This is a genomic window from Egicoccus halophilus (assembly GCF_004300825.1).
Taxonomy (GTDB): Bacteria; Actinomycetota; Nitriliruptoria; order Nitriliruptorales; family Nitriliruptoraceae; genus Egicoccus; species Egicoccus halophilus.
Genome location: NZ_CP036250.1, coordinates 2520414 through 2634701, shown reverse-complemented (window position 1 = coordinate 2634701; position 114288 = coordinate 2520414). Strand labels below are relative to the sequence as shown.

Annotated in this window: 105 protein-coding genes and 3 pseudogenes (2 of these 108 running past the window's edge); 63 read left to right on the top strand and 45 right to left on the bottom strand. The window is 72.8% G+C overall.

What is annotated here, in order from left to right:
* Window positions 1–99 carry the end of an NYN domain-containing protein gene (locus tag ELR47_RS11835; RefSeq protein WP_130650079.1) on the top strand. The gene continues 1065 nt to the left of window position 1, outside the view, so only the last 99 of its 1164 coding nucleotides appear in the window; its start codon lies off the left edge, out of view; it ends in the stop codon at window positions 97–99.
* Window positions 100–111: 12 nt separating this feature from the next.
* On the opposite strand, the gene ELR47_RS11830 is transcribed toward ELR47_RS11835, so the two are convergent.
* Entirely contained in the window at window positions 112–615 is a 504-nt protein-coding gene (locus tag ELR47_RS11830; protein WP_130650078.1) for a MarR family winged helix-turn-helix transcriptional regulator, read from the bottom strand.
* A gap of 117 nt (window positions 616–732) precedes the next feature.
* Between ELR47_RS11830 and ELR47_RS11825 the strand changes: the two genes are divergently transcribed.
* The 3 genes from ELR47_RS11825 to ELR47_RS11815 all read left to right on the top strand — a co-directional run bounded on the left by ELR47_RS11825 (window position 733) and on the right by ELR47_RS11815 (window position 3117).
* Window positions 733–1290 carry a YceI family protein gene (locus tag ELR47_RS11825; RefSeq protein WP_130650077.1) on the top strand — a complete coding sequence of 186 codons (558 nt, stop codon included), beginning with the start codon at window positions 733–735 and terminating at the stop codon, window positions 1288–1290.
* Between the two features lie 106 nt (window positions 1291–1396).
* A complete protein-coding gene (locus ELR47_RS11820) occupies window positions 1397–2503 on the top strand; it encodes an LLM class flavin-dependent oxidoreductase (protein ID WP_130650076.1) in 1107 nt (368 codons plus the stop codon).
* Window positions 2500–3117, top strand: coding sequence for an FMN reductase (locus tag ELR47_RS11815; protein ID WP_130650075.1), 618 nt, complete (start codon window positions 2500–2502; stop codon window positions 3115–3117). Before ELR47_RS11820 ends, ELR47_RS11815 begins: the two co-directional genes overlap by 4 nt.
* A 12-nt stretch (window positions 3118–3129) precedes the next feature.
* Here ELR47_RS11815 and ELR47_RS11810 read toward each other — a convergent pair whose 3' ends face one another.
* Window positions 3130–4065, bottom strand: coding sequence for a pirin family protein (locus ELR47_RS11810; protein ID WP_130650074.1), 936 nt, complete (start codon window positions 4063–4065; stop codon window positions 3130–3132).
* 335 nt (window positions 4066–4400) lie between these two features.
* Between ELR47_RS11810 and ELR47_RS11805 the strand changes: the two genes are divergently transcribed.
* Window positions 4401–5771, top strand: a complete 1371-nt coding sequence (locus ELR47_RS11805; RefSeq protein WP_229730671.1) for a methyl-accepting chemotaxis protein — start codon at window positions 4401–4403, stop codon at window positions 5769–5771.
* Window positions 5772–5809: 38 nt separating this feature from the next.
* Here ELR47_RS11805 and ELR47_RS11800 read toward each other — a convergent pair whose 3' ends face one another.
* The 4 genes from ELR47_RS11800 to ELR47_RS11785 form a co-directional block, all read right to left on the bottom strand.
* The gene (locus ELR47_RS11800; RefSeq protein ID WP_130650073.1) at window positions 5810–6649 is read right to left on the bottom strand and encodes a hypothetical protein; all 840 of its coding nucleotides are present in this window, start codon (window positions 6647–6649) and stop codon (window positions 5810–5812) included.
* A gap of 61 nt (window positions 6650–6710) precedes the next feature.
* On the bottom strand, window positions 6711–7418 hold the full coding sequence (locus ELR47_RS11795; RefSeq protein WP_130650072.1) for a glutamine amidotransferase-related protein: 708 nt from the start codon (window positions 7416–7418) through the stop codon (window positions 6711–6713).
* An 88-nt stretch (window positions 7419–7506) separates the two neighbouring features.
* Window positions 7507–8088, bottom strand: a complete 582-nt coding sequence (locus ELR47_RS11790) for a ClpP family protease (RefSeq protein ID WP_229730670.1) — start codon at window positions 8086–8088, stop codon at window positions 7507–7509.
* Between the two features lie 127 nt (window positions 8089–8215).
* Window positions 8216–9577: a cytochrome P450 gene (locus ELR47_RS11785; RefSeq protein ID WP_205745224.1), complete on the bottom strand. Its 1362-nt coding sequence runs from the start codon at window positions 9575–9577 to the stop codon at window positions 8216–8218.
* Window positions 9578–9930: 353 nt separating this feature from the next.
* On the opposite strand from ELR47_RS11785, the gene ELR47_RS11780 reads away from it, so the two are divergent.
* From ELR47_RS11780 to ELR47_RS11765, 4 genes are all read left to right on the top strand, one after another.
* A complete protein-coding gene (locus ELR47_RS11780) occupies window positions 9931–10668 on the top strand; it encodes an IclR family transcriptional regulator (protein ID WP_130650071.1) in 738 nt (245 codons plus the stop codon).
* 171 nt (window positions 10669–10839) lie between these two features.
* The gene (locus tag ELR47_RS11775) at window positions 10840–12069 is read left to right on the top strand and encodes a homogentisate 1,2-dioxygenase (protein ID WP_370469426.1); all 1230 of its coding nucleotides are present in this window, start codon (window positions 10840–10842) and stop codon (window positions 12067–12069) included.
* Between the two features lie 63 nt (window positions 12070–12132).
* Window positions 12133–12810: a ferritin-like fold-containing protein gene (locus ELR47_RS11770; RefSeq protein WP_165404030.1), complete on the top strand. Its 678-nt coding sequence runs from the start codon at window positions 12133–12135 to the stop codon at window positions 12808–12810.
* Entirely contained in the window at window positions 12807–13952 is a 1146-nt protein-coding gene (locus ELR47_RS11765; protein WP_130650068.1) for a MalY/PatB family protein, read from the top strand. The genes ELR47_RS11770 and ELR47_RS11765 overlap by 4 nt, the downstream gene beginning before the upstream one ends.
* A 22-nt stretch (window positions 13953–13974) precedes the next feature.
* Here ELR47_RS11765 and ELR47_RS11760 read toward each other — a convergent pair whose 3' ends face one another.
* Together ELR47_RS11760 and ELR47_RS11755 are read right to left on the bottom strand one after the other, a co-directional pair.
* Window positions 13975–15579, bottom strand: coding sequence for an L-aspartate oxidase (locus ELR47_RS11760; protein WP_205745223.1), 1605 nt, complete (start codon window positions 15577–15579; stop codon window positions 13975–13977).
* Complete coding sequence (locus tag ELR47_RS11755) at window positions 15576–16418, bottom strand: alpha/beta fold hydrolase (protein ID WP_165404029.1); 843 nt, start codon at window positions 16416–16418, stop codon at window positions 15576–15578. Before ELR47_RS11755 ends, ELR47_RS11760 begins: the two co-directional genes overlap by 4 nt.
* A gap of 159 nt (window positions 16419–16577) precedes the next feature.
* Here ELR47_RS11755 and npdG point away from each other — a divergent pair, with 159 nt between their 5' ends.
* The 4 genes from npdG to ELR47_RS11735 all read left to right on the top strand — a co-directional run bounded on the left by npdG (window position 16578) and on the right by ELR47_RS11735 (window position 19523).
* Window positions 16578–17249, top strand: coding sequence for an NADPH-dependent F420 reductase (gene npdG / locus ELR47_RS11750; RefSeq protein WP_130650066.1), 672 nt, complete (start codon window positions 16578–16580; stop codon window positions 17247–17249).
* Between the two features lie 218 nt (window positions 17250–17467).
* A complete protein-coding gene (locus tag ELR47_RS11745; protein ID WP_130650065.1) occupies window positions 17468–17866 on the top strand; it encodes a GntR family transcriptional regulator in 399 nt (132 codons plus the stop codon).
* On the top strand, window positions 17863–18756 hold the full coding sequence (locus ELR47_RS11740) for an ATP-binding cassette domain-containing protein (protein WP_130650064.1): 894 nt from the start codon (window positions 17863–17865) through the stop codon (window positions 18754–18756). The genes ELR47_RS11745 and ELR47_RS11740 overlap by 4 nt, the downstream gene beginning before the upstream one ends.
* Complete coding sequence (locus ELR47_RS11735) at window positions 18753–19523, top strand: hypothetical protein (protein WP_130650063.1); 771 nt, start codon at window positions 18753–18755, stop codon at window positions 19521–19523. Before ELR47_RS11740 ends, ELR47_RS11735 begins: the two co-directional genes overlap by 4 nt.
* Here the strand turns inward: ELR47_RS11735 and ELR47_RS11730 are convergent.
* From ELR47_RS11730 to ELR47_RS11720, 3 genes are read right to left on the bottom strand one after another with little or no spacing between them, the layout of a single operon-like run.
* Window positions 19422–20411 (bottom strand): aminotransferase class IV, encoded by a 990-nt coding sequence (locus ELR47_RS11730; RefSeq protein WP_130650062.1) that lies wholly within the window; start codon window positions 20409–20411, stop codon window positions 19422–19424. The two genes, ELR47_RS11735 and ELR47_RS11730, sit on opposite strands and share 102 nt — an antisense overlap.
* Window positions 20408–21808, bottom strand: coding sequence for an aminodeoxychorismate synthase component I (pabB, locus tag ELR47_RS11725; protein ID WP_130650061.1), 1401 nt, complete (start codon window positions 21806–21808; stop codon window positions 20408–20410). Before pabB ends, ELR47_RS11730 begins: the two co-directional genes overlap by 4 nt.
* Window positions 21809–21846: 38 nt before the next feature.
* Window positions 21847–22089 (bottom strand): hypothetical protein, encoded by a 243-nt coding sequence (locus ELR47_RS11720; protein WP_130650060.1) that lies wholly within the window; start codon window positions 22087–22089, stop codon window positions 21847–21849.
* A 144-nt stretch (window positions 22090–22233) separates the two neighbouring features.
* Between ELR47_RS11720 and ELR47_RS11715 the strand changes: the two genes are divergently transcribed.
* Window positions 22234–22779: a cob(I)yrinic acid a,c-diamide adenosyltransferase gene (locus ELR47_RS11715; protein WP_130650059.1), complete on the top strand. Its 546-nt coding sequence runs from the start codon at window positions 22234–22236 to the stop codon at window positions 22777–22779.
* Window positions 22776–23678, top strand: coding sequence for a helical backbone metal receptor (locus ELR47_RS11710; protein WP_188584431.1), 903 nt, complete (start codon window positions 22776–22778; stop codon window positions 23676–23678). Before ELR47_RS11715 ends, ELR47_RS11710 begins: the two co-directional genes overlap by 4 nt.
* On the opposite strand, the gene ELR47_RS11705 is transcribed toward ELR47_RS11710, so the two are convergent.
* Window positions 23612–26230 (bottom strand): PAS domain-containing hybrid sensor histidine kinase/response regulator, encoded by a 2619-nt coding sequence (locus tag ELR47_RS11705; protein WP_165404028.1) that lies wholly within the window; start codon window positions 26228–26230, stop codon window positions 23612–23614. The genes ELR47_RS11710 and ELR47_RS11705 overlap by 67 nt on opposite strands.
* 158 nt (window positions 26231–26388) lie before the next feature.
* Entirely contained in the window at window positions 26389–27210 is an 822-nt protein-coding gene (panB, locus tag ELR47_RS11700; RefSeq protein WP_240730357.1) for a 3-methyl-2-oxobutanoate hydroxymethyltransferase, read from the bottom strand.
* Window positions 27211–27430: 220 nt separating this feature from the next.
* On the opposite strand from panB, the gene ELR47_RS11695 reads away from it, so the two are divergent.
* On the top strand, window positions 27431–27988 hold the full coding sequence (locus ELR47_RS11695) for a hypothetical protein (RefSeq protein ID WP_130650056.1): 558 nt from the start codon (window positions 27431–27433) through the stop codon (window positions 27986–27988).
* Window positions 27989–28061: 73 nt separating this feature from the next.
* Here the strand turns inward: ELR47_RS11695 and ELR47_RS11690 are convergent, their stop codons facing one another.
* Window positions 28062–29822, bottom strand: a complete 1761-nt coding sequence (locus ELR47_RS11690) for an NAD+ synthase (RefSeq protein ID WP_130650055.1) — start codon at window positions 29820–29822, stop codon at window positions 28062–28064.
* Window positions 29823–30098: 276 nt separating this feature from the next.
* On the opposite strand from ELR47_RS11690, the gene ELR47_RS11680 reads away from it, so the two are divergent.
* From ELR47_RS11680 to ELR47_RS11665, 4 genes are all read left to right on the top strand, one after another.
* Window positions 30099–31499 (top strand): ammonium transporter, encoded by a 1401-nt coding sequence (locus ELR47_RS11680; RefSeq protein WP_205745222.1) that lies wholly within the window; start codon window positions 30099–30101, stop codon window positions 31497–31499.
* 278 nt (window positions 31500–31777) lie between these two features.
* The gene (locus tag ELR47_RS11675; protein WP_130650053.1) at window positions 31778–33124 is read left to right on the top strand and encodes a glutamine synthetase family protein; all 1347 of its coding nucleotides are present in this window, start codon (window positions 31778–31780) and stop codon (window positions 33122–33124) included.
* Between the two features lie 3 nt (window positions 33125–33127).
* Window positions 33128–36160 (top strand): bifunctional [glutamine synthetase] adenylyltransferase/[glutamine synthetase]-adenylyl-L-tyrosine phosphorylase, encoded by a 3033-nt coding sequence (locus ELR47_RS11670; protein ID WP_130650052.1) that lies wholly within the window; start codon window positions 33128–33130, stop codon window positions 36158–36160.
* Window positions 36161–36238: 78 nt separating this feature from the next.
* Entirely contained in the window at window positions 36239–37690 is a 1452-nt protein-coding gene (locus ELR47_RS11665; RefSeq protein ID WP_130650051.1) for a sodium/glutamate symporter, read from the top strand.
* Between the two features lie 6 nt (window positions 37691–37696).
* Here ELR47_RS11665 and ELR47_RS11660 read toward each other — a convergent pair whose 3' ends face one another.
* Entirely contained in the window at window positions 37697–37969 is a 273-nt protein-coding gene (locus tag ELR47_RS11660; protein ID WP_130650050.1) for a Smr/MutS family protein, read from the bottom strand.
* 103 nt (window positions 37970–38072) lie between these two features.
* Here ELR47_RS11660 and ELR47_RS11655 point away from each other — a divergent pair, with 103 nt between their 5' ends.
* The 7 genes and pseudogenes from ELR47_RS11655 (at window position 38073) to ELR47_RS11625 (ending at window position 44338) form a co-directional block, all read left to right on the top strand.
* Window positions 38073–39014 carry an oxidoreductase gene (locus tag ELR47_RS11655; RefSeq protein WP_130650049.1) on the top strand — a complete coding sequence of 314 codons (942 nt, stop codon included), beginning with the start codon at window positions 38073–38075 and terminating at the stop codon, window positions 39012–39014.
* 238 nt (window positions 39015–39252) lie between these two features.
* Window positions 39253–41197 (top strand): annotated as a pseudogene (locus tag ELR47_RS19365) (PhoX family protein).
* A gap of 150 nt (window positions 41198–41347) precedes the next feature.
* Window positions 41348–41653, top strand: a complete 306-nt coding sequence (locus tag ELR47_RS11645; protein ID WP_130650048.1) for a hypothetical protein — start codon at window positions 41348–41350, stop codon at window positions 41651–41653.
* Between the two features lie 67 nt (window positions 41654–41720).
* Window positions 41721–42668 (top strand): bile acid:sodium symporter family protein, encoded by a 948-nt coding sequence (locus tag ELR47_RS11640; RefSeq protein WP_205745220.1) that lies wholly within the window; start codon window positions 41721–41723, stop codon window positions 42666–42668.
* 83 nt (window positions 42669–42751) lie between these two features.
* Window positions 42752–42949, top strand: coding sequence for a hypothetical protein (locus ELR47_RS11635; protein ID WP_130650046.1), 198 nt, complete (start codon window positions 42752–42754; stop codon window positions 42947–42949).
* A 515-nt stretch (window positions 42950–43464) separates the two neighbouring features.
* Window positions 43465–43911 (top strand): annotated as a pseudogene (locus ELR47_RS19360) (cation:proton antiporter domain-containing protein); the annotation flags it as partial.
* Between the two features lie 34 nt (window positions 43912–43945).
* Entirely contained in the window at window positions 43946–44338 is a 393-nt protein-coding gene (locus ELR47_RS11625; protein WP_130650045.1) for a cation:proton antiporter domain-containing protein, read from the top strand.
* Here ELR47_RS11625 and ELR47_RS11620 read toward each other — a convergent pair.
* Window positions 44302–44853 (bottom strand): class I SAM-dependent methyltransferase, encoded by a 552-nt coding sequence (locus ELR47_RS11620; RefSeq protein WP_130650044.1) that lies wholly within the window; start codon window positions 44851–44853, stop codon window positions 44302–44304. The genes ELR47_RS11625 and ELR47_RS11620 overlap by 37 nt on opposite strands.
* Before the next feature lie 148 nt (window positions 44854–45001).
* Here ELR47_RS11620 and ELR47_RS11615 point away from each other — a divergent pair, with 148 nt between their 5' ends.
* From ELR47_RS11615 to ELR47_RS11595, 5 genes are read left to right on the top strand one after another with little or no spacing between them, the layout of a single operon-like run.
* The gene (locus tag ELR47_RS11615) at window positions 45002–45715 is read left to right on the top strand and encodes a DUF4129 domain-containing protein (protein WP_165404027.1); all 714 of its coding nucleotides are present in this window, start codon (window positions 45002–45004) and stop codon (window positions 45713–45715) included.
* A complete protein-coding gene (locus ELR47_RS11610) occupies window positions 45712–46299 on the top strand; it encodes a hypothetical protein (protein ID WP_130650042.1) in 588 nt (195 codons plus the stop codon). The genes ELR47_RS11615 and ELR47_RS11610 overlap by 4 nt, the downstream gene beginning before the upstream one ends.
* On the top strand, window positions 46296–47294 hold the full coding sequence (locus ELR47_RS11605; RefSeq protein ID WP_130650041.1) for an AAA family ATPase: 999 nt from the start codon (window positions 46296–46298) through the stop codon (window positions 47292–47294). Before ELR47_RS11610 ends, ELR47_RS11605 begins: the two co-directional genes overlap by 4 nt.
* Entirely contained in the window at window positions 47291–48727 is a 1437-nt protein-coding gene (locus ELR47_RS11600; RefSeq protein ID WP_130650040.1) for a DUF58 domain-containing protein, read from the top strand. The genes ELR47_RS11605 and ELR47_RS11600 overlap by 4 nt, the downstream gene beginning before the upstream one ends.
* Entirely contained in the window at window positions 48724–49308 is a 585-nt protein-coding gene (locus ELR47_RS11595; RefSeq protein WP_130650039.1) for a hypothetical protein, read from the top strand. The genes ELR47_RS11600 and ELR47_RS11595 overlap by 4 nt, the downstream gene beginning before the upstream one ends.
* A gap of 57 nt (window positions 49309–49365) precedes the next feature.
* Here ELR47_RS11595 and ELR47_RS11590 read toward each other — a convergent pair whose 3' ends face one another.
* Together ELR47_RS11590 and ELR47_RS11585 are read right to left on the bottom strand one after the other, a co-directional pair.
* Window positions 49366–50007: a DUF47 domain-containing protein gene (locus ELR47_RS11590; RefSeq protein WP_205745219.1), complete on the bottom strand. Its 642-nt coding sequence runs from the start codon at window positions 50005–50007 to the stop codon at window positions 49366–49368.
* A 26-nt stretch (window positions 50008–50033) separates the two neighbouring features.
* On the bottom strand, window positions 50034–50993 hold the full coding sequence (locus ELR47_RS11585; protein WP_130650038.1) for an inorganic phosphate transporter: 960 nt from the start codon (window positions 50991–50993) through the stop codon (window positions 50034–50036).
* A 321-nt stretch (window positions 50994–51314) separates the two neighbouring features.
* Between ELR47_RS11585 and ELR47_RS11580 the strand changes: the two genes are divergently transcribed.
* Both ELR47_RS11580 and ELR47_RS11575 read left to right on the top strand, forming a co-directional pair.
* The gene (locus ELR47_RS11580) at window positions 51315–52148 is read left to right on the top strand and encodes an alpha/beta fold hydrolase (protein ID WP_130650037.1); all 834 of its coding nucleotides are present in this window, start codon (window positions 51315–51317) and stop codon (window positions 52146–52148) included.
* The gene (locus tag ELR47_RS11575; protein ID WP_130650036.1) at window positions 52145–52549 is read left to right on the top strand and encodes a DUF2237 family protein; all 405 of its coding nucleotides are present in this window, start codon (window positions 52145–52147) and stop codon (window positions 52547–52549) included. Before ELR47_RS11580 ends, ELR47_RS11575 begins: the two co-directional genes overlap by 4 nt.
* 47 nt (window positions 52550–52596) lie before the next feature.
* Here the strand turns inward: ELR47_RS11575 and ELR47_RS11570 are convergent, their stop codons facing one another.
* A complete protein-coding gene (locus ELR47_RS11570; RefSeq protein WP_130650035.1) occupies window positions 52597–53808 on the bottom strand; it encodes a PucR family transcriptional regulator in 1212 nt (403 codons plus the stop codon).
* Between the two features lie 111 nt (window positions 53809–53919).
* Here ELR47_RS11570 and ELR47_RS11565 point away from each other — a divergent pair, with 111 nt between their 5' ends.
* Both ELR47_RS11565 and ELR47_RS11560 read left to right on the top strand, forming a co-directional pair.
* The gene (locus ELR47_RS11565) at window positions 53920–55014 is read left to right on the top strand and encodes a ferredoxin reductase (RefSeq protein WP_130650034.1); all 1095 of its coding nucleotides are present in this window, start codon (window positions 53920–53922) and stop codon (window positions 55012–55014) included.
* A 118-nt stretch (window positions 55015–55132) separates the two neighbouring features.
* A complete protein-coding gene (locus ELR47_RS11560) occupies window positions 55133–56287 on the top strand; it encodes a fatty acid desaturase family protein (protein WP_130650033.1) in 1155 nt (384 codons plus the stop codon).
* Between the two features lie 13 nt (window positions 56288–56300).
* Here ELR47_RS11560 and ELR47_RS11555 read toward each other — a convergent pair whose 3' ends face one another.
* On the bottom strand, window positions 56301–57413 hold the full coding sequence (locus ELR47_RS11555) for a DNA glycosylase AlkZ-like family protein (RefSeq protein WP_130650032.1): 1113 nt from the start codon (window positions 57411–57413) through the stop codon (window positions 56301–56303).
* Window positions 57414–57720: 307 nt separating this feature from the next.
* Here ELR47_RS11555 and ELR47_RS11550 point away from each other — a divergent pair, with 307 nt between their 5' ends.
* Complete coding sequence (locus ELR47_RS11550) at window positions 57721–60402, top strand: cation-translocating P-type ATPase (protein WP_130650031.1); 2682 nt, start codon at window positions 57721–57723, stop codon at window positions 60400–60402.
* 153 nt (window positions 60403–60555) lie between these two features.
* Here ELR47_RS11550 and ELR47_RS11545 read toward each other — a convergent pair whose 3' ends face one another.
* Complete coding sequence (locus tag ELR47_RS11545) at window positions 60556–60960, bottom strand: hypothetical protein (RefSeq protein ID WP_130650030.1); 405 nt, start codon at window positions 60958–60960, stop codon at window positions 60556–60558.
* Window positions 60961–61173: 213 nt separating this feature from the next.
* Here ELR47_RS11545 and ELR47_RS11540 point away from each other — a divergent pair, with 213 nt between their 5' ends.
* Window positions 61174–61827 carry a YdeI/OmpD-associated family protein gene (locus tag ELR47_RS11540; protein WP_205745218.1) on the top strand — a complete coding sequence of 218 codons (654 nt, stop codon included), beginning with the start codon at window positions 61174–61176 and terminating at the stop codon, window positions 61825–61827.
* A gap of 21 nt (window positions 61828–61848) precedes the next feature.
* Here the strand turns inward: ELR47_RS11540 and gdhA are convergent, their stop codons facing one another.
* Window positions 61849–63195 (bottom strand): NADP-specific glutamate dehydrogenase, encoded by a 1347-nt coding sequence (gene gdhA, locus ELR47_RS11535; RefSeq protein WP_130650028.1) that lies wholly within the window; start codon window positions 63193–63195, stop codon window positions 61849–61851.
* A gap of 99 nt (window positions 63196–63294) precedes the next feature.
* Window positions 63295–64314, bottom strand: a complete 1020-nt coding sequence (locus ELR47_RS19140; protein ID WP_130650027.1) for a patatin-like phospholipase family protein — start codon at window positions 64312–64314, stop codon at window positions 63295–63297.
* Between the two features lie 462 nt (window positions 64315–64776).
* On the opposite strand from ELR47_RS19140, the gene ELR47_RS11525 reads away from it, so the two are divergent.
* Together ELR47_RS11525 and ELR47_RS11520 are read left to right on the top strand one after the other, a co-directional pair.
* Window positions 64777–65328 carry a hypothetical protein gene (locus ELR47_RS11525; protein ID WP_130649213.1) on the top strand — a complete coding sequence of 184 codons (552 nt, stop codon included), beginning with the start codon at window positions 64777–64779 and terminating at the stop codon, window positions 65326–65328.
* Window positions 65329–65636: 308 nt separating this feature from the next.
* Window positions 65637–67727 carry a putative bifunctional diguanylate cyclase/phosphodiesterase gene (locus tag ELR47_RS11520; RefSeq protein WP_130650026.1) on the top strand — a complete coding sequence of 697 codons (2091 nt, stop codon included), beginning with the start codon at window positions 65637–65639 and terminating at the stop codon, window positions 67725–67727.
* Between the two features lie 37 nt (window positions 67728–67764).
* Here ELR47_RS11520 and ELR47_RS11515 read toward each other — a convergent pair whose 3' ends face one another.
* A complete protein-coding gene (locus tag ELR47_RS11515; RefSeq protein WP_130650025.1) occupies window positions 67765–69102 on the bottom strand; it encodes an alpha-amylase family protein in 1338 nt (445 codons plus the stop codon).
* Window positions 69103–69380: 278 nt separating this feature from the next.
* Here ELR47_RS11515 and ELR47_RS11510 point away from each other — a divergent pair, with 278 nt between their 5' ends.
* A complete protein-coding gene (locus tag ELR47_RS11510) occupies window positions 69381–71054 on the top strand; it encodes an FAD-dependent oxidoreductase (RefSeq protein WP_130650024.1) in 1674 nt (557 codons plus the stop codon).
* Window positions 71055–71220: 166 nt separating this feature from the next.
* On the opposite strand, the pseudogene ELR47_RS11505 reads toward ELR47_RS11510, so the two are convergent.
* From ELR47_RS11505 to hutU, 6 genes and pseudogenes are all read right to left on the bottom strand, one after another.
* Window positions 71221–71526: pseudogene (locus ELR47_RS11505) on the bottom strand (DUF1801 domain-containing protein); the annotation flags it as partial.
* Between the two features lie 232 nt (window positions 71527–71758).
* Entirely contained in the window at window positions 71759–72130 is a 372-nt protein-coding gene (locus ELR47_RS11500; RefSeq protein WP_205745216.1) for a GNAT family N-acetyltransferase, read from the bottom strand.
* A 94-nt stretch (window positions 72131–72224) separates the two neighbouring features.
* Window positions 72225–73391, bottom strand: a complete 1167-nt coding sequence (hutI, locus tag ELR47_RS11495; RefSeq protein WP_130650022.1) for an imidazolonepropionase — start codon at window positions 73389–73391, stop codon at window positions 72225–72227.
* 4 nt (window positions 73392–73395) lie between these two features.
* On the bottom strand, window positions 73396–74766 hold the full coding sequence (locus ELR47_RS11490; protein WP_188584417.1) for a formimidoylglutamate deiminase: 1371 nt from the start codon (window positions 74764–74766) through the stop codon (window positions 73396–73398).
* On the bottom strand, window positions 74763–75923 hold the full coding sequence (locus ELR47_RS11485; RefSeq protein ID WP_130651354.1) for an allantoate amidohydrolase: 1161 nt from the start codon (window positions 75921–75923) through the stop codon (window positions 74763–74765). The genes ELR47_RS11490 and ELR47_RS11485 overlap by 4 nt, the downstream gene beginning before the upstream one ends.
* A 26-nt stretch (window positions 75924–75949) precedes the next feature.
* Window positions 75950–77656, bottom strand: a complete 1707-nt coding sequence (gene hutU / locus ELR47_RS11480; protein ID WP_130650020.1) for a urocanate hydratase — start codon at window positions 77654–77656, stop codon at window positions 75950–75952.
* Window positions 77657–77856: 200 nt separating this feature from the next.
* Between hutU and ELR47_RS11475 the strand changes: the two genes are divergently transcribed.
* Genes ELR47_RS11475 through ELR47_RS11465 form a run of 3 tightly spaced genes read left to right on the top strand, consistent with a single transcriptional unit; the run spans window position 77857 to window position 81133 of the window.
* Window positions 77857–78588 (top strand): response regulator transcription factor, encoded by a 732-nt coding sequence (locus ELR47_RS11475; RefSeq protein WP_130650019.1) that lies wholly within the window; start codon window positions 77857–77859, stop codon window positions 78586–78588.
* Window positions 78585–79631, top strand: a complete 1047-nt coding sequence (locus ELR47_RS11470) for a HAMP domain-containing sensor histidine kinase (RefSeq protein ID WP_130650018.1) — start codon at window positions 78585–78587, stop codon at window positions 79629–79631. Before ELR47_RS11475 ends, ELR47_RS11470 begins: the two co-directional genes overlap by 4 nt.
* Window positions 79628–81133, top strand: a complete 1506-nt coding sequence (locus ELR47_RS11465) for a DUF4153 domain-containing protein (protein ID WP_130650017.1) — start codon at window positions 79628–79630, stop codon at window positions 81131–81133. Before ELR47_RS11470 ends, ELR47_RS11465 begins: the two co-directional genes overlap by 4 nt.
* Before the next feature lie 241 nt (window positions 81134–81374).
* Here the strand turns inward: ELR47_RS11465 and hutH are convergent, their stop codons facing one another.
* Entirely contained in the window at window positions 81375–82910 is a 1536-nt protein-coding gene (hutH, locus tag ELR47_RS11460) for a histidine ammonia-lyase (protein ID WP_130650016.1), read from the bottom strand.
* 143 nt (window positions 82911–83053) lie between these two features.
* Between hutH and ELR47_RS11455 the strand changes: the two genes are divergently transcribed.
* The gene (locus tag ELR47_RS11455) at window positions 83054–83392 is read left to right on the top strand and encodes an ArsR/SmtB family transcription factor (RefSeq protein WP_130650015.1); all 339 of its coding nucleotides are present in this window, start codon (window positions 83054–83056) and stop codon (window positions 83390–83392) included.
* Window positions 83389–84027: a cation diffusion facilitator family transporter gene (locus ELR47_RS11450; RefSeq protein ID WP_130650014.1), complete on the top strand. Its 639-nt coding sequence runs from the start codon at window positions 83389–83391 to the stop codon at window positions 84025–84027. Before ELR47_RS11455 ends, ELR47_RS11450 begins: the two co-directional genes overlap by 4 nt.
* 46 nt (window positions 84028–84073) lie before the next feature.
* Here the strand turns inward: ELR47_RS11450 and ELR47_RS11445 are convergent, their stop codons facing one another.
* From ELR47_RS11445 to aspA, 5 genes are all read right to left on the bottom strand, one after another.
* Complete coding sequence (locus ELR47_RS11445) at window positions 84074–84538, bottom strand: hypothetical protein (RefSeq protein ID WP_130650013.1); 465 nt, start codon at window positions 84536–84538, stop codon at window positions 84074–84076.
* Window positions 84539–84663: 125 nt separating this feature from the next.
* Window positions 84664–85260, bottom strand: coding sequence for a GAF domain-containing protein (locus ELR47_RS11440; protein ID WP_130650012.1), 597 nt, complete (start codon window positions 85258–85260; stop codon window positions 84664–84666).
* 80 nt (window positions 85261–85340) lie between these two features.
* Entirely contained in the window at window positions 85341–85862 is a 522-nt protein-coding gene (locus ELR47_RS11435; protein ID WP_205745214.1) for a low molecular weight protein-tyrosine-phosphatase, read from the bottom strand.
* Window positions 85863–86074: 212 nt separating this feature from the next.
* Window positions 86075–87502: an anaerobic C4-dicarboxylate transporter gene (locus tag ELR47_RS18930; RefSeq protein WP_130650010.1), complete on the bottom strand. Its 1428-nt coding sequence runs from the start codon at window positions 87500–87502 to the stop codon at window positions 86075–86077.
* 93 nt (window positions 87503–87595) lie between these two features.
* The gene (gene aspA / locus ELR47_RS11425) at window positions 87596–89050 is read right to left on the bottom strand and encodes an aspartate ammonia-lyase (RefSeq protein ID WP_130650009.1); all 1455 of its coding nucleotides are present in this window, start codon (window positions 89048–89050) and stop codon (window positions 87596–87598) included.
* A gap of 313 nt (window positions 89051–89363) precedes the next feature.
* Between aspA and ELR47_RS11420 the strand changes: the two genes are divergently transcribed.
* The 3 genes from ELR47_RS11420 (at window position 89364) to ELR47_RS11410 (ending at window position 91730) form a co-directional block, all read left to right on the top strand.
* The gene (locus tag ELR47_RS11420; protein ID WP_130650008.1) at window positions 89364–90146 is read left to right on the top strand and encodes an IclR family transcriptional regulator; all 783 of its coding nucleotides are present in this window, start codon (window positions 89364–89366) and stop codon (window positions 90144–90146) included.
* Between the two features lie 79 nt (window positions 90147–90225).
* Entirely contained in the window at window positions 90226–91155 is a 930-nt protein-coding gene (locus ELR47_RS11415) for an alpha/beta fold hydrolase (RefSeq protein WP_130650007.1), read from the top strand.
* On the top strand, window positions 91152–91730 hold the full coding sequence (locus ELR47_RS11410; RefSeq protein WP_130650006.1) for a DJ-1/PfpI family protein: 579 nt from the start codon (window positions 91152–91154) through the stop codon (window positions 91728–91730). The genes ELR47_RS11415 and ELR47_RS11410 overlap by 4 nt, the downstream gene beginning before the upstream one ends.
* A gap of 41 nt (window positions 91731–91771) precedes the next feature.
* Here ELR47_RS11410 and ELR47_RS11405 read toward each other — a convergent pair whose 3' ends face one another.
* Window positions 91772–93037, bottom strand: coding sequence for an ROK family transcriptional regulator (locus tag ELR47_RS11405; RefSeq protein ID WP_130650005.1), 1266 nt, complete (start codon window positions 93035–93037; stop codon window positions 91772–91774).
* Between the two features lie 87 nt (window positions 93038–93124).
* On the opposite strand from ELR47_RS11405, the gene xylA reads away from it, so the two are divergent.
* From xylA to ELR47_RS11365, 9 genes are all read left to right on the top strand, one after another.
* Window positions 93125–94312 (top strand): xylose isomerase, encoded by a 1188-nt coding sequence (xylA, locus tag ELR47_RS11400; protein ID WP_130650004.1) that lies wholly within the window; start codon window positions 93125–93127, stop codon window positions 94310–94312.
* A gap of 38 nt (window positions 94313–94350) precedes the next feature.
* Entirely contained in the window at window positions 94351–95808 is a 1458-nt protein-coding gene (xylB, locus tag ELR47_RS11395; RefSeq protein ID WP_130650003.1) for a xylulokinase, read from the top strand.
* A 309-nt stretch (window positions 95809–96117) separates the two neighbouring features.
* A complete protein-coding gene (gene chvE, locus ELR47_RS11390) occupies window positions 96118–97263 on the top strand; it encodes a multiple monosaccharide ABC transporter substrate-binding protein (RefSeq protein ID WP_130650002.1) in 1146 nt (381 codons plus the stop codon).
* A 166-nt stretch (window positions 97264–97429) separates the two neighbouring features.
* The gene (mmsA, locus tag ELR47_RS11385) at window positions 97430–98980 is read left to right on the top strand and encodes a multiple monosaccharide ABC transporter ATP-binding protein (protein ID WP_130650001.1); all 1551 of its coding nucleotides are present in this window, start codon (window positions 97430–97432) and stop codon (window positions 98978–98980) included.
* On the top strand, window positions 98977–100230 hold the full coding sequence (gene mmsB / locus ELR47_RS11380; RefSeq protein WP_130650000.1) for a multiple monosaccharide ABC transporter permease: 1254 nt from the start codon (window positions 98977–98979) through the stop codon (window positions 100228–100230). Before mmsA ends, mmsB begins: the two co-directional genes overlap by 4 nt.
* Before the next feature lie 131 nt (window positions 100231–100361).
* Entirely contained in the window at window positions 100362–101030 is a 669-nt protein-coding gene (locus tag ELR47_RS11375; protein ID WP_130649999.1) for an HAD family hydrolase, read from the top strand.
* Window positions 101027–101173 (top strand): hypothetical protein, encoded by a 147-nt coding sequence (locus ELR47_RS18390; protein ID WP_165404026.1) that lies wholly within the window; start codon window positions 101027–101029, stop codon window positions 101171–101173. Before ELR47_RS11375 ends, ELR47_RS18390 begins: the two co-directional genes overlap by 4 nt.
* The gene (locus ELR47_RS11370; protein ID WP_130649998.1) at window positions 101173–101691 is read left to right on the top strand and encodes a DoxX family protein; all 519 of its coding nucleotides are present in this window, start codon (window positions 101173–101175) and stop codon (window positions 101689–101691) included. The genes ELR47_RS18390 and ELR47_RS11370 overlap by 1 nt, the downstream gene beginning before the upstream one ends.
* Before the next feature lie 170 nt (window positions 101692–101861).
* Window positions 101862–102149 carry an isoamylase early set domain-containing protein gene (locus tag ELR47_RS11365; RefSeq protein WP_130649997.1) on the top strand — a complete coding sequence of 96 codons (288 nt, stop codon included), beginning with the start codon at window positions 101862–101864 and terminating at the stop codon, window positions 102147–102149.
* Between the two features lie 73 nt (window positions 102150–102222).
* On the opposite strand, the gene glnA is transcribed toward ELR47_RS11365, so the two are convergent.
* Entirely contained in the window at window positions 102223–103656 is a 1434-nt protein-coding gene (glnA, locus tag ELR47_RS11360) for a type I glutamate--ammonia ligase (RefSeq protein WP_130649996.1), read from the bottom strand.
* Between the two features lie 395 nt (window positions 103657–104051).
* Here glnA and ELR47_RS11355 point away from each other — a divergent pair, with 395 nt between their 5' ends.
* Entirely contained in the window at window positions 104052–105308 is a 1257-nt protein-coding gene (locus ELR47_RS11355) for a mechanosensitive ion channel family protein (RefSeq protein WP_165404025.1), read from the top strand.
* Window positions 105309–105368: 60 nt separating this feature from the next.
* On the opposite strand, the gene ELR47_RS11350 is transcribed toward ELR47_RS11355, so the two are convergent.
* Window positions 105369–105950, bottom strand: a complete 582-nt coding sequence (locus ELR47_RS11350; protein WP_205745213.1) for a putative PEP-binding protein — start codon at window positions 105948–105950, stop codon at window positions 105369–105371.
* Window positions 105951–106032: 82 nt separating this feature from the next.
* On the opposite strand from ELR47_RS11350, the gene ELR47_RS11345 reads away from it, so the two are divergent.
* Genes ELR47_RS11345 through ELR47_RS11330 form a run of 4 tightly spaced genes read left to right on the top strand, consistent with a single transcriptional unit; the run spans window position 106033 to window position 109521 of the window.
* A complete protein-coding gene (locus tag ELR47_RS11345) occupies window positions 106033–107013 on the top strand; it encodes an ABC transporter ATP-binding protein (protein WP_205745212.1) in 981 nt (326 codons plus the stop codon).
* Complete coding sequence (locus ELR47_RS11340) at window positions 107010–107804, top strand: ABC transporter permease (RefSeq protein ID WP_130649993.1); 795 nt, start codon at window positions 107010–107012, stop codon at window positions 107802–107804. Before ELR47_RS11345 ends, ELR47_RS11340 begins: the two co-directional genes overlap by 4 nt.
* Window positions 107801–108901 (top strand): sensor histidine kinase, encoded by a 1101-nt coding sequence (locus ELR47_RS11335; RefSeq protein WP_130649992.1) that lies wholly within the window; start codon window positions 107801–107803, stop codon window positions 108899–108901. The genes ELR47_RS11340 and ELR47_RS11335 overlap by 4 nt, the downstream gene beginning before the upstream one ends.
* Window positions 108898–109521: a response regulator transcription factor gene (locus ELR47_RS11330; RefSeq protein WP_240730355.1), complete on the top strand. Its 624-nt coding sequence runs from the start codon at window positions 108898–108900 to the stop codon at window positions 109519–109521. The genes ELR47_RS11335 and ELR47_RS11330 overlap by 4 nt, the downstream gene beginning before the upstream one ends.
* Window positions 109522–109570: 49 nt before the next feature.
* On the opposite strand, the gene ELR47_RS11325 is transcribed toward ELR47_RS11330, so the two are convergent.
* From ELR47_RS11325 to lpdA, 6 genes are all read right to left on the bottom strand, one after another.
* On the bottom strand, window positions 109571–110338 hold the full coding sequence (locus tag ELR47_RS11325) for an SDR family NAD(P)-dependent oxidoreductase (protein ID WP_205745211.1): 768 nt from the start codon (window positions 110336–110338) through the stop codon (window positions 109571–109573).
* Window positions 110338–110928, bottom strand: a complete 591-nt coding sequence (locus tag ELR47_RS18690) for a VanZ family protein (protein ID WP_205745210.1) — start codon at window positions 110926–110928, stop codon at window positions 110338–110340. Before ELR47_RS18690 ends, ELR47_RS11325 begins: the two co-directional genes overlap by 1 nt.
* A complete protein-coding gene (locus tag ELR47_RS11315) occupies window positions 110925–111962 on the bottom strand; it encodes a lipoyl synthase (protein WP_229730599.1) in 1038 nt (345 codons plus the stop codon). The genes ELR47_RS18690 and ELR47_RS11315 overlap by 4 nt, the downstream gene beginning before the upstream one ends.
* Entirely contained in the window at window positions 111959–112639 is a 681-nt protein-coding gene (lipB, locus tag ELR47_RS11310) for a lipoyl(octanoyl) transferase LipB (protein ID WP_130651349.1), read from the bottom strand. Before lipB ends, ELR47_RS11315 begins: the two co-directional genes overlap by 4 nt.
* A 77-nt stretch (window positions 112640–112716) precedes the next feature.
* Entirely contained in the window at window positions 112717–114234 is a 1518-nt protein-coding gene (gene sucB / locus ELR47_RS11305; RefSeq protein ID WP_308420350.1) for a 2-oxoglutarate dehydrogenase, E2 component, dihydrolipoamide succinyltransferase, read from the bottom strand.
* Window positions 114235–114265: 31 nt separating this feature from the next.
* A protein-coding gene (gene lpdA / locus ELR47_RS11300; RefSeq protein WP_370469421.1) for a dihydrolipoyl dehydrogenase crosses the window boundary here: on the bottom strand, window positions 114266–114288 show its end. The gene runs 1402 nt beyond the window's last position; the window shows 23 of its 1425 coding nt (coding positions 1403–1425); its start codon lies beyond the right edge, outside the window — the gene reads right to left on this strand; the stop codon is at window positions 114266–114268.

Here is a 114288-nt window from a genome sequence, read left to right as displayed (position 1 = left end):
TGCAAGGCGGCGGTCAACAAGGACGTCGTCGAGATGGACTGGGAAGAGCCCGACCAGGAGTACTACCTCTACGTCGAGGACGACGCGCCGGCGTCCTGACCGTCCTCGGGGCTACCGGGCCTCCGCTTCCGCGTCCATCTCGTCCGCCTCCAGACGCTGGAGGTTGGCGAGGACCGTGTCGGCGATGTCGGCGAGCGCCTCGAGCTGCTGCGGTGTGAGCGCGTCGACGAGGTGACGCCGGACGTCGTCGACGTGGGCCGGGGCCGCAGCCTCGATGGCGGCCAGGCCGGCCGGGGTCAGCACGACGTACGCGCCGCGGCCGTCGGTGTCGCAGTCGTGGCGGGCGACCAGGCCGCGTCTGGCCATGCGGGTGAGCTGGTGGGAGAGCCGGCTCTTCTCCCACTGCAGTGCCTGACCGAGCTGGAACGGGCGCAGGCGTGCGTCGGGTGCCTCGGAGAGGTGCACGAGGACGTCGTAGTCGGGTTCCGAGAGCCCGGAACGGCGCTGCAGCGCCTGGGCCAGGCGTGCCTGCAGCTGCACGCGCATGCGGGTGTAGCTGCGCCAGGCGTGGGCTTCGCGCTCGTCGAGCCAGCGGGGGGCGGGGGAGGTGTCCATGACGGCACGGTACCAGCCCCGACCCCAATGGTTGACGTGTCACCGATCGGTGCTACCGTGGTGGTTGTTGCATCAACTACCTGGCCTCGTCGGCCCCCGACCTCCACGGAGACGTCCATGTCCGCCACCACCGCCCTGTCCGAGCTGACCGGTACCTACACCATCGACCCGTCCCACAGCCAGGTCGGGTTCGTGGCCCGCCACGCGATGGTCACCAAGGTCCGTGGCGCCTTCAACGACTTCGTGGGTTCCTTCACGATCGACGCCGACACGCCGTCGAACTCGACCGCGGAGCTGACCATCCAGGCGGCCAGCATCGACACGCGCAACGAAGACCGCGACACCCACCTGCGGTCCAACGACTTCTTCGTGATGGAGCAGTTCCCGGAGCTGACGTTCGTCTCGACCGGGATCGAGCGGGTCGGCGACACCGACTACCGCGTCACCGGTGACCTGACGCTGCGCGGCGTGACCAAGCCGGTCACCATCGAGCTCGAGTACACCGGTTCGGCCGTCGACCCGTGGGGGAACACCCGCGTCGGCTTCGAGGGCTCCACGGTCGTCAACCGCAAGGACTGGGGCGTCAACTGGAACGCCGCGCTGGACGCCGGTGGCGTGCTGGTCGGCGAGAAGGTCACCCTGGAGTTCGAGATCTCGGCCACCAAGAACGCCTGAGCGCGCCCGACGCGCTCGCTCCTCCGTCGTACCGGTCGGGGCCGCTGATGGCAGCGGCCCCGACACCACCCCAGCAGCCGCGTCGGCGGCGCGAAGCGAGACCACGATGCAGTTCGGTGTCTTCTCCGTCAGCGACCTCACGCCCGACCCGACCACCGGCCGCACGCCGAGCGAGGCCGAGCGGATCCAGGCGATCGTCCAGATCGCGGCCAAGGCCGAGGAGGTCGGCCTCGACGTGTTCGCCCTCGGCGAGCACCACAACCCGCCGTTCTTCTCGTCCTCGCCGACCACGACGCTGGCCTACATCGCCGCACGCACCGAGCGGTTGCTGCTGTCCACCGCGACCACGTTGATCACGACCAACGACCCGGTCAAGATCGCCGAGGACTACGCGATGCTCCAGCACCTCGCGGGCGGGCGCATGGACCTGATGCTCGGCCGCGGCAACACCGGGCCGGTCTACCCGTGGTTCGGCTACGACGTCCGCGATGGGCTCGACCTCGCCGTGGAGCATTACGCACTGCTGCACCGGCTCTGGCGCGAGGAGGTCGTGGACTTCGAGGGCAGGCACCGAACGCCGCTGCAGGGGTTCACCTCCACGCCGCGGCCGCTGGACGGCGTCCCGCCATTCGTGTGGCACGGCTCGATCCGGACGCCGCAGATCGCCGAACAGGCCGCCTTCTACGGCGACGGGTTCTTCTCCAACAACATCTTCTGGCCACCGCGTCACACCCAGCAGATGGTCGAGCTCTACCGGCGCCGGTTCGAGCACTACGGCCACGGCACCGCCGAGCAGGCCATCGTGGGACTCGGTGGCCAGTTCTTCGCGCGACGCAACTCCCAGGACGCCGTGCGCGAGTTCCGGCCGTACTTCGACGTGGCGCCGGTCTACGGCCACGGCCCCTCGCTCGAGGACTTCACCGCCCAGACGCCGCTGACCGTCGGATCGCCGCAGCAGGTCGTCGAACGCTATGCCGGCATGCGTGAGCTGGTCGGGGACTACCAGCGGCAGCTGTTCCTCGTCGACCACGCCGGTCTCCCGCTGTCCACGGTGCTCGAGCAGCTCGAGATCCTCGGCGGGGAGATCGTGCCCGCCCTGCGCCGCGAGTTCGCGACCGGCCGCCCCGCACACGTGCCCGACGCACCCACCCACGCCGCCCGGAGGGCCGAAGCGGCCAACGACGTCCGGGTCATGGAAGGAATCGGACGATGACCTCACGCACGCTCGCGGTCGTCTCCGCCGGTCTCGGCCAACCGTCCTCGACCAGTCTGCTCGCCGGCCGGCTCGCCGGTGCGACCAGCCAGGCGCTGCTCGACCTCGGCATCGAGGTGGAGGTCACCACGGTCGAGCTGCGCACCCACGCGCACGACCTGACCGACCACCTGCTGACCGGCTTCGCCACCGAGACGCTCCAGGCCGCCAAGGACGCCGTCGTCGGCGCCGACGGGCTGGTCGCCGTCACGCCGATCTTCTCCGCGTCCTACAACGGGTTGTTCAAGACCTTCTTCGACGTGCTCGATCGGGGCGCGCTGCGCGAGACGCCGGTGCTGCTGGGCGCGACCGCCGGGACCGCTCGCCACTCCCTGGCGCTCGAGCACGCCGTCCGGCCGCTGTTCGCCCACCTCGGTGCCCTGACCAACCCCACGGCCGTGTTCGCCGCTGCCGAGGACTGGGGCAACGACGCCACGGTCGAGGGTGGCCTCGCCGCCCGCATCCAGCGGGCCGCCACCGAGCTCGCCGGGCTCGTCGCCTCCCGCGAGACCGCCGGGCGCGTCGACCCCTTCGGCGACGTCACGCCGTTCTCCCAGCTCCTCTCCGCCGGCTGACCCGGTCCCCGCCTAGGCGCGGTGCCACCACGGCGCTTCGGCGGGGATGCGCGGCAGCGGCGAGTCGAGGCGTCCGAAGCGGTCGTCCCGGCGTTGCCAGGACGTGTAGGCGGCGTCGATCTCCTCGCGGCTGCGGCCGACGAAGTTCCACCACATGACGATCGGCTCGGAGAACGGCTCCCCGCCCAGCAGCAGCGCCTGTGTGCGCTCGCGGACCTCGAGCCGCAGTTCGTCGCGCCCTTCACCGAGGTAGCCGAACGTGCCGGGGGCGAGTCGTTCGCCGTTGATCGCGACACCGCCCTCGAGCACGACCAGGGCGTACTCCCACGCCGGACGCAGTGGCACGGTCGTGTCCCCGTGCAGGGTCAGATCGACCCCGGCGAGCGGGGTGTCATGCCGCGCCGGGCTCGACAGGCCCGCGAAGTCGCCCACGAGCACGGTCGCGACCGCACCGTCGAGTTCGCTCTGCGGCAGCTCGGCATGGTGTTCGAAGGCGCTCGCTCCGTGACGGGTCGCCTCCGGGAGGGCGACCCACAACTGGATGCCCTCGAGCGTGCCGCGGTACTGGCCGGTGGCCTCCTCGGCGTGGGTCACGCCGCCGCCCGAGGTCATCAGGTTGAGTTGGCCGGGCTTGATCACCTGTTCGCTGCCGAGGCTGTCGCGATGCAGCACCTGCCCGTCGAGGAGCCAGGTGACCGTCTGCAGGCCGATGTGCGGGTGCGGGCCGACGTCGAGACCGGAGTTCTCGGTGACGTCGGCCGGGCCCAGGTGATCGGCGAAGCACCAGGCCCCGACGGTGCGTCGGCCCCGGCGAGGCAGTGCGCGACGGACCCGGAAGCGGCCGACCTGCGCCTCGCGGCTGTCGGACACCTCCACGCAGGCCGGTTCGGGGGAGCTGCCGTCGGCGACGTCCGTCGGTGCCTCGGCGTCGGTGACCGGTCCACTCATGGCTGGCTCTCCTGTCGGGCGCAGGCCCCGACCGGGCGCCGCGCGATGCGACGAAGGAGTTCGACCCTAACGGCCGGAACGGATCGCCGACGGCGTCCGGCCGAGCCGGTGTCCGGACGCGCGGGCGAGGTCACCGCGAGGTGCAGCGGGTCGGGCAACGGGATCCCAGGTGTGCTGGAACGTGCGCCTGGCGCGACAGTCGGGGGCGCGACGTAGGGCCGAACGTCCCCGCGCCGCCGCCGAGGGACCGCGGTTTCCGGAGGTGGACTATGGACCGACGCCCTCGTGTGCCGTACCAAGAGGCAACCATCCCACCTCACCCCGAGACCACACTGATGCCTCGTCACTTCTCGATGCAGACCAAGCTGTTCGGGCGCTCGACGGTCGTGGGGTCCACGGGCGCCGGCGCGGACGCGCTGCCGAAGCTGGAGGAGCTGGCCACCCGTGGTCGCGGATACCTCGAGCAGCTCGAGGCGGGCGTCGGCACGGCGGACCGGGACAAGGTCGTTGCCCTGCAGCACGCGTTCGACGCCTCGCACGTCGCGATGATCGACACGCTCGGCCACCTCGCCCAGGGCCGCTTCGAGCAGGCCCAGCAGAACACCACCGACGTGCAGTTCCGGGCGGTCACGGCCAGCGTGGAAGCGGTGGACGTCCTGCTCGCGCACTTCCGTGACACCACCGCGCAGGCGCGGACCACCGCGGAGAGCACGTACGGAGGTGCGCGCGCCATGGTCGGGCTGACCACACTGCTCGTCACCCTGCTGGCGGCCGGGCTGGCCTGGATGCTGGGCCGCTCGGTGAGTTCGTCGGTGCGGCGTGGATCGCAACGACTGAACGGGAACTCGGAGGAGCTCGCGGCCGTCTCGGCGCAGGTGTCGGCGGCCAGCGAGGAGACGGCGACGCAGGCCAACGTCGTGGCCGCGGCCGGCGAGCAGGTGTCACACAACGTGCAGACCGTCGCCACAGCGGTCGAGGAGCTGTCGGCCAGCGTGCGCGAGATCGCCACCTCCTCCGCCGAGGCATCACGGGTCGCGGCCGATGCCGTGCGCACCGCCGAGGTGACCAACGGTCAGATCGCTCAGCTCGGGGACTCCTCGGCGCAGATCGGCAGGGTCATCGAGGTGATCACCTCGATCGCGGAGCAGACCAACCTGCTCGCGCTCAACGCCACCATCGAGGCGGCGCGTGCGGGCGAGGCCGGCAAGGGCTTCGCGGTGGTCGCCGGCGAGGTCAAGGAGCTCGCCACCCAGACGGCGAAGGCGACCGAGGAGATCGGGTCGCGCATCGCCGCCATCCAGGCCGAGACGGGGCAGGCGGTGACCTCCATCGGGGAGATCGGTCAGGTCATCGCCCGGATCGCCGACATGCAGACCACGATCGCGAGCGCGGTCGAGGAGCAGACCGCGACCACCAACGAGATCTCCCGCAACGTCGCCGAGGCGGCGCGTGGCAGCGCCGAGATCGCGGAGAACATCGTCTCGGTGGCGCAGGCGGCGGGGGAGACCTCCCAGGGCTCGGCCCGCACGCAGCAGGCCGCGACCGAGCTGCGTGAGGTCGCCGGTGAGCTGCAGGCGTTGGTCGACGGCCGCGCCGGTGGCCCGGCCCTCCCGCGGACGCGCGGCCGTCGCGGTGGTGACGGTGCGCAGGCGTCGCGCTCCCTCGAGGTCGAGGTTCCCCGCTTCGCGTCTCGCGTCGGCGTCTGACCGAGCGGTCGACGTGACGTGGCCCCCCATCGGTGCACTCAGCCGGTGGTGGGCTGCTCGTCGGTCTCCACCGCGAAGACCGTGTCGAGTGGCTCGCCGCGACGCCACCAGGCGGCGGCGAGCAACAGCAGCCCGCCCTGTCCGGCCAGCGAGAGCCAGCCGGCCGGCGTGAAGAACCACGCCGCCTCCCGGGTGGCCGCCACGGCACTGCCGAGGTCACCGGCCAGCCAGGGCAGCACCACGGCGACGACCACGAGCGCGCCGACCCGCCGGGCGGTGGTGGCGGCGTACAGCAGGAGGGCGATCGGCACGACGGCCGTGAGCAGGTGCCGCCACCGGTCGAGCCCGTCGAGGGCCGTCATCGCCAGTGGTCGACTCCAGGCCGTCGCGTCGAAGAGCTCGAGCGGTACCTGGGTCGACACCACGGGCCAGAACAGGCCGGTCGCGGCCACGGCGACCAGGACCAGGACACCCGGGTGCGCCGGGCGCCGTGGCGGACGAGACGGCACTGTCCGCAGCCCCAGCACGGCGGCGAGGAAGAGCGAACCGACGGCACCGAGCAGCACCAGGGCGGCACCGAGGGTCCGCTGATCCGGCCCCGAGCCGGCCAGGGTGTGCACCACGTCGGCGGCCAGGGGCAGCGCCAGCAGCGACGTGCTCGCGACCAGCGCCGTTCCTGCCGTCCGGTGCCCTCGCCACAGCAGCGCCCCGCCGACCGCGACGACGCCGACGGTCGCTGCCGGGAGCAGGCTGAGCAGCGGCACGGCACCGAATCGGTACCCCAACGGCACGGCCACCGACCAGGCCAGCAGCAGTTCCACGGTCAGCAGCAGGCCGGACAGGAGGGCCGCCAGGCCGGCGACACGCGCTCGGGACACGACCCCCCCACGGACGAGAACGGCGTCGAGATCCACGGTACCGACGCGTGGCCGCAGGTCATCACGCGTACGCGGTGAAGAATCGGGCGATCCACCGAGCGACGATCGGATGGTCGGTGGTGGTGTCGAGCGAGGCGCGGGCGGCTTCGACCACGGGTGCGCCGATGCGCTCGACCCGCTCGCTCAGCAGTGCCTCGGCGTACGGGGGCGTGAACTCGGGATGGCCCTGGAATCCCAGCACGTTGTCGCGCTGGAAAGCGGCCACGGGCGCGTGTCTGCTCGTGGCCACCCGCGTGGCGCCCTCGGGCAGCCGGACGACCTGGTCCTGGTGGCTGACGAGCAGCCGGTAGGCCGACGACGCCGGCTGCATCCAGTCGGTCGGGTGCTCGACACTGGCCTCGTGGACCCCGACGCCCCACCCCTGTCCGGCGCGCTGCACCTCGCCGCCCAGGGCCGAGGCGAACAACTGGTGGCCGAAGCAGATGCCGACCATCGGCGCGTCCTGCGCATCGGCGCGGCGGACGAAGTCGGCCAGCTCGTCGATCCAGGTCACGCCCTGGTCGTGGACGCCGTGGCGGCTGCCGGTCACGAGCCACCCGTCGGCGCTCGCCGGGTCGGGCAGCGGGTCGCCGCCGACGACGTCGTGACGAACGAAGGACAACTCCGGGGCATGGCGGGCGAACAACCGCTCGAACATGTCGGCGTAGTCCCCGGCGATCGCCACCAGGTCGTCGGCGACGTGGTCACACGCGAGCAGACCGATGTGCATGGGATCTCCCTGGGCCGGACCGCGAGCTGCGGCAGATGCGCGACGCCCCGCCGGCACACGTGCGGCGGGGCGTCGGCACCGACGGGTGTCAGCTGCCGGTGGCGGGCTGGAGCACCTGGTCGATGAGGCCGTACTCGACGGCCTCGGCGCCGGTCATCCAGAAGTCGCGGTCGGTGTCCTGGCGGACCTGCTCGACCGGCTTGCCGGTGCGTCCGGCCATGATCTCGTTGATCCGCTCGCGCATCCAGACGATGTTCTTGGCCTGGATCTCGATGTCCTTGGCCGTACCACGAGCCCCCCCGAGCGGCTGGTGGATCATGATGCGGGAGTTCTCGGTGGCCGAGCGCGTACCGGTGCCGGTGCACAGCAGGAACGCCGCCGCCGACGCGGCCAGGCCGACGCAGCGGGTGTTCACCTTGCTCTGCAACAGGTTGATGGTGTCGTAGAGGGCGAACATGCCGGTGATGATGCCGCCGGGGGAGTTGATGTAGAGGGTGATGTCCTCGTTGTCGTCGGCGTCGAGCGCCAGCAACTGGGCGACGAGCTGGTCGCCGTTCTTGTCCTCCAGCGGGCCCTTGAGGAAGAGCATGCGCTGCTCGAAGAGCTTGTCGTAGACGCGCCGGGGGGCGCCGAGCAGCTGCTCGAGCTCGTTCGCTTCTTCTTCGGCCACGATGGAACTCCCGGTCGGGGAACATGCCGGTTGGCGGGCGGCAGATGGTAGCGACGGCCCTGCAGGGCTCCCGCGAGTTGAGTCGGCGGCCAGCAGGGCCCCTGCGGGCGGCCGGCGATCCCGGCGCTCAGGCGCGGCGGCGCATCGCGAAGGTGACCCGGAAGGGGTCGTAGATGGCCGGCATCGGTTCGGTGGCGTCGAGGTGGCGCCGCGCCGGCAGCCGGTACTCGTGGTGCTGGACGAGCCGCCCGAGCATCGCGCTGGTGAGCAGCAGCACCAGGTTGCGGCCCGGGCACACGACCGGTCCGGCGCTGAAGGGCACCAGCGGGAACGCGTCCGGGTCGTGGTCGCCGGTCCACAGGGAGGGCTCGAACCGGTCGGCGAACGCGAGGCGTTCGTCGTCGCGGTGCAAGTAGGGCGCGAAGAGCACCACGCCGTGGCCGGCCGGCAGCGTGCCGGTCGACCACTCGGTGTCCTCGGTCGTGTCGCGCAGGATGCCCGGTGTGGTGGGCCACAGGCGCAGCGACTCGAGGACGCAGGCACGGGCGAACTCGAGTTCGTGCGGTCGGCGCAGGTCGACGTCCGCGACCTCCGAGACGGCGCGCTCCATCTGCCGAGGATGGCCCTCGAGCAGCACCAGCGCCCGCCAGGTGGCGATCCCGGCCGGGTCGAACGCGAACAGCCACTGTGGGACCTGCATGTGGGGCACGGTGATCGGCGAGGCCGGGGTCTGCGCCATGAGGCCGGCGAGGCTGCCCGGCTCGGCCTTCGCGAGGTGGTGCAGCAGGCGGGCCTCGAAGCGTTCGAACTTCCGGCGCGACTTGGGCTTGAGGTACGACCAGTTCCCGTCGGCCCGCAACGCGCCGCTGAGGTCGGTGACCTCCTCGTCGTCGGCGGCGTGGTCGCCGAACACCACCCGGCGGACCATGCGGAACCAGTGCCGCATGAAGTCGTCCCAGGTCAGCCGGCCGGTCGCCTCGCTGACGGCGAGCAGGGTGTCGGCCTCGTCGACGACCTTGCCGAGCAGCTCGTCGGCCAGGCAGTGGACCGGCGCGGGGGTGTCGAGGACCTGCTCGTTGTAGGCCCGCCGGTCGTCGCGCGGCACGCCGGAGCTGGCGAGCACCCCGTAGGGCTGGAAGTGGCCCAGCGCGTGCCGCTTCTCGAGGCTGTCGGCCCGGAACGGCTCGGGGGACTCCGCCAGTACCCGCTTGGCGTCCTCCGGGTCGAGGATCAGCGCCACGGCACGTGGCAGCGCCAGCCGCAACGGACCGGGCCCGTAGATCCGGCGCAGGCGCTGCAGTTCCCGCACCGCGGTCCGGTCGAGCTGCAGCTTCTCGGCACCGGCCACGAGCGGGGGCCGGCGCACGATCAGACCTCGGGCCACCAGCGGCAGCAGGACGAGGTTGACGGCGCGCAGCGTGTCGGCGACCGACGCCCTGGGCACCAGCCCGGTGTCCGCGGTGGTCGAACTGGTCGCGGTGCTCGTCACGTCGGCTCCTGGAGCTGCGGTGGGCGGGCCCGCGGTGCACCGATCGCCCACGGGTCTGGTTGCCCACGAGTCTGGCGGTCGGGTCGGCGGACCGGGACGTCGGGCACCCTCCTCACGGACACGCGACGCACGGCGCCGCGCCGGCCGGGTGACGGGGTGGCCGGCCGCCGGCCGACGTCGCTCCCGCCCGTTCGGTCGCGGTTCCGCTTGACCGTGCGCGGGTCGCGCAGCACACTCGCGAACCGCGACAACGCACTCGGGTGTGCGGGACGCGTCCCGCACGCCGGCTCCGAGTCGACGTCGATCGCCACATCCCGCGCGGGGCGGGATGACGACCGAGAAGGATCCGACACGTGGCACCGGACGACGAGGACGACAAGCGCGGCCGCCGTTCCAGCGGGTCCCGGACGCTGGCCCGAGGACTGGCGTTGCTCAACGCCCTGGGCGAGCACAGCGACGGCGCGACCGTCTCCGGCCTGGCCGAATCCACCGGGCTCGACCGCGCGGTGCTCTACCGGCTGCTCGACACCCTGACCGGGGAGGGGTTCGTCACCCGCGACCCCGAGACGCGCAAGTACCGGCTCGGCCTGGCGATGCTGGAACTCGGGGTCCGCGCGGCGCAGGGCCTCGAGGTGCGCCGCCTGGCCGGGCCGCCGTTGCGGGCCCTGTCGGAGGACACCAACGAGACCGCCTGCCTCGCGGTCCGCGACCGCGACGACCTCGTGGTCGTGGAGGTCATCGAACCCGGCGACCGGTTCGTACAGGTGAACTACCGCATCGGTTTCCGGCACGAGCTGGGCGTGGCCGCCCACGGCAAGGCCCTGCTGGCCTTCCTGCCGGAGGGCGCCCGCAACCCGGAGCTGCAGCCGGTCCGTCAGCGCGGGGTCGCCTACACCCGTGACGAGCTCGAGCCCGGTGCCTCGGGCGTCGCCGCACCGGTGTTCGACCACACCGGCCGCGCCGTCGCCGCGGTCGGCATCGTGGCCCCGACCGCCCGGCTGCCCGAGCCGGAGGCGATCGCCCTGCGGGTGCTGCGCAGTGCCCGGGAGATCTCCGAGCGGCTGGGCTGGCGTCCCCGACGCGCCACCTGACCAGGTGGCGCGCGGCGCGTCGGTGCGCCGCACGCCACCGTGGAGGGCCGGGCCCTGCCCGGCCCTCCACTCGTGTCGCCACGGTCGCTACGCGCACGAACCGTGGTCCCGACGGGTCAGGACGACGAGCATGCGTGCTCGGGCGAGACCACGGGGGAAGGGCGCCGAGTGATCAGCTACCAGCGATTCGGGGACGTGCCGGCGAAACGGCACACGCAACTGTGGCGGGACGGCCGGCTGCTCACCGAGGAGGTCATCGGCCTCGACGGCTTCGACGGGCCCGCGTCGACGCTGTACCACCTGCACCAGCCGATGCAGCTGCGCCGGCTCGGTGGGTGGCGTCCCCTGCCACGCGAGGAGTGGGTGCCCGAGGCGCACATCCACCACCACTTCGCGGGGCAGACGCTGGCGCCGGGAGGCGACGCCCTGTCGGGCCGACGTCTGCTGGCCTTCAACGACGACGTGGAGGTGTGGCTGGCCCGCCCGGACCGGGTGATGTCCGGCTGGTACCGCAACGGCGAGGCCGACGAGCTGCTGTTCGTGCACGAGGGGTGCGGCACGATCGAGAGCGTGCTGGGGGACATCGACTACCGCGACGGGGACTACGTCGTGCTGCCGCGCGGCATCACCTACCGCGTCGTGCCTGACGGACCGACGCCGCAGCGCCACCTGGTGGTCGTCTCCAGCGGGCTGATCGAGGTCCCGTCCCGTTACCGCAACGGCTACGGACAACTGCTCGAGCACGCGCCGTTCTGCCAACGCGACCTGCGCGGGCCGTCGACGCTGCGCACGATCGACCAGGAGGGCGAGTTCGAGGTCACCCTGCGCATCCGCGGCGGTCTGCAGGACTACGTCGTCCCGCACCACCCGTGTGACGTCGTGGGCTGGGACGGCTACCTCGCCCCGTGGGCGCTCAACATCGCCGACCTCGAGCCGCTGACCAAGCAGATCCATCCGCCGCCGCCGGTGCACCAGACCTTCGAGGGGCGGGGGTTCACGGTCTGCACGTTCCTGCCGCGGCCGCTGGACTGGCACCCACAGGCGGTCCCGATCCCCTACAGCCACGCGAACCTCAACTCCGAGGAGCTCATCTACTACGTGGCGGGCTCGTTCGGCTCGCGACGGGGCATCGACGTCGCCTCGCTGACGCTGCACCCGTCGGGGTTGACGCACGGACCCCAGCCGGGCCTGGCCGAGGGCAGCCTGGGGACGACGCACACCGAGGAGGTGGCCGTGATGGTGGACACCTTCCATCCGCTGCGGCTGACGTCGTTCGCGCGTGAGCTCGACCAGCCCGACTACGCCTGGTCGTGGACGCCACCCATCGAGCTCGAGCCGGCGTCCGAGCCGGCGGTCCCCCGCGCCGCCGGGGCTTCGGCCGCCCCGACGCCGACCGGCTGACGGCGCGGGCGCGCGTGGGGTCTACGCTGTCGGGCCACGACGTCGGCGACGGGAAGGATCGGGGTGTCCGAGGAGCTCGAGCTCGCGACGGTCGAGGTGCTCGGGGCCCTGGCCTACGGGCAGTTGCGTTCGTTCCAGGTCACCGCGCGTGCCGTGGGACACGCCCCGGACGCCCGGACGGCGGACGAGTTGGCCGAGCTCGCCCTGCGTGAGCACGCGGGCTACGTCCTGCTGCGCGACACCCTGGCGCACCGCACGGACCTGCCGGCCGCGGTCATGGACCGGCAGAAACCCCACTTCGATGCCTACTTCGACCGGGTACCGCTCGACGACTGGTTCGGCGCCTGCGCCTTCTTCGCGCTCGGGCTGCCGATCGCGGCCGACTTCGGGCGGGAACTTGCCGCGTCGTTGGATCGGGAGACCGGCATGGTGGTCGTGGCCTCGCTGGCCGACCGCGGTCCCTTCCAGCAGTTCGCCACCGACCACCTGCGCGCCCAGCTCGGCGACGACGAGACCTGCGCGCGGGCCCGCCAGCTGGTCGCGAACCTGCTCGGCCGGGCCTTGCAGGGCTTCCAGGGCGTGATGTCCGACACCGACGCGCTCAAGGTCGTGCTCGCCAGCGGCGCGGCGGACGGCGAGACCGGCGAGACCCGCGCCAAGCGGCTCGCGATCGGCGTGATGCAGGGCCATCACCGGCGCATGATCGAGCTCGGCCTCGAGGATCTCGACGAGATCGAGTGACCGACGTGGGCGATCCGTTCGAGGCGCTGACACTGGCGCAGCTGCGCCAGCGGAGCAGCATCAAGTGGCGCGCGCACCCCGAGGACGTGCTGCCGCTGTGGGTCGCGGAGATGGACGTTGCGCTCGCGCCGGCGGTCGTCGACGTCCTCCGCCACGCCGTCGCGATCGGCGACACCGGCTACGCGTCCGGCGAGGGCTACGTCGAGGCACTGGCCGAGCGCGCCCGACCGTGGTGGAACTGGACGATCGCGCCCCAGCGCGCCCGGCTCGTGCCCGACGTCATGCGTGGTGCGACGGAGCTCGTGCGGCTGGTCACGCCGCCCGGCGGCACGGTCCTGGTGAACCCGCCGGTCTACCCGCCCTTCTTCGCCTTCGTCCGGCACACCGGCCGTCGGGTCGTCGAGGTCCCGCTGACCGAGGACGCCCGTCTCGACCTCGACGCGATCGACGCCGCGATGGCGCGCGCCCGGGCCGACGGGCCGACCGCCTACCTGCTGTGCAGTCCGCACAACCCGACCGGAACCGTCCACCGCGCCGACGAGTTGCGGCAGCTCGCCGCGTTGGCGCGTACCCGCGGGGTGCGCGTCCTCAGCGACGAGATCCACGCGCCGCTGGTGCTGTCGGGCCCACCGTTCGTGCCGTACCTGACCGTCGAGGGCAGCGAGGACGCCTTCGCGCTGCACTCGGCGTCCAAGGGCTGGAACCTGCCCGGCCTCAAGGCCGCGGTCGCCGTCGGGGGGCCGGCGACCACCGACGACCTCGACCGGCTGCCGGTCGAGGTGTCGCACGGCGCGAGTCACCTCGGGGTCCTCGCCCACACCGCCGCCCTGCGCGACGGCGTCGGCTGGCTCGACGAGGTCCGCCGGGAACTGCTGGCGCGCCGGGAGCTGCTGGGGGAGCTGGTGGAGGAGCACCTGCCGGCGGTGCGCTGGCGGCCGGGCGCGGCGACCTACCTCGCGTGGCTCGACTGCCGCGCACTCGGGCACGACGATCCGGCCGGGCACCTCCTGCGCCGGGGACGGGTCGCGCTGGTGGCCGGGGACGACTTCGGCGTCGGCGGAGCGGGCCACGTGCGACTGAACTTCGCGACGTCGAGGGCGGTGCTCACCGAGGCGGTGCGACGGATGGGCACGGTCGCCTGAGCGCGTCCGTCCGGTGCGGGGATCAGCCGTCGCCGGGTCGGCGGGTCGCGACGTGCTCGAGGTGGACGTCGGCCCACGCGTCGTCGCTGGCGGGATGGTCGTCGCGCCAGTGACCACCGCGGGACTCGGTGCGCAGCCGGGCCGCCCGTACCAGCAAGCGCGACACCCGCAGGGCGTGCCACAGCTCGACCTCGTCGGGCACGGCCGCCGGGAGATCGAGGTCGCCGACCATGGTGTCGAGCGCGGCGGCCACGGTGGCCAGGCCGGCCTCGGTGCGTACCGGGCCCGCTCCGGTGAGCATCGCGCTGCGCAGCCGGTCGCGCAGCCCGTCGGTGGCCACCGACGGCCGGGACGCCAGCGCCGGCGCCGGTCCGAGGTCACCCTGGCGGCTCGGCAGCTCGGCGACGAGGGCGTCGACGGCACGCGCGCCGAACACGAGTGCCTCGCTGAGTGAATTGCCGGCCATGCGGTTGGCGCCGTGGACGCCGGTCGAGGCCACCTCACCGGCCGCGTACAGCCCGTGCAGCGAGGTGCGGCCGTCGAGGTCGGTCCGCACACCACCGACCTGGTAGTGGGCGGCCGGCGTCACCGGCACGCGTTCGTTCACCAGGTCGAAGCCGTAGCGGCGGGCCCCCGCCAGGACGGTGGGGAACTCGGACGCGAACTGCTGCTCGGACAGATGGGTCGCGTCGAGCCAGGCGGTGCCGTCGTGCTGGTCGAGGATGGCCTTGGCGACCACGTGCCGGGGCGCCAGCTCGGCGTCCGGGTGTCGCTCGAGCAGGAACCGGTTGCCCTGGGCGTCGTGCAGGGTCGCACCGGCACCACGCAAGGCCTCGGTCAGCAGGAAGCGCCACGTGCCCGCGACGGCCAGACCCGTCGGGTGGAACTGCACGAACTCCAGGTCGCGCACCGCGGCGCCGGCCGCGAGGGCCAGCGCGACCCCGTCGGCGGTGGCGTGGGCGGGATTGGTGGTGGCGGCGAACAGCCCGCCGCACCCGCCGGTGGCCAGCAGGACCGCCCGCGCCTCGACCGCGACCACGCGTCCCTCGACCAGGACCCACAACCCGGTCACGCGACGGGCGTCGTCCTGCGCGAGCCCGACCGCGATGCCGGCCAACCGCGAGACCTTGGGCGCCGCCGCCGCCCGCAGCACCCGGACCAGCTCGGCGCCGGTGGCGTCCGCCCGGTGCACCGAGCGCGGCACCCGTTGGCCGCCCTCGCGGGCGAGGTCGAGATGGCCGGGGTCGTCGGAGTCGAGCTCGCCCGCCACCCGGTCGAACTGGGCACCCATCCGCAGCAGCTGGCGCACGTGTCCGGGTGCCTCGCGGGTCAGCACGTCGACCGCGACCGGGTCACACAGCCCGTCGCCGGCCAACCGGGTGTCCGCCGCGTGGACGGCAGGGGAGTCGTCGGGACCGAGCGCGACCGCGAGCCCGCCCTGCGCCCACGGCGAGGATCCCGAGTCGCCACCCGGGACGCCCTTGTCGACCACCACCACCTCGAGGTGGTCGGGCAGTCGGGCGGCGGCGTACAGGCCGGCGACGCCGGCACCGACGATCACCACGTCGGCGCGGACGCGGTCGTCGACGATGGCGGGGGACGGGGGGATCGAGGAGGTCGTCATCATGCTCGCGTGCGTTCGGAGACGGTGCGGCGCACCGTGAGGGAGTTGGTCAGCAGCTCGCCGAACCCGTCCGGGTCGGCGAGCAGCCAGGAGTGTCCGGCGTCGGAGACGATGTCACCCGGTGCGCCGGCGGCCTCGCACATGGCGAGGAAGGTGGCCTCCGGCACCACCCGGTCGGCCGAACCCCACAGGATGGTGGTGGGCAGACCGCGGGCGGCGAGGGTCGCCAACTCCTCGCGCAGGTCGGCGTTGCGGGCCAGCTCTCCGGCGCGCCAGACGGCGCTTGGGTTGGTCAGGGCGTTGCCGACCAGGTCGCGCACCACGACCGGCAGCACGGAGCGGTAGTCGCGGCGACGGAACTCGCCGGGTAGCCGCAGGCCCCAGTCCCACAGCGGTCGCTCGGCGAGCAGGCGGTCGACACGGTCCCCGGCCTTCCAGACCGACCCCCCGATCGCGTTGACCAGGGTCAGCGAGCGGGCCCGGTGCGGGTGGTACCACGCGACGGCGGTCGCGACGCCTCCTCCGAACGAGTGTCCCACGAGCGCGGCCGGTTCTTCGACACCGACGTGGTCGAGCAGGTCGTCGACCCAGTTGGCGAGCTTCTCGAACGTGTACTCGCCGTCGAGCGCCGCACTGCGTCCGAAGCCGGGCAGCGCGGGTGCCAGGACCCGCCAGCCGGCGGCGGCGATGCCCGGCAGTGCCCGGGCGTAGGAGCGGGCGGAGAGGCCCCAGCCGTGCAGGAACACCAGCGGTGGGCCGTCCCCGGCCTCGCCGTAGACCGCCACCTGCCCCTCGAGCGTGGTGCGGTGCCAGCGCAGGTCGGCGTCGGACGGACGCGCCACGTGGTCTCCGCTCGCCGGGGGAGGTGCTCGGACGTCGCGATCCGCCCGATCCAGGTGCGGGCGTCGGACGTCGGAACCGACCGGGCAGTCTAGCGATGCGGCACCCGTCGACCGGCTGTGGCAGCCTGCCGGCGTCAGCGAGCGACGTCAGGAGCGGGCATGCAGGTCGGGATCGTCGGCGGGACCGGTGCGCTGGGGCGGGGCCTGGCCCGACGGTGGGCACTCGCCGGCGTCGACGTGCTCGTCGGATCCCGGGACGCCAACCGGGCACGGGCCGCCGCCGAGCAACTGGCCGAGGAACTGGCCGACGAGCTCGACGAGGCCGGTGGGCGGCTCGACGGGGTCGACAACCTCGACGCCGCCACTGCCGAGGTGGTCGTGCTCGCCGTGCCCTGGGACGGCCTCGACGCGGTCCTCGCACCGCTGACCGAGGCGCTGGCCGGGCGGGTGGTGGTCAGCGCGATCAACCCGCTCGCCTTCGACGCGGCCGGTCCGCACAACACGCCGGTCGCCGAGGGCAGTGTCGCCGAGGCGATCGCCGCGCGCCTGCCCGGCGCGCGGCTCACCGCGGCGTTCCACAGCGTCTCGAGTCGGGAGCTCAACCGCCTCGAGCACCCGCTCGACGACGACGTCCCGGTGGTCGGCGACGACGAGGAGGCCGTGGCCACGGTCGTGGACCTCGCCGGCCGCATCGACGGGGTCCGGGCCTACGCCGCGGGGCCGCTGCGTCTGTCCGCGCCGCTCGAGCAGCTCACGGCGCTGATCATCTCGATCAACAAGCGGCACCGCGGGCATGCCGGCCTGCGCTTCACCCGCCTGACCCCGCGCTGACGCGTTCCGCCGCTGGGTCCGTCCGGGAGGCGGGAAACGTCCAGGGGCCCCGACGTCCCGCGGCGCGGGAGTCGTCCCGCCAGGCATCCGTCCGTCCTCCGGTCGCGACGGCGTCTTGACGGACCTTCGTTGGTTCATTACTGTTGTAATGAACCAAGGACCTGATCGCGTACGACGCATCGGGGACGACCGGCTCAGGGACGCGGGAGCGCGCTGCGGTGTTCGACGACGGCACGCCGATCTACCGGCAGATCGCCGGCCGGATCCGTGACGACGTGCTCAGCGGTGCGCTCGGCCCCGACGCCCAGGTGATGTCCACGACACAGTACGCGGCGCACTACCGGATCAATCCCGCGACGGCGGCCAAGGCGTTCCAGCAACTGGTCGACGAGGGCGTGCTCTACAAGCGCCGTGGCGTCGGCATGTTCGTCCGTCCCGACGCGCCCGAACGGTTGCGGGCGCATCACCGCGAGCGCTTCCTCGACGAGGACCTCGAGCCGGTGATCGCCCGGGCGGTCGCGCTGGGGATCGACGTCGATCTCGTCGTGGCCCGGGTCAACGACGTCGCGGCGCGCCTTTCCGGCGCGGCCGACGACCGCCAGGAGGAGGACGCATGAACGGCCTGATCGAGGTCGAGGACCTCACCGTCCGCTTCGGGGACACCGTCGCCGTCGACGGGCTGAGCTTCCGGCTCGAGCCCGGCCGCATCCACGGCCTGCTGGGCCGCAACGGTTCGGGCAAGACCACGTTGCTGTCGGTCCTGGGCGCCTTCCGGCGTCCGGACGCGGGGCGGGTGACGCTGGACGGCGTCCCCGTGTTCGAGCGCGCCGAGGCGGTCCACCGCATCTGCTTCATCCGCGGCCACGGCGACACGGTCGTCAACGACTGGCCCGACGACCGCGTCGTCCACGCCCTCGGGTTCGCCGCGATCACCCGTCCGGGGTGGGACCAGCCCTACGCCGAGCGACTCCTCGACCGCTTCGACGTCGATCCGCAGGCACGCGTCGGGGAGCTGTCCAAGGGCCGACGCGCGGCCCTCGGCATCACCCTGGGGCTCGCGAGCCGGGCACCGGTCACGCTCTTCGACGAGTCCTACCTCGGCATGGACGCCCCGTCGCGGTACGCCTTCCACCACGCGCTGCTCGAGGACTTCGCCGAGACCGGTCGCACCTTCGTGCTCTCCACCCACCACATCGAGGAAGTGGCGCCCCTGCTCGAGGAGGTGCTGGTGATCGATCGGGGACGCCTGCTGCTGCAGGCGACCACCGACGACCTGCGCGAACAGGGGGCGACGGTGACCGGTCCCGCCGAACGGGTCGACGCCTTCGTCGCCAGCCACCGGGTGCTCGACGAGCGCCGACTCGGACCGACCAAGGCCGTCACCGTCTTCGGCACGGTGAGCACCGAGCAACGTGCCGCGGCCGTCGCCGCCGGACTCGAGATCGGCCCCGTGCCGTTGCAGGACCTGTTCGTGCACCTGACCGAGGCCACGAAGGAGACGCGATGAACACCACCGTCGAACGCCCGACCGCCGCGACCGGCAGCGGCCGCGACACGGCCATCCTGCGGCACCGTCTCGCCAACGACGGGATGGGCCTGGTCTGGCTCGCCGGGCTCTTCTGGGTCTCGGTGACGGTGCTGACGCTGGTCGTCTCCGTCCGTGTCGACATCACCACCAGCGGCTGGCAGGTCGGGACGCAGATCGCCCGCTGGTTCGTCGGCGCCATCGGCGTCTACCTCACCGCCGTCTACCTGCCGCTGTACGTCGCGCACGGTCGCACCCGCCGCGAGACCGCGGTGCAGCTGGCCGGGTTCGGGGTCGTCTACGTGGTCCTCGCCGGCGTGCTGATCACGGCGGGATACGCGCTGGAGACGCTGGTGTACGCGCTCGCCGGATGGGAGCAGGGCGTCGAGCCCACCACCTTCGTCACCGCCGCGACCGACCACCCCCGGCTGCTGGGGCAGTACCTGGTGCTGTTCGCCGTCTGGCACGCGGCCGGCGGTCTGCTCGGCGCGGCCTTCTACCGGGGTGGCGGCCACGGCGCGCTGGCACTGGTACCGGCCGTCGGGGCGGTCATCGGCATCGAGTGGGCGGCGGGGACCCGCGACACCGGGTTGAACGCGCTGCCGTTCTTCCAGGACCTGGCCGGCGGGTCGGCGCCCGCGGTGGGATCACCGGTCGTCGCCGCCGCCGGACTCGTGGCCGCCGCGGTGCTGGTCGCCCTCACCTGGCTCGTCGTGCGCGACCTGCCGATCCGGACGCCGAAGTCCTGATCCGGCGCGCCGCTCCTCCTCGACCAGCGCCCGGAACCCGGCCACGATGCGTCCGGTGACCGGGCCCGGTCGGCCGGTGCCGACCGCGGCACCGTCGACCCGGACCAGCGGCACGACCTCGCGGGTCGTCGCGGTCAGGAAGGCCTCCTCGGCGCCGGCCAGCTCCTCGACGGGAAGGGGCCGTGCGGCGACCGGCAGACCGAGCCGGGCGGCGACCTCGAGCACGACCGCGCGGGTCACGCCCGCCAGCAGGCCGGCCTCGGTCGGCGGCGTCACGAGCTGCCCGTCCACGACCGCGAACAGGTTCGAGCTCGCCCCCTCGAGGACCTCGCCGGAGGGGCTGGTCAGCAGGGCCTCGTCGCAGCCCTGTGCGCGTGCCCGTCGTCGCGCGGTGACGGCCACCAGGTACGACACGGCCTTCACGTGCGGGAGCTCCCGTGCCAGCGCGACGCTCGACGCGGACACCCCGACCTCCGTGCGCTGCGGGTCGTGCGCCAGCCGGTGGGAGGTCACGACCACCGTCGGGACGCCGACGGGTCGGCCGGGGAAGGGCGCGTCGGGGTCGATGGACCCGGCCGACACCGTCAGGCGCAGCGCACTGTCCTGCCCGTCCAGCGCCGTGAGGTTCGCGCGGGCGGTGTCGGCCACCGCCGCGCGCAGGACCGCCGTCGGCCCGGGATCGAACCCGAGCTCGGTCGCGCCCGCGACCGCACGCGCGAGATGCTGGTCCAGGCGGAACACGTGGTCGCCGTAGGCACGGAAGGTCTCGAACACGCCCTCGCCGTTGCGGAACCCCCGGTCGAAGACCGACACGGTGGCGCGATCGGCGGGCACCTGTGCCCCGTCGATCCACACCGACAGTGGCCGGGTCGTCGTCGGCTCGCTCATCGTTGCTCCGGTCGTCGGGCCCGGACGGCACGCAGGAAGGCCGCCGCCTTGTCGAAGCTCTCGTGCCGCTCGTCGGCGGGGTCGGAGTCGGCGACGATGCCGCCGCCGGCGCCGTAGTCGACCGTCCCGTCGGCGTGCAGGGTGGCGGTCCGGATCGCGACCGACAACCGTGCCGCCCCCGGCGAGAGGAACCCGACCGCGCCGCAGTACCAGCCGCGGCGCGCCGTCTCGAGGCGCTCGATGATGCGCATGGCCGCGATCTTCGGTGCCCCCGTGATCGAGCCGCAGGGAAAGGTCGCGCGCAGCAGTTCGCCGTAGCCGACGTCGTCGCGCAGCGTCGCGCTCACGGTGGAGACCAGGTGCCACACGGTGGGGTGGGCCTCGACGGTGGCCAGTTCCGGGACCCGCACGCTGCCGGGGACGCAGACGCGGCCGAGATCGTTGCGCTCGAGGTCGACGACCATCACGTTCTCGGCCCGGTCCTTGACCGAGGTGGCCAGGTCGTCGGCGAGCGCCGCGTCGAGCTCCGGATCGCGGTGGCGGGGACGGGTGCCCTTGATCGGCCGGGTCGCGACCGAGCGGCCGTCGACGCGCAGGAAGGTCTCGGGTGAGACCGAGGCCAGGCCGACCGCCGGCAGGGCCGCGCCGAAGGGCGCCGGTGAGCGCTCGCGCAGGGCCCGGTACAGCGCGCCGAGGTCGGCCTCCCACCGGCTGGTGAGCCGCTGGGTCAGGTTGACCTGGAAGACGTCGCCGGCCGCCACGTGGTCCAGGACGGCCCGCACCGCGGCGAGGTGCGCCCGGCGGTCCAGGCTGCTGGTCAGCGGGGCGTCGTCGGAGCGCACCGGCACGGACGTCGCCGGGGGGGCGGCACGCAGCCGGTGGCCGAGCGCCTCGGCACGACGCGCGAGGTCGCCGCGCCCGGTGAGCTCACGCCCGACCACCAGCACCCGGTCGCGCGCCGGCGCGACGGCGACGACGAGGTCGGCCAACTGCAGCCACAGGTGCGGCAGGCCACGGTCGTCGGCCAGCCGGCGGGGCAGGTGCTCCACGCGGTGGCCGAGGTCGTAAGCCAGGGCGCCGACCAGGCCGCCGGTGAAGGCGGGGCCGGCGTCGTGATCGACGTCGACGGCGTCGGGCCGGACCCCGAGCCGGTCGCACACGCGGTCGATCGCCGTGAACGGATCCGTGCCCAGGTCCTCGTCCGGCCCGCCGTCGACCGCGTCGTGCCAGCGGGTCCGGGTGCCGTCGTCGACCAGGCCCACACCCGTGTGCGGGACGACGTACGACCAGCCGGTTCCGTCGGCCGACTCGAGCAGGTCGGCCGGGCCGCACGCGCGCACGAGTGCGTCGAGGTCGACCGCCCCGGTCGCGGTGCGCGGCGCGTCGGGCACCGCCATGCGTACCACGCCCGCCCGTGGTCTCACCGCGAAGCGGCTCACGCGCTGGAGGGCACGCCGTACTTGCGCCGGAAGCTGGGGTCGTCGAGGGTGTCGAGGTCCTCCTCGAGCTGCCGCTGGAACTCGTCGGCCTGCCGTTCGTCGGAGAAGGTCTGCGCCCACACCAGGGCGCCCGTGCCGGCGACCTGCAGCTGCACGTCGTACATCTCGCCGCCGTCGTAGCCGCCACGGCGCCGGGTCAGGATCCGGAAGTCGCGACGCGGCGAACGTTGGGTGGGCACCTCGACGTCTCCCAGCGGCGGGGAGGCGGAACCTACCGGTCCGCTCACCGACACGACAACGCCAGGACGGCCGTCCGGCGCCCGGAGTGCACGGACGGGCCTCACTACGCTCCGGGCGACACCACCACAGGAGCTGCCCTCATCGTGAAGGTCTACACCAAGCGCGGCGACGACGGCACCACGGGGCTGCTGTACGGCGGGCGCGTCGACAAGGACGACCTGCGCACCACCGCCTACGGCACGGTGGACGAGGCCTGCAGCGCCCTGGGCCTGGCCCGCGCGGAACTCGACGGCCACCTGCACGGGCTGGTCCTCGAGGTGCAGCGGGAACTGTTCGTGGTCGGTGCCCAACTCGCCACGCTGGTCGAGCACTGGGAGCGGCTGGAAGCGGGGGTGAGCCTGGTCGACGACCCGATGGTCGACGCCCTCGACGCCCGCATCGACGCCTGCGTGGCACGTCACCCCCTGCCCACCACCTTCGTCGTCCCCGGCGGCAACCGTGCCGCCGCGGCCCTGGACCTCGCGCGTGCGGTCTGCCGCCGGGCCGAGCGGCACGTCGTGGCGATGGCGCGGGCCGGGCAGCTGCCGGACCAGGCGCCGCTGCGCTACCTCAACCGGTGTGCCGACTACCTCTACGTGCTCGCACGCGAGGCCGAGGGCGAGCACGTCCCGTCGCGGGACGAGCGATGAGCGGCGACATGCGCAGCGTCGTCGACGACCTGGGCGCGACCGTGGCGGTGCCCGAGCGCCCGACCCGCTTCGTCAGCCTCGTGCCGAGCCTGTCCGAGGTGTTGTGGTGGTGGCAGCTCGCGGACGACGTCGTGGCCGTGACCGACTGGTGTGTCGCTCCGCCCTCGGCGTTCCCGACCGCCCGGCGGGTCCGCGGGACGAAGAACCCCGACGTGCGGGCGATCGTGGAGCTGGCGCCCGACGTCGTGGTCGCCAACGAGGAGGAGAACCGCGAACTCGACGTCCGGCGCCTGCGCGAGGCCGGGGTCGCGGTGTACGTGACCCGCGTGCGCACCGTCGACGACGCCGCGGGAGCGCTGGCCCGTCTCGGTGCGGCGCTGGGCGTGGAACGGGCCGGTGCCGGCAGTGCGCAGGCCATCCGCCGCGCACTCGACCAGCTGCCTCGGCCCCGGCGTCGGCTGCGGGCCTTCTGCCCGGTGTGGCGCGACGGGGTCCCCAGTGACGGCGGACCGCTCGACGAGACCTGGTGGGCCTTGGGACGCGACACCTTCGGCGGCGACCTGCTCGCCCGGTGTGGCTTCGACGTGGTGCCCGACGCGGCCGACGGACGCTATCCGCGGCTGCGGTTGCAGGAGGTCGCCGACGCCGCGCCCGAGGTCGTGCTGCTGCCCGACGAGCCGTACCTGTTCGGTGAGCAGGACCGGGCCGTGTTCGCCGACTGGTCGGCACGGACGCGGCTGCTGGACGGCACGGCGCTGTCGTGGTGGGGGCCGCGTACGCCACACGCGCTGGGGGACCTCGCGCGGCTCGCCCGGCAGCTCGACCGTCGTCGTCAGCGCGCCTCGTCGGCCGTGGCCAACAGGTCGCGCAGGACCTCCAGCAGCGACACGGGCGTGTAGGGCTTGGCCAGGAAGCGATCGGCGCCGGCCGCGTAGGCGCGGTCGACGGCCTCGGGCGCGGACAGCCCGCTGTTGGCGACCACCGGCAGCTCACGGTCGAGCTTGCGCAGCTCGCCGATCAGGGCGTAGCCGTCCATGACCGGCATCATCAGGTCGGTCACCACGGCGGCGACCCGTGAGCGGTGCGCCCGGTAGGCCTCCAGGGCCTCGCGGCCGTCGGCGGCGGTCAGCGCCCGGTAACCCGAGCCCTCGAGCACCCGACGGCCGACCTCCCGCAACGCGTGTTCGTCGTCGACGACCAGGACGAGCTCTCCCGAGCCGGGCAACGCCGCCCCGGTGGTGGCCTCACCGCCGGCCGTGTCGGCCTCTTCCGCGGGCAACCGGATCGTGAACGTCGTCCCGAGGCCCTCCTCGCTCTCGACCTCGATGTCGCCACCGTGACTGTCGACGATCACCGCCGAGGTGGACAGACCCAGTCCGGTGCCCTCGCCCTGCGGCTTGGTCGAGAAGAACGGGTCGAACATCTTGGTCACGACCTCCGGGGGGATGCCGCTGCCGGTGTCGGTGACCTGCAACACCACCGCCGGCCCGTTTGCCGGGACCGAGCCGCCGTTGTGGGCGCGCAGCGTCAGCTCGCCACCCTCGGGCATCGCGTCGCGGGCGTTGACGCACAGGTTGACCAACACCTGCTGGATCTGGGTCGGATCACCGACCACGGGCAACAGGTCCTCGGCGACCTCGGCCGTGACGGTGATGCTCTTGGGGAAGGTGTCGACGCAGATTCGCCGGACCCGTTCGAGCACGTCGTCGACGGCGACGGCCTCCCGGCGGCCGTCGACGCCCCGGGCGAAGGACAGCACCTGACGGACCATCTGCGCCCCGTGCTCGGCGCTGCCCGCCATCATCTGCAGCAGATGCTGGCGCTGGGGGTCGTCCTCGTCCTGCGACAGCAGGGCCACCCCCATCAGGATGGGGGCGAGCGCGTTGTTGAGATCGTGCGCGATCCCTCCGGCGAGGTGGCCGATGCTCTCCATGCGCTGCGCCCGCAGGAACTGCTGCTCCATGCGTTTGCGATCGGTGACGTCGGTCTCGATACCGAGCACCGACACCGGCACACCCTCCTCGTCGCGCAGCAGCGTCCAGCGGGCCTGCACCGTCAGCTCGGTCCCGTCCTTGGCGGTCTGCACGAGCTCGTCGAAGAAGTGCCCGCTGCGGTGCAACTCCTCGAGTGCACGCTCGTGCACCACGCCGTCGAGGCCGAGCAGCTCGCACACCGGGCGGCCCTGCGCCTCGTCGGCCGTGAAGCCGTAGATGCGCTCGGCGCCGCGGTTCCAGTACCCGACGCGCCCGTCGAGGTCGCGGACCACGATGGCGTCCTGGGCGGCGTCGAGCAGGGCGGCCTGCTCGGCCAGCTGGGCCCCGCGTGCCTCGAGCTCGACCCGGTTGCGACGCTGATCGGTGACGTCCTGGAAGTAGACCGCCAGGCCCTGCTCCGACGGGTACACCGTGACCGAGAACCACCGCCCGAGCGGGCCGTAGTGGTACTCGTCGATCGACATCGTGTGGCGGTGTTCGTCAGCGGCCCGCAGCGCCGTCTCGAGCGGGGAACCGATCGCCGCCGGGAACTCGTCCCACAACCGGCGTCCCACCAGGTCGCGGGCGTCGCGTTCGAGGACCTCCTGCGCACGGGCGTTGACGTAGGTGAACCGCCAGTCGGTGTCGACGGTGTAGAGGGCGTCGGTGATGCTCTCCATCGTGGTCGACAGGCGACGTGCGAGCAGCTCCTGCTGGAGCTGCGCCTGCTTCTGCTCGGTGATGTCCAGGATCGCGCCCTGGATGCGCTCCACCGTGCCGTCGGGGCGTCGTCGCGGCTCGCCCACGACCCGGACCCAACGGCCGACCCCCTGCGCCGAGGAGAAGGGCACCTCGAGGTCGAAGGGCACCCCGTGGGCGAGGCACGCCTCGACCGCCGCGCCCATCCGGTCCCGCGCGGCGGGCGGGTACAGCTCGAACGCCTCCTGCAGTGGTGGGGTCCGCCCCCGGGGGTAGCCGGCCAGGTCGTGGACCTGGTCCGACCAGTACAGACGCACCGGGTCCGCCTCGATCGCCCACCCGCCCACCCGGGCGATGTCGCCGGCGATGCGCAACAGCGTCACGCTCTCCTCGAGGCGGGCCTCGACCGACTTCTGCGGCGAGATGTTCTCCGTGGACACCGCCAGGTGGCGTCCGGTGTCGTCCTCGAGCAGCACGAGGTCGCTGCGGACCCACACGGTGCGACCCGCCGCGTTGACGAAGCGGTGCTCGGTGCTGGCGGCGGGCTTGCCGCCCGTGACGATCTGGGCGATCAGCTCGGCCAGCTCGGCGCGGTCGCCGTCGTGGGCCAGCGTGACCAGCTCCGCGTCGTACAACTCCTCGAGGGAACGTCCGAGGATCTCGCAGAAGGCAGGATTGGCGTCGCGCAGGCGCCCGTCGGCGTCGGTCACCGCGATCGCGGTGGAGACGCGCAGGAACAGTTGACGCAGACGCGCGTCCGGGGTCCGGCCGTGCCGCACGCCAACTCTCCTTCGGCGCCCCGACGGGTCGACGGAGCCGGGGCCGCCCACGTGCGGTTCCGGCCGCGGGGGCCGCCGCCGGAACCGTACGCCAGCGCGCACCGCGGCTGCCTGACCGTTGGTCGGCGCCGCGCCCGCGCGTGGGGGCACCCCTCGCGTCAGTAGCGGTGTTCGGGGCCGGGGTACTCGCCGTCGGCGACCTCGGAGCTGAAGGCCTTCACGGCGCCCGCGATCTCCGAGCGCAGGTCCGCGTACGGCTTGACGAAGCGGGGTAGCCGGCCGGTCGTGAGGCCGAGCAGGTCGTGCCAGACGAGCACCTGACCATCGGTGTGGGGACCGGCGCCGATGCCGATCGTCGGCACATCGACCGCTTCGGTGATCCGTGCCCCGAGCTCGGTGGGAACGCACTCGAGCACGATCGCGAAGGCGCCGGCGTCGGCCAGCCCGACGGCGTCGGCGACCAGCTGGTCCGCCGCCTCGACGTCGCGTCCCTGCACCTTGAAGCCGCCGAACTGGTGGACCGACTGCGGCGTGAGACCGAGGTGGCCCATCACGGGGATGCCGGCTCGCACCAGGTGGGCGGTGACCTCGATCATCGGGCCGCCGCCCTCGAGCTTCACGGCGGTGGCCCCGGCTTCCTTGAGCAGGCGCGTGGCCGACGCCAGGGCCTGGGAGGGACCGTCCTGGTAGGTACCGAACGGCAGGTCCCCGACGACGACGGCGTTCGGGGCGCCGCGCGCCACCGCGCGGGTGTGGTGCAGCATCTCGTCGAGCGTGACCGGGACGGTGGACTCGTAGCCGAGCACCACCATCCCGAGGCTGTCACCGACGAGCAGAACCGGCACGCCGAGCTCGTCGAGCAGGGCGGCGGCGCTGTGGTCGTAGGCGGTGAGCATCACGAACTTCTCGCCGCGCTGCTTGGACGCGCGCAGGTCGTGGATGCTGACGGGACGCCGGGGTGTCGGGGCGTCGGCGGACACGTGAACGGACACCTACGGACTCCATCCTGCCGGCCCCGAGGGGTCCAGCGGTCGTCGTGTCGGTGGACGTCGACAGTGTGCCCGCTCGCGTCGGGATCGCCACCATCGGCCGGTGGGTGCCCGTCGACGTGCCCGGCGCGGCCGATGGTCCCGGCTGCGGCGACGTAGTCTGGCACCCGGCGGTTCCGGCCGGACCGGTCCACCGCGAGGAGTGTTCGGGATGGGGCGGGAGTCGGGCGTCGCCGACCTGCTGGCCGTGCACCGCAACGGCAAGGACGCGCGGCGTACGATCGAGCGGCTCTCGCGCAACGGCATCGACGGCGGGTCGATCCTGCTGCTCGGCCGGGTCGAGGTGACGACCGCCGGGCGCTACGGGGACCGGCAGACCGATCTCGGCAGCTCGTTGGCGCTGGGGGGACGGGCGGCCCGCGGGCTGCTGTACGGCCTGCTGCCGGGGGCGGCGTTCGGCGCCGTGCTGCTCGCGGTGACCACCGAACCGACGCTGTTCGCGATCTCGGCCGGGGCCGGTGGTGGCGCGGCCTTCGGTGCCAGCATCGGGGTCCTCACCGGGCTGCTGTCCATGCCGACGATGGCCAGCTCGTGGGAGCGCACGTTCGCCCCGATGGTGCCCGGTGGCGTGGGCGTGGGCGTGCGCGTGCACACCTCGCGCCAGCAGGTGCGGGTGCGACGCGTCCTCGAACGGGCCGAGGTACTGCGGGTGCACGAGGTGGACGATCTCGACGAGCTCGACGACGGCCCGCTGGCCTTCGACGACTGATCGGGGCGTCAGCCCTGCCAGTCATTCGCCGGTGGCGCGGAGGCGGAGCCGAGCACGCACGGCGCGCTGGGCGTCAGCCCTGCCAGTCATTCGTCATGGGGACGCGGCGCTCGCGACCGAAGGCGCGGCAGGTCACCTTGGGTCCGGGGGCGGCCTGTCGGCGCTTGTACTCCGCGCGGTCCACGAGCTGCACGACCCGGCGGACCGTCGCCTCGTCGTGACCGCGCTCGACCAGCGCGCGGAGCCCGAGGTCGCGTTCGACGTAGCCCTCGATGATGTCGTCGAGGATCTCGTAGGGAGGCAGGCTGTCGTCGTCGCGCTGATCGGGCCGCAGTTCGGCCGACGGTGCCTTCTCGATGGTGTTGACCGGCACGAGTTCACCGTCACCCTGCGCGTTGCGCCAGCGGGCCAGTTCGTACACGAGCAGCTTCGGAACGTCCTTGAGGGGGGCGAACCCGCCGGCCATGTCGCCGTACAGGGTCGCGTAGCCGACCGCGTACTCGGACTTGTTGCCGGTGGTCAGCACGATCGAACCGCGCTCGTTGGACAGCGCCATGACCAGCACGCCACGCAGACGGGCCTGGATGTTCTCGTAGGCGACGCCGGCCTCGCGGTCGTCCCCGCGTTGCTCGCCGAACCCGGTCACCACCAGGTCACCGAGCACGCGTCCCACCGCGGCCATCGGCTCCTCGATCTGCAGCACGTGGTAGGGGCTGCCGAAGTTCTTCGCCAGGGACTCGGCGTCGTCGAGCGAGTGCTGCGAGGAGTAGGGCGATGGCATCGCCACGCCAAGCACGTGTTCACCGCCGAGCGCGTCGGCGGCGACGGCGGCGACGACCGCGGAGTCGATCCCGCCCGACAGGCCGATGATGGCCTCCTCGAAGCCGTTGCGGTGGCAGTAGTCACGGGTCGCGAGCACCAGCGCGTGCCAGACCTCGCCGACCGGGTCGAGGCGCTCGGCGGCCTGCTGCCCGGCCAGGACGGGACGGTCGCCGGTGTGACCGTCGAGGTCGCAGGCGGCGGTGACCTCGGCGGTCTCGACCGGCACGTCCACCACCACCAGGTCCTCGGCGAACTGTGCGCCGCGGGCGGTCACCTCGCCGTCGGGGCCGAGCAGGAACGAGTCACCGTCGAAGACGACGTCGTCCTGTCCTCCGACGACGTTGACGTAGGCCAGCCAGGTGCCGTCGCGTCGCACGTGGCGACGCGCCCAGTCCTCGCGTTCGGCGTGCTTGCCACGGTGGTAGGGCGAGGCGTTGAGGTTGGCCACCAGCTTCGCGCCCGCCTGCGCGGCCCGGCCGACCGGACCGGGCTCGAGCCACAGGTCCTCGCAGATGGTCACCCCGACCGGGACCCCGGCCACGCGCACCACCAGCGGCTCGTCACGGGGGGTGAAGTAGCGGGCCTCGTCGAAGACGCCGTAGTTGGGCAGGCGGAACTTGTCGTAGGTGGCGACCACGGCGCCGTCGGCCAGGACCGCCGCCGAGTTGGTCAGCGAGACGCCGGCGGCCGAGGCCACCTCCCAACCGGTGTGGTCGGCGGGGTCGTCGGCGACGAGGTCGTCCTCCTCGGTGCCGACGTAGCCGACGAGGGCCACGGTGCCGTGTGGCCCCTCGGTGGCCAGGCGTCGCACCGCGTCGAGGTTCGCCCGCAGGAACTCCGGCTTGAGCAGCAGGTCCTCGGGCGGATACCCGGTGGTGGTGAGTTCGGTGAACACCACCAGGTCGGCGCCGAGGTCGGCGGCGCGCCGCCACGCGTCCAGGACGCGCTCGACGTTGCCGTCGATGTCGCCGACCTGGGAGCGGATCTGGGCGAGGGCGAGGCGCAGGGGCACGAGCGGCTCCGTTCGAGGTCCGTGTCGAGGCGCCGACGCTAGCCGTGGAGACGTCGTGGCCTGCCCGGCCGGCCGGGCACACCGCCCGGGTGGCGGGCGGGACCGGACCCGGGTCGCGGGCGGGGCCGCCGGTGGCGCGAAACGCAGACTTCACACGCAGGGGGCGGTTCGACACGCGTTCGAAACGATCTCCGCAACGGCGCGCAACAGCCGCTGACGACAGTGTCGTCCGCACCACCCAGGGATGTAACGACGACGACCATCTGGAGAGAACACGTGAGACGACTGCTGAAGTTGGGGGTGGTCACGGCCACGTTGCTGATGATGTCGGCGGTTCCGGCGCTCGCACAGATCGAGGACACGGTCGATCTCGAGGCGCTGAACGTCTTCGCCATGACGCTGTACCTGACGTTCGCCACCGGGCTCGTCTTCCTGATGCACGCCGGCTTCTCGATGCTCGAGGCCGGGATGACGCGCCAGAAGAACGCGGCCAACATCATCGGCAAGAACCTGCTGACGATCGCGCTCGGCACGGTCACGTACTACGTGGTCGGGTGGGCGTTCATGTACGGGGACATCGCCGGCGGCTTCATCGGCACGAGTGGGTTCCTGCTCTCCAACGCCACCGGCGGGGCGGGCGAGCTCATCACCACCGAGATCGACTTCGCCTTCCAGGCGATGTTCGCGGCGACCGCGGCGACCATCGTCTCCGGTGCGGTGGCCGAGCGCATCAAGTTCGGTGCCTACCTCGTCGTCGTCATGGTGCTCACAGGCGTGATCTATCCGGTCGTCGGTGCCTGGACCTGGGGCGGCGGTTGGCTCGCCGAGCTCGGCTTCACCGACTTCGCCGGCTCCACGATCGTGCATCTCACCGGCGGTGCGGCGGCGTTGGTCGCCGCCGCGATCATCGGACCGCGCATCGGCAAGTTCGACGCCAGGACCGGCAGGCCGCGGGCCATCCCGGGGCACTCCATGCCGCTGGCCGCGCTCGGCACGATGCTGCTGTTCTTCGGTTGGTTCGGGTTCAACGGCGGTTCGGTGCTCGCGCTCGACGGTCCGGCGCTCGGCCACGTGATCGTGACGACCGCCATGGCCGGAACCGCCGGGGGGTTGGCCGCCGCACTGTTCACCCGATTCCGCAGCGGCAAGTTCGACGTCTCGATGACCGCCAACGGCATCCTCGCCGGCCTGGTCGGTATCACGGCCGGAGCGGACAGCGTCTCGCACCTGATGGCGCTCGTCGTGGGCCTGTTCGCCGGCGTGCTGGTCGCGGTCGCGGTCGCCTCCATCGACGCGATCCGGATCGACGACCCGGTCGGTGCCAGTTCGGTCCACGGTGTCTGCGGCATCCTCGGCACCCTGTGGGTCGGCCTGGCACACGTGGAGGACGGCCTGTTCTACGGCGGAGGACCGGGACTGCTCGCCACGCAGGCGATCGGGGTCGTGGCCGTGGTCGCCTGGGTCGGCGTGACCGTCGGCGGGCTGTTCCTCGTCCTCAAGGCCGCCGACTTCCTGCGGGTGTCGGAGCAAGAGGAGATCGAGGGCCTCGACGTCCACGAGCACGGCGTCCCGGGCTACCCGGAGCTCGTGCACGGCCCCGGGATGAGCTCCGGTGGCGAGTTCGGATTCTCCCCGCGGCCGGCCACGGCGCCCGTGGCCAAGCCCGTCGAGGAGTAACAGCTGGGAGGAGCACGCGAGCGGCCGCGTCACCGAGGGAGGACGCGGCCGCTCGCCCGTCGCGCCGCTCTGCGCGCCAGGTCGCGGTCACGCCCGGGAGGGGCGTGGCCGCGCCTGGCTTCCGTCGTGCGTCGTCGCGCGTCCGTCGGTGTGCGACCGGGCCTGCGGCGGCCGTCGACCGTGCTGTCGTGCCGTGGCACGACGACGCAACTCACTACGCTGTGCACCGACCGCCCGCGACATGCGTGCCCGCGGCCAGCCTCCTGGGAGCCAACGCCATGGACAAGCAGCAGGAGTACGTCCTCCGCACCGTCGAGGAGCGTGACGTCCGCTTCATCAGGCTGTGGTTCACCGACGTGCAGGGCTTCCTCAAGTCGGTCGCGATCACCGCCGCCGAACTCGAGAACGCCTTCTCGGAGGGCATCGGCTTCGACGGCTCGTCGATCGAGGGCTTCGCCCGCGTCCAGGAGGCCGACATGCTGGTCGTGCCGGACGCCTCGACGTTCCAGATCCTGCCCTGGCGGCCCGAGTCCCAGGGCGTGGCGCGCATGTTCTGCGACATTCTGACGCCCGACGGCCAGCCGTTCGCGGCCGACCCGCGGTACGTGCTCAAGCGCACCCTCGAGCGGGCGGCCGACATGGGGTTCACCTTCTACGTGCACCCGGAGATGGAGTTCTTCCTGTTCGACAGCGCCGAGGATCCCAAGCCGTTGGACAACGGCGGGTACTTCGACATGACGCCGCTCGACGTGCAGCAGGACTTCCGGCGTCAGACGATCAACACCCTCGAGCGCATGGGGATCTCGGTCGAGTTCTCCCACCACGAGGTCGCGCCGTCGCAGCACGAGATCGACCTGCGCTACGCCGACGCGCTGACGATGGCCGACAACATCATGACGTTCCGCCTCGTGGTCAAGGAGACGGCGCTGCAGCGGGGCATCTACGCCACCTTCATGCCCAAGCCGATCGAGGGGCAGTGGGGCAACGCGATGCACCTGCACCTGTCGTTGTTCGAGGGCGACAACAACGCCTTCCACGAGGCCGGTGACCCCTACCACCTGTCGCCCACGGCGCGGGCGTTCACCGCCGGGTTGCTGCGCCACGCCCGCGAGATCACGGCCGTCACCAACCAGTGGGTCAACTCCTACAAGCGGTTGACCGCCCGGTTGCACGGCCCCCAGCCCTCCGGCGAGGCGCCGATCTTCGTGACCTGGGGCCACTCCAACCGCAGCTCGCTGGTGCGCATCCCGATGTACAAGCCGCGCAAGGGCACCTCGACCCGGATCGAGTACCGGGCGCCGGACCCGGCCACCAACCCCTACCTCGCGTTCGCGCTGATCCTGTCCGCCGGGCTCAAGGGCATCGAGGAGGGCTACCAGCTGCCCGAGGAGTCCGAGGACAACGCCTTCGAGCTGACCCCGGCCGAGCGTGCCGCCTCGGGCATCGAACGGCTCCCGGCCAGCCTCGGCGAGGCCCTGTCGATCATGGAGAACTCCGAGCTGGTCGCCAACACCCTCGGTGAACACCTGTTCGCGTTCTTCCTGGCCAACAAGCGCCGCGAGTGGGACGAGTACCAGGCGCACGTGACGACGTTCGAGACCCAGCGCTACCTGCCGCTGCTGTAGACGATGGCCGCGTCACGATCGCGTTCCGTCCGGGCCCGCCTCGCCGCGGCGGGTCTCGACCCCGACCTGGCCTGCCACCGGCTCGCCGAGGCCGACCTGCTCGTCGACGACGAACCCGACGAGCGGTTGCTCGCGGCGCTGTCGCGCGCAGCCGAGCCCTCGGACGCGTTGAGCTGCCTGACCGACCTGGCCACCGAGCACCCGCGCCTGTGGCAGGAGCTGTGTCCCGACGACGACTGGCTCGAGCGGTTGGTCGCGGTCGCGGGGGTCTCGCGTCCGCTGGGGGACCTGCTGGCCCGCCACCCCGATGCGGCGCGGGCGTTGCAGGTCCTCGAGCCGGTCGAGGTCGCCACGGTCGCCGACCGCGTCGCCCGAGCACTCCTGGCCGAGGACGACAGCCAACGCCAGGCGGCCGCCGTCGCCCGCATCCGTCGCGGTGCGACCGCCGACATCGCCGCCCGTGACCTCACCGGCCTGGCCGACGTCGAGGAGGTCGCGGCCGAACTCGCGCGCCTCGCCGAGGCGGTGCTCGAGGGCACGGTGCGGGCCGTGCACCGGCAGATCGCCGGCGACACGCCCTGCGCCCGGCTCGCCGTCATCGGGATGGGCAAGCTCGGTGGGCACGAGCTGAACTACGTCTCCGACGTCGACGTCGTGTTCGTGCACGAGCCGGTCGACCCCGACGCCGACGATGCCGCCGAACGGGCCAGCCGGGAAGCCCGGCAGGTGTTCACCCGCTGCCTGGAGGTGCTCAACGCCTCGACCACGATGGGACGGGCCTACGAGGTCGATCCGACGTTGCGGCCCGAGGGCCGCAACGGCCCGCTGTCGCGACCGGTCGCCGCCTTCGTCGCCTACTGGGAACGGTGGGCGAAGACCTGGGAGTTCCAGGCGCTGCTCAAGGCCCGGCCGGTCGCCGGCGACCGGAGCCTGGGGGAGCAGCTGCTCGCCGAGGCCGAACGGTTCGTCTGGCCCGACCGCCTCGATCACGACGTGGTGGCCGAGATCCGCGAGATGAAGTCGCGCATCGAGGCCAAGCCCGAGGTGGTCCGTCACGGTGAGCGCCAGATCAAGCTCGGTCCCGGCGGGATCCGCGACATCGAGTTCGCCGTCCAACTGCTGCAGCTCGTGCACGGCCGCGGTGACCGCTCCCTGCGCGACCCGGGCACGTTGCCGACGCTGCGGGCCCTGCAGACCAACGGCTACGTGGCCGAGGAGGACGCCGAGGCGTTCGCGGCCGCCTACCGGATGCTGCGGACGGTGGAGCACCGTCTGCAGCTCGCCCACGAGCGACGCACCCACACCATCCCCGACGACCCCGAACGCCAGGAGTGGCTGGCGCGCTCGCTCGGCTACCGCGCCGGGGTGGACGAACCGGCACGTACGGCGTTCGTCCGCGAGCTGACGCAGGTCCAGACCCGGGTCAAGGAGTTGCACGCCAAGCTGTTCTACCGGCCGCTGCTGGAGACCTACGCGACCCTGCCGGCCGCGGCGGCCGGTGTGTCGGTCCCGGTCGAGGCGCGACGGATGGGTGACGAGGCCGCCCAGGAGCGGCTCGAGGTGCTCGGTTTCCGTGACGGCAGGGCGGCGCTGCGCCACGTGCGGGCGATGACCGCCGGGGTCAGTCGCCGGGCACGCACCCTGCGGGCCGTCCTGCCGGCGATGCTGAGCCTGCTGCAGGAGACGCCCGACCCGGACACCGGACTCCAGAGCTTCCGAGAGCTCGTCGACGCGCAGGGCGACACGGCCAAGCTGCTCGAGCACCTGCGGGACCATCCGCCCGCCTCGGAGCTGCTGGCCCGCGTACTGGGCACGTCCCGGGTCGTCGGTGAGCTGCTGGTGAGCCAACCCCAGGGCATCGACTGGCTGCGTGACGAGCACCTGCGCGACCGGCCGCGCACCCGCGACGACCTGGTACGCATGGCGATGGCCCGTCTGCACTGGCAGGACACCACCGCGGCACTGCGCCGGTTCAAGCGGCTGGAGCTGCTGCGGATCGTCCTGCGTGACCTGGCCGGTGCCAGCACGGTCGGCGGGGTGGGGGAGGAGCTCACGGCGCTCGGCGAGGCGTGCCTGACCGGCGCGCTTCGGGCCGAGCTGCGTCGCCAGGCACGGGAACGGGGCCTGGACTCACCCGACGAGCTACCGGTCTCGGTCGCGATCGTGGGGATGGGCAAGCTCGGTGGCTTCGAGCTCAACTACGTCTCCGACCTCGACGTGCTGTTCGTGCACGAGGTCGCCGACGGGGCCGACCGGGAGGACGCCAACAAGCTGGCGCTGACCGTGGCCGGCAACGTCATGCGTTCGTTGTCCGACATCACCGCCGAGGGCACCGCCTTCGAGGTCGACGCCGATCTGCGTCCCGAGGGACGCAGTGGACCGCTGTCCCGCTCCCATCCGTCGTACCTGAGCTACTGGAACCGTTGGTCGGAGCCCTGGGAGGCGCAGGCGCTGCTCAAGGCCCGGGTCGTCGCCGGCGACCGTGCGCTCGGTCAGCGCCTGGTCGACGCCGGCCGGCAGCGCGCCTTCCCGGCCGAGTTCGGCGAACGCGACGCCCAGCGCATCCGACGGATGAAGGCCCGCATCGAGAAGGAACGCATTCCGCGGCGTGTCGATCCGGAACGCCACCTCAAGCTCGGTCCGGGTGGGATCAGCGACGTCGAGTGGACCGTCCAGCTGCTCCAACAGCGTCACGGGCACCAGCACACCGAACTGCGCTCACCGGCGACCATGGTCGTGCTCGACGGGGCCCAGGACGCCGGGCTGCTCGAGCACGCGGACGCGGAGCAGCTGCGCGAGGGCTACCGGTTCCTGTCCTTGCTGCGCAACCGGCTGTATCTGCTGCGTCAGCGTGACGTCGACGTGGTCCCGGGCAACCCGCAGGTCCTCGAGCTGCTCGCCCGGTCCATGGGGTATGCCCGAGGAGGTTGGCAGGACCTCGAGGAGGAGCGGCGTCGGCACCAGCGTCACGTGCGCCAGGTGTTCGACCGGCTCTTCTACGGGCTCGACGCGGGCCAGCACACCAACGTCTGGTGACCGCGGCGCACGCGCCGACGTGGGGCGCCTACGGTCGGCGACCCTTGCCACCCGCCGTCCCTGCGAGGGTCCGTGCCCATGACCTCCGTGACCGACGTGTTCGCCGCCCTGCTCGTGATCGGGCTGTTCCTGCTCGTGGCGAAGACGTTGCGGGCACGACTGACGGTGCTGCGCGAGTTGTTCTTGCCGGCCTCGGTGATCGGCGGCGTCCTCGCGCTGCTGGCCGGACCGCAGGTGCTCGGCCGGTTGGTCGGGGCGTTCGACGGTCCGCAGGTGCTCACCGACGGGTTGTTGCCGCCGGCGGTCGGCGAGGTGTGGGGTCAGCTGCCGGTGATCCTCATCAGCGTCGTGTTCGCGGCCCTGTTCATCGGCAAGACGATTCCGAGCATCGGTGCCATCTGGCGCATCGCCGGCCCGCAGGTCGCGCTGGGCCAGACGATCGCCTGGGGCCAGTACGTCGTCGGCATCGGGCTGGGGCTGCTCGTCCTCGGGCCCGTCTTCGGCCTGCCCCCCCTGGCCGGTGCGCTGCTGGAGATCGGCTTCGAGGGCGGTCACGGGACCGCGGCCGGCCTGGCGGACACCTTCGAGGAGTTCGGCTTCGCCGAGGGCACCGACCTGGCGCTCGGGCTGGCCACCATCGGGTTGGTCGCCGGGGTGCTGATCGGCACGGTGATCATCAACTGGGCGGTGCGCACCGGTCGCATCGACCTGGACGCCGACGGCAACCCGGTCGAGGTTGCACGGCAGGCCACCGACGACGACCTCGACGATCTCGACGACCGCGAGGGGGAACTCGCCCGCCGCGAGCACGACGAGACCGCCACCACCGACCCGCTCTCGGTCCACATCGGGTTCGTCGCCCTGGCGATCGCGATCGGCTGGCTGTTGCTCGAGGCGCTCGAGTGGGTCGAGGTCAACACCTGGGGCGGCGAGGGAGGCCTGGAACTGCTGGTGCACCTGCCGCTGTTCCCCATGGCGATGCTCGGTGGTGTCGCGCTGCAGGTGTTCCTCGACCGCACCGGTCGCGGCCGGCTCGTCGACCGCCACCTGATCAACCGCATCTCGGGGGCGGCGCTGGACCTGATCATCGTCGCGGCGCTCGGGACGCTGTCGCTCGACGCGCTGGGCGGCAATCTCGGTGCGTTCGCGGTCCTGACGCTGGCCGGCATCGCCTGGAACGTCAGCGCGCTGCTGGTACTCGCGCCGCGCATCGTGCCGCAGCATCCCTACGAGCGCGGCCTGGGCGACTTCGGACAGTCGATGGGCATGACGGTCACCGGGCTGCTGCTGATGCGCATCGCCGACCCGGCCAACCGCTCCGGTGGGCTGGAGGCGTTCGGCTACAAGCAGCTGCTGTTCGAACCGGTCGTCGGTGGCGGGCTGTTCACCGCCGCCTCGGTGCCGCTGATCGCCCAGCTCGGTGCCGTCCCGGTGCTGATCGGAACCTTCGTGCTGATGGTGTTCTGGCTGGTGCTGGGACTCCGCGTGTTCGGTCCCGACCGCGACGCGCCACATCCGGCCGAGGCCTGAACCGCGTCACTGCCCGCGTGACCAGCGGAAGTGGACGTGGAGGTGGCCCGAGTTGCCCGGGTCCTTGTCGATGCGGTGATAGCGCGCGCGGACGTCCTTGCGGTCGAGGAAGCGCAGCACCCGCTTGCGGAGCGCACCGGAGCCCTTGCCGTAGATGATCTCGAGCTGTCTGGCCCGGATCGCCTCGGCCTCGTCCATCGCTTCGCGCAGGGCGGCGTCGATGCGATCACTGCGGTTGTAGACCGGGTGCAGGTCGAGGGTGAGCTTGCGGGAGGACATGGCAACCAACCGGTCGTCGTGCGTCGAACCAGGGTAGGTCGCGGCGCCGGCGGCCCGAACGACCTAGCGTCGGCACGTCGCCCGACACGAGCGAGGAGCACCGGTGAGCTGGAACGAGCAGGACGTCCCCGACCAGCGCGGACGCACGGTGGTGGTCACCGGCGCCTCCGCCGGACTCGGGCTCGAGAACACCCGGGCGTTGGCCCGCGCCGGTGCGACGGTGGTGCTCGCCACCCGGGATGCGCGCAAGACCGCGGCGGCCGTCGAACGCGTGCGGCGCGTGGTGCCCGACGCGCACCTGGACGAAGTGTCGCTCGACCTCGCCGACCTGGCCAGCGTCCGTGTCGCCGCCGCGCGTCTGCGCGAGCGCTACGACGCCATCGAGGCGGTGATCTGCAACGCCGGGTTGATGGCCACGCCGCTGCGCCGGACCGCCGACGGCTTCGAACTGCAGCTCGGCGTCAACCACCTCGGGCACGCCGCGCTGGTCGCCGACCTGCTGCCCACGATCCGCCGGGCCGCCGACCCACGGATCGTCGTGGTGTCGTCCGAGGCACACCGGATGGGCAGCATCGACCTCGACGACCTCAACTACGAGCGGCGTCGCTACCAGCGGTGGCTGGCCTACGGACAGAGCAAACTCGCCAACCTGCTCTACGCCCGTGAGCTGCAACGACGGCTGGACGCGGTGGGAGCGCGGGTGACGGTCGCCAACGCCCACCCCGGCTATGCGCGGACCGAGTTGCAGACGAAGGGTCCGGCGCTGCAGGGCGGGCTGTCGGGCCTGGTCAACCGGGGGGCGAGCAGTGTGCTCAACACCGTCCTCGGCCAGTCCGCGGCCGACGGGGCGCTGCCCCAGCTGTACGCGGCCACGGCGCCCAACGTCCCGCCCGGCTCCTACTGGGGGCCCTCGGGACTGCTGGGCATGCGCGGCGCACCGACCCTGGTACCGGCCAGCGACGCGGCCAGTGACCGGGAACTCGCGGCGGAGCTGTTCGCGCGCACCGAGGCGCTGACCGGGGTGCCGCATCGACTCGAGGGCTGACCCGCACGCGAGGGCCGAACGCGTCAGCCCGGCGTGCGTGACGGGCGGGACGCCTCGTTGGCGGTGTCGTCGAACCGCAACCGGGCGCTGAGGCGGCGTTCACACCCCGTTGGCCGCTGCACCACCGGGCCTACCTAGCGTGCCGGACGATGTCCGAGTGGGCATCCCGACGCGCCGGCCGCAGCGGCCGAACGTCGGCGAGGAGGCAAGGAGCGCCGCCCCGATGGTCACGCCGACGATGTTCCCGGAACTCGATCCCGACGAGCAGCGCAGCAACGACGCCGACAACCGCCCGTTCGGTGCGGTCGTCGAGGCACGCCTGTCCCGTCGCAACGTGCTGCGCGGTGGCGCGATCATGGCCGCCGCCGGCTTCCTCACGCTCGGCAACGGCCTCGGCACGGGCGCCAGCGGTGCGCTCGCGGCCCCGCCGGCCGGTGCGGCCAACGGCAACGGCCGCGCGGCCCGGTCGCTGCTGGGCTTCCCCGCGGTGCTTACCGGCACGGCCGACACGATCGTGGTCCCCGACGGCTACGTCGCCGAGGTGCTCATCCCGTGGGGAGAGCCCATCCGCACCGACGGGCCGGCCTGGAAGGCCGACGCCAGCAACACCGCCGCCGAGCAGGCCGAGCAGATCGGCATGCACCACGACGGCATGCACTTCTTCCCGCTCGGCGACGGACGCCGCGGCAACGAGAACGGGTTGCTGGTCCTCAACCACGAGTACGTGGACCAGACCCTGCTCAGTCCCGACGGCGCCGGCACCATGACCCAGGCGAAGGTCGACAAGGCGCTCGCCGCCCACGGTGTCAGCGTCGTCAACGTCGCGCTCGTCGGCGGGCGCTGGCAGCGGATCGACTCGAACCACAACCGCCGGATCACCGGTACGACCTCCATGGCCTTCTCGGGACCGGTCGGTGGCGACCATCCGAGGCTGCGGACCTCACGCCCGGTCGGGGGCACCCTCAACAACTGTTCCCACGGGGTCACGCCGTGGGGGACCTACCTCACCTGCGAGGAGAACTGGAACGGCTACTTCGGCACGCAGGACACCGGGTGGGTGCCGGACGCCGAGGAACGCCGCTACGGGATCAACGCCAACGGGTTCGGCTACCGCTGGGCACACGGTGGACGAGCGGTTCGACGTGGCCCGCAACCCCAACGAACTGCGCCGGTTCGGCTGGGTCGTCGAGATCGACCCGATGGACCCGACGAGCACGCCGGTGAAGCGCACCGCGATGGGCCGCTTCAAGCACGAGGGCGCCACCGTCACCGAGTCGCGCGGCCGCGTCGTGGTCTACAGCGGTGACGACCAGGACGGCGACTACGTCTACAAGTTCGTCGGCACCCGTCCGTGGCGGGCCGAGCTCGCCCGTGGCCGCAGCCCGCTCGACGACGGCACGCTCTACGTGGCCCGCTTCGATGACGACGGCACCGGCGTGTGGCTGCCGTTGGTCCACGGTCGCGGTCCGCTCACGGCTGCCAACGGCTGGGTCGACCAGGCCGACGTGCTCATCCGCACCCGTCAGGCGGCCGACGCGGTGGGCGCCACCCCGATGGACCGCCCGGAATGGGTCGCCGTGCATCCGCGCAACGACGACGTCTACCTCACGCTGACCAACGGTGCCGGCTGGGCCGGCAACGTCAACCCCCGTCAACCCAACCCCTACGGGCACATCGTGCGCTGGACCGAGACGCACGGCGACAACACCGCGACCACCTTCGCCTGGGACCTCTTCGTGCTCGCCGGTGACCCGGCCTACGACGCGCGGGTCGAGCTCGACGCGGACAGCATGTTCGGTTCGCCCGACGGGTTGTGGTTCGACCCCGACGGGCGGCTGTGGATCCAGACCGACGTCTCCAACTCGGCGCAGCTGCGCCCCCAGGCCGGCCACGACAACCTCGGCAACAACGCGATGCTGGCGGCGGACCCCGACACCGGCGAGATCCGACGGTTCCTCGTGGGCCCACGAGGCTGCGAGATCACCGGGGTGGTCACCACCCCGGACCAGTCGACGATGTTCGTCAACGTCCAGCACCCGGGCGAGTCGACGCCTGCCATCGGTGCGCCGACGCCCGCCGACCCGCAGGCCGTGAGCAGCTGGCCCGATCACGACCCGGCCGGCCGTCCGCGCTCGGCGACGGTCGTGATCCGCAGGATCGGCGGCGGCAAGATCGGCGCGTGACCCCTGCCGGTGGACACCGGTGTGGCGGCGCGCCTCGCAGCGGGCGCGCCGCTCGCGTTCCGGGCCGTCCGATCACCTGGCACGGTGACCGGCCAGCACGCAGGCTCTACGGTGGCGCCCGAGACGCGACCGGTCGGGGGGCGAGCAGACGTGGGAGACGGATTCCTGCTGCTCGTGGCGCTCGCGCTCGTGTGGCCGCTCGGGGCCGGGCTGGTCACCGCCGTCCGAGGTCCGCGACGCGAGCGCCGCTGGCGGTACTTCGCCGTCGCGGCGGTCGCGGCGACCGTCGTCGGCGTCGTCCTGTTCGTCGTCTCGCTCGTGACGTTCGCGGCTGACGGCACGACCGGAGCGATGGTGTCGCTGGGGATGAACATCGGTGCCATCGCCTGCCTGGTGGGGGCGATCCTCAGCGGTGTGGTCGCCGGCATCCTGCGTCACACGCCCCCGCCGGGCTGACCGCGCGGCGTGAACGCCGTGGAACCTGCGTCCCGGGAAAGGATCGTCCGTCGAGCGTCTGCGGGTCGTGGAGGACCACCTCGTGGTCCTGGTGGTGCTCACCGCCCTGCTCGGCCTGGTCGTGCCGTGGACGGGCGAGGCGCTGCAGCCGGCGGTGACCCCGCTGCTGGCGCTGCTGATGCTGGGTGTCAGCCTCACGTTCGACCTGGCCACGCTGCGTTCCGTCCTGCGGCGGCCGCGGGTCGCCCTGCTGGCCACCCTGCTCGTGTACGGGCCGATGAGCCTGCTGGCACTCGGTCTGGCGACGCTCGTGTTCGGCGACGGGCCGCTGTGGCTCGGGCTGGTGCTGCTGGGCACGTTGCCGACGGACGTCTCCTCACCACTGCTGGTCTGGCTCGCCCGCGGCAACGTGGCGCTGGCGACCGTCTGCAACGCGCTCAACACGGCGCTCGCCCCCGTGCTCGTCCCGCTGCTCTTCCTCGGCTACACCGGGGTCCGCCTCGACGCCCCGGTCGTCTCCCTGGCGGGTGAGCTGGCGCTGACCGTGCTGGTCCCCACGGTGCTCGGCGTGGGGCTGCGGACCCGGTTCCCGGGCCGGGTCGCCCGGCTCGAGCCGGCGCTGTCGGCGACCGGGTCGTTGACCTACCTGGCCCTGCTGCTCGCGGTCGTCGGGCCGAACGCCGACCTGGTGCGCGCCGAGCCGGCGACCGTGGGGCTGCTCGTGGGCGTCGCGGTGGCGCTCAACCTCGCCGGGTACCTGGTCGCGCTGGCGGCGAGCCCACTGCTGCCCGCGCGGGACGACCGGGTGGCGATGTGGTTCACGGTGAGCAAGAAGGAGTTCTCGATCGCGGCGTTCCTGGTCGTCGCGAGCGGCCTGCCCGACGCGGTCGCCCTGCCTGCGGTCGTCTACGCGGTCGTGCAGATGCTGACCTCACCGCTGGTCGCCCGGCGGGCGGCGCGCAACGACGACACTCCCGACCGCGATCGGCCGCCGCCGGTCCGGGGCTCCGGCTAGCGTGCCGCCCGCCGTTGCGCCGGCAGGGCCGTCGGGCCGGAGGTCGAGTCGAGACCGGGGAGGCGGGGAGGCGGGGAGGCGACATGGGTGAGATCGCGGTGGTGGTGCTCGGCGGGTTGTTGCAACTGGCCGTGATCGTCTATGCGTTCGTGCTGGTGAAGCGGGTGGCCGACGGCGTCGAGCGGCTCGAGGACACGGTCGATCGGCGCCTGCGCGCGCTCGAGCGGGCGTTGCAGCCACCCGAGCCGCGCGACCAGGTGTCGTGGCCGGACCAGCCCTGACCTGACGCGGCGCGCCGACCGTCGGCGGCGAGGGTCGGCGCGCCGGCCCGGGTCCGGTGTCGGCTGCCCGGTCGGCGTCGGGACCACGGCGATTCGGCGCGGGCCACTCCCGGTAGGGTCCGGCCCGATCTACCGCCGCGGCCCTGAGGTCTGGATGTACCACCTGCTCGTGCTGGTCGTCGGGTTGCTCGCGCTCGCCGCCGTCGCCGTTCCCCTGGTCCTGCGCGAGCGGCTGATCTCCTATCCGATCGTCGTCGTGACGGTCGGTGTGCTCGTGGCGCTGCTGCTGCCGGAGGTCGACTTCGACCCGGTCGTGCACGGCGGTCTGGCCGAGCACCTGTCCGAGTTCGCCGTCATCGTCGCCCTCACGGGCCGGGGACTGTCGCTGGACCGTCGCGTCAGCTGGCGGGGCTGGATGTCGACCTGGCGGCTGCTGGCCATCACGATGCCGCTGTCGATCCTCGCTGCCGGGGGTGCTCGGTTGGCGGGTGGCCGGGCCCGCACCGGCGGCGGCGATGCTGTTCGGTGCGTCGCTCGCGCCCACGGACCCGGTCCTGGCCGTCGACGTGCAGACCGGTCCACCGACCACGGGCGCCCCCGACGCCGACGAACCCGACGAGGTCCGCTTCGGCCTGACCTCGGAGTCCTCGCTCAACGACGGCCTCGCGTTCCCGTTCACCAACCTCGCGGTGCTGGTCGCCGTGGCCGGGTGGGCGCCGGGGGAGTGGCTCGGCGCCTGGTTCCTCGACGACGTGCTCTACAAGATCGCCGGGGGCCTGGTGCTGGGCTGGCTGGTGGGCCGGCTGCTGGGGTGGGTGGTGGTACGCCTGGTCGGCGGGGCGGGGTATGCGGGGATGCTGCGCGACGGTGAGGGCCTCGCGCCGTCCGTGCTGGCGCTCGCGTTCACGCTGATCTCCTACGGGATCACCGAGGTGGCCCACGCCTACGGGTTCATCGCGGTCTTCGTCACCGCCTACGTGATCCGCGACACCGAGCGTGCCAACCACGTGCACGACCACCTGCATCGCCGACGTCCTGTGGTCCCGCGTGAGCTGGCCGGTGGTCCTGGTCGGCGTGTCGCTGGTGGTGGCCCGCCCGCTGGCCGGCTGGATCGGCCTGCTCGGGTTTCGCGGAGGTACGCGGGCGGAGAACGCCGTCATCGCGTTCTTCGGCATCAAGGGCCTCGGATCGCTGTACTACCTCGCCTACGGGCTCAACCGCACGGACCTCGGGGAGGAGGGCTACCTGCTCTGGGCCCTGACCGCCGTGACGATCTTCACGTCGTTGCTCGTGCACGGCTTCACGGCGCGACCGGCGATGCGGTGGCTGGACGGACGGCGTGCCGTCGACGGTCAGGCGGACCCGCGGGCGTGGACCGACACCGCGTAGTCGGCACCTTCGCGCCAGGGGTCGCGGTCCCAGGTGGCGTAGCGCTCCCGCAGCGTCAACCCGGCGGCCGCCGCCTCGGCGTCGTAGGTGGCGAGGTCGTAGTCCCGGTCGAGCGAGAAGCCGGCGACGAGCACGCCACCCGGTGACACGTGGCGGGCGCTCCCGGCGACGACGGCGGCGGTCGTGCCGGGCGGGGTGAACAGCACCACGTTCCCGGCCATCACCACCACGTCGAAGGTCCGACCGAGGTTCAAGTCGGCCAGGTCGGCCTCCACCCAGTCCACCTCCGGCCCGCGGGTGCGGGCGGTCGAGAGCATCGACCCGCTGACGTCGACGCCGACCACCTCGACCCCACGGGCCGTGAGTTCGATCGCCACCCGACCGGTGCCGCATCCAGCGTCCAGCACCGTTCGCGGCGCGTAGCGCTGGACGAAGGCCACCTCGCCGTGCAGGTCGACGCCCTGCAGGCGCTGCTCGATGCGGCGCTGGTACTCCTCGCCGTCCCAGTCGGTCATGCGCGGGTGCCGTTCCGTTCGTCGGTCGCGCCGGGACGTCGGCGAACCGGCGGCGCCGGGAACCTAGCCCGGCCGCGGCGTCGACGGTGCCGCCCGCGGCGGCCGATAGGCTCCTCGCACGGGCACACCGGCAGGAGCCGTGACGACGGTGAGGCAGGACCGAGGGGTGGTCGTCGGGCTCGTCGCCGCCGTCGGCGTCCTGGTCCTGGCGGTGCTCGGGGCGTCCACCGGTGCCCCCTGGCAACTCGAGCCGCGCGACGTCGGCTCGCCGATCGCCCCGCCGACGGGTGAGCAGGAGCCACCGCCGCTGGTGGAAGGGCTGCCGCCGCCGCCGGAGACGGGCTCGCCGACGATCGACCTGTCGTGGTTGCGCTGGGTCGGCTGGCTGCTGGCCATGGCACTGGCCGCCGGTGCCGTGTGGTGGCTGTGGACGCGGTATGCCGGCCGGGTGCCGCCCCCCCGCCGGATCCCGGGTGCGGGCGACGAGGTGACGGCCGGGGAGTTCACCGACGAGCCGGAGCTGCCGGTGCTCCGACGCGGCATGCTGGATGCCGCTCGCGCACTCGAGGACCGTCGGGCGCCGGCCGATGCGGTGATCGCCGCGTGGCTGGCGCTCGAGCAGGCCGCGGAGGTCTCGGGCGTGCGACGCCGCCCGGCGCAGACACCGACCGAGTTCACCGTCGCCGTGCTCGAACGCACCGCCGCCGACGCCGCCACGACGAACGAACTGCTGGCCCTCTACCACCGGGCCCGTTTCTCCGGCCGGCCGGTCGGCCCCGACGACGTCGCCCGGGCGCGCGACTGCCTCGGACGGCTCGCCGCCGACGTCGAGGCGTCGAACGCCGGCCGGGACGCACCGTGAGGGCGGATCGGGGCCCGCTCCTCGCCGCCGGTGCCCTGGCGGTGGTGGCCGGGCTGGCCGCCTGGGCGATCGGCGTCGACACCGCCCGCAGCGGCCTGGTCGCGGCCGTCGTGATCGTCCTGGCCGCCGCACGCCACCTGTTGACCGAGCAGTCGGCCGTCCGCCGCACCGACCGGTGGCGACCACGCGCCGTGCCCCTGCCCGTCGGCACCCGTCGCGAGGTCCGGCAGCTGTCGTGGCGGCTGAGCAGCCGGCGGGGACAGGTGTCGCCGACGGCCGTCGCGCGCCTCGCGGCCCTCGCCCGTGTGCGTCTCGCCCGCCGGGGTCTGGACCTCGACGAGCCGGGCCAGGCAGCGGTGGTGCGGCGCCTGGTCGGCACCGGTGCCTACCGGGTCCTGACCGGGGACGAGGGCCGCCCGATCGGCCTGTGGGCCTTCTCGCGGGCCGTCGACGCGGTCGAGCGGCTCGATGCGACCGACGCCGCGCCCGACGCCGGCAGCGCACCGCAGGGCCGTCCGACGCCCCACGACCGTCCGCGACCGATGCCCGTCCCGCTCCCCACCCGTGAGGAACGCGCCCGATGACCGTGCCCACCGTCGTGTCCGCCGACCCGCTGCCCATCGAGGAGGTCGCCCGGCTCGGATCGGCCGTGCTCGACGAGGTGGGCACCGCGATCGTCGGCATGCGCACCGCCCTGCGCACGGCCCTGGCGGCCGTGCTCGCCGGCGGCCACGTGCTGTTCGAGGACGTGCCCGGGCTCGGCAAGACGCTGGCCGCCCGCAGCCTCGCCACCGCCCTGGGGCTCGATTTCCGCCGCCTGCAGTGCACGCCCGACCTGCTGCCCTCCGACATCACCGGCTCGTACGTGTTCGACCCGTCGGACGCCACGTTCGGGTTCCGGCCCGGACCGGTGTTCACCGGCCTGCTGCTCGCCGACGAGATCAACCGGACCGCGCCGAAGACGCAGTCGGCCCTGCTGGAGGCGATGGCGGAGCGCCAGGTCACCGTCGAGGGCACCACCTACGCGCTCGCGCGGCCCTTCCACGTGATGGCGACCTCCAACCCGGTGGAGTACGAGGGCACCTATCCGTTGCCGGAGGCGCAGCTCGACCGGTTCCTCGTCCGCCTGGCGGTCGGGTACCCGGATCGCGACGCCGAGGTGGACGTGCTGCTGCGACGGTTGGCACGACGCACCGAAGAGGTCACCGTGGGGCGGGTGGTCGATGCCGCGACGCTGCTGGCCATGCAGGCCGGGGTGGAGATGGTCGAGGTCGATCCGGACGTGCTGCGCTACGGGGTCGACCTCGTCGACGCGACCCGACGGCATCCGGCCGTGGAGGTGGGGGCCTCGCCACGTGGGTCGCAGGCGCTGGTACTCGTGGCGCGGGGCGTGGCGGTGCTGGCCGGTCGCGGCTACGTCACCCCGGAGGACGTCAAGGACGTCGCCGTTGCCGCGCTGGCGCACCGGCTGACCCTCACGCCCCAGGCGTGGGCGCAGGGGACCCAGGCCGAGGCCGTGGTCGCGTCGTTGCTCGACCAGGTCGCCGGCCCGGCGAGCGCCCGCCGCGCCGCGCCGTGAGTGCGAGGGCGCCGGCCGCGTCGGATGCCCCGGGCGGGGGCGTCTCGGGGGCGGGCAACCGAGCACGCGATCCGGCGGCGGGAGGATCGACGGACGAGGTCGCGCCGGCGCCGTGGCGGGTCGTCGGCAACGCGGTCCCGCGGCTGGTCGCCGGCGGGGCCCTGCTGCTGCTCGGCCTGCTGATCAACCGTGGTGACGTCGCCGTGCTCGGCGTGGTCCTGGTGGCGCCGGTCGTCGTCGACGTGCTGCGCGGCCCCCGGGGTCGGCCCGAGATCCGTCTCGACGGACCGGCGTTCGCGCCGGCGCTCCGCCGCGCCACGTCCGCGCTGGTGATCGACCCGCCGGCCGGGACCGGAACGCTGCTGCTACGGGTCGGCGCGGCGGAGCACCGCGACCTCGAGGTCCTGATCGACGGCGGCGGGCGCCGCACCCTGACCCTGGCGCTCACCACCGTGCGTACCGGACGACAGGCGTTGTTCGGCGTCGACCACCGGGCCCGCGGTCGGTATGCGGCCGTCGGCAGTCCGGCGGAGCGCGCCGGACCGGTGAGCCTGCTCGTGCTGCCCCAGCCGGTGCCGCTGCAGCAGGTCCCACTGCCGCACCGCCTGCAGGGCCTGACCGGTTCCCACCGCTCGGCGCGTGCCGGTGACGGCGGGGAGTTCCGGGACCTGGCGGTGTTCACGGCGGGGGACCGGTTGCGGCGCATCGACTGGAAAGCCACCGCGCGACGCGGGACCGGCCCTGCGCCCGCCACCACCGGCGCGGGCGTCTCGCCCGAAGCGCGTACGACACAGCTCTACGTGCGGCGGACGTTCGCCACCTCGGACGCCCACGTCATGCTGGTGGTCGATGCCCGCGACGCCCTCGGCCCGGACGTGTCGACGTGGGCGGTCGGGGGGGTGCACCCACTCGAGCCCACCTCCCTGGACCTCGCCCGACAGGCGGCGATCTCGCTCGCCAGCCACTTCCTCGACCTCGGCGACCGCGTCGGGGTGGTCGAGTTGGGCCGTCGCCAGCGTCCCCTGCGTCCGGCAGGCGGCCGCCGCCAGCTGCGGAAGCTGGCCCACCACGTCGCGCTGGCGCAGGCGGAGCGCGACCCCAGCGCGTCGGCGCCCGACCCACAGCTGCCGGCCGGCGTGCTCGTGATGGTGCTGTCGACCTTCCTCGACGACCGTGCCGTCGAGCTGGCACGGACCTGGCGGTTCGCCGGCCACCGCACGATCGCCGTCGACGTGCTGCCGCGGACCGTGCGCGAGCACCTCGCCGCCCGCGAGGTGCTGGCCCACCGCCTCGTGGCGATGGAACGTGCGGACCGGTTGCGGACCCTCGGCGCTGCGGGCGTGGAGGTCGTCGAGTGGCGTGACCCGGACGCGGGCCGCGTCGCCGGCGCGCAGCTGGCGGCACGGTCACGGGTGCGTCGGTCCGGCCGATGAGCACCTTCGCCCGCACACGCGACCGGTGGTCCCTGCGCCTCGGGCCCGCTCGCCGCCGGCCGCCCGCGCCCCGGCCCGCGGTCGTCGACCTCGGTCCCACCCTGCCGGCCTGGACGCTGCGGGTCGCGTGCGTCGTGGTCGCCGGAGCCTGCACCGTGCCCCTGTTGCCGGCCGCGCCGCTGGCGTGGTTCGCCGTGGGCGCACTGCTGGTGACCGTCGCCGTGCGGCCCGGCGGTGCCGGTCCGTCGCTGCTGGCCGTCGGCGTGGGCCTGCTGTGGGCCCTCGCCCCGACGGCACCGTTCGCCTGGCCGCTGTTCGCCCTGGTGTCGGGGGTGCACCTGGTCGTGGACCTGGCGGCCCTCCACGGCGACCTCGCCGTCGGTGGCCGCGTCGAGCGTCGCGTGCTGCGGCGGGCCGCAGGAGCGTGGCTGGCGGTGCAGGTGCCGATCCAGGCGCTCGCGCTGGTGGCTCGGCAGCTGCACGTCGCGGACATCGCCTCACCCTGGCCCCCGCTGGCCGCCGGCGTCGGGCTGGCGGTGCTCGCCTGGGCGCTGCTGAGGACCGTGCGGGCACGCGGTTGACCGCGGCTGGCCGCCGACCCGCGCGTCGTGGTCCGTTCGCGGTGCGTCGGCGGTCCGTCAGTGACTCCGCTTGACGGCACCGTCGATGAGCGCATCGGCGGCCTCGGCCAGGCGCAGGCCGGTGATGTCGAGCCGGCGCAGCAGTTCACGTCGGCGCAGCAGCAGGCTGTCGACGGCCTCGTCGGTCGTCAGCAGGGTGGCCATCGCCCGCTGGTAGCTGCGTCGGACGTCGTTCTTCTTCGACTCGGCAGCGTGGCGGGCGGCGTCCTGTGGCCGCTCGATCAGCACCTCGATGGCCCGGCGCAGGGAAGCCAGACCGGCAGCGAGGTTGTCGACGGGCTCGACGAGCAGGGGCTCGTCGCGGAAGCCGTACAGGTCGAACTCCCGGGCGAGGTCGCGCAGGTTGTCGAGCACGTCGTCGATCGAGCGGGACAGTCGGTTGAGGTCCTCGCGGTCCATCGGCGTGGCCAGCGTGCGCCGCAGTTCGAGGATCAGTTCGCGCCGGGCGTCGTCGCCCTCGCTCTCGACGCCATCCATGCGCTCGGCCCCCGACGTCGGGGCGATCTCGCCGGTGGCCATCGCGCGGGCGAGCTCGACCGCCTCGGTGGTCGCCGTGACCTGTGCGAGCAGACAGGCGACGAGGTCCTCGTCGCTGCCGCCGGTCAGGTTGCGCCAGAATCGTCGCAGACGCTGCTGCACGGCCCGGTCCTCTTCGTCGTCGGCGGTCACCGGACCGCCAGGGTGAGCAGGGTCGCGAGCGCCGCAGCGGCGAACGCGCACGGCAGGGTGATGATCCAGGCCGTGCCGAGGCGACCGACGGCACGCCACCGCACGCTGCGGTAGCCGCGTTCGAGGACACTGCCGACCAGACCGCCGGAGATCGCCTGCGTCATCGACACCGGCGAACCCAACGCCCCGGTGGCCAGCACCACCGACGCCGAGGACAACTCGGTGACCACCGCCTGGTGGGGGCGCGAGGGCACGACGCCGCTGCCCAAGGTCCGCGCCACGCGGGGCAGGCCGACGACCGCCCCGAGCAGGAAGGCCCCCGCCGCGACGGCGAGGTGCCAGGTGACCAGCGGGACCCCGTCGGCCGAAGCCGTACCGGCGGCGACGGCCAGTACCGCCAGCATCTTCTGCCCGTCGTTGGCGCCGTAGGCCAGGCACTGGGCCAGGAACCCCAACCGGTGCCATCGACGCACCCGCTGGTCCAACGGTCCGGGCGACGGCCAGGCGGTGACCACGCGGCCGAGCCCGCGGGCCACCAGCACCCCGGCGAGCGGGGCGAGCGCCGCCAGCACGAGCACCTGCGCGACGGTGCTCCAGGTGACCGGCAGACCGGCGCCCACGCCGGCACCGGCGATGGCGCCGACCACCGCCAGCGTCAGGCTCGTCGGCAGCCCCCGGGCGGCCAGCAACCAGGTCACGGTCACGGAGGCGACGACCGCCAGTGTCAACGCGAGTTGCCCGTCGGCCCCGTCGAAGGAGACCAGCCGCCCCGCGAGCGTGGCCGCGACCGCCGTCCCGACGAGCAGCGGTGCCAGCGCGACGAACAGCGCGGCGAGGACCACCCCGATCAGCGGCCGATGCCCGCGGACCGACAAGCCGACCGACAGCAGCGCGCCGCCGTCGTTGACCCCGTTGACGAACGCGAACGCGACCGCCACCGCCAACAGCCAGGTCAACGTCGTCGGGAGAGGGCCGGTCGGTGGCGACCGAAGCCCCCTGCCCGGGGTCCGTCCTGCCCGCCCATGACCCGTCCTCGTCGTCCGGCACCGGAACCTGGTGGTGTCCGCGTGCGCCGGTGCGTTGCGCGCGCCGCCGGCGCCGGCGCCGGCGCCGCAGCCTACGACCGCGCGGGTGCGGTCGTGGACCGCCCATCCGTTGGTCGTCGGTGTCCGTTCACCGACGACGGTCGTCCGCCATGCCGACGAGGCCCGTCCGCCGGGTCGGGGCGTCCGTCGCACGGGCATGGCAGCATGCCCCGTCCGGACGGAGGAGGCGGCGTGCCGACGATCGCGGTGAACGGGACCCGGCTGTACTACGAGGACGTCGGCACCGGGCCGGAGACGATCCTGTTCAGCCATGGACTGCTGTGGGACCGCCGCCTGTTCGAGCCGCAGGTCGCGGCCCTGCGCGCGGACTACCGGTGCATCGCCTACGACCACCGCGGCCAGGGCCGCAGCGCCGTGCCGAGCGAGGCCACCATCCCGACCGACCTGCTGGCCGCCGACGCCATCGCGCTCGTGGAAGCGTTGGGCGTCGGCCCGGTGCACGTGGTCGGGCTGTCGATGGGCGGCTTCGTCGGCATGCGTCTGGCCGTGTGGCGTCCCGACCTCGTGCGCTCGCTGTGCCTGATCGAGACCTCGGCCGACCCCGAGCCGCGCCCCAATGTCCCGCGCTACAAGGCACTCAACCTGGTGGTGCGCCTGGCCGGGGCCCGTGCGGTCTCGTCGCGGGTCCTGCCGATCATGTTCGGGCGGACGTTCCTGGACGATCCGGACCGGGCGGCCGAACGTGACCGCTGGCGGGGCATCCTCGAGAGCAACGCGAAGAGCGTCACGAAATCGGTCAACGGCGTGCTGCAACGGCCGAGCTTCGCCGATCAACTGGCCCACATCGAGGCACCGACGGTGGTCGTCGTCGGCGACGAGGACGTGGCGACCACCCCGGCCAAGGCGCAGCGGATGGTCGATCGGATCCCCGGTGCGCGGCTGGTCCGGATCCCCGCAGCCGGGCACAGCAGCACCATCGAGCAGCCCGAGGCGGTCACCGCCGCGATCCGTTCGCTGCTCACCGAGGCGTCCGACGGCGCGCCGTCACCGGAGGCGGCCCCGTGAGCACACCCGGGAGCGAACGCAACGTCCTCGGTGGTCGGCTCGAGGGCTGCAGCCTCGACCCGCTGACCGGCTGGTTCCGCGACGGGTCCTGCCGCACGGGGCCCGACGACCGCGGCAGCCACACGATCTGCGCCGTGATGTCGGCCGAGTTCCTCGCCCACCAGCGCCGTATCGGCAACGACCTGACCACTCCGCGGCCGCAGTTCCGCTTCCCGGGCCTGACACCGGGGGACCGGTGGTGCGTGACCGCGCCCAACTGGCTGCTCGCCCACCGCGACGGCGCGGCCGCCCCGGTCGTGTTGGCCGCCACCAACGAACGGGTGCTCGACGTCGTGCCGCTGGCGGTGCTGCGCCAGCACGCCGTGGACGTCCCCGACGACCCTGGGATGCTCGGCGGCTGACGCTCGCGGCTCGCTACCGCGAGCGGCGGCCCCGTCGGCCGGCGGCTTCAGGCGGTGGGCGGGGCGACCGTGAGCGCCACGACGAGGTCCTGCACGAACGTGGGGTCCTCGAGCTGGTCGCCGAGGCGTTCGCGGACCTGCGTCATGCGGTAGCGGACCGTCTGCGGGTGCACGTGCAGGTCGGCGGCCACCGCGCTGCGGCGGCCCTGGTGCAGCACCCAGGCGCGCAGCGTGTCGACCAGACGCTCGGCCGTGTCGGCCGGCAGGTCGGCGAACGGCGCCAGCACGCGGCGACGCAGGTCCGCGAGCGCGTCGAGATCGGCGCCGACGGCGAGGGCGGCGAGGTGGTCGACGCTGTCGAGCGGCGCCCCGGCCGGCGGGCCGAGCAGCGCCCGTGCCCGGACCGCCAGCCGCAGGGAGTCGGCCGCCCGCGTCCACGGCCGCGCCGGGCCCACCACCGCCGAGGTCGAGGCCAAGACGTCGAGCAGCTGGGTGCGCCGTCGCGCCGCGTCGGGGACCAGCAGGACGTGCAGCGGCACGTCGGTGCGCAGCTCGATCGCGTCACCCGGCAGGTTCAGCGTGTCGGGGGCCAGCCGCCCCAGCACCTCGTGCACCCGGGCCGCCGGGACCAGCAGCGCGGTCAGGGTCTCCGGGGGCGGCCAGGCGGCCCGCTCCGCCAGTTCGCGCAGCGTCTCGATGGAGGCGCCCGACACCAGCGTGCGGGCGAGCTGTTCGCGGTACTGCTCACGGCGACGACCGGTGGAGGCGAGTTCGTCGGCGTGGCCGGCCAGGCTCGAGGCGGACAGGGCGTCGATGTAGGCGAACACCAGCGCGGCGAAGTGGGCCACGTCGCTGGCCGGCACGCCACTGGCCACGGCCGTGTCCGACATCTGCTGCCAAGCCGAGCGGGCGCCGACCCGGTAGGCGGCCAGCAGCGCGTCCATGGTCCGTCCCGAGCGCGCCTCGCCACGACCCAGCCGGTAGGCCCCTTCGGTGGCCGCCTCCAGCGGGCTGGTGCCGCCCACCGGTTCGGGCCGGGCGACCAGACGCAGGAACGTCGCGAGGGCGTCCTCGACGGCCCGGGCGATCGTGGCCCGCATCTCCGCGTCCAGCGAGCCGGTGTACTCGGGCACCTCGGCGGTGATCGCCTCGACGGTGCGCGCGGCGATCTCGGGCAGCTGCGCCCGAAGATCCTCGACGACCACCGGCGGCAGGACGGGGTCACCGACGGCAGGTGTCCCGCGAGTAGTTCCAACCACGGTGAGGATCTCCCGAACGACCCCGTCCTTGCGCCTCTGCGAACAAACTTCGGCACGGGTTCCACCTTCATAGCACAGGACGTTGACCGGTGGGAGTGAGAGGCTGGTGACATGTTGCGTCCCACCACCATGCCGTCGTTCACCGACCGCCTGACCCGTGCCGCGTCACGGGTCGTCCAGGTCGCGGCCACGCCGTTGGCTCCGGCCGACTACCTCGAGCTCTTCGACCGGCTGCACCCCGCGCTGGGGTTGCGGGCCCGGGTCGTGTCCGTCGACCCCGAGACCCGCGACGCCGCCACCGTGGTGCTGCGTCCCGGGCGCGGCTGGCGCCCCCACGTCCCGGGCCAGTACGTCCGCCTCGGCGTGGACGTCGAGGGCGTGCGGCACTGGCGGACCTACTCACTGACCTCGCCGCCCGACCGCGACGACGGCTGCATCAGTGTCACGGTCGAGACCGTTCCCGACGGCGTGGTCAGCAATCACCTCGTGCGGCGGACCCGCCCCGGCACGGTGGTCCAGCTCGAGCTCGCCACCGGCGAGTTCGTCCTGCCGTCCGTCACCCCACCGCGGACGCTGTTCGTCACGGCCGGCAGCGGCATCACGCCGGTCATGGGCATCCTGCGCAGCCGCCTCGACGACCTCGACGACGTCGTGGTGGTGCACGCGACCTCGACACCGGAGCGGGCCATCTTCGGTGGCGAGCTGCGGGCGATGGCGGCGGCCGGCCGGTTGCGGTTGGTCGAGCACGTCACCCGCCGCGAGGGTCGCCTCGACCCGGCTGGCCTGACCCGGCTCGTGCCGGACCTGCACGAGCGCGAGACCTGGGCGTGCGGCCCCGGTGCGCTCCTCGACGTCCTCGAGGAACACTGGGACGCTGCTGGTATCCCCGAGCGCCTGCACCTCGAGCGTTTCCGTCCCGGCACCGTCGTCACCGGTGAGGGCGGCACGGTGCACTTCCGGCGCAGCGGGCAGGACGTCGAGGCCGACGGTGCGACCCCACTGCTCGAGGCCGGCGAGGCCGCCGGGGTCCTGATGCCCTCCGGTTGTCGGATGGGCATCTGCTTCGGCTGTGTCGTGCCGCTGCGCGAGGGCGCCGTGCGGGACCTGCGCACCGGCGAGCTGACCGTCACGACCGCCGGTGACGAGCCCCCCATGGTGCAGACCTGCGTCAACGCCGCCGCGGCCACCTGCAGCTTCGACCTCTGACGCCCGCGCGTCCCGATCCGACCCGTCGTCCCAGACCGCCCGCACGCCCCACCCGCACCGATCCACCTGCCGACGCCCGCACCGCCGCGTCCGGCGCGCACGCCACCGAGGAGTTCCCATGACCACCCTGCAACGCAAGCCCGTCGACCCGACCGCCCACCTGAGCGAGGAGGACATCGAGGCGCTGGGCCGGGAGCTCGACGCGATCCGCGCCAACGTGATGGACAGCCGGGGCGAGCGCGACGCGGCCTACATCCGCAAGGTCATCGAGGTGCAGCGCACCCTCGAGCTCGGCAGTCGGGCCGTGCTGCTGTTCTCGCTGTTCCCGCCGGCGTGGCTGGCCGGCACCGCCGGGCTGTCGCTGGCGAAGATCCTCGAGAACATGGAGATCGGCCACAACGTCATGCACGGCCAGTGGGACTGGATGCGTGACCCGAAGATCCACTCGACCACCTGGGAGTGGGACAACGTCGCGCCGGCGGAGATGTGGAAGCACTCACACAACGAGCTGCACCACACCTACACCAACGTGATCGGACGGGACAACGACCTCGGCTACGGCATCATGCGGGTCGACGAGGACCAGCCCTGGAGCCCGTTCTACCTCGCGCAGCCGCTGTGGAACCTCGTCAACGCCTGCATCTTCCAGTACGGCATCGCCGCCTATGACCTCGAGGTCGGCAAGTACCTCAAGGGGCGCAAGGACGCAGCCGAGTTCCGCACCCAGGCCAAGAAGGTGTTGCGCAAGGTCCGCCGACACTTCGTGCGCGACTACGTCGTCCATCCGCTGCTGTCTGGTCCCGCGGCCGTCACGACCGTCGCGGCGAACCTGACCGCCAACCTCGCGCGCAACCTGTGGACCCACTCGGTCATCATGTGCGGTCACTTCCCCGAAGGCGTCGAGACGTTCGAGAAGACCTCGATCGAGGGCGAGACCCGCGGCGAGTGGTACCTGCGCCAGATGCTCGGTGCCGCCAACATCAGCGGTGGGCCGCTGCTGCACATCCTGACCGGCAACCTGTCCTACCAGATCGAGCACCACCTGTTCCCGGACATGCCGAGCAACCGGTACCAGGAGATCTCGCCCAAGATCCAGGACCTGTTCGAGCGCTATGGGCTGCGCTACGTGTCCGGGCCGCTGCCGCGCCAGGTCGCGTCGGCCTGGGCGAAGGTGATCCGCCTGTCGTTGCCCAACGACGCCCTCGAGCGCCTCGGTCTCGCCGGCCGGGACGCCGCCGACGCGCCGCTCGCGGCCGTGCCCTCGGCGGCCTGACCACCCCGGGCGGTCACGTCTCGACATAGCCTCCGAAGCGCTGGCCGCGGTGCGCCGCCAGCGCCTCGGCGGCCGCGTCGAGCCCGACCGGCCGCCCGCCACCGTCCCACCGCACCACCTGCAACCGCAGCGTCGCGCCGCTCGACCGCGGACGCCAGCTGCCGACGGCCTCGGCGCCGATCAGCAGGGCGCCCGGGCGGCCGAGCACCCGCCACAGGTCCCTTCGGGCTGCGGCGTCCGGGACGAGCAGCTCGCGATCGCGCGCCTGCAGCCACGGGTCGAACGCGCCGAGCAGGCGGACGGTGTCGTCGCCGGGCGGGTCGGCGAGCAGGTTCCGGTCGGCCTCCAGGATCTCCCGCCGCTCACCGTCGACGGTGACCGGCAGGGTGTCCGGTGGCCAGTGTGCCTTCACGGTGCGCACGGGCGCGTCGAGGTAGCTGGCCACGAGTTGCGCTGTGGTGGGTCCGAGCAGGTGGACCGCGGCACGGATCGGGTCCAGCCGCCCCGGGACCTCGCTGGCCGGACCCTCCCAGCCCTCGAGCCGGCGCAGCACCGGCGGGGACGTGCCGGGCTCCAGTTCGAGCCCGGCCGGCAACGCCGCGAGCCGGAACGGCTGCTCGTGAATGTGCACCGCCTGGCACGGCCGGCACGTCCGAAGGTAGGGCGCAGGCAGGCGGCGGGTGAGTTCGGCGGAGACCTCGCCCTTCGCACGGGGTTCGTCGACGATGTCGCGCAGGTGCCCGGCGACCGTCCGCAGCGCGTCGAGCACGGGGATGCCGGCCTGGCGCAGCGGCCGAGCAGCGTCGAAGATCCGCTTGCGGGCGTCGGCCTCGTCGTAGGGGGCCGTGGCCGCGGCGACCGTGGCGACCTCCCCGCGACGGTAGGCGTGCGGCGCGCCTCGGAGCGTCCAGGCCAGTACGAGCGCGTCGTCGTCGACCGCCGAGCCGCGCAGCGACAGTGCCCAGCGTGCGGCACCCGGCCCGCCGGTGTCCTGCACGCCGAGGTCGAGCACCGCGGCGTCGGCGCCGGCGTGGTCGCCCGGCTCCGACCCCACGCCGGCACCGTCCCCGGCCAGCCCCTGCTGGGTGGCCCGGAATCGCAGCACGCGCGCACGGGAGACGTCCATGACGACGTCCTACCACCTCGATACGGTCCGTGGCGGTCCGCATCGAGGTGCGTGACGGGACGGCACGGTCGACGGTGGTGCTACCCGACGGGGGCAATGAACGAGGGGCCGGGGAGCGTGCGCGGGCTGCCCGGGCGGCGCGACAACCGTGACCCGGTGGGCGTACGGTCGGTGGAGAAGGGGAGTACCCCGACCTCGTCGGCATCGTCAGGACGGCCCACACGGGCCCGGTGTCGCGCCCGGCTCGACCGGGTGGGGGAGACCTTCGGCATCCGCTGCGCGTCCGCACCTGCCGAAGGCCTCCACGATGACCTCGCCCGTCTCCCCGCCCGTCTCTCCGTCCGTCACCGGGGCCCCCGAGCCGCACGCGCGCGCCGCGGCCGACGTCGCCCGTGCGCTCGGCGTGGACCCCACCACCGGCCTGTCCGACGACGAGGCCGGCCGGCGGCTCGTCGCCAGTGGGCCGAACCGTCTCGCCGCCCCGCCGCGCCCGTCGCGACTGGCCCGCTTCGCCGCCCAGTTCCGCAGCCTGCTGATCCTGATCCTCGTGGTCGCCGCCGGGCTCGCGGCGCTGGTCGGGGAGACCAAGGACGCGATCGTCGTCGGGGTCGTCCTGCTCCTCAACGCGACGCTCGGCTACGTCCAGGAGGGCCGTGCCCAGCGCAGCATGGACGCGCTGTCGGCGATGCTCACCACGCGGGCCCGCGTCCGCCGCGACGGACGGCTGCTGGAGGTCGACGGCACCGAGGTCGTGCCCGGCGACCTTGTGCTGCTCGACGCGGGGGACCGCGTGCCCGCCGACGGTCGGCTGTGGCACGCCACCGGACTCGCCGCCGACGAGTCGTCGCTGACGGGTGAGGCGGTCGCCGCCGACAAGGCCGTCGCGCCGGTCGACGCCGACGCGCCGGTCGCCGACCGCGACAGCATGCTGTGGACGAACACCACGGTGGTGCGCGGCCGGGCGGAGCTGCTGGTGACCGCCACCGGCATGGCGACCCGCGTCGGGCAGGTGGCCCGCCTGCTGGCCGAGGCCGCACCGCGCCCGACGCCGCTGCAGGAGCAGATCGAGGCGCTCGGCCGGCGGCTGGCCGTTATTGCCGGCGTCGCCGTCGTGGCGGTGCTGCTGCTGTCGCTGGCCCGCGGCGAGGCCCCCGGCGCCGCCGCCATGGACGCCATCGCGCTGGCCATCGCCGCCGTGCCCGAAGGGCTGCCGGCGGTCGTGACGGTCACGCTCGCGGTCGGCACCGCCGGCATGGCGCGCCGGCGGGCGATCGTCCGGCGGCTGTCGTCGGTCGAGACGCTCGGGTCGGCGACCGTGGTCTGCACCGACAAGACCGGCACCCTGACCCGCAACCAGATGACCGCACGCGTGCTGTGGCACGCGGGTGAACGCTTCGCGGTCGAGGGTGACGGGGTCGCGGGCGGGGGACGGCTCGTGGGGCTGCCCGCCGGTGGCGCGACGGTGGGCTTCGACGCGATGGTGCGGGCCAACGACGCCGACGTCCGCGGCGGCGTCGTCGTCGGTGACCCGACCGAGGTGGCCCTGCTGGTGCTGGCGGAGCGGGCCGGCGCGGACCTCGCCGTCCTGCGGTCGCGTCCCCGCGTGGCGGAGCTGCCCTTCGACGCCGCCCGCAAGTACATGGCGACCCTCCACGCCGACGACGCCGGGGACGGCGGCCTGCTGCACGTCAAGGGCGCGCCCGACGTGGTGCTGCCGCGGTGCGGGGCCGTGGTCGGCCCGAACGGGATCGTGTCGCTCGACGCCGCCTGGCGCGAACGGATCCTCGCGGCGACCGACGAGCTCGCCGGTCGCGGGATGCGCACCCTCGCGGTCGCCAGCCGCCACCTCGACGTCCCCCTCGACGCGGACGCCGACGTCGAGGCGCTGGTCGAGGAGCTGGTGTTCGCCTCCCTCGTCGGCATCGTCGACCCGCCGCGTCCCGGTGTGGCCGAGGCGGTCGCGACCGCCCAGCGCGCCGGTATCGCGGTGAAGATGATCACCGGGGACCACCCCGCGACCGCGACCGCCATCGCCGCCGAGCTCGGCATCCCCGGCCGCACGGTGACCGGCGTCGAGCTCGACCGGATGGACGACGACGAGCTCGAGGCCAGCGTCGAGGACATCGGGGTGTGCGCCCGGGTCGCTCCCGAGCACAAGGTCCGCATCGTGCGGGCCCTGCAGCAGCGCGGCCACGTCACGGCCATGACCGGCGACGGCGTGAACGACGCGCCGGCGCTCGAGCGGGCCGACATCGGCGTCGCGATGGGCATCGCCGGCACCGAGGTCACCAAGCAGGCCGCCGACGTGGTCCTCGCCGACGACGACTTCACCACCATCGTCGCCGCGGTCGAGCGTGGCCGGGCCATCTACGACAACATCGTCGCGTTCGTGCGGTTCCAGCTCGCGACCAACATCGGCGCGATCCTCACGATCCTCGTCGGACGCCTCGCCGGGCTGCCGACGGTCTTCACGGCCGTGCAACTGCTGTGGGTGAACCTGATCATGGACGGCCCGCCGGCCCTGGCGCTGGGCGTCGACCCGGCGCATCCCGACACCATGCGGCGGCCGCCCCGGGACCGTCGGACACAGATCCTCGACCGGCAGCGGCTCGGCCGGTTGCTGCTCAGCGGCGGCGTCATGGCCGCCGGCACGCTCGGTGTGTTCGGCTGGACCCTGCGGACCTCGGGCGACGAGGCGGTCGCGGGCACGCTGGCCTTCACCACCTTCGTGCTGTTCCAGTTCGGCAACGCCCTCAACGCCCGCGCCGAGCGGACCACCGTCTTCTCGCGCCACACCCTGCGCAACCGGCACCTGTGGGTCGCACTGGCCGTGGTCCTGGCGCTGCAGGTCCTCGCCGTCCAGGTGCCGGTCGTCGGCCAGTTCGTCGGGACGGTGCCGCTGACGGCGCGCGCGTGGGCGGTGGCCGCCGCGGTGGCCACCACGGTGGTGATCGTCGAGGAGGTGCGCAAGCTGCTGCACCGCCGATGATGCGGCGTGCGTCGTCGTGGCGTGGCGTGGCTGGGAACCGGTGCCGGCACCGGTTCCCAGCCCACCGTCGGTGCCCCGGGCGTTCGGTTCGGCGGGCACCGGCGCAGGTGCCGGTCGTCGCCACCGACCCGGAGGTCGACGGCGGTGCCGCGGTCAGGTGCCGACGAGTTCGGGCAGGACGATGAGCTCGTCGCGGCGCAGGTGGTCCTCGACCACGACGTGCAGCGCGGCGACGGTGGACTGCACGAGGTACGGGTGCACCTCACCGGCCGTGGCGACGTGGTGCAGCCGCGTCACCGCCCGGCGGATCGCGCGGTGCTCGAGCGCGATCATCGGCTCGGGCTCGTCGTCGAACAGGGTCTCCTCGAGCTCGAGGTGCGGCAGCAGGTGCTGCTGCAGTTCCCGGTCGAGGCGCTGGAGGCGGGCGGTACGTTCCGCCGCCGGCACGTTGGCGATGTCGACCGCCAACTCCCCCCAGGCGGTCACGCGGGTGCGCAGTCGGTTGCGCAGGAATCGGACCGCGTCGTCGATCTCGCGGGCGGTCAGTGGCCGCTTCATGAGCTCTCCCCTCAGGCGGTCGCCCCACCATGCCGGCCCGTCACGTGCCGGCCGTAGGGGACAAGGTCCCGAACCCCGACGGTCGCTGGGCACGTCTCCCGTGCGGTCACGCGGACCGTCGCTGACCGCATCCCGTGGTTGCGTGCCCCATGAGCGACCACGAGGGCGGCGAACACGATGGACCACGACCGGCCGACGAGCGCGACCGCCGCCGTGCCCACCGACTCCGGCGTGGGTGCGGGAGCGACGTCGACCGGTCGGGTGCCGCCGAGCGCGTCGGTGCATCCGCCGACCTGGCGGTTCGACTACCCGATCTTCCACGTCGAGTGCCGCGAGGACTGGCGGGCCTGGCTCGCGGAGAACCACGCGCGCGAGCGGGGTGTGTGGTTGTGCACCTGGAAGCCAGCGACCGGGCGGCCGGCGCTGCCCTACCCGGCGGCCGTCGAGGAGGCGATCTGCTTCGGCTGGATCGACTCGACCGCGGCGAGCCTGGACGATCAGCGGCGGCTGCAGTTGATGACGCCGCGCCGGCCGCGCAGCGGCTGGACCCGCCTCAACCGTCGTCGCGTCGCCGAACAGGAGGCGATCGGACGGATGACCGACGCCGGCCGTCGCGCCGTGGAGGTCGCCCGGGCCAACGGGTGGTGGACCCGCATGGACCCGGTCGAGGACCTGATCGAGCCCGCCGACCTCGGGGCGGCGCTCGACGCACAGCCGGTGGCCCGCGTCGCCTGGGACGGATTCCCACCCTCGGCGCGCAAGCGGATGCTGTGGTGGCTCGTCACCGCCGCGAAGCCGCAGACCCGCGCCCGGCGGGTGGCCCGGATCGTCGAGGACGCGGGGGCGGGTCGCCGCGCGCAGGGCTGAAACCCCCGCCGCGACGAGCCGTCAGATCAGGCCCAGCGCGACCATCGCCCCGGCGACGCGCAGGAAGCCGGCGATGTTGGCGCCGGCGGCGTAGTTGCCCGGCTGGCCGTACTCCTCGGCCGTCGCGTACACGGTCTGGTGGATGTCGGCCATGATCGTCGCCAGGCGCTCCTCGGTGTAGGAGAAGGTCCAGCTGTCGCGGGAGGCGTTCTGCTGCATCTCGAGTGCCGAGGTGGCCACCCCGCCGGCGTTGGCGGCCTTGCCCGGCCCGAACGCGACACCGGCCTCGGTGAAGGCCCGCACCGCCTCTGGGGTGCAGGGCATGTTCGCGCCCTCGGCCACGATGGTGCAGCCGTTGACGATCAGGGACGCGGCGTCCTTGCCGGTCAACTCGTTCTGTGTCGCGCACGGCAGGGCGACGTCGGCGGCGAGCTCCCAGATCGTGCCGCCCGGCAGCAGCCGGGCCGACGAGCGTCGCTCGACGTAGTCGCGCACGCGACCCCGCTCGACCTCCTTGACCTGCCGGAGCAGGTCGAGGTCGATCCCGTCGGGGTCGTGCAGGACCGCATCGGAGTCGGAGCAGGCGACGACCCGACCGCCGAGCTGCTGGGCCTTCTCGATCGCGTGCAGGGCCACGTTGCCCGAGCCCGACACCAGGCAGGTCTTGTCGTCGAGACTCTCGCCGCGAACCTTGAGCATCTCGTTGGCGAAGAAGACGGTGCCGTAGCCGGTCGCCTCGGTGCGCACCAGCGCACCACCCCAGGCGGTGCCCTTACCGGTCAGCACGCCCGACTCGTAGCGGTTGGTGATCCGCTTGTACTGGCCGAACAGGTAACCGATCTCGCGTTGGCCGACACCGATGTCACCGGCCGGGACGTCGGTGTACTCACCGATGTGGCGGTACAGCTCGGTCATGAAGCTCTGGCAGAAGCGCATGACCTCGTCATCGGAGCGGCCCTTGGGATCGAAGTCGGAGCCGCCCTTGCCGCCGCCGATCGGCATCCCGGTGAGCGCGTTCTTGAAGATCTGCTCGAAACCGAGGAACTTGACGATCCCGAGGTAGACCGACGGGTGGAAACGCAGGCCGCCCTTGTACGGGCCGAGTGCGCTGTTGAACTCGACCCGGAAGCCGCGGTTGATCTGCACCTCGCCGGCATCGTCCTGCCACGGCACCCGGAAGATGATCTGGCGCTCCGGCTCGCAGACGCGCTCGATGATCTTCGCGTCGGCGAACTCCGGGTGCTTGGCCAGCACGGGCCCGAGCGACTCGAGCACCTCGCGGACGGCCTGGTGGAACTCCACCTCACCCGCGTTGCGTCGGATCACCTCGTCGTAGAACGGCTCGACCTTCTCGTCCAGCATCGGCATGTCCCTGCTCGCCCCCGCCCAACACGGAGAGCCGCGCAAGGTAGCCCGTCGTCGGGATGGTCCTGGACCCTCGCCCAGCGACGTGACGCTGCCGATCCGTCAGGCCGGGACCTCCTCGGCCGCGGTCGTCGGCCGGCGGAAGCGCTCGAGGTAGGCGTCGAAGTCCCAGCCGGGCTCGCCGTCGGCCCCGTCGAGGAACTTCTCCGCCGCACGACGGCCGTTGTCGTACAGCTGCTGCTGGGTCGCGCGGTCGAGGTCGAAGTCGGTGGCACGCACCTTCAAGGTGTCGATGAAGATCGTGCGCGCCCGGACGGCGTCCTGCTCGAGGTGGATGCGGTCGTAGAAGCTGGTCAGCGTGCCGAGCATCGCCGTACTCATCGTGGCGACGCCCCGGACGCGGTGGCGGATGCCCTGCGCCGCGTCGGCCTGGGCGGACAGCTTGATGCCGAACGTCGGCCACCGCGGGGTCCGGCCGTCGCGTCGGTCGAAGACGTCGACCGGGAAGTTGGACAGCATGCCGCCGTCGACCAGCCAGCAGTTGGCGTCCTCGATCCGGTCGCGCAGCTTCACGCTGCGGAAGAAGTACGGGATCGACATCGACGCGCGGACCGCCTCGACGACCTCGACCTCGTCGGGTTCGCAGCCGTAGCGGCGGTAGTCCCAGGGAAGCCGACGCAGACACCCCTGGGAGATGTCGGACGCCATGACCACCAGCCGGTAGTCCGCGTCGCCGGGCAGCGAGCTCCCTCCGTCCTCGTCCCGCAGGTCGGCGAAGGTCCTCACGCCCTGTTCGTCGAGCAGCTCACGCAACCAACCGAGCAGGTACTCACCGCGGTAGATGCCGCTGGTGGCGACCAGCGTCAGCAGCTGGCCCGGCAATCCCAGCCGCGTCAGCAGCCCGCCGTCCTTGAACCGCCGGTAGTCGAGCTCGGTCATGATCTGCTGCATGCGCGGCGCCGGGATGCCGGCGGCCACGAGCGAGCCGACGATCGCCCCGGCAGAGGTACCCGCCACGCGGTGGAAGCGGTAGCCGCGCTCCTCGAGCACCGACAACGCCCCGACCAGGGCTATCCCCTTCACGCCGCCGCCCTCGAGCACGAGATCCGCGTCCAGTCCCATGGTTCTCCCCACTGCCGTGTCCTCGCTGATCGACCTTCCGCCGACAAGAGGCGCGGGGCAACGATCGCGATGCAGGGCGTTCGCGCGCGCGGTCGCAACGGGCGACGATCGCTCGGAAGCGCCCGGACGGCCGAATGCACGGTGTCCTGGTCGGCCGCTCGTCGCGCCGTCGGTCCGGACCGGGCTTCCCGTCGGGCCGGGCGAAGACGCAGAGGCGGCCACGTCAACTGGCTGCCGGACCCAACAGCGACGCCGGCCCGCTTCGGGTGCGGACCGGCGCCGTCACGCCGGCGTTCACCGGCGCACGGTCGGTGGGTCGGGTCGAGGGTCCCGGTCAGGTCGGGACCTGCGGCGGGCAGGCACGGGTCGTGTGCCTGGAGCGGCACACCCGGGGGTGGTCGACACTTGCTGTCAACGGCACCCCACCAGAAACGGTGCCACGGCCACCGAAAGAGGCCCACGATGAGCACCCAGGTCACCGAACCCCGTACCGGCACCGCCCCACAGGTCGAGCTGAAGCTGCGCCCGAACCTGCTGTTCACCATCGTCGCGATCGGCGCGATCGTGGTCGGCGCGTTCTCCGCGCTGGGCGGCATCGGCGGGGCGATCTACACCTACCAGACCGCCGCGGTGGAGAACATCGTCACCCCCGACGACGCGGTCATCCCCGGCATCGACGTGCGTGGCCCGATCTCGATGTGGGTCCAGTCCGACATCATCACCTCCCACCAGCTCGCGGGCACCGACGGGCTGCGCTACGCCGAGATGGAACGGGTCGTCCCCCAGATCGACGAGGCCACCGGTGAGGTCGTGCTCGACGAGGCCGGCGAGCCGGTCATGGTGCCAAACGAGGCCCGGATGTCCTGGATCACCGCGACCAGCCTGACCAGCGTGCTGGCCCTGGGAATCCTGTCCTACGCCTTCTCGGCCTTCGCGTTCGTGGTCGGGCTGACCCTGGTCGGGCTCGGACTGGTCGTGCTCAAGCTGCGCCGCGACGCGGTCGCCTTCGCCTGACACCGCACCACCTGACGTCTCCGCACACGACGGATCGGCAAGCTCCTCAGATCGGCAACTCCCAAGATCGGCAAGCTCCCCAGATCGGCAAGCTCCGCAGGGGTGGGGTCGCACGAGGGCCGGTGGCATCCGCCACCGGCCCTCGCTGCCTGCACCACCGACGACCCGCCACCATCCGACGCGACGCAGCATGGCCGGTCGACGGCGGCAAGCAGCCGCCCGTGAGCGTCGGTACAGCGCCGCGTCCGCCGTCGACGGGCAGCGCGACGTACCGTCGCCGCTCGACGACTCATGGATGAGGAAACAGCGTGCGGGCGACGGAGACGGTCGACTTCGCGGCACTCTTCGATGCCCTGCCGACGGCATGCCTGGTCCTGGACCGCGAGCTGGTGATCGTGGAGGCCAACCGCACGCGTGAGGCGGTGACCGGGCGACGACGCGAGGACGTGCTCGGCCGGCATGTGTTCGACGCCTTTCCCGACAACCCCCAGGACGACGACGCCACCGGTGTGGGCAACCTCTCGGCGTCGCTCCGACGGGTGCTCGCCACGCGGCGTCCGGACGCCATGCCCCTGCAGCGCTACGACATCACCACCGGCGACGGCGAGGTGTTCGTCGAGCGGTACTGGAGCCCGGTGAACGTGCCGGTGCTCGACGAGCACGGCGAGGTGGCGCTGATCCTGCACATCGTCGACGACGTCACCGACACGGTCCGCGCCCGCCACCACCTCGAGGCCGAGGAGGCGCGCTTCCGCGCGTTGGTCGAACACGCCAGCGACCCGATCCTGATCGTCACCGCAGACCGGCGCGTGACCTATGTCTCGCCCGCCGCGGAACGCATGCTCGGTCCACGGTCGGGGTCGCGGGACCTGCCCCGTTGGGGAGAGCTCGCGGATCCGCCCGACCGGCAGGTGGCACTCGGGTTGGTGGCACAGACCCTGCAGGCCGAGGCCGGCGAGACCCTCGAGGCCCAGCTGCGAGTACGCCTGCCCGACGGCCGCCGGCGCTGGGTGCAGGTGCGGGCGACCAATCACCGCGGCACCCCCGCGATCGGTGGGGTGGTGCTCAACGTCCGTGACGTCACCGAGAAACGCGAGGTGGAGCAGCGCCTCGAGGCCACCGCACTGCGCGACCCGCTGACCGGTCTGCTCAACCGGCGGGCGTTCCTCGACGCCGTGCGCCGGGCACTGACGCGGGCGAAACGTTCGGGGCGTCCCGTCGCCGTGCTGCTGATCGATCTGGATCACTTCAAGACGGTCAACGACAGCCTCGGCCACGCCGCCGGGGACCGCCTGCTGACCGACGTGACCGCGCACCTGGCCGAGGCGCTACGACCCAGCGACGTCCTGGCGCGCCTCGGCGGTGACGAGTTCGTGGTGCTCGCCGAGGACCTCACGGCTCCGTCCGACGCGTTGACCGTTGCGCAGCGCCTCGTGGCCGAGGCGGCCGGGTCCTACGCCCTGACCGGCACCTTGCGGACCCGCATCACCCTGTCGGTCGGGGTCACCACCACCACGGACGGCACGGACCCCGCCGCGCTGCTCACCCAGGCGGACACGGCCCTCTACGAGGCGAAACGTCGCGGTCGTAACCGCGTCGAGGTGTTCGACCCGGCATTGCGCGAGCAGCTGTTGCACCGCCTCCATCTCGCGCACGACTTCGAGCAGGCGCTCGCGCAGGACCGTCTCTGCCTGCACTGGCAACCGATCACCGCGACCCGCGGAGGTTCGCTGGTCGGGGTCGAGGCGCTGCTGCGGTGGGACCATCCCCGTCGCGGCCTGCTGCGTCCCGGTGAGTTCCTGCCGATCGTCGAGCAGTCGGGGTTGCTGCCAGGGCTCGCTTCGTGGGTCCTCGAGGAGGCCGTCGGTCAGGCCGCCACCTGGCGGACCGCGCTCGCCGATCCGCCGCGGGTGTTCATCAACCTGGCGACGGCGCAACTGCACGACCCCGGCCTCAGCGACGAGGTGCTCGGCCTCACCCGCAGCCACCGGCTCGACCCCTCCTCGATCGTGCTGGAGGTCAGCGAGCGCGACCTCGACGGAGAGGTGGGGGTGGTGGGCGACCACCTGCAACAGCTGCACGACCGCGGATTCGGGGTGGCCCTGGACGACTTCGGTGCCGGCGGGACGGCCCTGTCCTGGTTGCGGGAACTGCCGCTGGACGTCCTCAAGCTCGACCGGCACATCGTCGCCGGACTCGACGACCCGGTGACGGAGGCGATCGTGCGTTCCATCGTCGAGCTCACGCCGGCGCTCGGCATCGCGAGCCTCGCCGAGGGGGTCGAGACGGCGCGGCAACGGGCGCTGCTGTCCGATCTCGGTTGTGACTACGTCCAGGGCCACCACATCGCCCGACCAGGACCGGCCGACGACGCCCTCGCCTGGGCCGGCACCGTCTGACGCTGCCGGAGGCCCTCGGCACCCACGAGCCGGGTCGTCAACCGGTCGCCTCGACGAGCACGGCCCAGGAGTGCGCGGGGACGTCCCACGGATCCGGGGCGTCGCCGTGACCGGAGACCGCCAGGTGCAGTTCGCCGAGTTCGCGGCGTGCGTCGTCGAACCGATGGCCCCGGTCCGCGACGTTGAGGAGGGTCACCACACGGGATCCGTCCGCCTCCGAGACGTACGCCAGCTGTTCGTTGGCCTGGGTCACCACACGGGTGCGTGCCCGGACCAGCCACGGATGTCGTCGCCGCAGGGCGATCAGCGCCTGGTGGCGCTGGAAGACCGGCCAGCCGAACGGCGCGAGTTCGTCCGGGCGCTCGGGGAACGGCGGGCGGACCGCGTCGTCACCGGTCGCCGTCTGCTGCTTGACGCCGGTGAACGCCTGTTCGTCACCGGCGTAGACGCTCGGCACGCCGGCCACGGTGAACTGCACCGCCTGGGCGTGCCCGAGGTGGCGTTCGTCGTCGAGCTGGCTCGCGATGCGGGTGACGTCGTGGTTGCCCAGGAACGTCAGTGGCCGGAAGGTGGACGTGAACCCGTCGTGGCGCTGCAGCGCCGCGCCGAGCTCCCAGAAGTTGCGGTCGTTGAGGGCACTCCAGACGGCCTTCCACAGCTCGTACTGCGTCACCGAATCGAGCCGGCCCCCGGTCACCCAGGGCTCGTAGGGGCCGTGGATCACCTCGCCGACGAACCAGGCCTCGGGATGGTGTGCGCGGACACGCCCGATGGTCTCGGCCCAGAACGCGGGCGGCACGGCGTAGGCCGCGTCGAGGCGCCAGCCGTCGGCACCGAGCGCGAGCCAGTGCCGCATGACGTCGGTGACGTGGTCGACCACCTCGGGGTTGCGGTGGTCGAGGGCGACGAGATGGTGGTGTCCCTCGAAGTCGTCGTGGTCGAACGGTGCTCCGTCACGGCCGGGGCGGTCCCAGTGGATGCGGAACCAGTCGGCGTGGCGGGAGTCGCGACCGTGCGCGAGCACGTCCCGGAACGGCCCGAAGCCGCGCCCGACGTGGTTGAACACGCCATCGAGCAGGATCCGGATGCCGCGGCTCCGACAGCGCTCCACCAGCCGGACGAAGTCGTCCTCGGTACCCAGGCGTGGGTCGATCCGGAAGTGGTCGACCGTGTCGTAGCCGTGGGTCTCGGAGGCGAAGACGGGACCGAGGGCCAGCCCGTTCGCACCCAGTTCCAGCAGGTAGTCGAGCCACGGCTCGAGGTTGCGCAGGCGGGGGAGCGGCGACGCGTCCGCCGGGAGCGCCTCGCGTTCCGCCCCGGTGAACCCGAGCGGGTAGACGTGCCACCAGATGGCGTGGTCGGACCACGAGCTCATGCCGTGCCTCTCGTCGTGTGGCGTCCCCGGGGTGCGTCGTGGGTCCGCGGCGTGGGGGTGTCGCGGTGCGGTGCGCGATGCGAGGCTGCCAACCCGGTCACCGCCGCACCATGGTCGCGACCGGACCGTACGACCGTGGGCGCGGCTGGCGATCCACCGCGAACGCGAGCTGGGCCCGTCGCGGCCGTCAGGCCGGCCCGACGGTGACCTTCGCCCCTGAAGGACGCGTGTCGCGACGTGGGAGACTGCGCCGGATGCGACGAACGAGGAAGAACTCGATGCGCAACGTGGACCTGGTCGTGATCGGCTCCGGAGGTGGTGGCATGGCCGCCGCGCTCGCCGGCGCCCGTGCGGGCATGCGCACGGTCCTGTTCGAGAAGTCACCGCACTACGGCGGCTCGACGGCGCTGTCGGGCGGCGGGATGTGGCTGCCCCGCAACAGCGTGTTGGCCGAGCGTGGGCTGACCGACACCCGCGAGCGGGTGTTGACCTACCTGCGGCACACCGTCGGCGACGACGTGCCCGAGGCCCGCCTCGCGGCGTTCGTCGACCACGCGCCCGAGGCAACCGACCTGCTCCGGCGGGCCACGCCGCTCGCGTTCACCCACATGCGCGAGTACGCCGACTACTACCCGGAGCTGCCGGGTGGCTCGGCGATCGGCCGCTCCATCGAGCCGGCCCCGTTCGATGCCACCCGGCTGGGGTCGGACCGTGACCGGCTGAACCCGCCGGCCCTCGAAGCGCCCTTCCCGATGCCGGTCACCTCGTCGGCCTACAAGTGGATGAACCTGGCAGCCCGCAAGCCCAGGGGCGTGTGGGCCGGCGCGTCGGCACTGGCGAAGGGGCTGGGTGGCAAGGCCGCCGGCCACGAGTGGATCGCCGGGGGACAGGCGCTGATCGCCGGCCTGCGTCTGGGACTGCACGCCGCGGGGGTGACGCTGCGGACCTCCGCGCCCCTGCGCGACCTGCTGATCGAGGACGGCCGGGTGGTCGGTGTCGTCGTCGAGCTCGACGGCGAGGCCACCGAGGTGCGCGCCGCGGCCGGTGTCGTGCTGGCCGCCGGCGGGTTCGAACGCAACCAGCAGATGCGCCACGAGTACCAGTCACCGGTGCTCGACACCGAGTGGAGCTCGGCGCACCGGGACAACACCGGCGACGTGATCCGGCTGGCGGACCGGATCGGCGCCGACCTCGACCTGATGGACCAGGCGTGGTGGTTCCCGTGCATCCCGACGCCGGGGAGGATGCCGGCGCCGCTGCTCGCCGAGCGGTCCCTGCCCGGCTCGATCATCGTCAACGCCGCCGGGGAACGTTTCTTCAACGAGGCGATGTCCTACATGGAGGCGGGCCAGGAGATCCTGGGTGCGCACCGCGACGACGACCCGCACGTGCCGGCCTGGCTCGTCTTCGACCAGCGCTACCGCAACCGCTACGCGTTCGGCGGCGGGATCCTGCCGCGGCAGCCGCTGCCCAAGGCGTGGTACGACGCGGGCGTGGTGCACCGGGCGGACAGCGTCGAGACCCTCGCCGCCGCGGTCGGACTGCCGCCGCAGCGCCTCGAGGCCACCATCGAGCGGTTCAACCTGCTCGCGCGGCACGGACACGACGAGGACTTCGGCAAGGGCAAGAGCGCCTACGACCGCTACTACGGCGACCCGACCGTGAGCCCGAACCCGTGCCTGGCCCCGATCGAGCACGGTCCGTTCTACGCCGTCAAGGTGGTGCCCGGGGACCTCGGGACCTGCGGCGGTCTGCGGGCCGACGAGCACGCCCGCGTGCTGCGCGCCGACGGCACCGCGATCGACGGGCTCTACGCGACCGGCAACGTGGCCGCCAACGCCTTCGGCAAGGTCTATCCCGGCCCGGGCGCGACCATCGGCTCGGCGGTGACGTTCGGCTCGCTCGCCGTCCGGCATCTGTCCAGCCGGACGACGGCGCCGGCGACGGCGTAGCCGAGCAGCGCCTGCCTCGGCGCGACCCGGTCTGCGCTGCCGGGTCGCGCCGAGCGTGCGCTGCTGCCTGGCTCGCGGTGAGCGCACCGCCCGGATACCGGAGGCCTCGTGGGGCTGGAGGACGACCCGTTCACGTGGCAGGTGACCAAGGACGGGCGGGTGTGCGTCAGCGCACCGCCTGCTGCACCAGCTCGGCGATCACCTGCTCCGCGTCGTCGGTGAGCTCGATGACGGCGTACGAGGTCGGCCACAGACCGCGTTCGTCGTCGAGGTTCGCCTCCGGCGTGAAGCCGAACGTCGAATAGCGCTCCTGGTCGTCCTGCCCGCTGCGGAGGAAGCACACGACCTTGCCCTTGCGGGCGTAGGCGGGCTGGCCGTACCACAGCTTGGGTGCCAGTTCCGGGGCGTTGGTCGTCACCAGCACGTGGATGCGCTCGGCCACGGCGCGGTCGCCGTCGGCCTTGGTGCTCATCGGCTGCTGCTCCAGGATCGGTCGGTGGGTGCGGTGTCCTCACGCTAGGCCGGGACCCGCGACGTGGGGACCGCCGCCGGTCGTCGTCGCGTCCAGCTCGCGGAACCACGTGACCGCCCCGGCGTCTACGCGCGGGCCCCGACCGGGCAGCGAATGCCGAGAGCCGGCGCGCAGCAACGGTTCGAGGAGGGCGGCGGGGACCGGGTCACCCGTGCGCTCACCGCGGCGGTGCTCAGCGCAGCCGGTGCAAGCCGGCGGCGGTGGGGACGAACCCGCAGCGGTCGAGGTAGAACCGGTCGAGACCGCCGTCCCAGTCGACGTGCAACCAGGCGCAGCCGGCCTCCCTGGCACCGTCGACGGCTCGCCGCACGAGTGCCTGCCCGATGCCACGGTGCCGGTGCGATGCGGCGACGAGGGTGTCGAGCACGAAGGCGTGCACGCCCCCGTCCCACGCCACGTTCACGAACCCGACGAGCTGGCCGTCGTCGTCCCGGGCGACGACCCAGCCGAGGCTGTGACGCTCGAGCCGGGTCACCCAGTCGTCGTCGAGGCAGGGGTGGTCGAGACCCTCGGCATGCAGGGCGTTGAGTTCCTCGTTCGTCACACGTCCTCGCCACACGGGCGGTCTCCTGACCGGCCGTCTCTCGTGTCACCGGCCGCTGGTGGAGCGCGTCGCCGGGTCGCACCCCGGGCGGAGACTACGGCGTGGTCGCCGCCAGGACCCTCGTGAGGGGGACGGCGGGGCGGTAGGCGAGGTGGAGGTGGGTCGGGGCGTCGACCACGGTGAGTGCCGCCGCGTCACCGACGGCGACGCGGCCGACGTCGTCACGGCGCAGCGAGCGGGCGGCGCCGGCGGTGGCGGCCCAGACGGCTTCGCTCGGCGTCAGGTGGCACTCGCGCACGGCCAGCGCGATCACGAACGGCATCGAGGTCGTGTAGCTCGTCCCGGGGTTGCAGTCCGTCGCCAGCGCCACCGTCGCCCCGGCGTCCCAGAGCTTGCGTCCGTCGGGGTACACCGGCGAGCGGGTGGAGAAGTCCGCCCCCGGTACCAGCGTCGCCACCGTGCCGCTGTCCGCCAGCGCCTGCACGTCCGCGTCGGTCAGGTGCGTGCAGTGGTCGGCACTGGCCGCGCCGAGCTCGCACGCCAACCGCACGCCCGGGCCGGGCCGCAGCTGGTTGGCGTGGACGCGCAGGCCCAGGCCCGCGGCCTGCCCGGCGCGCAGGATCGCGCGGGCCGCCTCGGCCCCGAACGCGCCGTCCTCGACGAAGACGTCGATCCACCTCACCAGCGGCGCGCACGCGTCGAGCATCTCGCCGCACACCAACCCGACGTAGCCGTCCGGGTCGTGCTGCCACTCGGCCGGCACCACGTGCGCACCGAGGAACGTGGTCTCGTCGGTCAGCTGCCGGGCGACCTGCAGCATCTTGACCTCGGTCTCGACGTCGAGCCCGTAACCGGACTTGACCTCGACCAGGCCGGTGCCCTGCCGGCGGGCCTCGTCCAGCCGCGTCGTCGCCGACGCCAGCAGCGCTTCCGCGGAAGCGGCACGGGTCGCCGCGACCGTGGTGCGGATCCCGCCGGCGGCGTACGGCTCGCCGGCCATGCGGGCGGCGAACTCCTGCGCCCGGTCGCCGTCGAACACCAGGTGGGTGTGGCCGTCCACGAACGCCGGCAGCACGCACCGGCCCAGCAGATCGACCCGCTCGTCGGCCGGTGACGCTCCGCCAGCGGCACCGACCCAGGCGACCACGCCGTCCTCGACCACCACGGCAGCGTCGCGGCGCAGTCCGAGCAACGAAGCGCCGCCGTGCGTCGGGTCGTTGGTGACCAGCTCACCGATGTTGTCGTACAGCACGCTCGCCACGGTCTCAGGCCTCCTGGTGGGCGGTCGCGATCGCCTCGGTCAGCATCGCGGCGACGTCGCCCAGGACGTGCCGGCCGTCGACGACCACCTCGCGGCCGTCGACGACCACGTCGGTCACGTCGGCGGCGGACGCGGCGAACAGCGCCGTGTCGACGGGCGCGTCCGCGGGAGCGCCGGCGGTGCGCACCGACCCGAGCGACAGCGCCACCAGGTCCGCACGGGCCCCGGCCTCGAGACGGCCGGCGTCGACGAACCCCAACGATGCGTGACCGTCGACGGTCAGGCCCGCCAGCAGCTCCTCGCTACCCAGCACGCCGCGCTGCAGCGTCGACAGCCGGGCGTGCAGTTCGACGGCGCGGGCCTCCTCGAACGGGTCGACGACCGCGCGGCTGTCGGAGCCGAACGTCAGCCGGGCGCCGGCGTCGAGCAGTTCGCGCACCGGCCCGATCCCGTCCGCCAGGTCGCGTTCGGTCGTGGGGCAGAAGCAGACGTAGGCACGCGCCTCGCCGAGCACCGCCCGGTCCTCCGGCGTCACGTGCGTGGCGTGGACGGCGGTGAACTGCTCCGAGAGCACGCCGTGGTCGTAGAGCAACTGTGTCGGGGTGGTGCCGTGGATGGCGTGGCAGGCCTCGTTCTCCGCCGGCTGCTCGGAGACGTGGGCGTGCAGCGGCGCACCGGCGTCCTCGGCCCACCCGGCCACGACGGCCAGCGCGTCGGCCGGGACCGCCCGAACCGAGTGGATCGCCGCGCCGACCACCACGTCGTCGGCGTCGGCGTACGCCGACGCCAGCGCCGACACCCGCTGCGCCCACGCGTCCGCCGTGCCGTCGCCGAACCGGGCCTGCGCACCCGCCAACGGCACGGGTGTGCCGCCGTGCCCACCCGGCTCCACCCCGCCGGTGAGGTAGCAGGTGTCGAGCAGTCCGATCCGCACCCCGGCCTCCCGTGCGGCCTGCACCAGCACGTGACCGAGTTCGTTCGGGTCGGCGTACCGCGTGCCGTCGGGCGCGTGGTGCAGGTAGGCGAACTCGCCCACCGACGTGAACCCGGCCAGCACGCCTTCGGCGAAGGCGGCCCGCGCCAGCGGCAGGTAGGTCTCCGTCGTGAGGCGGCCGGCCAGGCCGTACATCTGCTCGCGCCAGGTCCAGAACGATCCACGCCCGGCGTGCGTGCGTCCCCGCAGCGCCCGGTGGAACGCATGACTGTGCGCGTCCGCCATCCCCGGCAGCACCAGCCCCCGCAGACGACGAGCGCCGACCGGCACCTCACCGCCGGGCTGGACGCGCGTGAAGCGGCCGTCGGCGACCTCGACGACCACCTCGCGTGCCACCTCGCCGGACGGCAGCACGGCCAGTTCGCACACCCACCGGCTCACGTCCACGCGAGGTCTCCCAGCACGGTGGTGAGCGCGTCGACGCCGGCGAGGCAGTCGGCGGTCTCGGCGAACTCGTCGGGGGCGTGGGACACGCCGGTGGGATTGCGCACAAACAGCATCGCCGCGTCGATCCCCACCGAGGCGAGGATGCCCGCGTCGTGCCCGGCGCCGGTCGGCAGCACCGGCACGCCGCCCAACCCGGCGGCGAGCCGGTCGCGCAGGCCGACCTCGAAGTCGACCCGGGGCGTCCATGACTCCTCGACGGCCTCGACCGCCACCGCCAGCGACAGTTCCTCGACGACCGTGTGCACGAGCTCGTCGTCGTCGCCGCGTACGTCGAGCCACGCCCGCACCCGCGAGGGGATCGCGTTGACCGCGTTCGGGTCGACCAGCACCTTGCCCACCGTGGCGACGCACCCGTGCCGCTCCGCCGCCTCCCGGGCGGCCAGCACCAGCCGGGCCTGCGCGAGCATCGGGTCGGCGCGGTCCTCGAGCCGGGTCGTGCCGGCGTGGTCGGGGCGGCCGTCGAAGTCGAACCGCCAGCGGCCGTGCCCGCGGATCGCCGAGGCCACCCCGACCGGCGCGTCGAGCTCGACCAGCCGCCGGCCCTGCTCGACGTGCAGTTCGACGAACGTCCCGATCCTGCCGAGCACCTCCGGGTCGGCACCGAAGTCGTCGAGCGAGCGGCCCGCGGCCACCAGCGCGTCCGACTGCGGCACCCCGTCGTCGTCCTTGAGCGACAGCGCCCGGCCGCCCGGCAACAGCCCGGACAGGATCCGTGATCCGCCGCAGGCGATGCCGTAGCGGCCGCCCTCCTCGTCGGAGAACGCGACCACCGCCACCGGCCGGTCCGGCATCGTCCCGCGCTCGAGCAGCCGGTCCACGGCGAGGAAGGCGGACACGACCCCGAGCGGCCCGTCGAACGCACCGCCGGAGGGCACCGAGTCGAGGTGGCTGCCCGTCACCACCGCGTTGCCGGCGCTCGGGTCCCCCCACCAGGCCCACAGGTTGCCCGCGCGGTCCTCGTGGACGCCCAGACCGCGGGCGTTGGCCTCGCCGACGAACCACTCGCGCAGCGTGAGGTCGGCGGCGGACCACACGAAGCGGCGGTAGCCGCCCGCCGGCTCGCGGCCGATGTCGGCCAGCTGCGCCCACATCGACTCGAACGTGCGCTCGCGTCGCGTCACGATGCTCCGCCCTCCGTGTTGGGCTCGCTCCCAGGCGGCCCATCCTCGCGCATCGGCACGCGCACGCCCCGCTGTTCGGCCACCTCGACGGCGCGGTCGTAGCCGGCGTCGACGTGGCGGATCACGCCCATGCCGGGGTCGTTGGTCAGCACGCGCTCGAGCTTGGCGGCGGCCAGGTCGGTCCCGTCGGCGACGGTGACCTGCCCGGCGTGGATCGAGCGGCCCATGCCGACCCCACCCCCGTGGTGGATCGACACCCACGTGGCGCCCGAGGCGACGTTGACCATCGCGTTGAGCAGCGGCCAGTCCGCGATCGCGTCCGAGCCGTCGAGCATGCCCTCGGTCTCGCGCTGCGGAGAGGCGACCGAGCCGCAGTCCAGATGGTCCCGGCCGATGACGATCGGCGCCTCGACCTCCCCGCCGGCGACCATCTCGTTGAACCGTTCGCCCGCCAGGCTGCGTTCACCCTGGCCGAGCCAGCAGATGCGCGACGGCAGCCCCTGGAAGGCGACCCGGTCCTGCGCCGCGCGGATCCACCGGCCGAGCTTGTCGTCGTCGGGGAACAGCTCGAGGACCGCCTCGTCGGTGGCGTGGATGTCCTCCGGGTCACCCGAGAGCGCCACCCACCGGAACGGGCCCTTGCCCTCGCAGAACAGCGGCCGGATGTAGGCCGGGACGAACCCGGGGTAGTCGAACGCGCGCCCGTAGCCGCCGGCCCGGGCCTCGCCGCGCAGCGCGTTGCCGTAGTCGAACACCTCGGCACCGGCGTCGGCGAACCCGACCATCGCCTCGACGTGGGTGGCCATCGAGGCCTGCGCCCGCTTGGTGAACCCGACCGGGTCGGCCTCGCGTTCGGGCTTCCAGTCGTCGAACGCGACGTCGGCGGGGAGGTAGGCCAGCGGGTCGTGCGCGGAGGTCTGGTCGGTCACGATGTCGACCGGTGCGCCGCGGCGCAACAGCTCGGGCACCACGTCGGCGGCGTTGCCGAGCAACCCGATCGAGACCGCCCGACGGTCCCGCACCGCCACCTCGGCCCGGCGCAGCGCGTCGTCGAGGTCGTCGGCCCGCTCGTCGAGGTAGCGGGTCTGCAGCCGCCGCTCGATACGCGACGGGTCGCACTCGACCACCAGGGCGACGCCGCCGTTGAGGGTGACCGCCAGTGGCTGCGCGCCGCCCATGCCGCCGAGCCCGGCCGTCAGCGTCAGGGTCCCGCCGAGCGTCCCGCCGAAGCGCTTCTCGGCCACCGCGGCGAAGGTCTCGTAGGTGCCCTGGAGGATCCCCTGGGTACCGATGTAGATCCACGAGCCGGCCGTCATCTGGCCGTACATCGTCAGCCCGAGCGCGTCGAGCCGACGGAACTCGTCCCAGTTCGCCCAGTCGGGCACGAGGTTGCTGTTGGCGATCAGCACCCGCGGGGCCCACTCGGAGGTGCGCATCACGCCGACCGGCTTGCCGGACTGGACCAGCAGCGTCTCGTCGTCGCGCAGGTCGGTCAGCGTGCGCTGGATCGCGTCGAAGCTGGCCCAGTCGCGGGCGGCCTTGCCGGTACCGCCGTAGACCACCAGTTCGTCGGGATGCTCGGCCACCTCGGGGTCGAGGTTGTTGGACAGCATCCGGAGCGCGGCCTCCTGCGGCCACGACCGGGCCGTCGGGATGCTGCCTCGGGCGGCACGGACAGGACGGGGACCGGACGTCGTCGGCATGCGTCGGAACCTTCTCGCGGGCGGGATCGGGGCTCGGCGACATCCGACCACGTCGGGGCGCGCGCCGGTACCCGACGACCTACCGGTCCGTCTGGGACCCGAGACAGGCGCGGTGGTCACGAGCGACGCCATCCACACCTGCACGAGATCTGCACATCGCCGCCATCGCACGCCGACAACCGGTTCGTAGAGTCCCGGTCATGAACGCCACCCCCGCCACCCCCGCCACCCCCGCCACCGCCGCCACCATCGTGGTCGTCGAGGACGAGGTCATGATCGCGACCTCGGTCGCGAAGCGTCTGCAGGCCGAGGGTCACCGTGTCGAGGTGTCCTACGACGGCCTCGCCGGCGTGGCCCTCTGTGAGCGCGTCCGTCCCGACCTGGTCGTGCTCGACGTCATGCTGCCCGGGATCGACGGCCACGAGGTGTGCCGGCGCATCCAACGTGAACGCCCCGTTCCGGTGCTCATGCTGACCGCCCGCGACGACGAGACCGACGTCCTCGTCGGGCTCGGGGTCGGGGCCGACGACTACCTCACCAAGCCGTTCAGCATGCGCGAGCTGGCCGCCCGGGTCGCCGCGCTGCTGCGCCGCGTCGAGCGGGCCGCGGCGCTGCACGGCTCGGTGTCACCGACCATCCCACCCCCGCTCGTCGTCGGCGACCTCGTTGTCGACCCGGCCCGCCGGCAGGTCGTGCTCGCCGACCGGGCGGTCGAGTTGACGGCGACCGAGTTCGACCTGCTCCACCGCCTCGCCGAACGACCGGGCCTCGTGCGGACCCGGGAGCAGCTGCTGGCCGACGTGTGGGGCTACCGCGACGGCGCGGCGACCCGCACCGTCGACTCGCACGTCGCCTCGCTGCGTCGCAAGCTGGGGGCCGATCGGATCCGGACGGCCCACGGCGTCGGCTACGCGCTGGCGGAGCCGTCGTGAGGCCGCTGGACCGCGTCGGTTCGCTCAAGCTCAAGCTCGGGCTCGTGATCGTCGCCGCGGTGCTGGTCACCGTGGCCGTCACCGAGCTCGGACGCCGGGCCGGCTGGCCGACACCGGTGGTGGCGGTCATCGCGGTCGCTGCGGCGCTCGCCATGGTGCAGGTGCTGGCACACGGCATGACCTTTCCGCTGCGCCAGATGTCGCGCGCCGTCGCCCAGCTCGCGGCGGGGGAGCGGCACGACCCGGTGGTCGCCACCTCGCACGACGAGGTCGGTGACCTGGCCCGCGCCTTCAACGCGATGGCCGAGGAGATCGCGCAGACCGACCGGCTGCGCCGCGACCTGGTCGCCAACGTCTCGCACGAGCTGCGCACCCCCGTCGCGGCCCTGCGCGCCGGCCTGGAGAACCTCGCCGACGGCGTCGAGGACGCCGATCCCGCGACGCTGCAGCGCCTGGTGCGCCAGACCGAACGACTGCAGGCGCTGGTCGAGGCGCTGCTCGACCTGTCGCGGCTCGAGTCCGGCGTGGTCGACCTCGACGTCCGCACCCATCGCGTCCGCGACCTCGTCGACGAGGCCGTCGAACTGGTCACGGCCACCGCCGGGCCGCCCGGCGCCGCCGACGTGGCCATCGCCGTGGATCCCCCCGAGCTGGTGCTGGCCGGCGACGAACGACGGCTGGTCCAGGTCCTGGTGAACCTGCTCGTCAACGCCCGCACCCACGCGCCGCCCGGCAGTGACGTCGAGGTGGCCGCGCGGCTGGACGACGGCGAGGTGCTGCTGACCGTCACCGATCGCGGACCCGGCATCGCGGCCGGCGACGCCGAGCACGTCTTCGAGCGCTTCTCGCGCAGCCCCGCCTCCTCGGCGATGCCGGACGGCGGGACCGGTCTGGGGCTCGCGATCACGCGCTGGATCGTCGCCCTGCACGGCGGTCGCATCCGCGTCGACACCGACCACCTCGACGGCTGCCGCATGGAAGTCCGTCTGCCCGACGATCCCCTCTCCTCCCCCCGACCGGCCCGACCCGTGGAGTCCCGATGAGCGTCCCCGAGGTGTCCCTGCCCGCCACACCGGACGACCCGGAACTCGGTCCGGCAGGCCGACCGGCGGACCCGGAGCTGACCGCGCGTCAGCTCGCCGCCGCGGTCGGGGCCGGTCTCGTCGCCGCGGCGGTGCTCGTCGACCACGATCCGGGCCTCGGCCTCGGGCTGACCTGGCTGACCGTGGCTGCGGCCGTTCTCGCCACCCGGCCCCGGGCGACGTGGGCCGGCGCGTGGCGCCACGTCATGCTGGCGCTCGCTGCCCTCGCGGCCGGACTGCCCGTCGTGTCCGACGCGGGTTGGTACGTCGCACCGGCGCTGCTCGTCGCCGTCGCAGCGGCCGTCGTGGGGCTGTCGGGCGGTGGGAGCTGGCTGGGGCTCGTCCGACCCAGCCTGCGGGTCGTGCCGGTCGGGCTCACGACGACCGCAACGGTGCTCACCGCGCCAGGGCAGGCGTTCTCCACCGACGCCCGGCGCCACCCGGTCGTGCGAGCGACGTTGCTCACGGTCGTCCTGCTGGCCGGCTTCGGGGCGTTGTTCGCGTCGGCCGACCGCGTGTTCGGCGCCCTCGTCGAGCGCTACCTGCTCCCGGACCTCGACCTCGGCGTCCTCCCGGTCCGACTCGGCGTGCTCGTCGTCGTCGCCGCCGGTGCGGCCACGCTGGTCCGGCTGCGCCACCGGGCGCACGACGACCGCCCGCTGCCGTCCCCGGCCCGCCGGCTGCACGGGGTCGAGTGGATGTTGCCGCTGGGGGCGTTGGTCACGCTGTTCGCCGCCTTCGTCGCGCTGCAGTTCGGCGTGCTGTTCGGCGGCCACGAGCGGGTGCTCGCCACGGCCGGGCTGACCTACGCGGAGTACGCCCGCGGCGGGTTCGGCCAGCTGGTCGTCGTCGCCGCCCTGACCCTGGCGGTGCTCGCCGCCGCCGGCCGCTACGCCGCCGCATCGGTGGGACGTGAGGCACGGCTCCGGCAGGTACTGCTGGCGGCGCTGTGTCTGCTGACGCTGGTCGTGCTGGTCTCGGCGCACCACCGGCTGGCGCTCTACGAGGACGCGTTCGGTTCCACCCGTCTGCGCTTCGCAGCCCGGTTCGCGATCTGGTGGCTCGCCGGCGTGTTCGCCCTGGTCCTGGCAGCCGGCGCGGCCGGTCGCGCGCGACGGCTGCCGCGGACCGTCGCCCTCACGACCGCGGTCGCGGTCGTCGGGATCGGCTACCTCCAGCCCGACGCGCTGATCGCCCGCTGGAACGTCGACCGCTACCTCGAGGAGGGCCGCCTGGACCTCGACCACCTCGGCTCGCTGAGCGCGGACGCCGTACCCGAGATGCTGCGGCTGCCCGACGACGTCCGCGACTGCGCCGTACAACGTCTCGCCTGGCGGTTGGACGGCGTCGACCGGACCTGGCAGGCCTGGAATCTCGCCCGCGATCGGGCGTGGCCGCATCTCGGGATCGCGGCGGCAGCGTCACCCGAGTGCCCGGCCTCCGAGCTCCACCGGCATCGATGACGCGGCGCTGACGGGGAAGCCACCCGGAGCGGCGCAACCCGAGCCACGCTCCTCGACCGTGCCGGGGTCCGGACTCGAGGAGGACACCGAACATGCCGTACCGGATCAAGCGAGGCCTGCTCGCCACCCTGGCGACCGGCGCGCCCACCGTCGGCCACGTCCATGTGCGCGCCGCCGACGGATGCGCGCGACGACGCTCGGGGAGGGTGGGACAGCCCGACGGGGAGGGGGACGGCCCTCCTCAGTCCAGCGGGCCGGTGACGGCCTCGACCGCCGCCAGCAGTGCGCCGGAGCGGATCGCGACGGCGGTGGCCTCGAGCTCCGGGGCGAGGTGGCGGTCGGGGCCGGGTCCGGGAACGGTGAGGCGCAGCAGGTCGCGCGCCGCGGCGGTCGCCGGCGACGGCGCGAGGGGGGCCCGCAGGTCCAGCGCCCGGGCGGCCGTGAGCACCTCGACCGCCAACACCCGCGCCAGACCGTCGACGGCGCGGCGCAGCTTGCGGCCCGCCGACCAGCCCATCGAGACGTGGTCCTCCTGCATCGCCGAGGACGGGATGGAGTCCACCGAGGCGGGCACGGCCAGCCGTTTGAGCTCGGCGACGACGCCTGCCGCGGTGTACTGGGCGATCATGTGGCCCGAGTCCACGCCGGGGTCGTCGGCGAGGAACGGCGGCAGACCGGCGTTGCGGGCGACATCGAGGAACCGGTCGGTGCGCCGCTCGGACATCGAGGCGACGTCGGCGGTCGGGATGGCGAGGAAGTCCAGCACGTAGGCGACCGGGGCGCCGTGGAAGTTGCCGTTGGACTCGACCCGCCCGTCGCCGGTGAGCACCGGATTGTCGATCGACGACGCCAGCTCGCGCTCGGCGACCAGCCGGGCGTGGTCGAGGGTGTCCCGGGCGGCGCCGGCGACCTGGGGTGCGCACCGCAGCGAGTAGGCGTCCTGCACCCGGGTGCAGTCGGGCGTGCGGTGGCTGGCCATGATCGCCGAGCCGTCGAGGAGTCGGCGCAGGTTCGAGGCGCTGGCGGCCTGGCCGGGATGTGGGCGCAGCGCCTGCAGGTCGGCGGCGAACACCCGGTCGGTGCCGAGCAGTGCCTCGACGCTCATCGCGGCCGCGACGTCGGCGACCCGCAGCAGACCGGTCAGGTCCGCGATCGTGAGCGCCAGCATGCCGAGCATGCCGTCGGTGCCGTTGATGAGCGCGAGCCCCTCCTTCTCGGCCAGCTCGACCGGAGCGATCCCGGTGGCGCGCAGCGCCTCGGCCGCCGGCATGCGGCCGCCGGGGCCCTCCACCTCGCCCTCGCCCATCAACGCCAGGGCGACCGCGGCCAGCGGGGCCAGGTCGCCCGAGCAGCCCAGGGAGCCGTACTCGTGCACGACCGGGGTGATGCCCGCGGAGAGCAGGTCGGCGAGCGTGGCGGCGACCTCGGGCCGCACGCCGGTGTGGCCGGACGCGAGCGTCTTCAGGCGCAGCAGCATCATGGCGCGCACGACCTCGCGCTCGACCGCCGGTCCGGAGCCGGCCGCGTGCGAGCGCACCAGCGAGCGCTGCAGCTGGGCGCGCTGCTCGGGCGGGATGTGGCGGGTCGCGAGCGCCCCGAAGCCGGTCGACACCCCGTACACGGGCGTGTCCTGGTGGGCGAGGTGCTCCACGTGGGCGCGGGCGTCGTGCAGGCGCGTCAGCGCGTCGTCGTCCAGCGTGACGGTCGCCGTGCCGCGGGCGACGGCCACGACGTCGTCGAGGCGCAGCGGGCGGGCACCGAGGGCGAGGATCTCCATGGGTGCATCCGAGCACGCCAGGCCACACCCTGCGCTCCGCTATGTGGCCTGGGTGTCTGGCATCCGAGACCAGTGTCCGCGGCGTGGGCGTGTCGGTACAGGATGAGATGTACCCGACAGAGAATGCTGTATCGTTCTCCGGCATGGACGCCAACACCGACACCTGTGCCGTGATCGACCTCGACGGGCTGACCCGCCTGGGCAGCGCCCTGGCCGACGACACCCGTCGCCGGCTGTTGGTGGCACTGGCTCGCGGACCCGGCTACCCGGCCGAGCTCGCGGTCGAGCTCGGCGAGTCGCGCCAGAAGGTCTCGAACCATCTCGCGTGTCTGCGGGACTGCGGCCTGGTGGTCGTCGAACCCGAGGGCCGTCGGATGCGTTACGAACTCGTCGACGCCCGGCTCGGTCGGGCCCTGCGCGACCTGGCCGAGCTGATGCTGTCGCTGGACGCGGGGCGTCGCTCAGCAGAGCGATCGCGATGACCACGCCCGTCACGACACCGAGCCGGGCGGAGGCGCTGCGGCGGGTCAGGCGCTACAACCACCTCACCATCGGTTGGAACGTCGTCGAGGGCGTCGTCGCCATCGGCGCGGGCGTCGTGGCGGGGTCGATCGGCCTGATCGCCTTCGGCCTCGACTCGGCGGTGGAGGTCTCGACCTCGCTGGTGCTGGCGTGGCGGCTCGCGCAGGAACGCCGCGGCGGCTGCATGGACCGCTACGACCGGCGCGCCACCAAGCTCATCGCGGCCTGCTTCGCGGTCCTGGCCGCCTACGTCGCGTTCGAGGCGGTCGGCCAACTGCTCGACCGGCAGGCACCCGACGTCAGCGTGGTCGGCATGGCGTTGGCCGCGGTGTCGGTGGTGGTGATGCCGCTGCTGGCGCGGGCGAAGAAGCAGCTCGGGCCGGTGCTCGGCTCCCAGGCCGTCGTGTCCGAGTCGCGTCAGACGGAGCTGTGCGCGTGGTTGTCGGCGGTGCTGCTCGTCGGGCTCGGGCTCAACGCGACGCTCGGCTGGTGGTGGGCCGACCCCGTGGCGGCGCTGGCGCTGGCCGGCTTCGCTACTCGCGAGGCCGTGGGGACCTGGCGCGCCGAGGGTCTCGAGGACACCTGCTGCGGCTGACGTGACCACCCGGCCGTGGCAGTAGGTCCCGCCAGGTCCCGCCGGGTCAGCGGTGGTCGGGGTGGCGCCACCGGGACCGTCGCACAAGCGCGTTGCGGTAGGCCAGCACCGTGATGGCGACGCCCCAGCCGAGGTAGGTCCACTGCAGCCAGTGTGGCGGCCAGCCGAGGTAGCCGACCTGCACCAGGATCCAGCCGATCAGCGCGAGACCGACGGCGAGGTGGGCGTCGCGGGCCCACGCCCGGCGGCGCAGCGTGCCGACGACCACGACCGTGGGCAGCACCCCGTTGACGAGCGCCAACGCGATTCCGGCGAGCACGGTGGAGCCGAACGGCAGCCGCGCCGTCGCCCCGCCGAGCGACAGTCCGCCGCCGACCAGGCCGACGGCCCCGGCAGACGCAGCCAGCGCGAGCAGCACCTCGAGCACCAGCAGCGCCCGCTCGGTGGGCGGCCGGCGGGTCGGCGTCGATCGCGCCGGCGTGCGGCGGGGGACGTCGAGGAGACCGGACATCGTGGCACCTTCCGCTCGGTCTTCCACGATGCCTCGCGCGTGTCGCCACCGACAGGGGCACAGGTCCCATCGACGCAGCCGCTCTGCGTGCGCTCGCCGGCAGCAGGCGCGGGCCGACGGCCGGCTCACTCGCCGGCGGACGGCGCTCCGTGCGTCGGGACGACCTCGCCCAGCAACCGCTGGTAGCGGCGGTGGGCCCGGGCCCGGGCCAGGGACGTGGCGAGCGGGGGGAGCAGGCGGCGCAGGGTCGCCAGCACGGCCTCGTCGAGGTCGCTGGGATGCGCACCGAACACGTTGAGTGCCCCCAGGGTCTCGCCGTTGGCGATCAGCGGCAACCCGCCCACCGTGGCGAAACCGAGCTCGGCCGCCCGCCGGTTGAAGTCCGGCCACCGCGGATCGGTGTGCACGTCGTCGACCAGTTGCTCCTCGCCCGTGCGCAGCGCGGTGACGCACGGACCCTGCTCGAGTTCGTACTCGAGTTGGTCGACCGTACGGGCGGCGTCGTCGGTGGTCGCCGCCGTCACCAGGTCGCCCTCCTCGCTGATCATCGTGACCGTCGCGGCGGCCAGTCCCGGCGTCGCCGCCAGTGCGACCGCCAGCAGGTCGTGGAGCATCTGCTCGACCGGTGGGGGGCCGTCGAGGAGTTCCCCGAGCAGCCGAAGGGCACGGCCGTAGGCCGCCAGTGCCGGAGCATCGGTGGCGGGCGGACCGTCGTCGGACATCTCGGCTCCGTCGGGGGAGGGGAGCGTGACCGCGTCCCGGATCGGGGTGCGCGGGTGGTGGTCGTGTGCGGACGCGCGAGTCAGCGTGGCCCGGGGTCGTCGCGCTCGCCCGTGAGGTGGTCGACGACGCCGACCGCCGCCGCCCGGCACAGCGACACGACGTGTTCGAAGCCCTGCGGCCCGCCGTAGTACGGATCGGGGACCTCGAGCTCGCCGGACGCGACGCTGTCCGGGTCGTAGGCACGCAGCAGCCGGATCGGCGTGTCCGCACCGCAACGCTCGGCCAGGCGTTCGAGGTCACCGAGGTTGGTGCGGTCCATCGCCACGACCAGGTCGGCGTCGGCGAGGTGCTGGGCGGTGACCTGCTCGGCCGCCCCGTCGAGCACGAGATCCACGGCGGCAGCCGCGGCGGTCATGCGCTCGTCGGGCGGGGCTCCCACGTGCCAGTCCCCGGTCCCTGCCGAGCGCACCTCGACGTCCACACCGCGTTCGGCGGCCACCTCGCGGATCGCCGCCTCGGCGGTCGGGGAGCGACAGATGTTGCCGAGGCAGACGGTGAGGACCAGCGGGCGGTGGCCGGCAGCGGCGGACGGCTCGGTCACGGGTGGCTCCTGGGTCGTGTCGACGGCAACGGTAGGGGCTCGTCGGGCGGCAGTGTCCCGCCGCCGGGGCGGGGACACCGTGGTGGAACGCGACATGCGCGCCCACCGAGCCGGCACCCCCGGTCGGGCGAACCGATCGGGGGTGCCGTGCCCGGCGTGTCCGGGGTGCCCCGGCGTGCCGTGGCGCGCCGGGCGCAACCGCGGACGCGGGGTCAGAGGACGACGGAGCCGATCAGGAACCCGAACGTCACGGCCAGGGCGATGTTGACCAGGCCCGGAAGGAGGAACGGGTGGTTGAAGACGAACTTGCCGATGCGGGTCGAGCCGGTGTCGTCCATTTCGACCGCCGCCAGCAGCGTCGGGTAGGTCGGCAGGATGAACAGCGCCGACACGGCCGGGAAGGCGGCGATGGCACCCAGGGGGCCCACACCGAGCGCGAGGGCCGCCGGCATCAGGGCCTTGGTCGTCGCGGCCTGCGAGTACAACAGTGCCGAGGCGAAGAGCAGCACGACCGCGAGCGTCCACGGACGGGTCGAGAGCACGTCACCGGCGAGGGCCTGGATCTGGTCCATGCGGGCGTTGACGAACGTGGTCCCGAGCCAGGCGACACCGAGGATGCAGACGGTGGCACTCATGCCGGACTGGAACACCTGCGACTTGAGGATCTTGGCGGGGTCGAACTTGGCCAGGAAGGCGATGACCGCGCCGACGGTCAGCATGATCGTGATGATCGCCTCGTTGCGCGGCAGTGTCGGCTCGGTGATCAGCCCGACGGTCTCGCTGATCGAGGTCGCGTAGGCGACCACGGCGACGATGCCGGCCAGGAACAGCAGGACCGAGGTCCGGCCGACGTTGGCACCCGGGAGACGGTCGAGGGCGGCGGGGCTGTCGGGCACGGCCGGCAGGTCGTCGCCCAGACCGGCGTCACCGCCGGCGACACCACCGGTACCCACACCGGCACCGACCAGGCTGCGGGACCCGGCCGCGGTCTGCTGCGAGGTGGTGGCCTTGACCAGGCCCTTGGCGAGGCGCTCCTGGTAGACGGGGTCCTTGGCCAGCGGCTTGCCCAGCATGTTGGCGAGGAACGAGGTCAGCACGACGGCAAGCAGGGTCGAGGGGACCGCGATGGCCAGCAGTTGCACGTAGTCGACGCCCTGCGGCTCGAGGATGCTGGCGAAGAAGACCACGGCGGCGGAGATCGGCGAGGCCGTGATGGCCATCTGTGACGCGACCACCGCGATCGACAGCGGCTTGGACGGCCGGATGTCGTTCTCCTTGGCGACCTCGACGATGACGGGCAGGGTCGAGAAGGCGGTGTGACCGGTGCCCGCGAACAGGGTCATGAAGTAGGTGACGATCGGGGCCCACAGGGTGATCTGCTTGGGGTGCTTGCGCAGGAACCGGTCGGCCACACCGACCAGGTAGTCCATGCCGCCCGCCACCTGCATGGCGGAGATGGCCGCGATGACGGCCATGATGATGAAGATGACGTCGAAGGGGATCGCCGCCTGGTCGACCGGCACGCCGATCAGGCCGAGCAGCAGCACGCCGATACCGCCGGCGAGACCGATGCCGATGGAGCCGAGCCTTGCGCCGATGAAGATGGCGCCCAGCACGATGAGCAGTTCGAGAGCCAACATGGCCGTTCAGGTTTCTCCGCGGCCGTTCACCGCGGTCGTCGGGGGTGGAGCAGGGGGTCGATGGGCCCGCGCGGACGCGGGTCGAGCGTCGGGTCAGACCAGGACGGGCTCGCTCGGCAGACCGCGCTCGCCCTCCTCGTAGCGGCGGCCCGGGTAGCGCGGCCGCAGCAGGTTCTCCGGGGAGAGCAGTCGGTCGAGGTCGGCCTCGTCGAGCAGTCCCATCTCGAGCACGACCTCGCGCACGCTCCTGCCGGTGCGGGCGCAGGCGGCACCGACCAGGTCGCCGTTGTGGTGGCCGATCACCTCGTTGAGATAGGTGACGATCCCGATCGAGTGCAGGACGTGGGCCTCGCACACCTCGGGGTTGGCGGTGATGCCGATCACGCAGCGTTCGCGGAGGTTGTGGCAGGCGTTGGTCAGCAGCTTGAACGACTCGAACATCGACTGCGCCAGGCCGGGCTCCATCACGTTGAGCTGCAACTGGCCGGCCTCGGCCGCCATGGTGATGGTCACGTCGTTGCCGACGACCTTGAAGCAGACCTGGTTGACCACCTCGGGGACGACCGGGTTGACCTTCGCCGGCATGATCGAGGAACCCGCCTGCAGCTCGGGCAGGTTGATCTCGTTGAGCCCGGCGCGTGGACCGGACGAGAGCAGCCGCAGGTCGTTGCAGATCTTGGACAGCTTCACCGCGGCCCGCTTGGCGGCGGCGTGGACCGCGACGTAGGCACCGTTGTCGGAGGTGGCCTCGACGAGGTCGACCGACGAGACGATCGGCAGGCCAGTCACCTCGGCGAGGCGGTTGGCCGCGACCCGGGCGTAGCCGTCGGGCGTGTTCAGGCCGGTCCCGATCGCGGTCGCGCCGAGGTTGACCTCGAGCAGCAGCAACGACACGCGACGCAGCGTCCGGATCTCCTCGCGCAAGGTGGTGGCGAAGCCACGGAACTCCTGACCGAGCGTCATCGGCACCGCGTCCTGGAGCTGGGTCCGCCCCATCTTGAGGATGCCGTCGAACTCCTCGCCCTTGGCCTCGAAGGCGTCGGCGAGCTCGCTGATCGCGGCGACGAGGATCTGCACCCGCCGGTGCACGGCGATGCGGAAGCCGGTCGGGTAGGCGTCGTTGGTCGACTGCGACTTGTTGACGTGGTCGTTGGGGTGGATGACGTCGTAGCGCCCCTTGGCGTAGCCGAGCAGCTCGAGTGCGAGATTGGCCACCACCTCGTTGGTGTTCATGTTCACCGAGGTGCCGGCGCCGCCCTGGAAGACGTCGACCGGGAACTGGTCCATGCAGCGGCCCTCGTCGAGGATCCGGTTGCAGGCCGCGATGATCGCGTTGGCGATGTCGTGCGGCAGCACCCGCAGGTCGCGGTTGGCGAGTGCGGACGCCTTCTTGACCTCGACCATGGCGCGGATGAACTGCGGCAGGTCGTTGATGGTCGTCGTGCTGATCGTGAAGTTCTCGATCGCCCTCAGCGTGTGGACGCCGTAGTAGGCGTCGGCGGGAACCTTGCGGGGACCGAGCAGGTCCTCCTCGATGCGGTGTTCCATGGCAGGACTCGTTGACGAGAGGTGGCGTCGGCGGCCCGCGGCGCGTGTCGAGGTCCACCGGCGAGAGGAGCGGCGCGTCGGGCGCCGGGACGTCGGCGGAGCGCGTTGCCGACACGACCGACCGTACGCGCGCTGCCACACAGCGTGAGCCGGCGAAGGTCCCGAGTCTGCGGGACCCGTCGACGGCCCGGATGGGACCTTCAGCAGGGGCTCAGTGAGCGTCACGAATCGCCGAGGCGTCGGTGGTGGCGCCGGTCGCGGGGCGCGAGCGGGGTAGCGTTGCGCGCGACGATCGAGACAGAGGACGACCGGGGTGGGTGGCGACCAGGTCCCGGGCGCGACGCGGGCGTTGGCCGTGCTGCGCTACCTCGCCTCACAGCCACGGCCGGTCCCCGCGTCGGCGATCACCCGGGCACTCGAACTCCCGCGGTCGACCACCTACCACCTGTTGGCGGCGCTCGAACGCGAACGATTCGTGACCCGCCTGCCCGAGGAGCGTCGCTACGCACTCGGGGTCGCGGCCTTCGAGATCGGGTCCGCCTACCTGCGCCACGCGGGGCTCGAACGGCTCGCCCGGCCGTTGCTGGCGACGTTGGTCGAGCAGGCCGGGGAGACCGGCCACCTCGGCGTGCTCGACGGTCGCGAGACGCTGTATTTGCTCGAGCACCGTTCGCCGGTCGGTGACGTGCTCGTGACCGACGTCGGCGTCCGCCTCCCGGCGCACCTGACGGCGTCGGGACGGGCCCTGCTGTCGTGGTTGCCGCGGGCGCAGTTGACCGCGCTGTTCCCGACCAGCGCGGCACTGTCGCGACGCACGGATCGGGGGCCGGGCTCGCTGGCGGCCCTGCGTCGGCTGCTCACGGCCGACCGCGCCCGCGGTTGGGCCGAGGAGGACGGTGAGGTGACCGACGGGTTCGCCTCGGTGGCCGCCGCGGCGTTCGACCATGCCGCCCGCCCGGTCGCGGCGTTCGCCGTCACGTTCCGCGACCGGCGCCACGACGCCGCCTCGCGGCGCGCCCTGGCGTCGCTCGTGTCGGCGCAGGCGGCCACGCTCACCTCGCGCCTCGGTGGCAGCGCACCCGGCGACGCCCCGTGACCGCGTGGCGAACGCACCCGTGCCGCGGTCCGCGGACCGGGACGCCGTAGGCTGCGACGGACCGGGGAGGAGACGGGCGATGTGGCGCGAGGGGTACGTGCTCGGCGGTGACACGCGCTTCTTCGTCCGGGTGCTCGGCACGCCGGGATTCGGACCGGGCGAGGACAGTGCCGAACGCGACGACGAGCTGATCGTGCTCCTGCACGGCTGGCCGGAGGACGGCTCGGCCTGGCGGCACGTCGCGCCGATCCTGGCCGACGCGGGCTACCGCGTCGCCTGTCCCGACCTCAAGGGCCTCGGGCGTACCCGTGCGCCACACGGCAGCCGCTACGACCCCGAGTCGCTCGCCGACGAGATCAGCCGGCTGATCCGCAACCTGCACGCCCGCAAGGCCGTACTCGTCGGACACGACTGGGGCGGACCGGTCGCCGTGGCGACCGCCTTCCGCCATCCCGGCCTGGTGCGTGCCCTGGTGGTGGCCTCGGCACCACTGCACGAGATCGACCTGCGTCGTTCCTGGCACATCCCGCTGCTCAACCTGCCCGTACTGCCCGAGATCGCGTTCCGGGTGGCTCCGCGCCCCCTGGTCGCGGCCGGCATCCGGCACGCGGCCCGTCACCCGGGCGCGATCCCCGACGACGCGGTCGATGCCTACGCCCGGGGTGTCGCCGCCCGCCCGGGGGAGTGGCTGCCCTACTACCGGGGGCTGGCCCGCCGTGCCGCCCTCGAGGCGGCGTTGCGTCGCCTGCGTCGGCGGAGCCGGCTGCTGTCCGACCCGCCCGAGCGCCACCACCTGCGGGTACCCGCCGCGGTGGTGTGGGGAGAGCAGGACCCGGTCACCCCCTTTCCGCTGGCCGCCGGGGTGGCCCGTGACCTCGAGGCCGAGGTCGTCGCGATCCCCGACGCCGGTCACTTCGTCCACGAGGAGTCCCCCCTGGCGGTCGCCCAGGCCATCCTGGACCTGGCCGGTCCCGGCGCCTACGCCCGCGAGGGAGCCGATCAACGATGAGGATCGCGGTCCACGTCTTCGACGACGCCGAGGAACTCGACTGGGTCGGCCCGTGGGAGGTGTTCACCACCTGGGCGATGTTCGACGACACCGTCGAGGTGATCTCGGTGGCCCGTGAGGCGGGGGTCGTGCGCTGCGCCAAGGGTCTCGAGGTGGTGGCGCAGACCGGTTGGGAGGAGCTCGGCCCGGTCGACCTGGTGGTCTATCCCGGGGGACGCGGCACCCGCGCCCACCTGGGCGACGAGGCGATCCGCTCCTGGGTCCGGGACCTGCACGCCGCCGGCACGACCATGGTCAGCGTGTGCACCGGGTCGTTGGTGTACGCCGACGCCGGCCTGCTGGACGGGCGTCCGGCCACCACCCACTGGGGAACGCTCGATCGGCTCGGCGAGCTCGGTCGCGACCTCCGGGTCCGCCCCGACGACCGGTTCGTCGACGACGGTGACGTCGTCACGGCCGCCGGGGTGTCCGCGGGCATCGACGTCGCGCTGCACCTGGTCGCCCGGTTCGCCGGCGCCGACCGCGCCCGCGAGGTCCGCCGCTACCTCCAGTACGACCCGCAGCCGCCCGTCTGAGCCGACGCGGTGATGGTGGGCGAGCGACGGTGTGCCGGGGCTCAGGCGGGCGTGGCGGCCGCGCCCCAGGCCGCGGGGTCGGCGACCACGTCGTCGAACGCGGCCAGGGCGGCGCCGGTCATGGCCGCGTTCTCGCCGGCCACGGCCACGTCGATGCGGGGTGGGACCCACGGCGAGAGCATCACCCGGCGTTGCAGTTGTGCCTCGGTGGCCGGTTGCACCAGTTCTGCGATGGCCGCGAACGAGCCGGCCAGCACGACCCGGTTCACCGCGACCATGTTGAACGTGTTCGCGAGCGCGATCCCCAGCGCCCACCCGGCGCGCTCGACGGCGGCCTGGACGCGGGTGTCGTCGGCCAGTGCCCGGGCCGCAAGCGCGTGCGGCGGGGTGCCGCGGGGCAGTCCTGCGGCGTCGAGGATCGCGTCCATGCCGGCGTACTGCTCCAGGCAGCCGGTGGAGCCGCAGTGGCAGGCCGGCCCGTCGGGCTCGATGCAGACGTGGCCGATCTCGCCGGCGCCGCCGCGTGGTCCGACGAACACCTCGCCACCCTGCACCATCGCGCCGCCGACGCCGACCTCACCGTTGACGTAGACGAAGTTGGGCGCGTCCTCGCCCCGGGCACGGATCTCCGCCCGCGCGGCGAGGTTGGCCTCGTTGCCCACCGCCACCCGCAGGCCGGCGAAGGGCGGTTGCTCGAGGAACCGGTTGAGGTCGACCTCGCGCCAGCCGAGGTTCGGCGCCAGGCGCAGGGTCCGGCTGGTCTTGGCCACCAGGCCGGGCAGGGCCAGACCCGCACCGGCCAACCGGGTGTTGCCCTGCAGGTGGTCCACCACCCGCTGGAGCATCTGCCCGGCGCGGCCCATCACCGCCTCCGGGTCGCTGCCGCGGAAGTCGTCCCGCTCGATGTGGTCGACGAGCACGTCACCGGACAGGTCCATCGCCCGGACCCCGAGGTAGTCGACGTTGAGGACCATGCCGATCGCCGCGACCGTGCCGCGGGCGGGCACGAGCGGGACCGCGGGCCGTCCCGCCCCCTGGGGCGTCACCGGGGCGAGCTCGCCCAGCAGGTCGGCGGCGAGGAGCACCTCGACCAGCGACGACACCGTCGCCCGGGTCAGCCCGGTCGCCGCGGCGAGCTCGGAGCGCGAGACCGGGACGGGGGAGTCGAGGACCTCCCTGAGCACCAGGCTGAGGTTGTGACGACGCATCGTCTCCTGGCGCACGGCCGTGGAACGGCGACGCCCAACGACACGCGACGGCGTGCCCTCCCCGGTGGGTGGCGGCGCGGCCGCCGTCGAGTTCGACATGGCTTGACCTTACCTGACCGCGTGATAAGTTCAAGTTATGAACTAATGGCGAGCGCCCGGGGGACGCCTGGGCTCGGGAGGTAAGCAATGGCACCGGTTCCCACCAGGGACGACCACTTCTCGTTCGGTCTGTGGACCATCGGCTGGCAGGCGCAGGACCAGTTCGGCGCGGCGTCGCGCGGGCCGCTCGACCCCGTCGAGGCCGTGCACAAGCTCGCCGAGCTCGGGGCCTGGGGGATCACGTTCCACGACGACGACCTCGTGCCCTTCGGCTCGGACGACGACACCCGGAGCTCGATCCTCGCGACGTTCCGCGCCGCGCTGGACGACACCGGCCTGGTCGTGCCGATGATCACGACCAACACCTTCTCGCACCCGATCTTCAAGGACGGCGCGTTCACGGCCAACGACCGTGACGTGCGCCGCTACGGGCTGCGCAAGGTGCTGCGCAACGTCGACCTCGCCGCCGAGCTCGGTGCCCGGACCTTCGTGATGTGGGGTGGCCGCGAGGGCAGCGAGTACGACGCCTCCAAGGACCTCAACGCGGCCTACGACCGCTACCGCGAGGGCATCGACACCGTCGCCGGCTACATCAAGGACCAGGGCTATGAGCTGCGCATCGCGCTCGAGCCCAAGCCCAACGAGCCCCGTGGCGACATCCTGCTGCCCACCGTCGGACACGCGCTGGCGTTCATCGCCGAGCTCGAGCACGGCGACATCGTCGGTCTGAACCCGGAGACCGGGCACGAGCAGATGGCGGGTCTGAACTTCACCCACGGCATCGCGCAGGCGCTGTGGGCAGGCAAGTTGTTCCACGTCGACCTCAACGGTCAGCGCAGCATCAAGTTCGACCAGGACCTCGTCTTCGGTCACGGCGACCTGATCTCCGCCTTCTTCACCGTCGACCTGCTCGAGAACGGCTTCCCGGGCGGGGGACCGCGCTACGAGGGGCCACGCCACTTCGACTACAAGCCCTCGCGCACCGAGGGCTACGACGGCGTGTGGGCCTCCGCCGCCGCGAACATGGAGATGTACCTGCTGCTCAAGGAGCGGGCCGAGGCGTTCCGCGCGGACCCGGAGGTCATCGAGGCACTCGAGGCCTCCAAGGTCACCGAGCTCGCGCAGCCGACGCTGGGTGAGGGCGAGTCGCTGACCGACCTGCTGAGCGACCGCTCCACCTTCGAGGAGCTCGACGTCGAGGCGGTGGCGAAGCGCTCGTCGGCGTTCGTCCACCTCAACCAGCTCGCGATGCGCCACCTGCTCGGCGCGAGCTGACCCGACACCGCACCGGGCCGAGACGAAAGCACACGACGATGGCACTCGTGGCAGGGGTGGACTCCTCCACCCAGTCCTGCAAGGTCGTCCTGCGGGACGCCGACACCGGCGAGCTCGTCCGGAGCGGGCGGGCTGCCCACCCCGACGGCACGGAGGTGGCGCCTGCCCACTGGTGGCAGGCGCTCACCGCGGCCGTCGAGGACGCCGGCGGCCTCGACGACGTCGAGGCCATCGCCGTGGGCGGACAACAGCACGGCATGGTCGCCCTCGACGAGGACGGCGAGGTGGTCCGCGACGCACTGTTGTGGAACGACACCCGTTCGGCCGCCGCGGCGCTCGAACTCATCGCCGAGCTCGGCGAGGGTGACGCGTCGGCCGGAGCCGCCGTCTGGGCCAACGCCGTCGGGATCGTTCCGGTGGCGTCGTTCACCGTCACCAAGCTGCGATGGCTGGCGGAGCACGAACCCGAGCACGCCGCCCGGGTCGCCGCCGTCGCCCTGCCACACGACTGGCTGACCTGGCGCCTGGCCGGTGCCAGCAGCCTGGAGTCGCTCACCACCGACCGCTCCGACGCATCGGGGACCGGGTACTGGTCGCCGCACACCGGCGACTACCGGCGTGACCTGCTCACCCGCGGGCTCGGGCACGACGCCGTGCTGCCGCGCGTCGTCGGGCCCGCCGAACGTGCCGGCACCGGGGCGGCGGGAGTCGTGCCCGGGCTCGGCGCCGACGTGGCGCTCGGCCCGGGCGCCGGGGACAACGCCGCCGCAGCGCTGGGCCTGGGCCTGCGACCCGGTGAGGTCGCCGTGTCGATCGGCACCTCCGGCGTGGTCTCGGCGATCGCGACTGCGCCGACCTCGGATGCGAGCGGCCTGGTCGCCGGCTTCGCCGACGCGACCGGACACTTCCTGCCGCTCGTGTGCACCCTCAACGCCTCGCGGGTGCTCGACGCGGCCTGTCGGTTGCTGGGCGTCGACCATGCCGAGTTGTCGCGGCTGGCGCTGTCCGCTCCGCTCGGCGCGGACGGACTGGTGCTGGTGCCCTACCTCGAGGGGGAGCGCACCCCCAACCGGCCCGACGACACCGGAGCGCTGCACGGGTTGCGCCCCGACAACCTCACGCCCGCGAACCTCGCTCGCGCCGCCGTGGAGGGCCTGCTGTGCGGGCTCGCCGACGGACTCGACGAGTTGCGCGCCAACGGCGTGCAGGTCGAACGGCTGCACCTGATCGGTGGTGGCGCCCGCTCCGAGGCCCTCCAGCGCATCGCCCCGGCGTTGTTCGGGGTCGATGTCGAGGTCCCGCCGGCGGGGGAGTACGTCGCCGACGGTGCCGCGCGGCAGGCCGCGTGGGTGCTCGCCGGCGGTGACACGCCGCCCGACTGGGGCGGCGCGCGTGGCGCACCGGTCGCTCACGCCGCCGACGAGGACGGTGCCTTCGTCCGCGAGCGCTATGCCGCGGTGCGCGAGCTCACCGCAACGGCCTGGGGCCGCCGCTGAACGCGCGGCAACGTGGGCATGAACGCGCACGAACGCGCGCTTCTCGCCTCTGCGAACACGGACTTGCGCGCATTTCGGGAATTTTGTCCCCGGAGTGGCGAGCAGGAAGTCCCTGTCCGGGTAAATTCATCGCATGAACAATTACGGTCGATCGGACACCGGCCCCTGGAGGTCCGGGTTCGTCGGATCGACCGCTCGACGCCGACGATCTGCGTCGCTCCGCCGTCCTGAGGCGGCCGGCGACGCTGCGCAGGCCCGCACGTGCACCGCCCCGTCCCTCGCACCATTCTCCCGGGAGAGAACACGTCCATGAAGCGATTTCGCCTGATCACGACGGCCATGGCCGGCGTGATGCTGGCCGGCAGCCTGGTCGGCTGCTCCAGCGAGCGCACCACCGACACCGAGCCCGCCGCCAACCCCGACGAGGGTGGCGAGCAGGCGACGGACGGCGACGGTGAGCTCATCGGTATCGCCATGCCCACCCGCTCGCTCGAGCGGTGGAACAACGACGGCGCCCACCTCGAGTCGCTGCTGCAGGAGGCCGGCTACAGCACCTCGCTGCAGTACGCCGACAACAAGGTCGAGCAGCAGATCACCCAGCTCGAGAACATGATCAACCAGGACGCCGCCGTCCTGGTCGTGGCCTCGATCGACGGCACCGCGCTGGCCCCCGTGCTGGAGCGCGCCGCCGAGCAGGACATCAAGGTCGTCGCCTACGACCGGCTGATCAACGGGACCGAGGCCGTCGACTACTACGCCACCTTCGACAACTACCTCGTGGGCCAGCTCCAGGGGCAGTACATCGAGGAGCAGCTCGGCCTGGCCGAGGGCGAGGGTCCGTTCAACCTCGAGCCGTTCGCCGGGTCGCCCGACGACAACAACGCCAAGTTCTTCTTCTCGGGTGCCTGGGACGTCCTGCTGCCCTACGTCGAGTCGGGCCAGCTCGAGGTCCCCTCGGGCAAGGCGCCGGCGAGCAACGACGACTGGCAGTCGATCGGTGTCCAGGGTTGGGCGTCGGCCACCGCGCAGTCCGAGATGGACAACCGTCTCAACTCGTTCTACGGCGACAAGCAGGTCGACGTCGTCCTGTCGCCCAACGACTCGTTGGCGCTGGGCATCGCCCAGGCCCTCGAGGCCGCCGGCTACACCCCGGGTGAGGACTGGCCGCTCCTGACCGGTCAGGACGCCGACGAGGCCAACGTCAAGAACATGCTGGCCGACAAGCAGTCGATGACCGTGTGGAAGGACACCCGCACCCTCGGTGACCAGGTCGCCAAGATGGTCGACGAGATCGTCACGGGCGCGGAGGTCGAGGTCAACGACACCGAGACCTACGACAACGGCAACAAGGTCGTCCCGTCCTACCTGCTGCCCCCGCAGGTGGTCACCAAGGACACCGTCGAGTCGTCGCTGGTCGAGTCGGGCTTCTTCACCGCCGAGCAGCTCGGCCTGTAGGAGCGCACCACCCGCGTCCCGGCCGGGACCCCGCGCGAGTGTCGCGGGGCCCGGCCGGGCCGCCCACTGCAGCATCCTCCCGGGCACCCCGCGGCACCCGCGGTGGCAGCCCCGCGGCGCCCTCGCGGCGCCTCCTCCGTGGCATCCCTTCGAGACCGGGGTCGACATGGCCACCTCCGCACCCATCCTCGAGATGCGGGACATCACGAAGACCTTCCCGGGCGTCAAGGCGCTGACCGACGTGAACCTCACGGTCGCCCGCGGCGAGGTCCACGCGATCTGCGGCGAGAACGGCGCCGGCAAGTCGACGCTGATGAAGGTCCTCTCCGGCGTCTACCCGCACGGCTCCTACGACGGGGAGATCCGTTACGACGGCGAGGTGAGCCGGTTCCGCGGCATCCGCGACAGCGAGGCCCGTGGCATCGTCATCATCCACCAGGAGCTCGCGCTGAGCCCCTACCTGTCCCTGGCGGAGAACATCTTCCTGGGCAACGAACGGGCCCGCGGCGGCGTCATCGACTGGAACGCCACCAACCGCGAGGCGGCCCGGCTGCTCGAGCGTGTCGGGCTGCACGAGCACCCCGACACGAAGGTCGTCGACATCGGGGTCGGCAAGCAGCAGCTGGTCGAGATCGCCAAGGCGCTCTCCAAGGAGGTGCGACTACTCATCCTCGACGAGCCGACGGCCGCCCTCAACGACGAGGACAGCGCGCACCTGCTCGAGCTGCTGCGCAGCCTCAAGGCCCAGGGCATCACCTCGATCATCATCTCGCACAAGCTCAACGAGATCGCCGCGATCGCCGACGCGACGACCATCCTGCGCGACGGCATGACGATCGAGACGCTCGACATGCACGGCGTCGAGCCGGTCACCGAGGACCGCATCATCAAGGGCATGGTCGGCCGCGACCTCGCCAACCGCTATCCCGAGCGTGACGTGGCGATCGGCGACGAGGTCCTGCGCATCTCCGGCTGGACCGTGCACCACCCGATCGACCGCAGCCGCAAGGTCGTCGACGACGCCGAGCTGTTCGTCCGTCGGGGCGAGGTCGTCGGCATCGCCGGGTTGATGGGGGCCGGGCGCACCGAGCTGGCCATGAGCGTGTTCGGCCGCACCTACGGTGCCAACATCTCGGGGACGCTGGTCAAGGACGGGCGCGAGATCACGATCCGCTCGGTGCGCGAGGCCATCCGCGCGGGGCTCGCCTATGCCACCGAGGACCGCAAGCGCTACGGCCTCAACCTCATCGACGACATCAAGCGCAACATCTCCGCCTCCGCCCTGGGCAAGGTGGCCAACCTCGGGGTGGTCGACGCCGGCCGCGAGATCTCGGCCGCCGAGCGCTACCGCCGCGAGATGAACATCAAGACCCCGAGCGTGGACGCGCTGGTCGGCAAGCTCTCCGGCGGCAACCAGCAGAAGACCGTGCTCAGCAAGTGGATCTTCTCCGATCCCGACGTGCTGATCCTCGACGAGCCGACCCGCGGCATCGACGTCGGGGCCAAGTACGAGATCTACCAGATCATCAACGGCCTGGCGGCGCAGGGCAAGGCGATGATCATGATCTCCTCCGAGCTGCCGGAGCTGCTCGGCATCTGTGACCGCATCTACGCGATGAGCCAGGGCCGCATCACCGGCGTCCTGCCGCGCGACGAGGCGGACCAGGAATCCCTCATGCGCTTCATGACCATGGACAGAATGGGAGTCTCCCGATGAGCGAGCGTGCACCGCTGGCGGTCGAGGACCAGCCCGAGGACCCCAAGCAGCCGTCCGTCCCGGCCGGCGACGACCGGGGCGGCAGCGGCATCCGTCAGTACCTGGGCCGCAACCTGCGCGAGTACGGCATGATGGCGGCGTTGATCGTCATCGTCCTGCTGTTCCAGTGGCTGAGCGACGGCCGGCTGCTGATCCCGAACAACATCGCCAGCCTGGTCCAGCAGAACGCCTACGTGCTGATCCTCACGATCGGCATGGTGATGGTCATCGTCGCCGGCCACATCGACCTGTCGGTCGGATCGGTCGTCGCGTTCGTCGGTGGGCTGGCGGCCGTGATGATGACCAGCTGGGACGTCAACTGGCTCCTCGCGTCCGTGCTCGCGATCGGGGTGGGCGGCCTGGTCGGGGTGTGGCAGGGCTTCTGGGTCGCCTACGTCGGCATCCCGGCCTTCATCGTCACGCTGGCCGGCATGCTGATCTTCCGCGGTCTGGCGATCGTGATCGTCGGCACGACCGTGGCGGGTCTGCCGCCGCAGTTCAACCGGATCAGCAACGGCTACGTCACCAATGCGCTCGGGTACGTCGCCAACCTCGACGTGATCACCCTGCTGATCGGCGGGTTGGCGATCGCGGGCCTGGTCGTCACCCAGCTGCGCAGTCGGTCGGCGCTGAAGCGGATGGACCTGACCACCGAGCCGTCCGGCGCGTTCGTGGGCAAGCTCGCGCTGTTCGCCGTGCTCATCGGTTACGTGACCTACCAGCTCGCCCGGAGCGCCGGCGGGATGCCGATCGTGCTCATCATCGTGGGGGTGCTGATCGTGCTCTACACGTTCGTCATGGGGCGGACGGTCTTCGGCCGCCACGTCTACGCCATGGGCGGCAACCTGCACGCGGCCGTGCTCTCGGGCGTCAACACCCGCCGGGTCAACTTCCTGATCTTCGTCAACATGGGGCTGCTCGCCGGCATCGCCGCGGTGGTCACCACCTCGCGGGCCGGCGCCGGGGTCGCGGCGGCCGGACAGAACTTCGAGCTCGACGCGATCGCGGCCGCCTTCATCGGCGGTACGGCCGTGACCGGCGGCATCGGCAAGGTGTCGGGTGCCATCGTCGGCGCCCTGATCATGGGCGTGCTCAACATGGGTCTGTCCATCCTCAACGTCGACCCGGCCTGGCAGATGGCCATCAAGGGCCTCGTGCTGCTGGCAGCGGTCGCGTTCGACATCGTCAACAAGCGACGCGCCGGCGCCTGAGGCGTCCGTCCACCACGACGCCGCGGCGGCACCCGACCGACGGGTGCCGTCGCCGGCGTGCGTGCCACCGCCGGTGCGTGGGACGGCGTCAGGCTGACCGTTCGACCGCGCGGGGTTCCTAGACTCGTGTCATGACCACTTCCGCACTGCCCACGGCCGTCGTGTTCGACTGCGACGGCACCCTCGCCGACACGGAGCGACTGGCCGAGCAGGCCTGGCAGCTCACCCTGCGTGAACACGACTACGAACCGAGTCCGGCGGACTTCGCCGCCGTCATCGGTCGGCCGTTTCCCTGGTGCTGGGACTACTTCGCCGGCCGTGCCGACCTCGGCGAGCAGGCGGCGTTCGTCGAGCGGCTGCGCACCCGCTTCGAGCGGTTGTTCGACGAGGACCTCGACCTGCATCCCGACACCGTCGCCACCATGCGGGCACTGGCCGAGGCCGGCGTCCCGTTGGCCATGGCGTCGTCGTCGAGCCACCGGCACGTGCTCGCCGTGCTCGAGCGCGGGGATCTGCGCGAGCTGGTCTCGGTGGTCGTGGGCGCCGACGACGTCCCGCACCACAAGCCCGACCCGACCCCGTACGTGGTCGCGGCGCGCGACCTGGGGCTGCCGGCCGAGCGCTGCACGGCGGTCGAGGACACCGGGGTCGGTGTCGCCGCCGGCCGCGCCGCCGGCATGTTCACCGTGGCGGTGCTGCGGCCGGGGATCGAGCGTGCGACGCTGGCGGAGGCCGACCGCGTCGTCGACGAGGTCACCGTCGCCGCGCTGGTCCCCGAACGCCAGGAGGTGGCGTCGTGACCGATCCGAACGCCGAGGACCGCGACGTCGACCACGCCTCCGGGTTCATGAACCGGATCGCGCAGGGCGGGCCGGTCGCGACCGTCGCGGTGGTGCTGGTCGCCCTGCTGATCGCCGCCTGGCTCGTCGGCCTGCTGCGCTGATGAGCGAGCTCGCCACCGCCGCGGGGGTCGACGCCGGGCTGCTGGTGCTGCGCGTGTTCGTCGGCGTCGTGTTCGCCGCCCATGGGTTCCAGAAACTGTTCGGCTGGTTCTCCGGCGGTGGTCTGGCCGGGACCGCCGGTTGGTTCCGCTCGCTCGGGTTCGGTGACGGACGGGGCGCGGCGGTGCTCGCGGGGACCACCGAGGCCGCCGGCGGGCTCGCACTGGCCGTCGGGTTGCTGACGCCGCTGGCGGCCGCCGGGGTGATCGGGACGATGACCGTTGCCGCGTACGTCAACGCGGGCACGAAGGGCTTCTGGTCGGTGCGCAACGGCTGGGAGTTGAACTACTACCTCGTCGTGGTCGCCGCCGCCCTGGCGACGGCCGGGCCGGGCCGTTGGTCGCTCGACGCCGCGTTGGGCATCCTCGTCAACGGGGTCGGGGTCGGGGCGGCGGCCCTGGCGGTGGGGATCGGCGCGGGAACCCTGCGGTGGACGACGCGCGACCGCGACGCCGGCTGAGCAGCGCGCCCGTCGACGTGCGGGCCGTCCCGGCGCGAGCGGGACAGGCGAGCGCGGAGCGGGCACACCACGCGAATCGGGCACCGGAAAACCGGCCGAACGGCCGGGGTGTGGGAAACTCGGGTCACGCGCCGTGTGCCGCGGCAGCCGTCCTCCCGGAGATTCGACGCATGCTCAAGACTCGCCCGACGCGCGACGGAACGGTGAAGATCACCTTCTCGTTGCCCGCCGACACGCCCCCGACCTCCGTCGTCGGGGACTTCAACGGCTGGGACCCGTACGCCACGCCGATGCGCAAGCGCAGCAACGGCACCCGCTCTGCGGTCGTGGAGGTCCCGGCCGGCACCCGTCTGCAGTTCCGCTACCTGGTCGACGGCGGGGAGTGGCACAACGACCCCGACGCCGAGCACGTCGACGGCCACTACGTCGACGCCCCCGACGGACTGCTCACCGTCTGATCGACGTCACCGGAAACGACGGACGGGCGGTCGCCACACGGCGACCGCCCGTCCGTCGTTCGTTGCCGGACGCTCAGATGTCGTAGTAGAGCTCGAACTCGTGGGGGTGGGGACGCAGGGCGACCGCGGCCACCTCGCTGTCGAGCTTGTACTCGATCCACGTCTCGATGAGGTCCTCGGTGAAGACGCCGCCCTCGAGCAGGAACTCGTGGTCGGACTCCAGACCGGCCAACGCCTCCTCGAGCGAGCGCGGGACCGAGGGCAGGTTGCGCAGCTCCTCGGGCGGCAGGTCGTAGATGTCCTTGTCGACCGGGTCGGCCGGCTCGATCTTGTTGCGGACCCCGTCGAGGCCGGCCATGAGCATGGCCGAGAACGCCAGGTAGGGGTTGCACGACGGGTCCGGGACGCGGAACTCGATGCGCTTGGCCTTCGGGCTGTCACCCGAGACGGGGATGCGCACCGCCGCGGAGCGGTTGCGGGCCGAGTACACCAGGTTGACCGGTGCCTCGTAGCCGGGCACCAGGCGTCGGTAGGAGTTGGTGGTCGGGTTGGTGAACGCGAGCACCGAGTGGGCGTGGGCGAGCAGGCCGCCGATGTACCAGCGGGCCGTGTCGGAGAGCTGCCCGTAACCGGCCTCGTCGAAGAACAGCGGCTCGCCGTCCTTCCACAGCGACTGGTGGGTGTGCATGCCCGAGCCGTTGTCACCGAAGATCGGCTTGGGCATGAAGGTGACCGACCTGCCGGCGGCGTGCGCGGTGTTCTTCACCACGTACTTGAAGGTCATCAACTTGTCGGCGATCTTCGCCAACGTGTCGAACTCGATCCCGATCTCGCCCTGACCGCCCGAGCCGACCTCGTGGTGGTGCAGTTGGGTCTGGATCCCGAAGGCCTCGAGGTTGTGCACCATCTCGGAGCGCAGGTCGGTGAAGTGGTCCATCGGCGGGACCGGGAAGTAGCCCCCCTTGGTGCGCGGCTTGTAGCCCTTGTTGCCGCCCGCCTCCTCGCGACCGGTGTTCCACGATCCCTCGATCGAGTCCACCTCGTAGAACGACGTGTGGCCCTGCGAGTCGAACCGGACCGAGTCGAAGATGAAGAACTCGGCCTCGGGACCCATGAACGAGGTGTCGGCGATGCCGGTCGAGGCGAGGAACGCCTCGGCCTTGCGGGCGACGTTGCGCGGGTCGCGCGAGTAGGCCTCGCCGGTGATCGGGTCGTGGATGTGGCAGTACATCACCAGGGTCTTGCGGGTCCGGAACCGGTCCTCGAAGGCCGTGGCGGGGTCGGGGAGCAGGAGCATGTCCGACTCCTGGATGCCCTGGAACCCCCGGACCGACGACCCGTCGAAGTAGATGCCGTTCTCGAACGTGTCCGCATCGATGTTCGTGACGGGGAACGTGGTGTGCTGCGTCACGCCCGGCAGGTCGATGAAACGCAGATCGACGAACTCGAACCCCTCGCTCTCGAGGAGGTCCAGCACGTCCTGCGCGTTCTGCGGTGAGCTACCCAACTTCTCGCTCCTTGCTGCGGTTGGTTCACGACGGGGGCGGCGAACTCGCGCGGTGGGTCCCCTTCGCGATCGGATCGTGCGGCAGGAGGCGGGGCGCCCCCAGACCGACACGGCCGGTCCGCGACGCGAATCGGCCGCGGTTGGGCTCGGCGGAGGCGCCCCGCCCGCCGCGGTACGACCTCGCAGTCGTGCCCGCGACCTGCCGGAGCGGACGCTAGGAAGCCGCTGCGTCACCGCCGTGTCCCCGACGTTACGCGTCTGTTACGCCGACGGCGTGCTCCGCCTCCCGACCACTCGTCCCGAACGCGTGGATGGCTGCCGAACGCCACACCGCGACGGCGTCGGGAGCCGCAGTAGCCTCGGCGGGCCATCGCCGCCCGACGTCGGAGCGTCCCATGCCCCGGTCACCGCTGCTCCTGCTGGCGCTCGACGCCCCGAACGACGCGGGCGAGGGCACCGGCGAGGAGCCCGTACCCCACGAGCCGCTGTTCGATCCGGAGATCATCGACCGGCCGTTCGCGGAGTGGCTGCAACAGAACACCGACCTGCCCGACTGGTCGATCGGTCTGATCGAGAACGCAGTCGAGCCGGCGTTCCAGGTCGCGCTCATCGTGCTCATCGCCTGGTCGGTGCTGTGGCTGTCGAGGCGGGCGCTGCGTCGGGCCGTCGTGCAGGTCAAGAAGCCCGACGACGGCCCCCGACGCCGCCGACAGCGGGCGGCGACGGGGGAGGGGCGCGCGTCGTACTCTGAGCGGCGTGCCCAGCGGGCCGACGCGCTCGGGGCGTTGGCCAGCAGCGTGCTCGGCGTGGTGATCTGGGCCGTGGCGCTGTCGATGGTGCTCGGCACGTTCGGCATCAGCCTCGGGCCCCTGATCGCCGGTGCGGGCATCGTGGGCATCGCGGTCGGCTTCGGTGCCCAGGACCTGGTCTCGGACTTCCTCTCGGGCGTGTTCATGCTCATCGAGGACCAGTACGGCGTGGGAGACGTGGTCAACGTCGGTGAGGCCACCGGCGTGGTCGAGGGTGTCACCCTGCGCACCACCCGCATCCGTGACGTCGAGGGCACCCTGTGGCACGTCCCCAACGGCGAGATCCGCCGGGTGGGCAACATGAGCCAGGAGTGGGCACGCGCACTGCTCGACGTCAGCGTCGCCTACGGCGCCGACGTCGACGTGGCCGCCGACCTGATCCGTCGGGTCGCCAGCGAGATGGCACACGAACCCGACTACGAGGCGCTGTTCCTCGACGAACCCGAGATGTGGGGGGTGCAGACGCTGGGGAACGACAGCGTGGACCTGCGGCTGGTGATCAAGACCCGGCCCGGCGAGCAGTGGGCGATCGGTCGCGAACTGCGGCGCCGGATCAAGAACGCCTTCGACGTCGCCGACATGGAGATCCCGTTCCCGCAGCGGACCGTGTGGCTGCGCACGGAGCAGCCGCTCGCCCTCGGCGACGAGCAGGCGGCGACGTTCCGTTCGCCGGTCCCACCCGAGACCCGGTTGCAGCGGGCCGTCCGCGCCTCCAAGCAGGGCGACACCGGCGCCCCCAACGAGTTGGCGGACCTGCTGCCCACCGACGAGCGGGACCGCCCGGCGATGGGTGCCGAGCTCGCCGCGAGCTCGTCGGGTGGCGAGGACCCCGAGGCCCGATGAGCCGACGGCCTGGGGGCGGCCGGGCGCTGGGCGCCGGCCGCCCCGGGCGGTGTGCCTGTCTCACCGGTCCCGGTCCGGGTCCTGTGCGCCGAGCGCGGCCTGGGCGGCGGCCAGCCGGGCGACCAGGATCCGCGACGGCGAGCACGACACGTCGTCGAGCCCGTAGCGGTCGAACCAGGCGATGGAGGCCGGGTCCCCCCCGTGCTCGCCGCACACGCTGACCTCGGTCGCCGGGGAGGCGGCCTTGGCGTCGCGGGTCGTCAGCCGTGCCAGCTCGCCGACGCCCGGCGCGTCGAGGGTCGCGAAGGGGTCGGCCGGCAGCAGGTCGTGTGCGAGGTAGTGCGGCATCAGTCGGGCCTCGACGTCGTCGCGCGAGAACCCGAACGTCAGCTGCGTCAGGTCGTTGGTACCGAAGGAGAGGAAGTCGGCCAGCGGAGCGAGCTCACCGGCGAGCAGGGCCGCTCGCGGCGTCTCGACCTCGGCAGCCCTGCGCCGGACCCGTACCGGCGGCGGCGCCGCCGATCCCGGCGCACTTCCACTGTCTCCCCGGTGACGCGCTCCGGGCAGGGGACAAGGACCCGTGGGGCACGCCGGGCGACCCTCCCGACCCGAGGGCTCACCGGTCGTCGTGACAGCTGTCACGGTCGGGTGCTGACGACGTCGACTGCCGCGTCCGCCGACGGTCCGGGATGCTGAAGGAACGACGATCGGACAGGAGACGCGCGTGCAGGACGTGCAGGACGTGCAGGACGTGCAGGACGTGCTCGAGATGACGGCGATCCGTCACCACTACGGCGACCACCTCGCGCTCGACGATGTCGAGCTGCGGGTCGCAGCGGGGGAGTGCGTGGCGCTGCTGGGGCCCAACGGGGCCGGCAAGACGACCGTGATCGGGCTGGCGACCGGGCTGCTCGCGCGGCAACGGGGGCGGGTGCGCGTGGCCGGAGGGGACCCGCGGCGTGCGGCGACCCGGCGACACCTCGGCGTCGTCCAGCAGTCGATCGGCTTCCCCCGCACCCTGACCGTCCGCGAGCTCGTGCGAGGTGCCGCCGTACGGGCCGGGACCCCGGTGTCGGCGGCCGGGGCGGTGCTGGCCGAGGTGGGGATCGCGGAGCTCGCCCGACGACGCGCCGGGGGGCTCTCGGGTGGACAGCAGCAGCGGGTGCAGCTGGCCATGGGGCTCGTCGCCGATCCCGACCTGCTGCTGCTCGACGAGCCGACCGTCGGTCTCGACGTGGCGTCCCGGCGCGCGTTCTGGTCGACGCTGCAGGCCCGCCGGGACCGCGGTACGGGGGTGCTGGTCACCACCCACCTCGTGGCGGAGGCGGCCGCCGTGGCCGACCGGGTCGTGGTGCTCGCCCGCGGCCGCGTCGTCGCGGTCGGCGCCCCTGCGGAGCTCGCTGCGCTGCTGCCCGACCGCACCATCACCGCCCGTACCCGGCTCGACGACGCCACGGTGTGCACGCTTCCCGGTGTCGGGGCCGTCACCCGTACCGGCGGCCTCGCGCGGATCGCCAGCACGGCGGTGGAGCGCACCGTGCGCTGCCTGCTCGCGCACGATCCCGACCTCACCGACCTGCGTGTGGAGGGCGCCGACCTCGAGCAGGCCCTGCTCCACCTGACCGGTGCACCGTCGGACACCGAACCCGACGAGCCGGCCGATCCCCGTCCCACCGACGGCCGGACCGAGGAGGTACCCGCATGACCGCCCTGACCGCGCCCACCGCGACCCGCGACCTCGACGACGCGACCCGGCGAACGGCCCGCCTGCTGCGGGTGGAGCTGCGCGACGAACTCCTGAGCATCCTGCGGGAACCGACCGGGTTGTTCTTCGCCGTCGCGATGCCCGTCGGCTTCTTCGCCCTGTTCGCCGGGCTGTACGGCGCCGAGGACGGCGGCGGCATCGTCGTCGGCACCCGGATGCTGGCCACGTTCGGCACGTTCGGGGTGCTCGGCGTCACCCTGCTCAACCCCGGGATCGGGGTCGCCGACGACCGGGAGCGAGGCTGGTTGCGTGCCAAGCGGGTCACCGCCACCCCGTTGCCGGTGACACTGGTCGCCAAGGTGCTCGCCACGGTGCCCTACTCGGTCGGGGTCCTGTTGGCGATGACGGGCATCGCCGCGGCGATGGGCACGCTGGACGTCGAGGCGGCGACGTGGCTGCGTCTGGCCAGCGTGCTGGTGGTCGGTGCGCTGCCGTTCGCGCTGGTCGCCCTCGCCGTCGGGTTCCTCGCCACCCCCAACGCGACCACGGCCGTCCTCAACGCGCTCTATCTCCCGGCGTCGATCGCCTCGGGACTGTGGATGCCGCTCGAGAACCTGCCCGACCTCGTCGGCGAGCGTCTGGCACCGCTGTTGCCGACCTACCATCTCGCGCAGCTCGGCCTGGCCCAGATCGGTGTCGGGACGATCGCCGGGCACGTGTGGCCGCTCGCCGCCTTCGCCGTGGTGGCGGCGGTCGTCGCCGGGCTCGCGTATCGTTCTGCGAAGCCATGACCACCTCCAGCGCCTCCGTCGCCCGTGCTCCTCGCCGCATCTCGGGCTACTGGTACCTCGCGTACCTGCTGATGCTGGTGTGGCAGCCGGCCTTCGACCCGTCGGCGCGCTGGTGGCACTGGGCCCTGGCGGGCGGTGCCGCCCTCGGGTTCGCCGTGCTGTTCGTGGTCGCCGAGGAACGCGGGGGTGCGGTCCGCGAGTGGCTGCCCTGGATCGCGACCGGGCTCGGCATCGCGTTGCTGACGGTCAACGTCGGTGCCTCGGTGTTCCTGATCTACGCCGCGGCCGCCGCGTCGATGACCCGGCCGCGACAGCCGGCGATCCGGTGGATGACCGCGCTGAGCGTGCTCGCGGTCGTGCTGGCACTGGTCCACCCGGTCGACATGGTGTTCCGCCTGATCACGTTCCTGCCCACGGTGGTGTTTCTCTGGGTCGTGGGCATGGCCTGCATCGAGGACCGTGAACGCGACGTCGAGGCCGCGCGGCTCCGGGTCGACAACGCCCGCATCGCCCACCTCGCCACCGCCACCGAACGCGAACGCATCGCCCGCGACCTGCACGACCTGACCGGCCACTCGCTGACCAGCATCGTCGTGCGCGCGCAGCTCGTGCAGCGGCTCGCCCCGACCGATCCCACCCGGGCTGCCGCCGAGGCCGTCGAGATCGAACAGGTCGCACGCGCGGCGCTGACCGAGATCCGTGAGACCCTGGCGGGCTGGCGGCAGGTGGCACTCGACGACGAGGTCGAGGTCGCCCGTCAGGCGCTCGAGCGGGTCGGCGTCGACCTGCACGTCGTGCTCGACCGCGACGTCGTGCTCGCGCCGTCGGTCGAACAGGCGTTGGGGCTGGCGCTGCGGGAGGCGGTGACCAACGTGGTGCGTCATGCCCAGGCCCGGCACTGCACGATCCGCCTGTCCGAGCAGGGCGACGAGGTCCGCCTGGAGGTCGTCGACGACGGGATCGGGGCGAGCGCCCAGGCCGGCAACGGGCTGCGCGGCATGCAGGAGCGCATGACCGCGCTCGGCGGGCAGGTCCAGCGGGTCACCTCGGCCGGCACGCGGCTGGTCGTCACGGTGCCCCAGGACGTCGCTGGATGAGCGGACCGATGTCCGTCCGCCTCCGGGTCGTGCTCGCCGAGGACCAGGGCATGGTCCGCGGTGCCTTCGCCTCCCTGCTCGAGCTCGAGCCCGACGTCGAGGTGGTCGCCAGCGTCGAGGACGGGGACGCCGCGCTGGCCGCCGTGGACGCGCATGGCCCCGACGTGTTGCTCACCGACATCGAGATGCCACGGCGCAGCGGCCTCGACGTCGCGGCGGAACTGCACCGCCGCGGCAGTCCGACCCGCGTACTGATCGTCACGACCTTTGCCCGCTCGGGCTACCTGCGCCGCGCCATGGAGGCAGGGGTGCTCGGCTACGTGCTCAAGGACGCGCCGATCGGTGACCTGGTCGCGGCGCTGCGCAAGGTCGCCGCGGGGGAGCGGGTCGTGGACCCACAGCTCGCCGTCGCGGCCTGGGACGCGGTGGATCCGCTGACCGACCGGGAGCGCGACGTGCTGCGGCTGGCCGGCGACGGGCGTCCCAACAGCGAGATCGCCGCGACGCTGCACCTCGCCGACGGCACGGTGCGCAACTACCTCTCGAGCGCGATCGCCAAGCTCCAGGCGCGCAACCGCGTCGAGGCCGCCGGCCGGGCCCGGGAACGCGGCTGGCTGTGACGTCGGGGACGCGTCGGCGGCGCGGGGTACGGCGGTGGGCGAGACGACGTCAGCCGGGGAAGGCGACACCGGTCAGCTCGCCGCAGATCTCCAGCAGCTGCTCCTGGGCCGTCACGTCCCGCGCGACGGGGTTCGGCTCCAGGACCTCGCGGCGCTTGAGGTAGCGACCGCTCTGCAACGCCGCATCGTCCTGGCTGGCCGCCAGCCACACCTGGGTCTCGGCCCCGTCGGGCAGTTCGTCGGTGGCCCCGGCACCACCCATGCGGGTCTTGATCCAGCCCGGGTCGACCGCGTTGCTCAGCGTGTCCGGCCAGCGCCGCGCGACCGCGAACGCCAGCAGGACGTCGTGCAGCTTCGTGTCGCAGTAGGCCTGCATGCCGTCCCACGGGCGCCGTTCGAACTGCAGGTCGTCGGGGCGCCAGGTGCCCTGCGCCTCCAGCCCCGAGGTCAGGTGGACGAGCCGGCTCGGCGCCGGCAGCAGCGCGGTCAGCAGGTAGGGCGCCAGCGTGTTGACCTGGAACAGCTCCTCGAAGCCGTCCTCGGTGACCACCCGTTGGTCGCGGCCGCCACCGAGACCGGCGTTGTGCACGACGACGTCGTAGGGGCCGTGCTCGCGCGCCGCGTCGGCGAGGTCGCGGACCTGCCGCAGCGAGGCGAGGTCGCCGACGACGACCGGCGCGTCGGGCAGGTGCCCGCGGACGTCGTCGGCCCGGCTGGCGTTGCGGGCGTGCAGCACGACGTCGTGGCCGACGGCCGTCAGCTGCCGAGCCGTCTCGAGCCCGATGCCCTGGGTGGAGCCGGTCACCAGCATGCGCATCAGTCGTCCGTCCCGTCGCGGTCTGCCCGTTCGTGCGCGGCACCGTAGGGCGGGTTTCGGGTGTCCGGTCGCCGGCGCACGAGCCCGGCGGCCACCGTCGCCCCGAAGGTGTTGAGCAGGACGTCATCGACGTTGGTCAGCCGCAGGGGATGGGCCAGCTGACCCAGCTCCACGGCCAACGACACGCCCAGCGCGGCCAGCGCCAGGACAGGCACCGGGAGCCACGGCCAGCGCAACGCCGCGACCACGGCCAGCGGCACCAGCAACAGGACGTTGACGACCGCCACGTCGAGCCCACCCGCCACCAGCTCCCGTCCGGGGACGAGATTGACCATCGGCCCCCACGCCGGCGCCGGGGCTCCCAGGGCGGCGAGCGGCGAGAACGTGGCGAGTACCAACAGCGCCACGCTCCCGACCAGGCCGCCGTCGAGCGCCGCGAGTCGACGGACCCGCCGCGGAGCACCGTCCCGGCGGCGCCGCCACCACGACGAGGCCGCCCCGACCGCCCCGGCGAGCGCGAGTGCGGTCACGAGCGCGGCGACGAGCCCGGCGAGATCGAAGACGCCGAGGGTCACCTGCGCGACGGTCACACGATCGGCAGCGGTGCTCCGGGCTGCCCGGCGGAGGGCGCCCAGGCCTTGGCGTCGATGGCCTGCTGACCTGCGTGGTAGCTCGAGCGCACCATCGGCCCGGACTCGACGTGGTCGAATCCGAGCTCGACCTCGCCGTACTCGCGGAAGCGGGCGAACGCCTCGGGCGTCACGTAGCGGTCGAGGTGCAGGTGCTGGGCCGAGGGCTGCAGGTACTGCCCGATCGTCAGCGTGTTCACGCCGGCGGCCTGCAGATCACGCATGCACTCGAGGATCTCGTCGTCGGTCTCGCCCATGCCGGCGATCAGGTTCGACTTGACCGCCGTGGTCTGCGGGAACCGTTCGCGCGCGAGCGCCAGGAACGCGAGCCCCCGGTCGTAGTCGAACGAGGGTCGGATCACCGGGAACAGCCGGCGGGTGGTCTCGAGGTTGAACGCGAACACGTCGGGCTCGGCGTCGACCACCTGCTCGAGCGCCGCCGCGCCCTTCATCGGGTCGTGGCCGTAGCCGAAGTCGCTCGGCAGTACCTCGACCCCGACCTCGGGGGTGCGGGTGCGGATCTGGCGGATCGTCTCGGCCACCAGCCAGGCACCCGAGTCGTCGAGGTCGTCGCGGGCGACCATGGTGACCACGGCGAAGCGCAGGCCGAGGTGCTCGACGGCCTCGGCCACACGGCGCGGCTCGTCGACGTCGTAGCCCTTGGGCTTGCCGGTCTTGATCTGGCAGAACCCGCAGCGGCGGGTGCAGTCCTCGCCGCCGATCAGGAACGTCGCCTCGCGCGTCTCCCAGCACTCGTAGATGTTGGGGCAGCGCGCCTGCGCGCAGACGGTGTTGAGCTCGAGCCCCTCCATCAGCTTGGTGACGTCCTTGAAGTTGTCACCGAAGCTGGCCTTGACCTTGAGCCAGTCGGGCTTGCGGCCCTGCGGCAAAGACGTGTCGATCGTCTTGCGCACCACGCCGGCGCGCTGGATCTGTTCACGTCCCACCACGTTGAGCGTCTTCGCACCGGCGGGGACGATCGGGCGGTCGGTCACGAGGCGACCTTCACGTTCGAGGGGAGGAGGACGTCCAGGGACGCCGGTTCGAGGGTAGCGCCGTACACCTCGGCCATCGCCGCCTGCACCCGGTCGGCGACCTCGTCGACGCCGGCGTCGACGCCGAGCGTCTGCAGCGAGCACACGCCGCGGTCGGCGATGCCGCAGGGCACGATCCCGGTGAAGTCGTCGAGGTCGGGGCGGACGTTGAGCGCGAAGCCGTGGGTGGTGACCCGACCGGCCGAGACCCGCACGCCGATGGCGGCGATCTTCTGGTCACCGACCCACACGCCGGTGTAGCCCTCGGAGCGCTCGCCACGGATCCCGAGGTCCGCCAGCGCCCGGATCAGGACGTCTTCGAGCGAGCGGACGTAGTCGACCACCCGCATGCCCACCAGCTGCAGGATGGGGTAGCCCACGAGCTGTCCCGGGCCGTGGTAGGTGACGTCCCCGCCGCGGTCGACCGGCACCACCTCGATGCCGCGGGCGGCGAGGGTGGCGTCGTCGAACAGCACGTTGCGCCGGTCGGCCCGCCGGCCCAGCGTGTAGACCGCCGGGTGCTCGAGCAGGACGACGACGTCCTGCGTCAGGGTGCCCTCGGCGCGGGCGGCGGCGAGGGCCCGCTGCCAGTCCCACGCGGTGGCGTAGGCGACGGTGCCCGGCCGTACGACGGCCAGCGGCGCGCGGGCGTCGGCCCGCAACGAGTGCGGGTCGACGGCCGCGCGCCGGCCGGGGACCTCGGTCACGAGGGCTCCTAGAGCCCGAGCTCCGACGCGAAGTCGTGGGTCTCGAGCGTGTACTTGAGGTCCTGGAGGAACCGGGCCGTGTCCGCGCCGTCCACCATGCGGTGGTCGTAGCTCAGGCACAGGTAGGTCATCCAACGGATGGCGATGGAGTCGCCGTAGTTGTCCGAGACGACCACGGCCCGCTTCTCGATCGCGCAGGTGGCCAGGATCGCGACCTGCGGCGGGGTGAAGATCGGCGTGTCCCACAGGGTGCCACGCGAACCGGTGTTGGTGATCGTGAAGGTCGCCCCGCTGATGTCGTCGGGCTGAAGCTTCTTCGAGCGTGCCCGACCCGCGATGTCGCCGATCCGGCGCGCCAACCCCGGGATGGTGAGGTCCTGCGCGTCCTTGATGTTGGGCACGAGCAGGCCGGCCTCGGTGTCGACGGCCATACCGAGGTTGATGAAGTTGCGGAACGTCGCCGTCCCCGAGTCCATGTCGATGGAGCTGTTGAGTGCCGGATGGCGTGGCAGCACCATGCACACGGCGCGGGAGATGATCGGCAGCGGCGAGAGGCTGACGCCCTCCTTGGCCTTGAACGCGTCCTTGTAGGCCGCGCGCAGGTTCATGATCGCGGTGACGTCGACCTCGACCGCCGCGGTGAGCTGCGCGGTGGTCTGCATGGCGGTCGTCATGGCGTTGGCGGTCGCCTTGCGGACCCGTGTCAGGTCCTGGGTGACCTCGCGCTGGCCGCTGAAGTCGATCTGCAACGGCGAGGCCTCGGGCCGTTGACGGCCCGGAGCCGCCGCTGGCATCGGCGGTGGCGGCACCGGTGCGGCCGCCGGTGCCGGCGGCGCGCTGGCGGGCTGCCCAGCCCGGGCGCCGTCCCCGCCGCTCGCTGCGGACGGGGGCGCGCCCTCACCGCCGCTGGCGATGGCACGGTCGGCGTCCTCTCGGGTGATGCGTCCGCCCGGGCCGGAACCCCGCACCTGCGAGGTCGACAGGCCGGCCTCGCGCAGCAGCTTGCGCACCAACGGCGAGGTCAGCGCCTTCTCGCCCTCGACGGAGGTCCCGCCGCCGGAGGCCGAGCCGCCCGACCCGTCGGTCGATCGGGGCGCGGGTGCCGACGAGGCGTCTGGCTGGGCCGACGCCTCGTCGTCGCCGGACGCGTCCTCGGCGCCGGCGTCCGACGCGGGCACGGCCTCGTCCCGGCCGGACGTGTCATCGGTGTCCTCGTCCTGACCGCCCTCGCCACCGTCGCCGCCGCCGGTGGCGGCGCCTTCACCGATGACGGCGATGACCTGACCGACCTCGATGGTGTCGTCGACCTCGGCGCGCAGTTCCTGCACGGTGCCGGCGACCGGCGAGGGGATCTCGGTGTCGACCTTGTCGGTCGAGATCTCGACGATCGGCTGGTCGACGTCGATCTCGTCGCCGACCTCGACCAGCCAGGCGGTGATGACGCCCTCGGTGACGGACTCGCCCAGCTGGGGCAGCTCCACCTCGGCCACGGAAGCTCTCCTGTGCGTTGGGGTGTCCGCCACCACGACCGGCGGCGGAGCGTTGTGTCGGGGTGCCTCAGCCGTGCAGGGCGCGTCCGG

What these genes read in the sequence shown, in the direction of transcription:
- ELR47_RS11830 (WP_130650078.1), bottom strand. Translation starts at nt 615, where the DNA reads ATGGACACCTCCCCCGCCCCCCGCTGGCTCGACGAGCGCGAAGCCCAC.
- ELR47_RS11825 (WP_130650077.1), top strand. Translation starts at nt 733, where the DNA reads ATGTCCGCCACCACCGCCCTGTCCGAGCTGACCGGTACCTACACCATC.
- ELR47_RS11820 (WP_130650076.1), top strand. Translation starts at nt 1,397, where the DNA reads ATGCAGTTCGGTGTCTTCTCCGTCAGCGACCTCACGCCCGACCCGACC.
- ELR47_RS11815 (WP_130650075.1), top strand. Translation starts at nt 2,500, where the DNA reads ATGACCTCACGCACGCTCGCGGTCGTCTCCGCCGGTCTCGGCCAACCG.
- ELR47_RS11810 (WP_130650074.1), bottom strand. Translation starts at nt 4,065, where the DNA reads ATGAGTGGACCGGTCACCGACGCCGAGGCACCGACGGACGTCGCCGAC.
- ELR47_RS11805 (WP_229730671.1), top strand. Translation starts at nt 4,401, where the DNA reads ATGCCTCGTCACTTCTCGATGCAGACCAAGCTGTTCGGGCGCTCGACG.
- ELR47_RS11795 (WP_130650072.1), bottom strand. Translation starts at nt 7,418, where the DNA reads ATGCACATCGGTCTGCTCGCGTGTGACCACGTCGCCGACGACCTGGTG.
- ELR47_RS11760 (WP_205745223.1), bottom strand. Translation starts at nt 15,579, where the DNA reads ATGATGACGACCTCCTCGATCCCCCCGTCCCCCGCCATCGTCGACGAC.
- npdG (WP_130650066.1), top strand. Translation starts at nt 16,578, where the DNA reads ATGCAGGTCGGGATCGTCGGCGGGACCGGTGCGCTGGGGCGGGGCCTG.
- ELR47_RS11740 (WP_130650064.1), top strand. Translation starts at nt 17,863, where the DNA reads ATGAACGGCCTGATCGAGGTCGAGGACCTCACCGTCCGCTTCGGGGAC.
- ELR47_RS11735 (WP_130650063.1), top strand. Translation starts at nt 18,753, where the DNA reads ATGAACACCACCGTCGAACGCCCGACCGCCGCGACCGGCAGCGGCCGC.
- ELR47_RS11730 (WP_130650062.1), bottom strand. Translation starts at nt 20,411, where the DNA reads ATGAGCGAGCCGACGACGACCCGGCCACTGTCGGTGTGGATCGACGGG.
- pabB (WP_130650061.1), bottom strand. Translation starts at nt 21,808, where the DNA reads ATGGCGGTGCCCGACGCGCCGCGCACCGCGACCGGGGCGGTCGACCTC.
- ELR47_RS11710 (WP_188584431.1), top strand. Translation starts at nt 22,776, where the DNA reads ATGAGCGGCGACATGCGCAGCGTCGTCGACGACCTGGGCGCGACCGTG.
- ELR47_RS11695 (WP_130650056.1), top strand. Translation starts at nt 27,431, where the DNA reads ATGGGGCGGGAGTCGGGCGTCGCCGACCTGCTGGCCGTGCACCGCAAC.
- ELR47_RS11675 (WP_130650053.1), top strand. Translation starts at nt 31,778, where the DNA reads ATGGACAAGCAGCAGGAGTACGTCCTCCGCACCGTCGAGGAGCGTGAC.
- ELR47_RS11670 (WP_130650052.1), top strand. Translation starts at nt 33,128, where the DNA reads ATGGCCGCGTCACGATCGCGTTCCGTCCGGGCCCGCCTCGCCGCGGCG.
- ELR47_RS11665 (WP_130650051.1), top strand. Translation starts at nt 36,239, where the DNA reads ATGACCTCCGTGACCGACGTGTTCGCCGCCCTGCTCGTGATCGGGCTG.
- ELR47_RS11660 (WP_130650050.1), bottom strand. Translation starts at nt 37,969, where the DNA reads ATGTCCTCCCGCAAGCTCACCCTCGACCTGCACCCGGTCTACAACCGC.
- ELR47_RS11635 (WP_130650046.1), top strand. Translation starts at nt 42,752, where the DNA reads ATGGGTGAGATCGCGGTGGTGGTGCTCGGCGGGTTGTTGCAACTGGCC.
- ELR47_RS11620 (WP_130650044.1), bottom strand. Translation starts at nt 44,853, where the DNA reads ATGACCGACTGGGACGGCGAGGAGTACCAGCGCCGCATCGAGCAGCGC.
- ELR47_RS11605 (WP_130650041.1), top strand. Translation starts at nt 46,296, where the DNA reads ATGACCGTGCCCACCGTCGTGTCCGCCGACCCGCTGCCCATCGAGGAG.
- ELR47_RS11595 (WP_130650039.1), top strand. Translation starts at nt 48,724, where the DNA reads ATGAGCACCTTCGCCCGCACACGCGACCGGTGGTCCCTGCGCCTCGGG.
- ELR47_RS11565 (WP_130650034.1), top strand. Translation starts at nt 53,920, where the DNA reads ATGTTGCGTCCCACCACCATGCCGTCGTTCACCGACCGCCTGACCCGT.
- ELR47_RS11560 (WP_130650033.1), top strand. Translation starts at nt 55,133, where the DNA reads ATGACCACCCTGCAACGCAAGCCCGTCGACCCGACCGCCCACCTGAGC.
- ELR47_RS11555 (WP_130650032.1), bottom strand. Translation starts at nt 57,413, where the DNA reads ATGGACGTCTCCCGTGCGCGCGTGCTGCGATTCCGGGCCACCCAGCAG.
- ELR47_RS11550 (WP_130650031.1), top strand. Translation starts at nt 57,721, where the DNA reads ATGACCTCGCCCGTCTCCCCGCCCGTCTCTCCGTCCGTCACCGGGGCC.
- ELR47_RS11545 (WP_130650030.1), bottom strand. Translation starts at nt 60,960, where the DNA reads ATGAAGCGGCCACTGACCGCCCGCGAGATCGACGACGCGGTCCGATTC.
- gdhA (WP_130650028.1), bottom strand. Translation starts at nt 63,195, where the DNA reads ATGCCGATGCTGGACGAGAAGGTCGAGCCGTTCTACGACGAGGTGATC.
- ELR47_RS19140 (WP_130650027.1), bottom strand. Translation starts at nt 64,314, where the DNA reads ATGGGACTGGACGCGGATCTCGTGCTCGAGGGCGGCGGCGTGAAGGGG.
- ELR47_RS11525 (WP_130649213.1), top strand. Translation starts at nt 64,777, where the DNA reads ATGAGCACCCAGGTCACCGAACCCCGTACCGGCACCGCCCCACAGGTC.
- ELR47_RS11515 (WP_130650025.1), bottom strand. Translation starts at nt 69,102, where the DNA reads ATGAGCTCGTGGTCCGACCACGCCATCTGGTGGCACGTCTACCCGCTC.
- ELR47_RS11510 (WP_130650024.1), top strand. Translation starts at nt 69,381, where the DNA reads ATGCGCAACGTGGACCTGGTCGTGATCGGCTCCGGAGGTGGTGGCATG.
- ELR47_RS11485 (WP_130651354.1), bottom strand. Translation starts at nt 75,923, where the DNA reads ATGTGGGCGCAGCTGGCCGACATCGGCCGCGAGCCGGCGGGCGGCTAC.
- hutU (WP_130650020.1), bottom strand. Translation starts at nt 77,656, where the DNA reads ATGCCGACGACGTCCGGTCCCCGTCCTGTCCGTGCCGCCCGAGGCAGC.
- ELR47_RS11475 (WP_130650019.1), top strand. Translation starts at nt 77,857, where the DNA reads ATGAACGCCACCCCCGCCACCCCCGCCACCCCCGCCACCGCCGCCACC.
- ELR47_RS11465 (WP_130650017.1), top strand. Translation starts at nt 79,628, where the DNA reads ATGAGCGTCCCCGAGGTGTCCCTGCCCGCCACACCGGACGACCCGGAA.
- hutH (WP_130650016.1), bottom strand. Translation starts at nt 82,910, where the DNA reads ATGGAGATCCTCGCCCTCGGTGCCCGCCCGCTGCGCCTCGACGACGTC.
- ELR47_RS11455 (WP_130650015.1), top strand. Translation starts at nt 83,054, where the DNA reads ATGGACGCCAACACCGACACCTGTGCCGTGATCGACCTCGACGGGCTG.
- ELR47_RS11450 (WP_130650014.1), top strand. Translation starts at nt 83,389, where the DNA reads ATGACCACGCCCGTCACGACACCGAGCCGGGCGGAGGCGCTGCGGCGG.
- ELR47_RS11445 (WP_130650013.1), bottom strand. Translation starts at nt 84,538, where the DNA reads ATGTCCGGTCTCCTCGACGTCCCCCGCCGCACGCCGGCGCGATCGACG.
- ELR47_RS11440 (WP_130650012.1), bottom strand. Translation starts at nt 85,260, where the DNA reads ATGTCCGACGACGGTCCGCCCGCCACCGATGCTCCGGCACTGGCGGCC.
- ELR47_RS18930 (WP_130650010.1), bottom strand. Translation starts at nt 87,502, where the DNA reads ATGTTGGCTCTCGAACTGCTCATCGTGCTGGGCGCCATCTTCATCGGC.
- aspA (WP_130650009.1), bottom strand. Translation starts at nt 89,050, where the DNA reads ATGGAACACCGCATCGAGGAGGACCTGCTCGGTCCCCGCAAGGTTCCC.
- ELR47_RS11415 (WP_130650007.1), top strand. Translation starts at nt 90,226, where the DNA reads ATGTGGCGCGAGGGGTACGTGCTCGGCGGTGACACGCGCTTCTTCGTC.
- ELR47_RS11410 (WP_130650006.1), top strand. Translation starts at nt 91,152, where the DNA reads ATGAGGATCGCGGTCCACGTCTTCGACGACGCCGAGGAACTCGACTGG.
- ELR47_RS11405 (WP_130650005.1), bottom strand. Translation starts at nt 93,037, where the DNA reads ATGTCGAACTCGACGGCGGCCGCGCCGCCACCCACCGGGGAGGGCACG.
- xylA (WP_130650004.1), top strand. Translation starts at nt 93,125, where the DNA reads ATGGCACCGGTTCCCACCAGGGACGACCACTTCTCGTTCGGTCTGTGG.
- xylB (WP_130650003.1), top strand. Translation starts at nt 94,351, where the DNA reads ATGGCACTCGTGGCAGGGGTGGACTCCTCCACCCAGTCCTGCAAGGTC.
- chvE (WP_130650002.1), top strand. Translation starts at nt 96,118, where the DNA reads ATGAAGCGATTTCGCCTGATCACGACGGCCATGGCCGGCGTGATGCTG.
- mmsA (WP_130650001.1), top strand. Translation starts at nt 97,430, where the DNA reads ATGGCCACCTCCGCACCCATCCTCGAGATGCGGGACATCACGAAGACC.
- mmsB (WP_130650000.1), top strand. Translation starts at nt 98,977, where the DNA reads ATGAGCGAGCGTGCACCGCTGGCGGTCGAGGACCAGCCCGAGGACCCC.
- ELR47_RS11375 (WP_130649999.1), top strand. Translation starts at nt 100,362, where the DNA reads ATGACCACTTCCGCACTGCCCACGGCCGTCGTGTTCGACTGCGACGGC.
- ELR47_RS11370 (WP_130649998.1), top strand. Translation starts at nt 101,173, where the DNA reads ATGAGCGAGCTCGCCACCGCCGCGGGGGTCGACGCCGGGCTGCTGGTG.
- ELR47_RS11365 (WP_130649997.1), top strand. Translation starts at nt 101,862, where the DNA reads ATGCTCAAGACTCGCCCGACGCGCGACGGAACGGTGAAGATCACCTTC.
- ELR47_RS11355 (WP_165404025.1), top strand. Translation starts at nt 104,052, where the DNA reads ATGCCCCGGTCACCGCTGCTCCTGCTGGCGCTCGACGCCCCGAACGAC.
- ELR47_RS11340 (WP_130649993.1), top strand. Translation starts at nt 107,010, where the DNA reads ATGACCGCCCTGACCGCGCCCACCGCGACCCGCGACCTCGACGACGCG.
- ELR47_RS11335 (WP_130649992.1), top strand. Translation starts at nt 107,801, where the DNA reads ATGACCACCTCCAGCGCCTCCGTCGCCCGTGCTCCTCGCCGCATCTCG.
- ELR47_RS11330 (WP_240730355.1), top strand. Translation starts at nt 108,898, where the DNA reads ATGAGCGGACCGATGTCCGTCCGCCTCCGGGTCGTGCTCGCCGAGGAC.
- ELR47_RS11325 (WP_205745211.1), bottom strand. Translation starts at nt 110,338, where the DNA reads ATGCGCATGCTGGTGACCGGCTCCACCCAGGGCATCGGGCTCGAGACG.